This is a genomic window from Mesorhizobium sp. P2_A8 (assembly GCF_056404935.1).
The window spans coordinates 221197-333697 of record NZ_JBFUDB010000006.1; the positions used below are offsets into that span (position 1 = coordinate 221197).

Genomic DNA, 112501 nt, shown 5'->3' on the forward strand with positions numbered 1-112501 from the left:
AATGAGGAAGGCCGGCTGTGCGCTGGCCTTTCTCATATTGTCTGGCACCCTAGGTTGCGCCGGGCTGCGGCACTGTCCCGGCTTGATAGCGGGGGGCGGTGGCACTAAGAAGCAGGCCATGTCGATTTGGGATCGCCTTGGCGAGTTCATCACACGCGTTTCATCCTCAGCCTCGTCGGGTGTCGCCGACGTCGTCGAAGCCGTGCGCACGGTTTTCTCCGGCGACGCCGATCTGCGCCGGCGGGTCGCTTTCTCGGTGGCGATGATCGCGCTGTCGGCCAAGATGGCCAAGGCCGATGGCATCGTGACCCAAGATGAGGTGCGTGCCTTCCAGGAGATCTTCGAGGTACCGCCGAAAGAGACGCGCAATGTGGCGCGGCTGTTCGACCTCGCGCAGCGCGACGTGGCCGGTTTCGAGACCTATGCCGAGCGGATGGCGCAACTGTGCGGCTCGGGGCATTCCAACTGCGTGATGCTGGAAGACATACTCGACGGTCTGTTCCACATCGCCAAGGCCGACGGCCTGGTGCATGAGCACGAAGGCGTCTTCCTGCACCGTATCGCCGAGATTTTCCGCATCGACGAGGCGCATTACGAAAGCATCATGGCGAGGCATGTCAATCTTGGCGCCGGTGACCCCTATGTCGTGCTCGGCATCGAACGCGGCAAGCCGTTCGAAGAGGTCAGAAAGCGCTATCGCAAGCTGGTCTCCGATAATCATCCGGATCGGCTGATCGCGCGCGGCCTGCCGCAGGAATTCATCAAGATCGCAACGACCAGGGTGGCGGCGATCAACGCCGCCTATGAGATGATCGAGCGGGGCCTGCGGCACGCATGAGCGGCTTCCGGCCCGACGAGCCTAGCGCCGAGGTCAGGGTATCGCCGAATTTCGGTCCGCGGCGCGACACGCTCAAACCCGATATGATCGTGCTGCATTACACCGGCATGCCGACCGGCGCCGGCGCCGAGGCATGGCTGTGCGACCCGGCCAGCGAGGTCTCGTCGCACTATCTGGTCCACGAGAATGGCCACGTCGTGCAGATGGTCCGGGAGAGCGACCGCGCCTGGCATGCCGGCAAGAGTTCGTGGTTCGGGCGCGCCGACATCAATTCCTGCTCGATCGGCATCGAGATCGTCAATCCGGGACACTCGCTGGGCTATCCCGGTTTTCCCAGGCGGCAGATCGATGCGGTGATCCGCCTGTGCGCCGGGATTGCTGGTCGGCATTCGATTGCCGCCGAGCGGGTGCTGGCCCATTCCGACGTGGCGCCGGGACGCAAGATCGATCCGGGCGAAAAGTTTCCGTGGCGGACGCTGTTCGAGGCCGGTGTCGGCCATTTCGTGGCGGCTGCACCCGTCAGGCATGGGGCCCTGCTCAAGGCCGGCGACACCGGTTCCGATGTCGAGGCGTTGCAGTCGATGCTGGCACTCTATGGCTACGGCGTCGAGATATCAGGCATTTTCGACCGGCAGACGGAGATCGTCGTCGAGGCGTTTCAGCGGCATTTCCGACCGCGCCTGGTCGATGGGGTGGCCGATGGCTCGACAGTGCGGACGCTGCAAAGGCTGCTTGCTTCCGCAAGGTCTTGACCCTGGGAAGCCTCTCCCAAGTCGTCCTTTCCAATGTTTAAGTTACAAGCTGTCACTTAAAGTGACTTGCCTGGCCTTGTTTGGCACCAATTCGAGCGTCAAACGCCTGACGTGCAAGTTTGTCGGACCCCAAGCCCCCGGATGTTCCGATATTGATTAAGCGTTGCTGCGTGAACATCTTCACGCGGTTCAGACAGAACAGGATCACATGCAGAAATTGACCATTTTAACGGCAGCTCTTGCTGCCGGCGTTATGACTTTTGCCTTCAGTGCCGCAAATGCGGCGCCACTCAGCCCGCGCGCGGATCAAGGGGTCATCACGGTATCCGCCAAAAGCGGCAAGGCAGGCCACGACGCCAAGGCGCCGAAGCGGGCTTCCGCGAAAATGGAAAAGGCAAGTTTGACCAAGGCGAAGAAGTCCACCGCCAAAAGGCAGACGAAGCGCGCCCGCAAGACCGTCGACAAGATGACAACGGCATCGATCGGTCCAAGGGGCGTTGCGCTGCCAGCGGCTGCGGCGGCTGCGGTGGCCGGCGGCAGTCAGTATTCGGCGATCGTCGCGCGCTATGCCGCGAGCTATGGTGTACCGGTTTCGCTCGCTCACGCCGTCATACGGGTCGAGAGCAACTACCGGCCGAACATGATCGGCGGCGCCGGCGAAATCGGCCTGATGCAAATCAAGCCGGCGACGGCGCGGATGATGGGCTACAACGGTTCGGCCAAGGGACTCTTCGATCCCGACACCAACATCAAATACGGCATGAAGTACCTTGCCATGGCGCAGGATCTCGGCGGCGGCACCACCTGCGGCACGATCCTGAAATACAATGCAGGCCACGCCGCAACGCGAATGAACCCGGTGTCGGCCGCCTATTGCAGCAAGGTCAAGGTGCAGATGGCGGCGCTGTAGCCGACTGTCTGTGGAGCCGGCCGGAGCGGCCGGCTTTTTCGTTTGCGTTTTCGAGCGTGAACCCCTTTATACGCCTTGCCAGCTGGCCGGGCGGCCGCACCCGCAACAGCCGAAAGGCCGCGGGTGAGGAAAGTCCGGGCTCCATGGAAACACGGTGCCGGTTAATGGCCGGCGGGGGCGACCCCAGGGAAAGTGCCACAGAAAGCAAACCGCCATGGTCTACCGTGGCAAGGGTGAAAGGGTGGGGTAAGAGCCCACCGCGCGACTGGCAACAGGAGCGGCACGGTAAACCCCACCGGGAGCAAGACCGAATAGGGGCGGTGCGAGGGGAAACCCTCGAGGGCTGTTTCCGGCTCACCGTCCGGGTAGGTTGCGTGAGGCGCATGGCAACATGTGTCCAAGATGAATGGTCGCCACGTTCTCGCACCGCAAGGGGCGGGGGCCATACAAAACCCGGCTTACAGGCCAGCTGGCAATTTTCTCCGCGATATCGAAGAGAAATCTTTTGAGATCAGCAGGTTGCGCTTTCGGGCGCGCCTGTTGGTTCAAGCTTGTTCAGCTATTGCCCTAGAGCGGGAGGCCAGCCGGTTGCTTGTAGCTGGTGCGATTAAGTCGTGCCATGGGCCAGCAGCAGCTGACAACCTATCCGTTCTCAGGCGCCGCGCGACGATATCGAACCGGGCATCCGCCATCTGGTCGTTGGTGACTACCCCACCTTGTACCGGGTCGGTCACGTCGCGATCGAAATCGTCCGCGTGCTGCACGGCAAACGCAACATCGAAGCCGATGACCTGGGTTCGCAGTCGACCGGTCAGCCGCTGATCTTGTCCAGCGACGCCTCGATCGCCTTCCAGAGCTCTTCCACCGGTTCGCAGCCGACCGAGAGACGAACAAAACCGGGAGGTACTGCATCGCCTCGCTTTGTCCGACGTTCGGCGGAGGTGTGAACGCCGCCGAAGGATGTCGCGGCCTGCATCAAGGCACAGTTGTTGATGAATTCCTCGGCCTTGTCTTCCGAGGCGAGTTCGAAAGAGATGAGAAAGCCGAAGCGCTCCATCTGGGCGCGGGCAAGATTGTGTGACGGGTCGCTTTCCAGCCCGGGAAAACGCAGGCCGCTGATTGCCCGGTGGCCTTTCAGCCGCCGTGCGATCACTTCCGCCGAAGAGCACATGCGGTCAAAGCGGACATCCAGCGTTTCCAGACCACGATGCACCAGCCATGCTTCGAACGGCCCGGGAATGCTGCCCGAGATTTCGCGCCAGCCGGTCACGGCGGTGACGATATCGGCATTGCGGCTGGCAACATGGCCGAACAGCACGTCGGAATGGCCATTGGGCGCCTTGGTGTCTGCCGCGACGACGATGTCGGCGCCATGGTCGAGCGGGCGCTGGCCGAAGGGCGTCATCGTCGTGTTGTCGACGACAAGGAGGGCGCCGGCTTTGTGAACAGCGTCTGTGACAGCCGCGATATCGCAGATATCCAGTCCCGGATTGGCGGGGGTTTCGACAAAGGCCAGGCGGTAACCTTCGAAGCCGCCGTCGATAAAGCTCGATGTCGGCCTCACATCATAGGTGACGCCAAACGGCTTCAGGAAACGATCGGCCAGTGCCCTTGTCGTGTGATAGCCGTCCGAAGGCAACAAGATGCGGTCGCCGGTCTTGAGCAGGGCGAAAAACACCGAACTGATTGCAGCCATCCCGGACGGAAAGGCGACGCAGGGTGCTCCTTCCAGATGCGCCAGCATATGCTCGACCGCGTCCCAGGTCGGGTTGCTGAAGCGACCGTACTGATCGAAACCGGTGGCGTCGCCAGGTGTGTGATAGATCGCGGCCATGGTCAAAGGCAGAGGGATCGGGTCGCCCTTTGCGAGCCCGCTGTCGCGCAGGTGGGGAAGTGTCGCAGCGCGTGCGTTCGCTGTTTCAGACATCGATTCTCAGACCCTCTTGGTGACCGACCGGATGCGGCGAGACGCTATGCCGGGCAGTGGCTCGCGGCAAGGCGCGTCCGGTTGTGCCAGCCGGCTCTAAACGCTTCGTTAGGCTTAATGGACCATAAAGACGAGACGTGCCGTCAAGGCTGCTCTCATTGGTCGCGGCGCGCGTGTTTGTGAAGCCATTCCCGTTGACGCCCATAGTGCCCCATGATATCCCATTTCGATACTCAAGCCTTCGTTCCGTGTCAGGGTAAAGCGTACGCCAATCGGGCAGCCGCGGCGGCTGCGCGTTTGCCGGTTATTGCCCGTGTGGACGAGGCTGTTACGGGGCAGGGAACGCGCCGCGGCGCGTGCGACAAGATGAAGAGGGGTGCGGCGGCGCAAGCGGCTGTGACGTTCAATGGACCGGTTTCTGTCAAACACGCTGAGCAGGATCGATGCGAAGGGACGGGTGTCCGTTCCGGCGCATTTTCGTGCTGTCGTGCAGAAGCGCGGCTATTCGGAACTCTATGCGCTGCGTTGCCTCGACCAGCCGGCGATGGATGTCGGCGGTCTCGATCTGCTCGACCGCTACGAGCAGCGCATCGCGCTCGAAGATCCTTTCCTAGAGACGGCGAACGACATGTCGTTCTTCTGCCATGGCGATGGCACCTTCCTGAAGCTCGACCAGGACGGCCGCATCACGATGAGCGATTTCATTCGCGAGCACACCGGCATTGCGGCGGAAGTGGCCTTTGTCGGGCGCGGCAATTTCTTTCAGATCTGGGAGCCGGGACGGCTGGCCGCCTACGGGGCGCAGGCGCGGGCCCGGCTTTTGCAGCTTCGGCAGGGGACGAAGCCTGGGGAGCGACCGGAATGACGGTGGGCCACGGCGATGACCTTCACGCCGTTGGCGGATCGGCCCGCCACATTCCGGTCCTCCTTGGCGAAGTGCTCGAAGCACTGGCGCCAGCGGTAGGTGACATCATCATCGACGGCACGTTCGGCGCCGGCGGCTACACCAAGGCCATTCTGGCGACGGGCGCTTCCGTCGTGGCGATCGACCGCGATCCGGATGCGATCGCGGCCGGGCGCGACCTCGAGGCGCAGTCGGGCGGCAGGTTGAGGCTGGTGCAGGCGCCGTTCTCGACGCTGGACGAGCATGTCGAGAGCGCCGACGGCGTCGTGCTCGACATCGGCGTCTCCTCGATGCAGCTCGACCAGGCCGAGCGCGGGTTCTCGTTCCGCTCCGACGGGCCACTCGACATGCGCATGGCGCAAGCGGGCCTGAGCGCCGCCGACGTGGTCAACAGCTTCAAGCCGGGCGATCTCGCCCGCATCTTCGGCTTTCTCGGGGAGGAGCGTCATGCCGGGCGCATTGCCCGCATGATCGAGGCTCGCCGCGAAAAGCGGCCGTTCGAGCGCACGCTGGAACTGGCCGACGCGATCGAGACGCATGTCGGCCGCGCGCCGAAGGACAAGATCCATCCGGCGACACGCGTCTTCCAGGCGCTGCGCATCTTCGTCAATGACGAGCTTGGCGAATTGGCCAAGGCCTTGCTCGCCGCCGAACGCGTGCTGAAGCCGGGCGGACGGCTCGCCGTGGTGACGTTCCATTCGCTGGAAGACCGCATCGTCAAGCGCTTCATCGCCGATCGCGCCGACGCCGTGACCGGCTCGCGCCATTTGCCCGAGGCACAGGCGCGCACCGCGACCTTCCGCAAGGCCGGTGGCGGCGTGACTGCCGGCGACACCGAGGTCGCGGCCAATCCGCGCGCCCGTTCGGCCCGGCTGCGTGCGGCTGTCCGCACCGAGGCGCCGGCGCGCAACAGCGACTTTTCGATTTTCGGCCTTCCAAAGCTTCCCGGCATCGACCGGCCGGGGGAGAGGTAAGCACGTGTTTCGTACCAGCGACATCGTCCTGATCGCCGTCATGGTTTCGGCGGCGGCCCTTACCTACAAGACCAAGCGCGACGCCGAGGAACAATTGGCGGCAGTGCAGAAGATCCATGCTCAGATCCGCTATGAGGAAGACACGATCGATCTGCTCAAGGCCGACTGGAGCCTGCTCACCCAGCCGTCGCGGCTGCAGAAGCTGGCCGACCTTTACAAGTCGCAGCTTGAACTCCAGCCGGTCAGCGCCCGACAGATCGTCGGTATCGGCGACCTGCCGGCCAAGGCCCTGGACATTGAGGACATCCTGAAAGGACGCCAGGACGGCATGGCCGACAATTCCGACAAGGCGCCCTCGGGCGATAGGGATCCCGTGGTGACCGGAGGCATCGCCCAATGATCGGCAAACTGCTGAAACGCCGCGCCAGGACCGGTGAAGGCGGATCGATCGTGGTCGAGGGCGCCCGCAAGGCGACCGGCGGCAAGGGGCGGACGCGCATCGTGATGACGATGGCAGTGTTCTTCGGCATCTTCGCGACCATTTCCGGCCGGCTGGTCTATCTCGGCTTCCAGACCCCCGACATGTCGGGCGGCCCGCAGAGCCGGGTGACGGCATCGCGGCCCGACATTGTCGACCGCAACGGCGAAGTGCTGGCGACGGACATCAAGACGGCATCGCTGTTCGCCGAACCGCGACGCATCGTGGACGCCGACGAGGCGATCGAGAAGCTGTCGACGGTGCTTCCCGAAATCGACTACGAGCAGACCTATCACAAGCTGAAGAGCGGCGCCGGCTTCGTCTGGCTGCAGCGGCAGCTGACGCCCAAGCAGCAGTCCGACATCATGCAGCTCGGCATTCCCGGCTTCGGCTTCCGCACCGAGAAGCGCCGCTTCTATCCGAGCGGCGAAACCTCATCCTACATTGTCGGGCTCACCAACATCGACAACCAGGGCATCTCCGGCATGGAGAAATATGTCGACGAACAGGGCTTGAGCGACCTGCAGGCATCGGGCCTGGCGGTCGCCAAGGATCTGAAGCCGGTGAAGCTTTCGATCGATCTGCGCGTCCAGCATGTGGTGCGCGATGAGATCGCCGCCGGCCTGGAGCGCTATCGCGCGCTCGGCACTGGCGCTGTTGTGCTCAACGTCAAGACCGGCGAAGTGGTGGCGATGGCCTCGGTGCCGGATTTTGATCCGAACAATCCTTACAATGCACAGGAAAAGGACCGGCTGAACCGGATGTCGGCGGGGCTCTATGAGATGGGCTCGACCTTCAAGAGCTTCACCTCAGCCATGGCGCTCGATTCCGGCAAGGCGACGATGGCGAGCCGCTTCGACGCTTCGCATCCAATCCGGGTCGGCCATCAGGCCATTCACGATTTCCACGGCAAGAACCGTGTGCTGTCGTTGCCGGAGGTGTTCCTCTATTCGTCCAACATCGGGTCGGCCAGGGAGGCGGAGCTGGTCGGCATCGAGGGGCACCGAGAATTCCTGCATCGCCTTGGAATTCTGGACAAGATGCAGACCGAACTGCCGGAAGTCGCCCGTCCGACTGAACCGAAGGTGTGGAAGCAGGTCAATTCGTTCACCATCGCCTTCGGCCATGGCGTGTCGACGACGCCGCTGCAAGCGGCTGTCGGCTGTGCGGCGCTGATGAATGGCGGTTTCCTGATGAACCCTACCTTCCTTGTCCGCACACAGGAAGAAGCGATGGCGGTGGCCAAGAAAGTGGTCGGCGACAAGACGGTCGAGGGCATGCGCTACCTCTATTCGCTCAACGCCGAGAAGGGCTCGGCCAGAAACGCCAGAGTCCCCGGCTACCGCGTTGGCGGCAAGACCGGAACAGCCGAGAAGGTCATCAATGGCCGCTACTCGAAGGAATTGAATTTCAATACCTTCGTCGCCGCCTTCCCGATGGACGATCCGCAATACCTCGTGTTTACGATTGCCGACGCTCCGCACCCGGAAAAGCCTGGCATGACAGACGTCGCGGCCTCGAATGCGGGGGTTATGGCCGGCAATATCATCAGGCGTTCTGCGGCCATGCTTGGCGTGAAGCCAGATTTCAGCCATGAAAATGGTGCAACGCTGGTGTCCTATCAGTGATTCTTGGGGCGCGCCGGCAACTGCGCGCTATTTTGTTGCGGTGAACGGGACTCGATGAAGCTCAAAGATCTAGCCGGTATCCTGCCAGTCGAAGGAACAGCTTCCGCCGATCTGGAGGTTACCGGCATTTCGTCGGATTCCCGCCAGGTAAAACCGGGCGTCGTCTTCTTCGCGCTCGCCGGTACCAAGGCGGACGGCGCGACCTATGCTGCAGACGCGGCCGGCCGAGGTGCCGCTGCGATCGTGGCAGGCAACGCCATTGCCGGTTTGCCGGTCCCGGTGCTGGCGGTCGATGATCCGCGCCTGGCGCTGGCGCTGAGCGCGGCCCGCTATTTCGGCAAGCAACCTGAGACCATGGTCGCGGTGACCGGCACCAGCGGCAAGACGTCGGTCGCCGCCTTCACCCGGCAGATCTGGGAGCAGATCGGCTATGCCGCCGCTTCGATCGGCACCACCGGCGTGGTGGCGCCCGGGCGAAATGACTACGGCTCGCTGACGACGCCCGACCCGGTCGCCTTGCACCAATTGCTCAAGGAATTGGCGGACGCCGGCGTCACCCATGCCTCGATGGAAGCCTCCAGTCATGGGCTCGACCAGCGCCGCCTTGACGGCGTCAAGCTGGCCGCCGGCGGCTTCACCAATCTCGGCCGCGACCATATGGATTATCATCCGACCGTCGAGGATTATCATCGGGCCAAATTGCGCCTGTTCGACGCGCTGCTGCCGAAAGGCGCGCCGGCCGTCATCTTCGCCGACGACCCGTGGTCGGCGCCGACAATCAAAGCGGCGCAGGCCGCCGGGCTCGACGTGCTGACCGTTGGCCGCCATGGCGATTTCCTCAGGCTGAAGCGGGTCGAGCACGAGCGCCATCGTCAGCGCGCCGAGGTCGAGGCCGACGGCGTGCTTTACGAGATCGATCTGCCGCTGGCCGGCGATTTCCAGATATCGAACGCGCTGGTTTCGGCAGGACTTGCCATTTCCACCGGAACACCTGTCGCCAAAGCCTTGATGGCGTTGGAGAAACTGAAGGGCGCGCCGGGCCGTCTCGACCTCGTCGGCACCACTGCTCATGGTGCGCCGGTCTATGTCGACTACGCCCACAAGCCCGACGCGCTGGAAAATGTGCTGGCCTCGGTGCGCCCGTTCACCACTGGCCGCGTCATCGTCGTGTTCGGCTGCGGCGGTGACCGTGACCGTGGCAAACGGCCGATCATGGGCGAGATTGCGACGCGGCTTGCCGATGTCGTCATCGTCACCGACGACAATCCGCGCTCGGAAGTGCCTGAAACGATCCGCGCCGCCATTCTTGCCGCCGCACCCGGCGCCATCGAGATCGGCGACCGGCGCCAGGCGATCCACGACGCGGTCGCCATGCTGCATGCCGGCGACACGCTGATCGTGGCCGGCAAGGGCCACGAGGAAGGCCAGACGATCGGCTCCGAAACCCTGCATTTCTCCGACCACGAGGAAGTCCGCGCAGCACTCGTGGAGTGTGCCGCATGAGTTTGCTGTGGACCTCCGAGGCGCTGGTTGTGGCCATGGACGGGCGGCCGCTGGGGCCGATGCCGGAAGGCATATCGGGTATTTCGATCGACAGCCGCAGCCTCCAGCCGGGCGACGCCTTCTTCGCCATCAAGGGCGAGGCGATGGACGGCCACGACTTCGCCACCGCCGCCATCAAGGCGGGCGCCGGCGTGCTGGTGGTGGCGGAAGGCAAGCTGCCGTCGCTCGGCCGGCTGACGGCGCCGATCATCGTCGTCGAGGATGTCCTGGCCGCGCTTGAAAAGCTTGGTGTCGCGGCGCGCGCCCGCTCCGAGGCCAAGATCATCGCGGTGACCGGTTCGGCCGGCAAGACCACCACCAAGGAAGCGCTGCGCCACGTGCTGTCGGCCGTCGGCAAGGTGCATGCCTCGGCGCAGTCGTTCAACAACCACTGGGGCGTGCCGCTGACGCTGGCACGCATGCCAGTGGATTGCGACTATGCGGTGTTCGAAATCGGCATGAACCATCCCGACGAGATCCGGCCGCTGGTGAAAATGGTGAGGCCGCATGTCGCCATCGTCACCATGATCGCGGCCGCCCACCTCGGCTTCTTCCGCAATCTCGACGAGATTGCCAAGGCCAAGGCCGAGATTTTCGAAGGGCTGGAGCCCGAGGGTGCGGCCATCCTCAACCGCGACGATGCGCGCTGGAAGCTTCTGGACAAGATGGCTCATGCCGCTGGGGTCGAGCACGTGTATGGCTTCGGCGAGAATGCGCGCTCGACCTTCAAGCTGGTCAAGTGCGAACTCCACGCCGACCATTCCGACATCAGCGCCAGGGTCGGCGGCCACGAGGTGACGGCGCGGATCGGTGCGCCCGGCCGCCATATGGTGCAGAATGTGCTGGCGGTGCTGGGTGCGGCGCATCTGGTCGGCGCCGACCTCGACAGGGTGGCGTTGGCGCTGGCCGATCTTTCGGCCGAGCGCGGGCGCGGCAAGCGCCATGTGTTGCGCCACCCCGGCGGGCCGATCACACTGATCGACGAGAGCTATAACGCCAACCCGGCGTCGATGGGTGCCGCGATGGCGCTGCTTAACGCGACGCCGGTGACAGGCGAGGGCCGCCGCATCGCCGTACTCGGCGACATGCTGGAGCTCGGCGACCATTCTGCCAAGATGCATGCCGCCCTTGCCGACCTCATCGTCGGCACCGGGACGCAGACCGTTTTTCTGGGCGGTCCGGAAATGCGGGCACTGGCGCAGACGCTGCCGGCTGAGATCAAGACCGAATACCGCGCCGGCGCCGAGGAGTTGAAGCCGGTGCTGCTTGCCGCGCTCAAGCCGGGCGACGTGGTGATGATCAAATCGTCGAAGGGCATCGGTTTTGCAAAACTGGTCGATGCGCTGCTGGGCAAGTTCCCGGCTGAAACGACATCCAAACAGACCTAGGTCGGGGGACGATAAGCGCATGTTCACACTGCTCGTCGATTTTGCGGACAAGATCTCGGTCTTCAACGTCTTCCGCTACATCACCTTCCGCACCGGCGGGGCGCTGATCACATCGGCGCTGATCGTCTTCATTTTCGGACCGACCATCATCAATTCGTTGCGGCTGCGGCAGGGCAAGGGCCAGCCGATCCGCGCCGACGGGCCGCAGACGCATTTCAAGAAGGCAGGCACGCCGACCATGGGCGGGCTGATGATCCTGTCCGGCATCATCGGCTCGTCGCTGCTGTGGGCGAACCTGTCGAGCATCTATGTCTGGGTGGTGCTGCTGGTGACGCTGGGCTTCGGCTCGATCGGCTTCTACGACGACTATCTGAAGGTGACCAAGCAGTCGCATCTCGGTTTTTCCGGCAAGGCACGGCTGGCGCTCGAATTCGTCATCGCCGGCATCGCCGCCTGGGCGATCATGCATAACGGCCAGGCGCCGTTCTCGTCGTCGCTGACATTCCCCTTCGCCAAGGAATTCATCATCAATCTCGGCTGGTTCTTCATTCCGTTCTCCTGCTTCGTCATCGTCGGCGCCGGCAATGCGGTGAACCTGACCGATGGTCTCGACGGACTGGCGATCGTGCCGATCATGATCGCGGCGGCGTCCTTCGGCGTCATCGCCTATCTTTCCGGCAACGCCGTGTTCGCCGAATATCTTCAGATCCATTTCGTGCCCGGCACCGGCGAACTGGCGGTCGTGCTTGGCGCGGTCATCGGCGCCGGCCTCGGCTTCCTCTGGTTCAACGCGCCGCCGGCGGCGATCTTCATGGGCGACACCGGCTCGCTGGCGATGGGCGGCCTGATCGGCACGGTCGCCGTCGCCACCAAGCACGAGATCGTGCTGGTCATCGTCGGCGGATTGTTTGTCGTGGAAATCCTGTCTGTCATCATCCAGGTCGGCTACTTCAAGATGACCGGCAAGCGGGTGTTCCTGATGGCGCCGATCCACCATCATTTCGAAAAGCTCGGCTGGACCGAAAGCCAGGTGGTGATCCGTTTCTGGATCATCGCCGTCATCCTGGCGCTGGTCGGCCTGTCCACGCTGAAGCTCAGATAGGAGGCCGCTTGATTCCCGCCGCATCCTTCGCAGGCAAGCGCCTTTCGCTCTTCGGGCTCGGTGGCTCGGGGATCGCGACGGCGCGCGCGCTGATCGCCGGCGGGGCAGAGGTGCTGGGGTGGGATGACAATCCCGACAGCGTCGCCAAGGCGGCGGCCAGCGGTATCGCAACCGGAGACCTGCGCGGCGCCGACTGGGCGAAGTTCTCGGCTTTCGTGCTGTCGCCGGGCGTACCGCTGACGCATCCCAAGCCGCATTGGACGGTGGAACTGGCGCGCGGTTCTGGCGTCGAGATCATCGGCGACATCGAGCTTTTCTGCCGCGAGCGAATGCTCGCCGCGCCGTCAGCACCGTTCATCGCCATTACCGGCACCAACGGCAAGTCGACGACGACCGCACTGACCGCGCATATCCTGAAAGCGGCGGCACGGGACACGCAGATGGGCGGCAATATCGGCCGCGCGGTGATGACACTCGATCCGCCTGGGCCCAATCGGCATTATGTGGTCGAATGTTCGTCCTACCAGATCGACCTCGCGCCTTCGATCAACCCGACGGCCGGCATCCTGCTCAATTTGACGCCCGACCATCTCGATCGCCACGGCACCATGCAGCACTACGCCTCGATCAAGGAGCGGCTGGTGGCCGGCAGCGAGACGGCGATCATCGGCATCGACGATTCCTGGTGCGCGCAGATCGCCGAGCGGCTGGAGCGAGCGGGGCGGCATGTCATCCGCATTTCCAAGCGGCTGCCACTCACCGACGGCTATTTCGCCGACGGCGGCAATCTGATGGAAGCAGTGCATGGTCGCTACAGCCGCGTTGCTTTCCTCGAAGGCATCGGCTCGCTGCGCGGCCAGCACAATGCGCAGAACGCGCTGGCGGCGGTCGCCGCTTGCCTCAAGGTCGGGCTGGACCTCGGCGAGATCCAGTCGGGACTGGAAAGCTTTCCCGGCCTCGCGCACCGCATGGAGCAGGTCGGCCGCAAGGACCATGTGCTGTTCGTCAACGATTCCAAGGCGACGAATGCCGATGCGGCGGCACCGGCGCTGTCGAGCTTCCCGCGCATCTACTGGATTGCCGGCGGTCTGCCCAAGGAGGGCGGCATCGAGCCGCTGCGCGGCTTCTTCCCGCGCATCGCCAAGGCCTATCTGATCGGTGAGGCGGCGCCCGCCTTCTCGGCGACCCTGGGCGAGGCTGTGCCGTACGAGATATCCGGCACGCTGGCCGCTGCGGTCGAGCACGCGGCGCATGACGCGGCTCAAGACGATGCCAGCGAGGTGGTTGTGCTTCTGTCGCCGGCCTGCGCCAGTTTCGACCAGTTCAAGAATTTCGAAGTCCGCGGCGAAGCCTTCAGGCAAGCTGCGAATGCTATCGAGGGTGTGAAACCCATCGGAGGGGCACGATAATGCAGAGCCGTCTCGACAAAAGTCCGGTTGCGACGTGGTGGTGGACGATCGATCGCTGGTTCCTGGCGGCGTTTCTGTCGCTGATGGGGCTCGGCATCGTGCTGTCCTTTGCCGCCAGTCCCGCGGTGGCCGAGCGCATCGGCCTCGACAGTTTCCACTTCGCCACCAGGCAGATCATTTTCACCGTGCCGGCGCTCGGCGTCATGCTGGCGGTGTCCTTTCTCGAATCTAGGCAGATCCGGCGCATGGCGCTGATCATGCTGTGCCTGATGCTGGTGCTGATGGTGGCGGTGCTCTACATCGGCGTCGAGGTGAAGGGCGCGCGCCGCTGGGTGTCGCTTGCCGGCCTGTCGATCCAACCGTCGGAATTCCTGAAACCCGCCTTCGTCATTATGTGCGCCTGGCTGTTCGCCGAACACAAGCGCCAGCCCGACATTCCGGGCAATCTGTTCGCCATGCTGCTGCTCGCCCTGGTCGTCTCGCTGCTGGTCGCCCAGCCGGATCTCGGCCAGACCATGCTGGTCACCGGTACGTGGGGTGTGATGTTCTTCATGGCCGGGTTGCCGTGGCTATGGATCATTGCGCTGGGTGCTGCCGGCGTTGGCGGCGTCTTTGCCGCCTATACGGTGTTTCCGCACGTTGCCTTGCGCATCGACAAGTTCCTGACCGGCGAAGGCGACACGTTCCAGGTCGACATGGGCCGCGAGGCGCTGATCAATGGCGGCTGGTTCGGCGTCGGGCCAGGCGAGGGCACCGTCAAGCGGGTTATCCCGGACAGCCATGCCGACTTCGTCTTCTCGGTCGCCGGCGAGGAGTTCGGGCTGATCATGTGCTTCTTCATCATGTCGATCTTCGCCTTCATCGTGCTGCGCGGCCTCAACACGGCGCTGAAGGAGCATGACGACTTCACTCGCTATGCCGTCGGCGGGCTGGTCACCGTGTTCGGCCTGCAGGCCGTCATCAACATGTGTGTCAACCTGCAGCTGGTGCCGGCCAAGGGCATGACGCTGCCTTTCATCTCCTATGGCGGCTCCTCGCAGATCGCCATCGCCATCTCGATGGGCATGGTGCTGGCGCTGACGCGCAAGCGGCCCGAAAAGCGCAAGCAGATGGGCTTTGCCCTGTCGCAGCGCGCCCTGCCGGCGGAGTGATATGGCGAGAGGCGTCATCCTTCTTGCCGCGGGTGGAACCGGGGGGCATCTGTTCCCGGCCGAAGCGCTGGCACATGAGCTGAACGAGCGCGGCTGGACGGTGCATCTGGCCACCGACGACCGTGCCGAGCGCTTCGCCGGCCATTTCCCAGCTACCGCCATCCATCCGATCCAGTCGGCGACGATGGGCTCGAAGAATCCCATCGCCCTGCTTGGCGCCTTCTGGAAAATCTGGCGCGGCGTACGCCAGGCTTCCGCCATTATCGCCAGGATCAAGCCGGATGCCGTCGTCGGCTTCGGCGGCTATCCGACCCTGCCGCCGCTTTACGCAGCGACACGGCGAAAGGTGCCGACGTTGATCCATGAGCAGAACGCGGTGATGGGGCGCGCCAACCGGGCGCTGGCAGGCCGAGTCGACGCGATCGCCGGTGGCTTCCTGCCGCAGGACACCAGTGTGGCCGGCGCCAAGACGGTGACGACAGGCAATCCAGTCCGGCCTCCCGTTCTGGAAGCGGCCAAGACGCCTTACGTGGCGTCGACGGGGGAGGAGCCGTTCCGCCTGCTGGTGTTCGGCGGCAGCCAGGGGGCCCAGTTCTTCTCGGACGCGGTGCCGGCAGCCATCGCCATGCTCTCCGAAACGCAACGCAAGCGGCTGGTGATCACGCAGCAGGCGCGCGCCGATGACGTGGCGCGCGTGAAGGCGGCTTATGCCGCCCTTGGCGTCGCCACCGAAGTCTCGCCCTTCTTCACCGACATGGCGCAGCGCATGGCGGCGGCGCATCTGGTGATCTCGCGCTCCGGCGCCTCGACCGTTTCGGAGATCGCCGTCATCGGCCGGCCGGCGCTGCTGGTGCCCTATCCCTATGCTCTCGACCACGACCAGGCAGCGAACGCAGCGGCCCTAGCCGCCGCCGGTGGTGGCGAAGTGCACCCGCAATCCTCGCTTTCGCCCGAGCGCATCGCGACCCTCCTCGGCGGGCTGATGGACAACCCCGAGCGGCTGGCGGCCATGGCGGCGGGAGCGAAATCGGCTGGCCGTCCCGACGCGGCACGGTTGCTCGCCGATCTCACAGAGGCTATTGCGTCCCAAAAAACCGTTTCAGACTTCAGGAAGGGGACGCACGCATGAAGATGCCGCAGACCATCGGCCTTGTGCATTTCATCGGTATTGGCGGCATCGGCATGAGCGGCATCGCCGAAGTGCTGCACAATCTCGGTTACAAGGTGCAGGGGTCCGACCAGGCCGACAGCGCCAATGTGCAGCGGCTTCGCGACAAGGGCATCGAATGCTTCGTCGGCCACAAGGCTGAAAATCTCGGCGATGCCGAGGTTGTCGTCGTCTCGACGGCGATCAAGAAAACCAACCCCGAACTGAAGGCCGCGCGCGAGAAGCTGCTGCCGATCGTGCGCCGTGCCGAGATGCTGGCCGAGCTGATGCGTTTTCGCCAGGCGGTGGCGATCGGCGGCACGCATGGCAAGACGACGACGACTTCCATGGTTGCAACACTGCTCGAAGCCGGCGGGCTCGATCCGACCGTCATCAATGGCGGTATCATCAATGCCTATGGCACCAATGCGCGCATGGGCGACGGCGAGTGGATGGTGGTCGAGGCCGACGAAAGCGACGGCACCTTCCTCAAACTGCCGGCCGAGATTGCCGTCGTCACCAATATCGATCCCGAGCATCTCGACCACTATGGCAGCTTCGACAAGGTGCGCGAGGCGTTTCGCCAGTTCGTCGAGAACGTGCCGTTCTACGGTTTCGGCGTGATGTGCACCGATCACCCGGAGGTGCAGGCGCTGGTCAGCCGCATCGAGGATCGCCGCGTCATCACCTATGGCGAGAACGCGCAGGCCGACGTGCGCTTCACCAATCACCGCATGGCCGGTGCCATTTCGGAATTCGACGTGGTGATCCGCAACCGCAAGAGCGGCGGCCAGACGACGATCGCCGGCCTGCGCCTGCCGATGCCCGGCCGTCACAACGTCTCCAACGCGACGGCGGCGATCGCGGTGGCGCATGAGCTCGGCCTGTCCGCCGAGGCGATCAAGAAGGGCCTGTCGTCCTTCGCTGGCGTCAAGCGCCGCTTCACCCATACCGGTTCGTGGAACGGCGTCGATGTGTTCGACGATTACGGCCACCACCCGGTCGAAATCTCGGCGGTGCTGAAGGCGGCGCGCAGTGCCACCCAGGGACGCGTCATCGCCATTGCCCAGCCGCATCGCTTCACCCGGCTGCACGACCTGTTCAACGAGTTTTCCACCTGTTTCAACGACGCCGACACGGTGATGGTGGCGCCGGTCTACGCGGCCGGCGAAGAGCCGATCGAAGGCGTGACATCCGATGCGCTGGTGTCGCGAATCCGTGCCGGCGGCCATCGCGACGCGCGCTACATCGAGGGTCCGGCAGCAATCGCGCCAATCATCCGCGATCTGGCCAAGCCCGGCGACTTCGTCGTCTTCCTCGGCGCCGGCAACATTACCCAATGGGCCTATGCGCTGCCCAAGGAGCTTGGCGGGACGGTCTCATGATGCACGGCCAGGACCTGATCGACAGACTTGGCGACCGGCTTGCCGGCCTGCGTGGCCGCCTCACGCCGAATGCCGAGATGGACAAGATCACCTGGTTTCGCGCCGGAGGGCTGGCCGAGGTGCTGTTCCAGCCGGCCGATGAGGAGGACCTTGCCACGTTCCTCAAAGCCGTTCCCGAAGACATACCGCTGACGATCGTCGGCGTCGGCTCGAACCTTCTGGTTCGGGACGGCGGCATTCCGGGCTTTGTTGTCCGGCTTTCGGCGAAAGGCTTTGGCGAGGCCGAGGCCATCGGGCCGACAAGGATCAAGGCCGGCGGCGCCACGCCCGACAAGCGCGTCGCCGCAGTGGCGCTCGAAGCCGGCATTGGCGGCTTTCATTTCTATCACGGCATTCCGGGCGCCATCGGCGGCGCGCTGCGGATGAATGCCGGTGCCAATGGCGTTGAGACGCGCGAGCGCGTCGTCGAGGTGCGCGCGCTCGACCGCAAGGGCAATATCCAGACGCTGAGCAATGCCGATATGGGCTACGCCTATCGCCATTCGGCGGCACCTGCCGGCCTGATCTTCACCTCGGCCGTTTTCGAGGGCTTTGCCGAGGACAAGACAGCGATCAAGGCGGCGATGGATGCGGTGCAGAACCACCGCGAGACCGTGCAGCCGATCCGCGAGAAGACCGGCGGTTCGACCTTCAAGAATCCCGACGGCACGTCGGCCTGGAAGGAGATCGACAAGGCGGGCTGCCGCGGCCTGATGATCGGCGGCGCGCAGATGTCGCCGATGCATTGCAACTTCATGATCAACACCGGAACCGCGACCGGCTACGATCTTGAATATCTCGGTGAGACGGTGCGCACGCGGGTGTTGGAGAATTCGGGCATCCGGCTGCAATGGGAAATCAAGCGCATCGGCAATTTCCGACCAGGGCATGCCGTCCAGGAATTTCTCGGACAACTCCTCTAGGGTGCGTTGAAGTTCACGTGATGCATGAACTTCAACGAGGCCGAAACGGCCCGCGACCGTTGCTGCAAAGACTCAACGGCACACTTTTCTCATCCATTTTCTCAGAAAGTGAATCTCTCGGAATCGTAAGCGCTTGCCAGTGAATCAACTCTCTGATTCTCTGCTCCAAAGCGTTTCCTGATTTGAGTCGTTCGACGCGTTTTCAGCGTTTTCCGTCTGGGGGGGCAACCTGCCGGGAGACTCTGACTCAATGTTGCGGAAATATTGGGTTTGGTCCGCCATGAGAGGGGATGACGGGGAATGAAAAGCAAGCATGTGGCCGTCCTGCTGGGTGGTTTCTCATCCGAGCGGCCCGTGTCTTTGTCCTCGGGAAAGGCCTGTGCCGATGAGCTCGAGAAGGAAGGCTACCAGGTCACGCGCGTCGATGTCGGGCGCGATGTCGGCTCGGTGCTTGCCGAACTCCGGCCCGATGTCGCCTTCAACGCGCTGCACGGCCCGTTTGGCGAGGATGGCACCATCCAGGGCATCCTCGAATATCTCGGCATGCCCTACACCCATTCCGGCGTGCTTGCCTCGGCGCTGGCCATGAACAAGGAGCAGGCCAAGCGGGTTGCCAGGTCGGTCGGCGTCCCTGTCGCCGAATCGAAGGTCGCCAGCCGCTTCGCCATCCAGAGCAAGCACCCGATGAAGCCGCCCTATGTGGTCAAGCCGGTCAATGAGGGCTCGAGCTTCGGCGTCGTCATCGTGCATGAGGGGCAATCGCATCCGCCGCAGATCATCGGCTCGTCGGAGTGGAAATATGGCGATACCGTCATGGTCGAGCGCTACATCCATGGGCGGGAGCTGACCTGCGCGGTGATGGGCGATGTGGCGCTGGGGGTCTGCGAGATCATTCCGACCGGCCATTCCTTCTACGACTATGATTCAAAATATGTCGCCGGGGGATCAAAGCACGAATGCCCCGCAAAAGTTTCACCGAATATTTACCAAAAAATACAAACACTGGCGCTCAAGGCTCACCAAGCGATCGGCTGTCGGGGCGTTTCCCGATCGGACTTCCGTTATGACGATCGGCATTCCGAAAACGGCGAGGTTGTGTGGCTCGAGGTCAACACCCAGCCGGGTATGACGCCGACGTCCTTGGTGCCTGAAATCGCCGCCCAGGCCGGGCACTCGTTTGGCGATTTGTTGAGTTGGATGGTGGAGGACGCTTCGTGTCTGCGTTGAAATGGGGACAAGGCAAGGGGAAGGGCGCGGCCGGGCCGGCGCTGTTCGGCCTGCCGTTGTCGTTCGACCATTTCGTGCTGCCGCGTGTGCTTCGCCGCCCGGTGCGCATTCTGGCGCGCCTGGGCGTAGGTGAATTCCAGGCGCCGCGCTTCTCCGCGGCCATGATGTCGGCCGTGCTGGTTGCCTCGAGCAGTGCGTATGGCGCCTATCTCGGCGGCCATGTCGACGGCATCGTACAGAGCATCACAGCCCGCACCGGCTTTGCCGTCGATCAGGTCAAGGTGGTTGGCAATCGCCAGACCTCCGAGATCGACATCCTCGACCGACTCGAGCTCGACGGCTGGACCTCGCTGATCGGTTTCGACGCCGAGGCGGCGCGCGAACGGATTTCCAGCCTGCCATGGATCGAGGTCGCGGCGGTGCGCAAGGTCTATCCGCACACGTTGGAAGTGCGTGTCGAGGAGCGCGAGGCCTTCGCGCTCTGGCAGCAAGGCGATGAGCTCTCGGTCATCGAGAGGGACGGCGCCGTGATCGCGCCGTTCTCCGGCGGCAAGCAGGTGCTGTTGCCGCTGCTGATCGGCGTCGGCGCGCCGGCCAAGGCGCCGGACTTCCTGGCCAAAGTCGAAGAATACCCCGAGTTCGCGGCCCGGATCAAAGGCTACATCCGCGTCGGCGAGCGGCGCTGGGACCTCAAGCTGGACAACGGCATCACCATCAAGCTTCCCGAGGATGGCGAGGACCAGGCGATCGCCGAACTCGTCAAGATGGACAAGGAAAAGGGGCTGTTGTCGCGCGACATCACCGCCGTCGACATGCGCCTGACCGACAGGCTGGTCGTGCAGTTGACGCCGGAAGCGGCGACGCAGCGCGAGGCAGCCCTCAACGAAAAACCGAAAAGCCTGAAGCGCAAGCCGGAGACGAAGATATGAGCTGGCTTGGCGGTCATGGCGATGCCTCGTCGCGCCGGTCCGGCACCCTGACGGTGCTGGATGTCGGTTCGAGCAAGGTCTGCTGCATGGTGGCCAAGCTGAAGCCGAGCGATGACGGCAAGCTGTTGCGCGGCCGTTCGCATCGGATCCAGGTGATCGGCATCGGCCATCAGAAGTCGCAAGGTGTAAAGTCGGGCGTCGTCGTCGATCTCGACCGTGCAGAGCATGCCATCCGTCTGTCCGTCGACGCCGCCGAGCGCATGGCTGGGCTGACGGTCGACTCGCTCATCGTCAACATGACTGCCGGCCGGCTGAAGAGCGAAGCCTTCTCGGCCACCATCAATCTTGGCGGCCACGAGGCCGACGAAGCCGATATCAAGCGTGTGCTCGGCGCCGGCGCCAAACAGGCACTGAAGGCCGAACGCGAGGTGATCCATTCGCTCCCGGTCGGCTTCTCGCTCGATGCCGAGCGCGGCGTGCGTGATCCGCGCGGCATGGTTGGCGACGCACTCGGCGTCGACATGCATGTCTTGACCGGCGACGCCGCGCCAATGCGCAACCTGGAGCTTTCCATCAACCGCTCGCACCTGTCGGTGGAGCGCATGGTGGCGACGCCCTATGCAAGCGGACTGGCAGCCTTGGTCGACGATGAGCTGGAAATGGGTGCGGCCTGCATCGACATGGGCGGCGGCACGACGACGATCTCGGTGTTTTCGGAAGGCAAGTTCGTTCATGGCGATGCTATCGCCATCGGCGGCAACCACGTCACGCTGGATATGGCCAAGGGCCTGTCTACCTCGCTCGATGCCGCCGAGCGGCTGAAGGTGATGCATGGCTCGGCGCTGCCGGGCAGTGCCGACGATCGCGACCTGGTCTCGATCCAGCCGATCGGCGACGATGGCGACGTGCCGCTGCAGATCCCGCGTTCGGTGATGACGCGCATCGTGCGCGCCCGCATCGACGAGACGCTCGAACTGCTGCGCGACCGGCTGAACAAGTCTGGATACGGCAATGCGGTGGGCAAGCGTGTCGTCTTGACCGGCGGCGCCAGCCAGCTTGCCGGCCTGCCGGAAGCGGCACGCCGCATCCTGGGACGCAATGTACGCATCGGCCGTCCGCTCGGCGTGGCTGGCCTGCCGGAAGCGGCAAAGGGACCGGCCTTCTCGGCCGCGGTAGGGCTTCTGATCTATCCGCAGATGGCGAGCTTCGAGAGCCATCCGGCGAAAGGAATTTCCGGTCTGAGAATGACTGGGACGGGTGGAAAACTGCATCGCATGAGTCAGTGGTTGAGAGACAGTTTCTAATTGACGGGGACAGCCCCATAGGCGGCCGCGGCGGCGAAGCGGCGTGAAAGGCAAAGGACGGAGACAATGACCATCAATCTGCAGAAGCCGGACATCACCGAGCTCAAGCCGCGCATCACCGTGTTCGGTGTCGGCGGCGGCGGCGGCAATGCCGTCAACAACATGATCACCGCAGGTCTGCGCGGTGTCGAGTTCGTGGTGGCCAACACGGACGCGCAGGCGCTGACCATGTCGAAAGCCGATCGGCTGATCCAGCTCGGCGCACATGTCACCGAGGGGCTGGGCGCCGGATCGCAGCCGGAAGTCGGCCGCGCGGCGGCGGAAGAATGCATCGATGAGATCATCGATCATCTGTCCAACACCCATATGTGCTTCGTCACCGCCGGCATGGGCGGCGGCACTGGCACCGGTGCGGCTCCGGTCGTAGCGCGCGCCGCCCGCGAAAAAGGCATCCTCACCGTCGGCGTCGTCACCAAGCCGTTCCATTTTGAAGGCCAGCGCCGCATGAAGACGGCGGATTTCGGTATCGAGGAACTGCAGAAATGCGTCGATACGCTGATCGTCATCCCCAACCAGAACCTGTTCCGGCTGGCCAATGACAAGACCACCTTCGCCGACGCCTTCGCGATGGCCGACCAGGTGCTCTACTCCGGTGTTGCCTGCATCACCGACCTGATGGTCAAGGAAGGCCTGATCAATCTCGACTTCGCTGACGTCCGTTCGGTCATGCGCGAGATGGGCAAGGCGATGATGGGCACCGGCGAGGCTTCCGGCGAGGGCCGCGCGATGGCCGCCGCCGAAGCGGCGATTGCCAACCCGCTCCTCGACGAGACCTCGATGAAGGGTGCCAAAGGCCTGCTGATCTCGATCACCGGCGGCCGCGACCTGACCCTGTTCGAGGTCGACGAAGCTGCGACCCGCATCCGCGAGGAAGTCGACCAGGACGCCAACATCATCCTGGGCGCCACTTTCGACGAGGAACTCGAAGGCGTCATCCGCGTCTCGGTGGTTGCCACCGGCATCGACAAGTCGGCGGCTGAAATCGCCGCCGCGCCGATCTCGATCCGCACGGCGCCACCGAAGCCGGCCAGCCGTCCGGCCGTTGCCGCGGTGGAAAGCCGCCCGGCGCCGGTTCAGCAGACCGCCTATGAGCCGCGCGCCATCGACCCGGTCGCCGAGGCCATCCAGCTGGCCGAAGCAAACGCAGCGGCGATGGCACAGGCTCGCCCGGTTCCGGTCGCCCACGCCGACGATTTCCGCCCGCAGAGCAAGATCTTCCAGGCGCCGCCAGCACAGCCGATGCCGCAGCCAGTCGTCCAGCAGATGCAGCCGGCTCCGCAGCCGCGCGAAATGCTGCAGCGCGAAGCCCCTCAGCCTGCCATGGCGCCGCAGCGGATGCCGCGCGTCGAGGACTTTCCGCCCGTCGTCAAGGCCGAGGTGGATGCCAAGAGCCGCCCGGTCGACCACGAGAACAACAGCGGACCGATGGGCCTGCTGAAGCGCCTGACCAACGGCCTGACCCGTCGCGAGGAAGAGCCTGCACGGCTGCAGCCGGCGCAGCCGCGCGAACCCAAGCTGCGCCAGGCCGCTCCTGACGTGCGCCGTCTTGCCAGCCAGGATGCGCAGCTCTACGCGCCGCGCCGTGGTCAACTTGACGAGCAGGGCCGCCTGACACCGCAGGTAAGGGCGACTCAGGACGACGATCAGCTGGAGATTCCGGCGTTCCTGCGCCGCCAGGCCAACTGATCCGTAAACAGGCTTTAACGATTGTTAACAGGCAGGCAAGGAATTGCTTGCCTGTTAACGTTTTAAACGATGTGATTTCAAGTAGTTACAGAGCCGTAAAGGATCCGTTTCGCAGTTACAAAGAGTAAGAAACCGTGATTTGGAGTCTCCCTCCCGCGACATTATCTTCGCTGCCTACCATAGTCGGTTTGCCGGGATTTCGGGGGAAGTCGCCCCGTCTGCCGATTTCAACAAAGAGCCGCGCCCTCGGGCTGGAGAAGCGGACCTAGGCACTACGGGCTTATGGGGATTGTCTTGCACGACTATCAGACGACAGTGAAGACGCGCGCGTCGCTTACCGGCACCGGCGTCCACAGCGGCAAGGAAGTGTCCATCAGCTTCATGCCGGCGGATGCCGATACCGGCATCGTGTTCCAGCTTTTCAAAGGCGCAGAGCAGGGCCGCGAGTTCCGCGCCCTGGTTTCCGAAGTCGGTGCCACTGATCTTTGCACCATGCTTGGTGATCCCGCTGGCGAGCACATCGCCACGGTCGAGCACATCATGGCAGCGTTGTTCGGGCTCGGTATCGACAATGTCGCCATCGAGATCGACGGTTCCGAGGTTCCCATCTTCGATGGCAGCGCCATGCCATTCGTCGAAGCCATCGACCAGGCGGGCATAGAGACGCTCCCGGTCAAGCGGCGCTATATCAGGGTCATCAAGCCGGTCCGCATCGAGAACGGCGCCTCGTGGGCGGAGTTCAAGCCTTATGACGGCACCCGTTTCGAGATCGAGATCGACTTCGAAAGCCCGGCGATCGGCCGCCAGCTGTTCGCGTCCGACCTCAACGCCGATATTTTCCGCCGCGACATCGCGCGCGCCCGCACCTTCGGTTTCATGAAGGACGTCGAGCGGCTCTGGGCCGCCGGCTACGCGCTCGGATCCTCGCTGGAGAACTCGCTGGTGATCGGTGACGACAACCGCGTCATCAACATGGGCGGCCTGCGCTATCCCAACGAATTCGTGCGCCACAAGACGCTGGATGCCATGGGCGACTTGGCGCTGGCCGGTGCCCGTTTCATCGGCTGCTTCCGCTCCTATCGCGGCGGCCACAGGATGAATGCGGCGGCACTGCGCCGCCTGCTGTCGGATCGCACGGCTTTCGAGATCGTCGAGACGACGCGCCGAGAGCGTGGCCGCTCCGCCGAGATGAACGCCGTCAACGCGCCGCTCTACGCGCCCTGGATGATCTGATTCTCCTGACTTTTCCGAATTCCATGGCAGGCAGCGGGTGTTGCACGAATGCATCACCCGTTGGTGAAATTGCACGGATGTTCAAGCCCTGTCCGACCGCCACAAAAATGTGCGATTGGCCGGCGATAGCGTTGCCGGGCAAGGCGGTTATGGTTTATGGCTGCTGCCGTCGATTAGTGCATGCCGCCTAGAAGTGGGGACCAGTTTTGGGACAACGGCATGCAAACGCGCATTGAAATAACGCCGAAAGGGCGCAATCCAATCATGTTCTTCAAGCGAGTTGGTCAATCGAAAGCGCCGCAGCGGGCTGTTTTCCTGGCGCTTTCGGTGGTTGTTCCATCGCTCTTTCTGTCGGCCTGCATGTCGTCGGAGAAAGATATCGACCTGTCGACCTATGTCGACCAGACCGAGCCGGCCGATGTTCTCTACAATCAGGGCCTTGCCAACCTGAATGCCGGGCGCCTGGAAGAGGCGAGCAAGAAGTTCGATGCGGTCGATCGTCAGCACCCCTATTCGGAGTGGGCCCGCAAATCGATGGTGATGGGCGCTTTCGCCGACTATCGCCAGGGTAATTACGACGAGGCGATTGGCTCGGCCAAGCGCTATCTCACGCTCTATCCGTCGACCGATGACGCTGCCTACGCGCAGTACATCATCGGCTTGAGCTACTACCGCCAGATCAAGGACGTGACGCAGGATCAGAAGGAAGCGCGCCAGACCCTTCAGACGATGCAGGACCTGGTGACGCGCTGGCCGACATCGGAATATGTCGACGACGCCAAGGAAAAGATCCGCTTCGCCAACGATCAGCTGGCCGGCAAGGAAATGCAGATCGGCCGCTACTATCTCGAGCGTCGCGAATACATCGCCGCCGTCAAGCGCTTCCGCACCGTGGTGGAGAACTATTCCAACACGCGCCATGTCGAGGAAGCGCTCGCCCGCCTGACCGAAAGCTATTATGCGATGGGCCTGACCTCGGAGGCGCAGACCGCCGCCGCCGTGCTCGGCACCAACTATCCCGACAGCCCGTGGTACAAGGATTCCTACAAGCTGCTGCAGAGCAATGGGCTTGCGCCGCGCGAGAATGCCGGGTCGTGGATATCCAAGGCCGGGAAGATGATCACCGGCGGCGCCTGACCCCAGAGCATTGGACCGAAGCGTGCAAAACGCTTTTTCGGATTGATCCTACGCTCAAACAAAAAGATAGTGCGGCGCTGCGACTCCAGATGGTCGCGTGCCGCCTTAAGGCGCGTCGCGCCTTAAGTCTTTTGTTTTTGTGCATGCCGCAGTCCCAAAACCGGGTCCACTTTTCGGCGACATGCAATAGGTCCGGGTTCCGATGCTTTCCAGACTGTCGATCCGCGATATCGTCCTGATCGAGAAGCTGGATATCGACTTCCAGCCCGGTCTGTCCGTGCTGACCGGCGAAACCGGTGCCGGCAAATCCATCCTCCTCGATGCGCTGTCGCTGGCACTTGGCGCGCGCGGCGATGCGTCGCTGGTGCGCCATGGCGCGGCGCAGGGCCAGGTGATCGCCGTCTTCGACGTGCCGCGCAACCATCCGGCCCGCGCGCTGCTTGCCGAAAATGCCATCGACGATGACGGCGACATCATCCTGCGCCGCCTGCAGACGGCCGACGGCCGCACGCGCGTCTTCGTCAACGATCAGCCCTCCAGCGTCACGCTGATGCGCGATGTCGGCCGCGCGCTGGTAGAGATCCACGGCCAGCATGACGAACGCGCTCTGGTCGATCCCGGCGCCCATCGCGAGGTGCTCGACGCTTTCGGCGGCCATCTTGGTGCCGTTCGCTCGACCGGCGAGGCATGGCGGCACTGGCGCGCCTGCGAGCAGGAGCTGTCGCGTCACCGCGCCAAGGTGGCGGCGGCCGCGCGCGAGGCCGACTATCTGCGTGCGGCGGTCGCGGAGCTGACGAAGCTCGATCCCCAGCCGGGCGAGGAGACCGATCTAGCTGAGCTGCGCGCGTCGATGATGCGGGCGGAGAAGATCGCTTCCGAAATCCATGACGCTCAGGATGTACTGTCCGGCCCGTCTTCGCCCTTGCCACAACTGGCGAGCCTGCTCAGACGGCTGCAACGCAAGGTGACGGAAGCGCCGGGCCTGCTCGACGACGTGGTCAAATCGCTTGACGAGGCGATGCTGTCGCTCGATGCGGCGCAGTCGGGTGTCGAGGCCGCACTTCGCGCCACCGAATATGATCCGCAGCGGCTGGAGAAGGCGGAGGAACGGCTGTTTTCGCTGCGCGCGGCATCGCGCAAGCACAGCGTCCCTGTCGACGACCTGGCGCAGTTGCGCGACACGATGTCGGCCGATCTCGCCGATCTCGATGCCGGCGAGGAGCGCCTGCACGGGATGGAAAAGCAGGCCGCCGCGGCGCGTGAGACCTATGACATTGCCGCTGCTCAGCTGTCCTCGCTTCGTCATGCGGCGGCGATCGGCCTGACCAAGGCGGTCATGGCCGAATTGCCTGCGCTGAAGCTCGAACGCGCCGCCTTCATCGTCGAGATGAAGAGCGAGGCCGAGAGCCGCATGGAAGAGGGCATCGACCAGATCGAATTCTGGGTGCGCACCAATCCCGGTACGCGGCCCGGGCCGATGATGAAGGTTGCTTCCGGTGGCGAGCTTTCGCGCTTCCTCTTGGCGCTGAAGGTGGCACTGGCCGACCGTGGCTCGGCGCCGACGCTGGTGTTCGATGAAATCGATACCGGTGTGGGCGGCGCCGTGGCGGATGCCATCGGCCAGAGGCTGGCGCGGCTGTCGAAGCGCGTGCAGGTGCTGTCGGTCACGCATGCGCCGCAAGTGGCGGCGCGCGCGGCGACGCATTTCCTGATCTCCAAATCGGGCAGCACCGATCGCGTTGCGACCGGCATTGCCGAAATGGATCGGCCGGCGCGGCAGGAAGAGATCGCGCGCATGCTGGCCGGCGCCACCATCACCGACGAGGCGCGCGCGGCAGCCGAACGGCTATTGCGCGAAAACACTACGGCGGCATAAGAATAACCGGCGTCATGGACCGAGTCAGGATATGGCTCCATCCTGCTGTTCAGGAATGATTTTCCCAAAATCCTGATCTATTGTGACGCGCCACAGTTCAGGGAAGAAAAGCATGGCCGAAAAACCTGTCGATTCGCTCAGCGAAAGCGAGGCCGAAGCCGAGCTGATGCGCCTGGCGGAAGAGATCGCCGAGCACGACCGGCGCTACCATACCGAGGACGCGCCGATAATCACCGACGCGCAATATGATGCGCTGACACGGCGCAACCTTGCCATCGAGCAGCGCTTCCCGGCGCTGGTACGCGAGGATTCGCCGTCGCGCAGGGTTGGTGCTGCGCCGGCGGAAGGCTTCGCCAAGGTGCGTCACGCGGTGCCGATGCTCAGCCTCGCCAAGGCCTACACCGACGAGGATGTCACGGATTTCATCGAACGCGGCCGGCGGTTCTTCGATCGCGACAAGGATCTCGACATCGCCTTTACAGCCGAGCCGAAGATCGACGGTTTGTCGGCTTCGCTGCGTTATGAGGGTGGCGTGTTCGTGCAGGGCGCAACGCGCGGTGATGGCACCGTCGGCGAGGACATCACCGCCAATCTCAGGACAATCGCCGACATCCCCGCGAAGCTGAAAGGCTCGGGCTGGCCTGAGGTCATCGAGATACGCGGCGAGGTCTACATGACCTACGCGGAATTCGAGGCGCTGAAACAACGCTCGGCGGCGGTTGGTGGCCAGGACTACGTCAATCCGCGCAACACGGCGGCTGGTTCCTTGCGCCAGAAGGATGCATCCGTCACCGCCAGCCGCAACCTCAAATTCTTCGCCTATGCCTGGGGCTATACATCGGAGGATCCCGCTCCGACCCAGTATGATGCCGTGCAGAACTTCAAGGATTGGGGTTTTGCGATCAGTCCGCTGATGGTGCGGGCGAAGTCGGCCGAGGACCTGATCGCGCATTATCATCGGATCGAGGAGCAGCGCTCATCGCTGGGCTATGACATTGACGGCGTCGTCTACAAGGTCGACCAACTGGAACTGCAGCGCAGATGGGGTTTCGTCACGGGCGAGCCGCGCTGGGCGGTTGCGCACAAATTCCCCGCCGAACAGGCGATGACGACCGTGCAGAAGATCGACATCCAGGTCGGACGCACCGGCACGCTGGCGCCTGTCGCGCGGCTGGCACCCGTCACGGTTGGCGGCGTCGTGGTCGAAAATGTCACGCTGCACAATGAAGACTACATCAAGGGGCTGGACAGCACAGGCCAGCCGATCCGCGACGGCATCGACGTGCGCATCGGCGATACGGTGGTGATCCAGCGCGCCGGGGACGTCATTCCGCAGATCGTCAGCGTCGTCATCGACAAGCGTCCGCCCGATGCCGTGCCATACGAGTTCCCGCACATTTGTCCGATCTGCGGCTCGCCGGCGACGCGGGAGATCAACGAGAAGACCGGCAAGGAAGATTCCCGCCGCCGCTGCACCGGCGAACTGATCTGCCCCGCGCAGGCGGTGGAAGGATTGCGCCACTTCGTGTCACGCGGTGCCTTGGACATCGAAGGCCTCGGCGCTGAAAACATCGACACTTTCTTCAATGCGGGATTGGTCAAGACAGCCGCCGATATCTTCACGCTCAGGGATCGCCGCCCTGCCGTCACCAGGGCGCTGGCCGAGCGGCGCGAGGAGCAGGCCAGGCAGCGCGAGGCCGCATCGGGCAAGACGCGCAAGAATGTGCGCAGCGTCGAGGATCGGAATTACGAAGGCCTCGACAAGCTGTTTTCTGCCATCGACTCGCGCCGCGAACCGGAACTGGACCGTTTCATCTTCGCGCTGGGCATCCGCCACATCGGCGAGACGACGGCGGCGGTGCTTGCCCGGACCTTCTCGACCATCGAGGAGTTGATCCGCGTCGGCAAGGAAACGGCAGCGGCGGCCGATCCGCACACGGTTTTCCCATCGGTCAACGGCATTGGCGACACGGTGATCGATGCACTTCGCGATTTCTTCGGCAATGAGCGCAATGACGATGTGCTTGACGCGCTTCTCGTGCAGGTCAGGCCGAAGCCGTATGTCGTGACCATCTCGGCCGACAGCGCGGTCGCCGGCAAGACCATCGTGTTCACGGGCACGCTGGAAAAGGTGACGCGCTCGGAAGCCAAGGCGATGGCCGAACGCCTTGGCGCCAAGGTTGCCGGCTCGGTGTCCGCCAAGACCGATCTTGTGGTGGCCGGGCCGGGTGCCGGCTCCAAGCTCAAGGTCGCCAGCGAGCTCGGCATTGAGGTGATCGACGAGGACGCCTGGCTGGCGCGGATTGGCAAGGCGTGATGGAGGGCGCATTCAAGGGGTTCGGGCAGAAGGCCATTCCGTTCCTGAAGGCGCTGGATTTCCATCAGAGCCGGGAGTGGTTCCTGGAAAACCGCGACCTGTTCGAAAAGGAATTGCGCGACCCCTTTGGCGATCTGGTCGAAACGCTTACGCAGCGTTTCGCGGAGGCAGGAATCGGGCTGCGCGGCGACCGCAAGAAATCGCTATTCCGCATCAATCGCGACGTGCGCTTCGCCAAGGACAAACGGCCTTACAACCGGCATTTGTCGGCGATCCTGTCGCCCGACGGCACCAAGATGGAGCAGGGCGTTTTCTACGTGCATATCGGGCTCGAGGGTTGCTTTGCCGGCGTCGCCTGGTGGCAACCCGAGCCGGCTCTGCTGCTGGCGATGCGCCGTGCCATCGAAGTGTGGCCTGACAGATTTCGCGCCATGGTAAAAGCGCTGGTGAAAAACGGCCTCGAACTGGATGCCGAAGGGGGCATGAAGCGGACACCGCGCGGCTTCGAGCATGTCGACGATGCCGATCTCGTCGCGGCCATCCGCAACCGGCATTTCGCCGTCCGGCATGCGATCGATCCGGCTGGGATCCACGGTCCGGCGCTGGTCGACGAACTCGTCGATTTCACTTTGCGCGCCAAGCCGCTGCTCGACTGGGGCAGGGCGATCCAGGGCAAAGTCCTCGCCGGCTAGAGCAATTCCAGGAAAAGTGCAAAACGGTTTTCCGTCCGGAATTGTGTCAAAACAAGGAGATAGAGCGGTTCGCCGTTTCCGTGAAACGGTGAGCCGATCTAGCCTTCGACGAGGCGCCACGACGATCATTTTCGCTGATCGTTTGGCTCAAGCGAATTCGTGTGACAAGACAGGCCACGCCACCTACATCCGCCGTTCCCGAGGAGTGGTCGATGGCGACGGACGCAATTTCCGAAAGCAGCGCGAAAAGCGATTTCTGGCAAGGCGTGCGGCTGTCGATGCCGGTCGTGGTGGCATCGGCGCCGTTTGCGGTGCTGTTTGGCGCGCTCGCCGTCGATAATGGCTTCTCGGTGTTCGAAGCCTTCCTGATGAGCGCGCTGGTGTTCGGCGGCGCCAGCCAGATGGTCGGCATCCAGCTGTTCGGCCAGCATGTGGCGCCGTGGCTGATCGTGCTTTCGATCTTCGCCGTCAACTTCCGTCATGTGCTCTATTCCGCCGGTATCGGCCGGCGTATCGCGCACTGGCCTGTCATCCAGCAGGCGCTTGGCTATTTCATCCTCACCGATCCGCAGTTCGCTGTTGCCGAGGCGAGGGCGCAATCCGGCCAGACGGTCGGCTTCGCCTGGTATCTGGGACTTGGCCTGCCCGTCTACGTCTTCTGGGTGATCGAAAGCGCGCTTGGCGCGGTGTTCGGCAAGCTGATCCCCGACACGCATGCGCTGGGCATCGATTTCCTGCTGCCGATCTATTTCCTCGGCCTTGTCCTGGGCTTTCGCAAGCGGCCCTTGTGGTTGCCGGTGGTCATTGCCAGCACTGCTGCCTCGATCATCGCCTACAAGACGGTCGGCTCGCCCTGGCACGTCTCGATCGGTGCGGTTGCCGGTGTGCTGCTTGCCGTCATCCTGCCGCCTCACCACAGCGGCGTGAAGGCAAGGCCATGAGCACGACATTCTGGATCATCATCGCCGCTGCGATCGCGACCTATCTGACGCGCATCGGCGGGCATCTGGTCATCTCCCGCTTCGACAACATCCATCCGCGCGTCGAGGCCGGCCTCAACGCCGTGCCGGCGGCGGTGCTGACGACGCTGGTGGCGCCGGAGCTGCTGAATGCCGGACCGGCGGAATGGGCAGCACTGGTCGTCACCGCCGTGGTTTCGCTGCGCGGCGGACTGATGGCGATGTTTCTGGCGGGCGCGGCGGTGTTGATCGTCGCTCGGCAGTTCGTCGGGTAGGGCATGTCGAATTTCAGGTGATGACGGCCTGCAAACGGCGGTTTCCTGCGCTTCCGGAGCTCACGTACAAAAAGTACGCTCCGCTCCGGTTCTCGGACCCACCTTGTTTGGTCGCTTCGCGCCCTTCTTCGACTCCGGCTCGTCCTGACCTGAATCTCGACACGCCTTCGGGCGCTTCAGAAAATCAAATCTTCGCATCATGCGGCAGCGGCGCGGTGGCCTTTTCCAGCCAGGCCAGCGTTTCGCCGTCGAGCATCGGCCCGATCTCGGCCAGCACGCGGGCGTGGTACGTGTCGAGCCAGTGAAGCTCGTCGCGCGTCAGGAGATCGGTGCGCACCAGGCGGGTATCGATCGGCGCTAGCGTCAATGTCTCGAAGCCGTGCATGGCGATGTCGCCGCCTTCGACCTGTGTCGCCGGCGTCACCAGGATGAGGTTTTCGATGCGGATGCCGTAAGAACCTTCCTTGTAATAGCCGGGCTCGTTTGACAGCATCATGCCTTCGAGCAGCTTTTCGGTGCCGGTGCGGGCGATGCGCTGGGGGCCTTCATGCACGGCCAGATAGGAGCCGACGCCATGGCCAGTGCCGTGGGCGAAGTCGCAGCCGTGCTTCCACAGCGCCATCCGCGCGACGGCGTCGATTTCCGAGCCGCGCGTGCCGGCGGGGAAACGCAGCGTCGAAATGCCGATCATGCCTTTCAGCACCAGCGTGAAGCGTTCGCGCATTTCCTCGGTCGGCTGGCCGACCGGCACTGTGCGGGTGATGTCGGTGGTGCCGTCCTGATACTGGCCGCCGGAATCGAGCAGGAACAGCTCGCCTGCCTGCAGCTTGCGGCTGGTGGCGCGCGACACCCGGTAGTGCATGATGGCGCCGTTCGGGCCGGCGCCGGAAATGGTGTCGAAGGAGATGTCGCGCAGCGGCATCTGGGTTTCCTCGCCGGTCTGCCGGCGCGTCTCTTCCAGCCTGGTCACCACGGCAATCTCGTCGAGTGAGCCGGGTTTTTGGCGCTCCAGCCAGCACAGCAGCTTGGCCACCGCGGCACCGTCACGGCGATGTGCGGCGCGCGAACCGTTGATCTCGGCCTGGTTCTTGGTGGCGCGCGGGATGCGGGCGGGATCGGGCGCGGCAATCACGGCGCCGCCATTGTCCTCGACCAGCATGCGCAGCCTGTCGGCCGCCAGCACCGGGTCGAGCGCGATTTTCGCACCGCCCTTGGCAAGAGCCACGATCGCCGCCTCGAACTCGCCGGGCTCGTGCGGCTCGGCGAGTTGCGTGAGATAGGCCGCGACCTGTCGTGAGAATTTGCGCCGGTCCATGAACAGCTGGTGCGACCCGTCGGCGGCGAGGATGGCGAAGCCGAGCGCCAGCGGCGTGTGCGGCACGTCGCCGCCACGGATGTTGAGGGTCCAGGCTATGGAGGAGGGATCGGTCAGCACCGCGTGGGTGGCGCCGTCCTTGGCGATCGCGGTTGCCAGCCGCGCCAGCTTGTCCTTGGCGAGCTCACCGGCAAAACCGATCGGGTGAAGCTCGACGGGGGCCACCGGCGCCTCGGGCTGATCCTTCCAGATGATGTCGATCGGGTTCCTGTCGAGCGGCACCAGCACCGCGCCGGTCTTGTCGGCCGAGGCTTGCAGCGCCTTGACCTCGCTGACCGTGTGCAGCCACGGGTCAAAGCCGAGCCGTGCGCCCTTGCCAAGATTGTCTCTCAGCCAGACGGCTGGCGGGTTGTCGACCAGGCTTTCGATCGAAAAGACGTCGAGATCGACCTCGTGGCGCACCTGCAGCGTGTAGCGTCCGTCGACAAAGACGAAGGCGCGGTCGCGCAGCACGATGGCGACACCGGCCGAGCCGCTGAAGCCGGTCAGCCATTTCAGCCGCGCCGAGCGGTCGGCGACATATTCCCCCTGGTGCTCGTCGGCGCGCGGCACGATGAAGCCGTCCAGCCCGTTGGCCGCCAGCCACTGGCGCAGCAGCGCAACGCGCGGCTTGCCGACGGCCGGGTCGCCCGCGGAATCGAAGGTCTGGAACATTATGGGCCTCCCTGAATTCGGTGCGACCGTAGCGCATGACCCCGAAAATCGGAATCGATTTCCGGCTGGAGCAACCTGCTACAGCGCTGCCTGACTGACAACCGGGCGGGCTTGGTCCAAGCTCGTTGGCGGCGTGTCGGCCTCAATGCTTGAGGTGGATCGTCACCCAGCCCTCGCGATGCAAGGTTCGCACGTGGCGGAAGTTCTGGCCGACATAGGCCGAGACGACAGCGTCGCGCTGGCGCTCGAGGATGCCTGACAGCACGATCGAGCCGCCAAGTGCGATGTGATCGGCCATTTGCGGGGCCAGTCGCATCAGCGGCCGCGCCAATATGTTGGCGACGATGAGATCGAAAGGCGCGCGCTTGCCGAAGATCGGGTGGTGAAAGCCTGGCGCGGTCACCGTCTCCACCAGCGCCTTGACGTGGTTGAGCCGCGCATTGGCGGCTGCTACCCTCACCGCCACGGGGTCGATGTCGGTGGCCAGCACGGGAATGTGCGCCAGCTTGGCGACGGCGATGGCCAGCACCGCGCTGCCAGTGCCGAGGTCGAGCGCATTGCGCGGGTGCTCGCGGCGCATGACCTTTTCCAGCATTTCGAGACAGCCGGCGGTGGTGCCGTGGTGGCCGGTGCCGAAGGCGAGGCCCGCCTCGATCTCGATGGCGAGTTCGCCGCTGTGGCGCTTCCTGCGGTCATGCGCGCCGTGGACGAAGAAACGGCCGGCGCGCACCGGCTTCAAGCCTTCCAGCGAGCGCGCCACCCAGTCGATGTCGGGCAGGGATTCGCGCTCGATCGGCTTCGCTATGGAAAGACCAGCGAGGATGTCCTTGGCCCGCGCCTCGACGGCATCGACGTCGCCATCGGCATAGAGCGACACTTCGTAGAGGTCGCGATCCTCGTCGACCTCCAGCACGGCGATCGGCAGGCCTTCATCCTCGAAGGCTGCCTCGAACGCCGCGAAAATGCGGTCAGCGCCGAGCTTTCCGGCAGTGAAATAGAGTCGCGTCTGGGTCATGACCTGCGTCAGCCTGCGGCCAGTCGCTTCAACTTGGCGATTGCCGTGTCGGAGCTTTCGCCATAGGCGATGGTGCCGGCAAAGTCGCCCCTGGCGTTGAGCAGCAGCACCGAGGCGGTATGGTCCATCGTGTAGTCGCCGTCGCCGGTGTCGACCTTCTTCCAGTAGATACCGAACGCCTTGGCCATGGCGTGGACCTTGTCCGGGTCGCCTGTGATGCCGGTGACGCGGTCGGAGAAATTGCTGACATAGGCGTTCATGACATCGGGCGTGTCGCGCTCCGGATCGACCGAGACGAAATAGGCGTGCAGGTTCTTGCCGTCGTTGCCGAGCGTCTTCAGCCAGCCGGCCAGTTCGAACAGCGTGGTCGGGCAAACCTCGGGGCAATGGGTGAAGCCGAAGAACACGACGCTTGGCTGGCCCCTGAAGGCGGCCTCGGTGATCGGCGCGCCTTTCTGGTCGACCAGCGTAAAGGCGGCGCCGAAGGGCTCGCCGCCATAGTGGCCGCGGTACCAGTCGAAGGTCAGCCAGCCAATGCCGGCCGCCATCAGGACGAGAATGCCGACCAGAATAGAACGCATCATCAGTAGGGTCCGTCCACAGGAATCATCAGGGGCGCCGGCCACGTGCCGCGCAGCATCCTAGTCTTAGCGGTTCGACCCCGCCCAGGCAAAGTGCCGCGTTGCCGCAACTGCGGTGGTGTCCATGTATCTGCTTGCAAAGCCGGGCTGCTCGCCCCACCTGTGACCGGCAAGCTCGAACCGCAGGAGGCTATGTTGCAAGGACTGATTGGGCGAAAACTGATCGGCGGCGCGCTGGCCGCGTGCGTTGTCCTTGGTGCTGGCACGGCAATCGCCGATGAAGTCGGCAAGGTCGGTGTCGACTGGCTCGGCAACGACATCATCGTCGAGGCGATCAAGGATCCGAAGGTCGAGGGTGTGACCTGCCACGTCTCCTATTTCGATCGCGGCATCATCGATCGCCTGCACAAGGGCAACTGGTTCGAGGATCCCTCCGATTCCTCGATCTCCTGCCGCCAGACCGGTCCGATCACCATCGGCGACATCGACATGAGCGAGGGCGGCGAGGAAGTGTTCAAGCAGGGCATCAGCCTGATCTGGAAGAAGCAGGTGGTGAACCGCATCTACGACAAGGCCAACGAGACGCTGATCTATCTGTCGCACTCGCGCCAGGTGCAGAACGGCTCGGCCAAGATGTCGGTCACAACCGTGCCGCTCTACGGCCAGAACGTGGTGTGGACCAACGGCAAGCCGAAATAAGGGAAGTCGTTCGCAGACGGACAATTGCTCCCGTCTTGCGGGAGCAATTGCTCGGGGGTAAAGCCCCCGGCATGGACCGTTCCGAAAATCTCGTCCCGAAGGATTCCGAGCCGCGTATCCATCCGACCGCGGAACTGAAGGCGTGCAAGCTCGGCCGTTATGCCTCGATCGGCGAGCGGGTGGTGCTGCGCGAGGTGACGGTCGGCGATTTTTCCTATTTCGAACGCCATTCGGAGGCGATCTACACGACGATCGGCAAATTCTGCTCGATCGCCGCCAACAGCCGCATCAACGCGCTCGAGCATCCCATTGAACGACTGACCCAGCACAAGGTCAGCTACCGGCCGAACGAGTATTTTCGCTGGCTGGGCGTCGACGCCGCCTTCCGCGAGCGGCGGCAGGCGAAAGCCGTGACCATCGGCCATGATGTCTGGGTCGGCCACGGCGCGGTGATCATGCCCGGGCTCACCATCGGCAATGGCGCCGTCATCGGTGCCAATGCGGTGGTGACGCATGACGTACCACCCTACGCCATCGTCGCCGGGGTGCCCGCCGGACCGCTCAGGTCACGCTTCCCGGCTGCTGTCGCGGCACGGATCGAAGCACTCGCCTGGTGGGACTGGCCGGTCGCAAAGCTCGCCAGGGCGGTTCCGGACATGCAGGCAATGCCGATCGAGGCTTTCCTCGACCGCTGGGAAAACGACGCCGTCTGAACTGACATGCGTCGCGAAAGCGGAGCGACCGCCTGTCTGTGTGCCGGTCGGCGCTTTCGGGAAACCATGTTCCGCGCTCTGCGGACTGAAGCCCCTTCCGCCATGCGGGGGTGGCGCGGCGGAAGGGGCCGGAGGTAAACCGCCGTGAAGCGGAAGGAACAGGTTCTCTCGCCTGCATGGTTACAGTGGCATTGAAGCCATAAGGTGTGTTTGCCGCCTTGTTCCCTTCATGCGTGTGTCCAATTGCGCCTGACGTATTTGTTTGCGCCGGGAACCTCAAACGGCTGCCGGTTGTTTCTCATTGCGCCGCAGCCTTGAGGGATTTCGATAGATGGAAAAGCTTTTCACCAAGATCGCCAACTGGGTCGCCCATGTAACGGGCCTGCCGCTGACATTTGCCGCCTGCTGCCTGATCGTCGTCGTCTGGGCGGTGAGTGGGCCGTTCTTCGGCTTCTCGGACACCTGGCAGCTCGTCATCAACACCGGCACGACAATCATCACCTTCCTGATGGTCTTTCTCATCCAGAACACCCAGAATCGCGACGGCGCGGCGATCCAGGCCAAGCTCGACGAACTGATCCGGGTCAGCGAGGGCCACAACACCTTCATCGGCATCGAACATCTGACCGAATCCGAGGTCGAGGAGATTCGCGACAAATGCGAGCGTGCGGCCAGGCGGCATGACGAGAAGATCGCCGCCTTGGCTGCGAAGAAGGCCGTGGCGCAGAAGCGCGGGCCGAAAAAGCACGCGGCCTGAAAGGCTGAAATTCAGGATCAGTCTCCGAGAACGCTCATTGCTTCATGTAGGCCGCGAAAGGCTCCTTGTAGTCCGGGTGCCAGCGCGACAGGGCGGGGCGGTTCTCGATGATGTCGCCGATCGCCCAGGCCATGCGCTTTTCATCCAGCGGCCGCGCCGCTTCATTGTCCGGGCACAGGATGTAGAAATCGCCCCTGGTCAGGGATTCCAGCATGAAATCAACGACCTGTTCGCCGGTCCAGGCGCCGGCCGGTTTTTCCGTCGCACCCTCTGTGAGGCCGGTAAAGGTGAAGCCGGGGATGAGCAGATGGGCAGCGAGATGGGCGCCGGGTTCGTTGCGCAGCGCATGCGCCAGGCCTTCGGTGTAGGTCTTCACCCCGGCCTTCGAGACATTGTAGGCAAGGTTTCCGGGCGGCGTGGTGATGCCTTGCTTGGAGCCGGTGTTGATGATCAGCCCCGGCTTGGCCGAGGCCAGCATGCGCGGCGCGAAGGCTTCGACGCCATGCACGACACCCCAGAAATTGATGTCCAGCAGCCGCTTCCAGGCGTCGCGGTTTTCCCATGGCTTTCCAGGGTTGTTGCCGACGCCGGCATTGTTCATCAGCAGCGACACGTCGCCGAAGGCGCCGAACGCCCTTTCAGCGAGACGGTCCACTTCATCAGCCTTCGAAACGTCGGCCGCAACGGCGAGCACAGCATCCTCGCCGGCAATCGCGGAGACGGCGCGGGAGGCGTCGTCGAGACGCACGCCGCCGATGTCGGCGAGCACGATCTTCATGCCCATCAATGCAAGCCGCTTGGCGGCCGCAAGACCAATACCGCTGGCGGCGCCGGTGATGACGGCGGTGTTGCCCGGGCCAAGCGCGGGCAGGGCGGTCTGGATTTCGGCGTCGGTGATCATGGCGATGGGTTCCTTCTTTCGATGGCGCCGAACTTAGCGCTGGAACGGGCTTGCGCAAGCCTCTCTGCGCCCAAAGCACATCGCGTTCGAAGGGAATCATGCGGCACGCTCAAGGCGTTGTTTTCATGCTTGTCGTCGTCCGAAAATCGCCGCGCACTTTGGGCGACATGCAGTGGCTCGGGTTGACCAGTCCGGTCGAGGCTGCGCATGTTGCCGTGGCAAATGGAGACTTCCTGATTGACGGACTGGGTTGCAATTCTGAAGGAACAGACCGCTACCGGCGACCAGATGGGCCGCGAGGTGCCGCAGATGCTGGCCAATCCCGACATCAGCGAAGTGCAGGTGAAGACGCTCTTTTCCGCCCTGGAGAAACAAGCCGAGTTCGTCGAAAAGCTGCGCATGGCGCTGGAGAAGTTCGGCCATGATTTCTCGATCATCAAGGCGGCCGAACGGCTGGAGGAGCGCTATGCCGACCTTGCTGCTTCGGTGGCGGAAAAACTGAAGGCGATGCGCAAATAGAGCAATTCCAGGAAAAGTGTGTCGCGGTTTTCCCGGGAAAAGCGCGTAGCGCTTTGCCTTGAGAATTGCGTCAAAAAACTAGATGACAGCTACTTTTCGATCACCCGCGCGAAGCGCGTATCCGGCACGAGCCAGATCATCGCGACCAGCACATAAAGTGCGACGCCGATCCACTGATTGACGAAGGTCAGCAGGACGGCTGCAATGTAGAGGGCTAGAGAGATCTTGCCCTTGCGGTCATTGCCCAGTGCCCTGGCAAAGGCGGTGTTGTTGCCATGCAGTCGATGCAGCGCGGCGGCCAGAATAATGTAGGCGATGGCGCATAGCGCGAGATCGGCGCCATAGACAGCGACCGGCACCGGCGCAAAGTGGTTCTCGCCCATGAAGGCCGTCGTCGCCGGTATCAGCGACAGCCAGAACAGCAGATTGAGGTTCGCCCACAGCACGCGGCCGTCAACGCGCTGCACGGTGTGGAACATGTTGTGCAAATTGTTCCAGTAGATGCCGACGTTGATGAAGGACAGGACGTAGCAGAAGAAGATCGGCCACAACGGCAACAGGGCGGAAACATCCTCGCCATGCGGCACTTTCAGCTCGAGCACCATGATGGTGATGATGATGGCCACGACGCCATCGGTGAACGCCTCGACCCTGCCTTTGCCCAATGGAGCCTCCTTGCGGCGCGGTTGCCAGTCTAGATTTGCTGAGCGGTATCGGGAAAGTGGAGGTCTGTTCTCAGCCGTTCGGCGTCTCAGGCGCCATGTTCGCCCGCTGGCGCGGCACGCCGAGCCCGGTGTCCGGCGGCTCGCCGGCGGCTGGCCTGTCCTCGATCATGTGCATGGTGCGCCAGCGGCCGAAGCGATAGTAGGCCGCGGCCAGCACGAGCGACGTGATCGAGCCGGCCGGAAAACTCCACCACAGTGCTTCCTCGCCGATCACGCCGCGCATGAAATAGGCAAAGCCGGTGCGCACGACCAGCACCGAAATCACCAGGATGATCAGCGGCGGCATCACGGCGCCGGTGGCACGCACTGTGGCGAACAGCACGATGGTGATGCCGAACAGGATAAACGACCACGATGCGACACTGTTGATGTGGACGGCGATGTCGATCGCGGCGCTGTCGCTGCTCAGGAACAGGCTCAGCACCGAGCGGTCGAAAACCGACAGCACCGCAACCAGTGCGCCGGTCAGGACCAGGTTGAAGCCGACACCGGAGGCGGCGATGCGGCCGATCCGGTCCCAGCTGCCGGCGCCGACATTCTGCGCCGCCATCGCGGAGACCGCCGCACCGATGGCGAGGGCCGGCATCTGGATGTAGGTCCAGAGCTGCGCGGCGATGCCGTAGGCGGCGGCGACCTGCGAACCGTAGGAGTTGACGATGCCCATCACCGTCAGCGCCGCCGCCGAGACGACGATCATCTGCAGGCCCATCGGCACGCCCTTGAAGACGACGATGCGCAGCAAGGTGGGGTCGGGCCGCAGCAGAGCGAGATTGGCACCGGCCAGCCGCAGCGGGTGCTTGCGCACATAGAGCACGATCAGAATGGCGATCACGCTCACCGTCTGGCCGATCAGCGTCGCGGTCGCCGATCCGGCGATGCCGAGCTCCGGGAACGGCCCGATGCCGCGAATGAGCAGCGGGTTGAGCACGATGTCGAGGACGACGGCAAGCGCCATGAAGAAGAAGGGCGTGCGCGAATCGCCGGCACCGCGCAGCACGGTCATGACGAAGGACAGAAGGTTCATCATCGGCACGGCGACAAAGATGATGCGCAGATAGGAGCGCGCCAGCGGCAAGGCATCAGCCGGGGTGCCGAGCGTGCCCAGGATGGCGTCGACCCAGATCCAGCCGCAGACCGCCAAGGCCACCGAGACGAGGAAGAAGAAGGTGGCACTGGTGCCGACGATGCGTCGCGCTTCGGGGAGATCGCGGGCGCCGACCGACTGGGCCACCAGGATGGTGGCCGCCATGCCGATGCCAAACACCGTGCCGAGGATGAGGAACAGGACGAGGTTGGCGTTGGAGGTGGCTGTCAGCGCGGATTCGCCCAGGAAACGGCCGACCCAGACGGCGTTGATCGACCCGTTGAGCGACTGCAATACGTTGGAGCCGAGCACGGGCAGGGCGAACAGCAGAAGCGTGCGCGGGATCGGGCCGCTGGTCAGGTCGGCGGTACGCCGGCGCGTGGGCAATTTTTCGTCCATGGCTGGCAACTCGGCGACGGGCGTCTGAGTCCGTGCCTTGATCTAATCATGTTCTCAAAGCCTCCGAAATCGGATATTGATCCTGATGCGTGGGGACCGCATTCCTTTAGAACTTATGGATAAGCCGGGGGGTTCATGTCCGATATTCCGCTGTTGTCTGAGCGCCTGAACCGGCGCGCGTTTCTCGGTGCGTCCGCGCTGGGCGCGGCCTCCGTGGCTCTTTCGGCGTGCACCACGACGGAGGTGGTGACGCCGCCAGTGGCAGCGGCGCCAAGCGATCCGGCTTTCGGCGATGTCGAAAGCATGTATGCGGCGCGCGTCGACGAGGGTTATCAACTGCCGGCAATCCCGGTAGCCAAGATCGATCCGAAGTTCGTGCGCCAGGTCGTGTCCGACCCGACGGGGGAAAAACCCGGCACGATCGTCGTCGATGTCTCCGAGCACTTTCTCTATCTGGTGCGCGACGGCGGCAAGGCTATCCGCTATGGCGTCAGCCTCGGCAAGGCCGGCTTCGGATGGACCGGCAGCGCCGTTGTTCAGGCGAGGAAGAAGTGGCCGGTCTGGACGCCGCCGCCGGAAATGATCCAGCGCCGGCCGGAACTGGCGAAATACAAGGACGGCATGCCGCCTGGCCCGCAGAGCCCGCTAGGTGCCCGGGCGCTGTATCTCTTCCGCGACGGCAAGGACACGATGTACCGGCTGCACGGCACGCCGGAGTGGGATTCCATCGGGAAGAACGCTTCATCCGGCTGTGTGCGCTTCATGAACCAGGACATCATCGACCTCTACAGCCGCGTCAACAGCGTCGCGCCGGTCTTCGTTCGCGCGAACCTGTCGGCCGCCGCGAAGATCACTGCCGTGTCGAACAGGACAGCTGAGCCGATCGATGCGGGCGTACCAAGGGACGCGGAGATATTGAAGTAAGTCCCTTCACGATCTGTAGAACGCTCGCAGACCGAATCGAGATGCACCCTTGCGGACGCGGTTGGTGCGTCCGCAAGGGTGTGTGCGATTACTTCCTGGCGAGGCCGGGAAGCGTGACCTGATAGACCAGGAACATGGTGTCGACATCGGCGCCGTCCTCGGCCTTGTAGGGCGCGCCGACCTGGAAGCCGTCCTGGGTGAGGAAGTCGTTGTCGTTGGCAACGAACAGGAAATAGTCGTCGGGCAGCTTCGGATCGAGCACGCTGACCAACGACATCGCCTCCCACTTTTCCGAGAGGTTGTTCTTGTCGTTCGGCGCGCCGTTGTGCAGGCCGAAGCGGCCAAGCTCGCCCTTGTCGTTTAGGTCGATGAACGGCGTCAGTTTGGCCGGCGTAACCGATGGGTCGAGCACGCCCTTGGGCGCCACCGGCTTGTCGGCGGCGTCGAAGGCGCCACCGGCGATGTCGGTCGCGGCGGAGAGATCGACGATGTTGATCTGGCGAAGCAGCGAGGTGTCGCCCTTCAACCCCTGGCCGTTGCCGCTGTCGCGGGTCAGCATCAGGAATGTCAGGTCCGAAAGGGCCACGATCTCGCTTTGCGCCGCCACCTTGGTCTTGCCCTTGGCATCCTTGAACACCGGCAGAGGCACGACATATTCATGCGCCAGCTTGAGATGGGCGAGGTCGGAAGCGTCATAAACCAGCGCGCGTGTGTTCTGGCGCGTCGCGCCGGAATCGCCGCCATCCTGCCGGGGCGCCGACTGCAGCACGGCGATCAGGAACTTGCCGTCCGGCGTCATCGCCATGCCTTCGAGGCCCTGGTTGTTCTGGCGGCCGGTGTCGGGATCCTTCGGATAGGGCTCGGCCGCACCAGGCCCCGGATTGTCGGAGGCGAAGTTCGGCGTGCCGTGCCGCATCGGCACCAGGGCAGCCGGCGGCTGCGTCGCCGACAGCAAATGGCCGTCGGCCGAGAAGCGGTAGATGTTCGGGCCGTATTCGTCGGAGATGAACATCGAGCCGTCGGGCAGCCGCACGATCGCCTCGTTGTCGAGAGCGAGCTTGCCGTTGGCCTCGGGCAGGATCGGCATGTCGCCGCTTGCTGCGCGCACACCGTTGAGCGGGTCGAGGCCGGTGGCGTCGGCGCCCTTGTCGTCGGTCAAGAGCATGGTGTCGGCGAGTGTTGCCTTGACGCCGGACTGCTCCTTGCCGGCAGCGGGTGCCGCGCCTGGCGCGACCGGTGCGAACTCGATGCCGATGGTGTTGAGGCGTGGCCGGTAATCGGTGGTGCCGACGACATTGTAGCCGCGGTCCGGCAGCAGCCAGAGCGAACCCTTGTAGCCGTCGGCGCCATGCGTCCAGCCGGCGGTGTCGATCGCCATGCCGGAGCCGGAGCCAAACGTCTCGCCGAACTTGTCCTTCTGGCTGGCCGGGATGCGGCCGACGCCGACCAGTCCCTTGTTGACGAAGCTGGTGCCGCCGACGGTCGCGGTGCTGTTGGCGAGCGCCGCCGTCAAGGCGGTGAACAATGCCAGCGCGACGCCTAGCGACGCGGTTCGGTACGGGTGTTTCATGGACAATCCTCTTTGTGACAAAGCATGCCGGAGCGGCCGATGGACGAAAGTCTGAAAGAGGTGGGGCATCGATGATGCCGCGCGCGCCTCCCCGAAAAGCGGTCTACGGCGCGAACATGATGCTTGCGTGACAGCGGGCGGTGCCCGCCCGTCGGCTTCTTCGCACGCCGATAAAAACGCGTGGCCGCGCGAAAGAATTGATCGCCCCATCACACATCAGGTCTACGAAGCGCGGTGTGTTCGCAACGCACTAGACACTTATGTCCAGTAGATATAAGGTGCAGCCTTCGGACCAACCGTGGAGGGGAAGCCTTGAAGTCGCACTACCGCGCAGTCGTCATCGGGGGTGGCGTGGTCGGAGCCTCGGTGCTCTATCATCTGACACGGTTCGGCTGGAGCGATGTGGCGCTGATCGAGCGGGCCGAACTGACGGCCGGTTCGACCTGGCACGCGGCGGCCGGGTTCCACGCACTCAATGCCGATCCCAACGTCGCGGCGCTGCAGGACTACACCATCAAGCTCTATCGCGAGATCGAGGCCGAATCCGGCCAGAACGCGGGCCTGCACATGACGGGCGGCGTCAACATGGCCAGCGATCCCCAGCGCTGGGAATGGCTGAAATCGGCCTGGGCCGTGTTCCAGTCGGTCGGCATCGAAACGGCTCGCCTGGTGACGCCGGAAGAGATCAAGGAGATCTGCCCGATCGTCGATGTCAGCGACGTACTCGGCGGCCTCTACGATTCCAACGAAGGCCATCTCGACCCTTATGGAACGACGCATGCCTATGCCGGTGCAGCGAAAAAGCGTGGCGCCGATATCATTTTGCGCAATCGGGTCGTCGAACTGAAGGCGCGTGCCGACGGGCGCTGGGACGTCCTCACCGAGCAAGGCACCATCATCGCGGAACATGTCGTCAACGCTGGCGGGCTGTGGGCAAAGCAGCTCGGCCGAATGGCAGGCGTCGACTTGCCGGTGACGCCGATGGAGCACCATTATTTCATCACCGAGGACATTCCCGAGGTTGCCGCCCTCGACAAGGAACTCGGGCTTGCGGTCGATCTCGACGGCTTTTCCTACCTCAGGCAAGAGCGCAAGGGCGTGCTGCTCGGCGTCTACGAGCAGAACCCGAAGCATTGGAACATGGATGGCGCGCCATGGGATTACGGCATCGAACTGATCCCCGAAGACATCGACCGCATCAGCCCGGAACTGTCCAAGGCCTATGAGCGCTTTCCGTGCCTGAGGACGGCCGGTATCCGCAAATGGGTCAACGGCGCCTTCACCTTTACCCCCGACGGCAATCCGATCGTCGGGCCGGTGCGCGGACTGAAGAACTACTGGGTTGCGTGTGGCGTCATGGCCGGCTTCAGCCAGGGCGGCGGCGTCGGCAAGTCGCTGGCCGAGTGGATGATTTATGGCGAGCCGCAGGCCGACATCTTCGGCATGGACATCGCCCGCTATGGCGCCTTCGCCGCCAACCGCGAATATCTCAGGCAGACGACGCGCCAGTTCTATTCGCGCCGTTTCGTCATGACCTTTCCCAATGAGCGGCTGCCCGCCGGCCGGCCCTTGAAACGCCCCGGCGCCTATGACGGCATGACGGCGGCGGGGTGCGAATGGACGGCGTCCTGGGGGCTGGAAATCCCGGCCTATTTCGCGCCGATGGGATTTCGCGAGAACACCGCGCTGAAACGCTCCAACGCCTTCGATATCGTCGGCGACGAGGCGCTGCAGGTGCGGCGGGCGGCGGGTCTGGTCGATATCTCGGCTTATGCGCGCTACGCGGTCTCGGGGCCCGGCGCTGAAGCATGGCTTGACCGCCTGCTTGCCTGCAGGCTGCCAAAGCCGGGACAAGCGAGGCTGGCGCCGATGCTCGGCTACGATGGACGGCTGAAGGGCGACCTCACCGTCTTCAACTGGGGCGGTGGCGACTATTGGCTGATGGGCTCCTATTATCTCAGAGAATTCCACATGCGCTGGTTCGAGGCCCATGTGGCGGAGGGCGTCACGGTCACAGACCTTTCCGACACGATGAGCGGCTTCCTGCTGACCGGGCCGAACGCGCGCAAAATCCTGGAGCGCACGACTCATCAGGACATATCGGCTGAGGCGCTGCCGTTCATGGGCTGCGGCTCATTCGACATCGGCATGGTGCAGGCGCGGGTTGCCCGCCTCTCGATCGCCGGCGAGCTCGGCTTCGAGATCAGTTGCCCCATGACCACGCATGCCAGCCTGCGCGAAACGCTGCTGGCCGTGGGCGAGGATCTCGGCCTTGCCGAGATTGGCTACTATGCGCTGAACGCGCTGCGGCTGGAAAAGAGTTTTGGCATCTGGTCACGCGAATTCACGCAGGGCTACACAGCTGGTCAGACCGGTCTCGACCGCTTCATCGCTTTCGGCAAGGGCGACTTCACCGGCCGCGAACCGGCATTGAAACAGCGAGAGGTCGGTAGCGGCCAATGCCTGGTGACCCTGGAGGTCGATGCCGTCGACGCCGACGCCAGCGGCTTCGAGCCGGTCTGGCATCACGGCCGGCGCGTCGGCTTCGTCACGTCGGGCGGCTATGGCTATACGGTGGGCAAAAGCCTGGCGCTGGCGCTCGTCGACCGTGATTTCGCAGGGGAGGGCACGGCGCTGTCGGTGCATGTCGTCGGCACGGAACGGCCGGCGCGCGTCATCGCGGCCTCGCCCTACGATCCCCTGGGCAAAGCGATGCGGCAATGAGGAGGATTTCTGATGGTCGATGACGCGGCACGTGACAGCAGGCGCGAGCGCCGGCGTGGACGGACGGGCGAGGCCGGATCGGAAACCAGCCGCCGGCCCGATTACCGTTCGCTGAAGAACCCGTTCCTGCCGCAGCCGATCTTTTCGGATGATCAGGTCGCCGCGATCCACGACACGGCGTTGCGCGTGCTGGAAGAGCTCGGCATCAAGGTGCTGCTGCCGCAGGCGCGTGAGCAGTTCGCCCGTGCCGGCGCGCTGGTCGATCCGGACACCGACATGGTGCGCCTTGGCCGCGACATGGTGACGGCGGCACTCGCCTCGGCGCCGAAGTCGATCCACGTCCATGCCGGTTCTCGTACCCGCGATCTGACTCTCGAGCTCGGCTCGATGACCTTCCTGGCCGGATGCGGGGCGCCGAATGTCACCGATCTCGAGCGCGGCCGGCGGCCGGGCACACTGGCCGATTTCGAGGATTTGATGCGGCTGGTGCAGCATTTCGACGTGCTGCACATGCTCGGACCCTGCATCGAGCCGCAGGATGTCGACAACCGCTTCCGCCACTATGCCGTCAACCGCGCGCAGCTGACGCTGTCCGACAAGCTTCCGTTCGTGTTCGCGCGCGGTACGCCGCAGGTCGAGGACGGCTTCGAGATGCTGCGGCTGGCGCGTGGTCTGTCGGAGGATGAGTTTCTGGCAAATGCGCATTGCTACACCGTCATCAACACCAACTCGCCTCGCCAGCTCGACATCCCGATGGCGCAAGGCATCATCGATTTCGCCAGGGCAGGTCAGGTCTCGGTCATCACGCCCTTCTGCCTGGCGGGCGCGATGGCGCCGATCACGGTCGCCGGCGCGCTGACGCTGCAGCATGCCGAAGCGCTGGCCGGGCTGACGCTGGCGCAGATCGTGCGGCCCGGCGCGCCGGTGGTCTACGGATCCTTCTCCTCCAATGTCGACATGAAGTCAGGAGCGCCCGCCTTCGGCACGCCGGAGCATGTCAAGGCGACGCTGGGCGCCGGACAGTTGGCGCGGTTGACCGGACTGCCGTGGCGGTCCGGCGGCGGCAGCGCGGCCAATATTTCGGACGCGCAGGCGGCGCATGAGACGCAGTTCGCGCTGTGGGGCTCGGTGCTGGCCGGGGCGACCATGTGCATCCATGCCGCCGGCTGGCTGGAAGGCGGCCTGAGCGTTTCCTTCGAGAAGCTGGTCACCGATGTCGAGGCGCTGCAGACGGTCGCGGAACTCTGCGCCGCGACGCCTGGCGACTGCGATTCCATCGGTTTCGAGGCGATCGCCGAGGTACAGCCGGGCGGCCATTTCTTCTCGGCCGGCCACACCATGGCGCGCTACCGGACCGCCTTCTACGAGCCGCTGGTCGCTGACTGGTCGAATTTCGGCAACTGGACGCAAAGCGGCTCGAAGACGGCGAGCGAGCGCGCCACCGGCGTCTGGAGACGGGCGCTTGCCGATTTCGTGCCTCCCGCTTCGGCCGTCGCCACCGCCGGCGTGCTCGACGAGTTCATCGCCCGGCGCACGCAAGAGGGTGGAGCAGCACCGGTGTCGTGAGAGGTCGCGGAGTTGCGCGAGACGCCTGGCGCTGGCCGCAAACTTTCGCATGTCATCGGTGCCAGGGTCATTGGCAATCGGCGCATCCCGTGCAGAAATAGCGGGCATGCAGGAAGTTCTCATCGCGGCCGCGATTTTCCTCTGCCTGACAGTGGCGCCGCTGGTCAGCACGGCGATATGGCCCAGGCTGCCGGCCAGACATCGCGACGACGATACGAACAATGTGGTTCGGCTCGCCGCCAACCTGTTCGGCGTCATGACCTCGCTGGTGCTCGGGCTGATGATCAACTCGGCCAAGAACACCTTCGAATCAATCGACCACAATGTGCACGCCTATGCGACGGAGCTGATCCTGCTCGACAGGATCTTGCGCGAGTATGGGCCTGAAACCGACGCTGTGCGCCAGCCGCTGGTCGTCTATGTGCAGAGGGTGGCGGGCAATGCCTCGCCGACCGGTGAGACGCCGGTGGCCGCCAACCGGCTGTCCGACCATCTGCTGACGGAGATCGGCACCCGGCTGAGCGCGCTGGTGCCGAACGACGCGGCGCATAGCGCTCTGTTGCAGGATGCCAGTCAGCGTCTGCAGAAAGTGGTGGAATTGCGATGGATTCTGATCGAGCAGTCGGAGGGCGCGATCCCCTGGCCGCTGATCGCGATGCTGGTTGCATGGCTGGTGCTCATCTTCGCCAGTTTCGGGTTCAGGGCACCGAAAAATGCCATCACCCTGGCAACCTACGTTGTTTCGGCCGCGCTGATCGCCGGGGCGATCTACCTGATCCTTGACATGGACGTTCCGTTCTCCGGCCCGATCCAGATTTCGCCGGTGCCGCTGGAAAGGGCGTTGGCGGAATTGCAGCGATGATGCGGAACCGGGCGGCATTCCCAGGCATTCATGGGGATGAACCACGGAGGACGACATGGGTTTCGACCAGTATCACGAACCGCCTGAAGAACTGTCGCAGAAGGTGCGGACCTTTGCCCGCATGATCACCTCGCTGATCGAGGAGGCGGAAGCGATCGGCTGGTACGAACAGCGCATGTCGGTGGAGAAGGACCCGCAGGCGCGCGCCATCATGAAGAACGCGCAGGGCGAGGAGTTCAAGCACTTCGGCATGGATCTCGAATTCCTGCTGCGCCAGAAGAAGGACTGGCGGGCGGAACTGAAGGAAATCCTGTTCACCACGGGCGACATCGTGAAGGCCGGCGAGAGAGGCGAGAAGAAGGCGGATTGAGGCGACGAGCTTTTGGCGACCGCCCGCCAGATCAATCGCTGTCGCGCGCGACCAACTCCAGCGGCCAGACCTCGCGGATGATGCGTGGACCTTCCGGGCCGGCGAAGGCCGGGATTGAGGCCAGCAGCATTTCGGCAAGCCGCTGCCCCATCGGCTCCAGCGCCGGGCGGAAGGCGGTCAGCGCCGGCGAGAAATAGCGGCAGAGCGGCGTGTCGACGATGACAGTCACCGCCATGTCCTGACCCGGCTTGATGCCCATCTCGGCCAGCGCTTTGCAGCCGCCAAGCGCCATCGCATCATTGTTGAAGATGATGGCGGTCGGCGGGTTCTTGGAACGCATGACCTGCGGCGTCACCTCGTAGCCGCCGGCCTCGTTGATGAAGCCGGACGCGATCAGTTCGGGGTCGACTTCGATGCCGTGCCGCCGCAACGCCTTGCGATAGCCGTCGAGGAACAGGTAGCCGAAGTTGAGATCGAGCGACGGGCGGATGGCGGCGATACGGCGGTGGCCGCGCGCCACAAGGCGGTCGACCGCCTCAGTGCCGGCCTTTTCGAAATCGAGATCGAGTGAGGGGTAGGACTTGGCCCCGGAGCGGCTGCGACCGAGCGTGGCGAATGGGAAGCCGGCCTGCGTAAGATAATCGATGCGCTCGTCCTCGCGCCGCGTCCAGGCCAGTACCACGGCGTCGGCGCGGCGCGTCTCGACGACACGGCGCAGGCGCTCCTGCTGGTAGTCGCCAGGCGCGCCCATGACGACGATCAGGTCGAGCCCGCTCTCGGCGAGTTTCGCCTGCAGCCCGATCAGGAACGGAATGAAGAACGGCTCGCCATATTGCTGGTCGCCCGGATGCGGCTGCAGCATGAAGGCGATCGAATGGGTGGCGCCTTGCCGCAAGCTGCGGCCGGACTGGTTGGGCGAATAGTTGAGCGTCCTGGCTGCCTCGAGCACGCGCTGGCGCGTGTCGGCATTGACGTCGGCGCGGCCGTTGAGGGCGCGCGACACCGTGCCGATCGAAATGTTCAGGTGACGGGCAAGGTCGTGAATGCTGGACGCCAAGTGACTGTTCTCCCCCTTGCTTGGCTAGCACCGGTAGCCGCTCAGGCCAAGCGACAACGACGATTTTCGCGAGCGGCCAATTGACATTCTACGCCTTCGGGTGTGTTCTCGTAAACGTTTACGGGAAAACGTTTACGGTCATGCCGTGAATTGCCGTGACGATCGGTCTGGAGGGACCGAGCGGAGGAGGAGTGCTGGATGATCAATGCCGTCCTGGTCGGCTGCGGAGCGATGAGCAAGCACTGGCTCGACGCCGTTAGGCAGATCGACGGGCTTGCCATTGTCGGCCTTGTCGACCTCGACGCAGACAGGGCGCGGGCGCGGGCGCGGGAATACGACCTCACCAATGCCGTCATCGGCACCAGCCTCGACGCCGTGCTCGACCAGACCAGGCCTGACGTGGTCTTCGACGTGGTGGTTCCCGCTGCCCGCCGCGAGGTCGCGCTTTCCGCCTTCGCCCATCATTGCCATCTCCTGACGGAAAAGCCGCTCGCCGACAGTCCGGAGAATGCGCGCGCCATTGTCGAGGCCGCCCGCCGGGCCGGGCGCATTCATGCCGTCGTCCAGAACCGCCGCTATGTCGCCAATGTCCGGCGCATCAGGCGCTTTCTCTCTTCCGGCGCCATCGGTGCCGCGACCAGCATCCATGCCGACTTCTTCGTCGCTCCGCACTTCGGCGGCTTTCGCGAGGAGATGGCCCATGTGCTGCTGCTCGACATGGCGATCCACACCTTCGACGCCGCCCGCTACATGGTGAATGGCGAGCCGGCCGGCGTCTATTGCCAGGAATGGGAGCCAGCCAGTTCCTGGTACCGGCAGGGATCGTCGGCCAGCGCGGTCTTCGATCTCGGCGGCGGCAAGGTCTTCACCTATGCCGGCTCGTGGTGCGCCGACGGCTTCCGCACCAGCTGGGAGGGCAGCTGGCGCATCGTTGCCGAGCGCGGCAGCCTGGTCTGGGACGGCAATGACGATCTCAAGGCCGAGGTACTCCTATCCGACCGCGACGGCCTGTTTGGCCGCACCGAGCCGATCGCCGTGCCGTCGCTCGATCCCGCCGACCGTGTCGGCGGCCATCTCGGCATCATCCATGATTTCATGCGTGCCATAGAGACCGGCACCGAGCCGGAGACATGCGGCGCCGACAACATAAAGAGCCTGGCCATGGTCTTCGGCGCCATCGAGAGCGCCGAGACCGGGCGCCGGGTAGCGATCTCCACACAGGATGGACAATAATGCCAAACCCGCTTCTCGACATCAGGATCGGCACCATGGTGAGGGCCAATCTCGATGACCCTGCCGCCTATATCAAGGCGATCCTGCCGCTCGGCTTCGAGAGCATCCAGCCCTTCTTCTGGCAGACGCTGGGCGGCAAGGACCTGCCGCGGCTCGCCGGCCAGATCCACGAGGCGATCGGCGATGCCGACGTCACGGTGTCGTCGATCGGCGTGTTCGGCAATCCGCTGGAGGGTGGCGATGTCGATCGGGGCGTGCTGCAGGCCTGGGAAACGGTGATCGACAACGCGCATCTGTTCGGCACCTCGATGGTCAGCGGATTCACCGGCCGCCTCCGCGGCAAGCCGCTGCCGGAAAGCCTGCCGCGCTTCAAAGAAGTCTGGGGGCCGTTGGCCAGGCGCGCCGCCGACAAGGGCGTGCGCATCGCCTTCGAGAACTGCGCGATGGACGGCAACTGGGCTGGTGGAGACTGGAACATCGCCCACAATCCGGACGCCTGGGAGCTGATGTTCAACGAATTGCCGGACGACAATCTCGGCCTGGAATGGGAGCCCTGCCACCAGCTCGTCTACCTGATCGATCCCCTGCCGCAGATCCGCAAATGGGCGCCGCGCATCTTCCATGTCCACGGCAAGGACGCGACGTTGCGCTGGGACGTGATCCGCGAACACGGCGTGTTTGGCCGGCTGCCGTTCGTGCAGATGCGCACGCCGGGCTTCGGCGACAGCGACTGGACGCGGGTGATCAGCGAATTGCGGCTGGCCGGCTACAAGGGCGCCATCGACATCGAGGGCTGGCACGACCCGGTCTATCGCAACGAGCTGGAGATCACCGGGCAGGTACGCGCGCTCGACTATCTGAAGCAATGCCGGGGAGGTGCCAGCTACCTGCCTAACCCGGTGTGAAAGCGAGCCGGCGGGAGGTGCCGGCTGGCCAAGATTGCGGCGCACTGCCGAAGCGATCGTCGAAAACCCCTCGGCTTGGCCAGGGAAAAAAGGGAGGATAAGTGCATGAGCATGACGATGAGAAGGACACTTCTGCGCTCGACCATCGTGGCCGCCGCCACGACACTCGCCGCTTCGATCTCCACCTTGCCAGCGCAGGCTCTCGACGCCCAATGGTGCAAGGACGTCCACATCCGCTTCTTCGTCGGCGGCGCCGAGGGCGACGCCTTCGGCACCATCGTCTATAATGGCGCCAAGCAGGCGGCGGCCGATCTCGGACCCAAGGTCGACTACATCTTCTCCGGCTGGGACGTCGAAAAGATGGTGCAGCAATTGCGCGAAGCAGTCGCGGTCAAGCCTGGCGGCATCGCCATGATGGGTCATCCGGGCGACGCCGCGATCATGCCGCTGGCCGAACAGGCGCATAAGGACGGCATCAAGATGATGTACCAGAACGTGCCGGTGCCGAAGGTGACGGCGGCGTTCGGTGGCGGCTATGTCGGCGCCCAGCAGGAGCAGCAGGGCCGCGCGCTCGGCGCCGAGGCGTTCAAGCTGGCCAAGCTGAAGGGCGGCGACAAGGCGATCATGATCGGTCCGTTCGATAACGAAAGTCGCGGCGCGCGCGAGCGTGGCACAGTCGCGGCGCTGAAAGAGGCCGGCATCGACGTCATTCAAATCAATTCGGTGCCCGAGTGGGCTGCCGATCCGAATCTCGCGATCCCAGTGATCACCGCCGCGCTGCTCAACAATCCCACCGTCAAGGCGGTCGGTTATCCCGGCGGGCAGATGCTCGGCAATGTGCCGACCTACATGCAGGCCGCAGGGAGGAAGGCCGGCGACATCTTCAACTTCGGTTTCGACACCAGCCCGCAGATCGTCGAGGCCTTCAAGGGCGGCTGGGTGCAGCTGACGGCCGACCAGCAGCCTTTCCTGCAGGGCTATCTGCCGATCCTCAGCCTCTGCCAGCAGGTCGTGCTGGGTCTCGCGCCGATGAATGTCGACACCGGCGCCGGCTTCGTCACGCCTGAGAACTACGAGATCGTCGCCGAACTCGCCAAGCAGGCGCTGCGCTGACCTGTAATCTCGGCATGCCGGTCGGGCTCGATCCCGATCGGCAAAATATCGGCAAACCAAGCGAGGATCGCCATGGCCGAACGCCTCATCGAACTGCGCGACATCAGCAAGTCCTATGGTCAGGTCTATGCGCTGGGGGGAGTCAATCTCAGCGTCGACCGCGGCGAGGTGGTCGGCCTGATCGGTGACAATGGCGCCGGCAAGTCTACGCTGATCAAGATCTTGTCCGGCGTGGTCAAACCGACCAGCGGCGAGATCCTCGTGCGCGGCAAGCCGGTGACCGGCTGGAGTGCCGCGCGTTCGCGCGACGCTGGCATCGAGACGGTGTTCCAGGACCGGGCGCTGGCCGTGCAGCAGACCATCGTGCGCAACATCTTCATGGGCCGCGAGCTCACCGGCTTCCTCGGCTGGCTGAAGGTCAACAAGGAGATCGAGGAGGCAAGCCGGCTGATGCGCGAGATCGGCTTCACCTCGAAAGTGTTCACGCCGCAGTCGATCGTCGGGCAGCTTTCGGGCGGCGAGCGCCAGGGTGTGGCGATCGCTCGCGCCATCTACAAGCAGGCGGAACTGATCATCCTCGATGAGCCGACGACGGCGCTGTCGCTGACCGAAACCGCCAAGGTCTTCCATTTCGTGCGCCAGGTGCGGGCGAGCGGCCGCTCGATCCTGTTCATCGGCCACAACATCCATCATGTCTTCGACATCGCCGATCGCTTCGTGGTGCTCGATCGCGGCAAGGTGGCGCTGACGGCCGACCGCAGCGAGATCAAGTCGGCGGAAGACCTCATCAACTTCATGGAGGATGTCGCCCACCCCGGCGGGTTGGCCGGGTTGCACGACACCGGCGACGCCGAGGGGGCAATGCGATGAGCAAGACTATGGAACCCGATCTGCACGAACCGTCAGCCGCCATTCCTCGCTCGCAGAAAGAATGGAAGCACCCGTCCGATCAATGGTTGCGCGGCTTCATCCTCGACAACCGCGCTTCGCTCGGCACGCTCGGCGTGTTCATCGTCATGATGGCGGTGTTCATGATCGCCAACCCGACTGTCTTCACCACCTGGTATCTCTACAGCTCGGTGCTGACCACCCTGCCGGTGGCGCTGTTCGTGGTGGTGCCGCTGGTCTTCGTCGTCACCTGCGGCGAGATCGACCTGTCGTTTCCGGCGACGATGGGTTTTGCTTCATGGGTCTTCGCGCTGGTCGTGCAGGCCGGCTACGATCCGTTCCTCGGCATTGCCGCGGCACTCGTCACCGGCATGCTGCTCGGCTTCCTGGTCGGCTCGCTGGTGGTCTATGGCGGGCTGTCGTCACTGATCGCCACACTCGGCATGAACTTCCTGCTGCGCGGCCTGATCCAGATCGTCAACGAGGGCAAGTCGATGTCGCTGACCGGCCTCGCCGACAGCTGGGCCTACAAAATCTTCTCCAGCCAGGTTTATGGCATCCCGGTGCAGATCTTCTGGGCCATAGCCTTCGTCGTGCTGTCGGCGATGCTCTACAACCGCCACCGCTTCGGCGCGCAGGTGAGAGTGGTCGGCGACAATCCCGACAGCGCCCAGCAGATGGGCATCGACGTCAAGCGCGTGCGGGTGAAGGTGTTCGTCTTCGTCGGCATTGGTGCGGCGATCGCCGGCACCTTCTCGGTGATGATCAACTTCACCTGGTGGCCGACCGCCGGGGATGGCTATCTCTTGCCGGTGCTGGCATCGGTGTTCGTCGGCGGCACGCCGACCTGGGGCGGCATCGGCACCGTCGTCGGCGGCGCCATCGGCGCCGTCACCGTGTCGTTCATCCAGACCGGCGTCGTGGCGGCTGGCCTCAGCGGCTTCTACGTCCAGTTCTTCAACGGACTGATCATCATCCTGTCGCTGCTCGGCCATAAATGGAACCAGGCGCGGTATCGGTGAAGGGCGGGAGATCTTAGCCGGGCGAGTCGCTTGTAGGACAACCGGGCAGGTGGGTGCTCACACCGCTGCGACGAACCCGTCCAGCACGCGTTTCTGGCCGGCCTTGTCAAAGTCGATGGTCAGCTTGTTGCCTTCGATGGCGGAGATGTTGCCGTTGCCGAATTTCTGGTGGAAGACGCGGTCGCCGACGTTGAAGGCGGACGGCGTGTCGGAGACGGATTTGGCGACCAGTTCGCCGTCGATGGTGCGGCCTTTGACGGAGGTGCGTCCGGCGCCGTAGCCGGAGTCGGTCTCGCCATAGCCGATGCGCTCGACGTGGTGGCCGGAGCGCGAGCCCCAGTTGCGGTCGGTCGCTTCGGTGCGATTGGCTTGCGCGCGCTGCCAGCCAGGCGTCGCGTACGTGTTTGAGAAGGCGCCGGATTTCTCGGTGTCGGCGCCAACATTGTCGAAGCGCGAGGCGCCATACGGATTCTGCCGGCCGCCTCTTCCGGAGGCAAAGGAACCGCCGCCATAGGAATTGCCGTAGCCGCCGTAGGAGTTGCCACTTTCGGCGACCTCGACATGGGCTTCCGGCAGTTCGTCGAGAAAGCGCGACGGGATGGTCGACTGCCACAGGCCGTGGATGCGGCGGTTGGAAACGAACCACAGATGCAGGTTCTTCTTGGCGCGGGTCAGGCCGACATAGGCGAGACGGCGCTCTTCCTCCAGCCCGGAGCGGCCGCCTTCATCGAGCGCACGCTGGTGCGGGAACAGGCCTTCCTCCCAACCGGGCAGGAAGACGGTCTCGAATTCGAGGCCTTTCGCCGAATGGAGTGTCATGATGTTGACGGCGTCGAGTTCGGCATTCTGCTCCGCGTCCATGACCAGGGCGACATGCTCGAGGAAGGAGCGCAGCGACTCGTACTCCTCCATGGAGCGGATCAGTTCTTTCAGGTTTTCCAGCCGGCCGGGCGCCTCGACCGAGCGGTCGTTCTTCCACATGTCGGTGTAGCCGCTCTCTTCCAAGATGGTCTCGGCGAGTTCGGTATGCGGCGTGGTTTCCAGCGCCTTCTGCCAGCGCTCGAAATTGGCGGCGACTTCGCGCAAGGCGGCGCGCGGCTTCGGCTTCAACTCGTCGCTCTCGGCGAGCTTGGCGGCGGCTTCCAGCATCGGCACGCGCAGCGCGCGCGCTGTGTCGTGGATCTGGCGGATGGTGGTTTCGCCCAGGCCGCGCTTGGGCACGTTGACGATGCGTTCGAAGGCGAGGTCGTCGGCGCCTTGCGCGACGACGCGGAAGAAGGCCAGCGCATCACGGATTTCCATGCGCTCGTAGAAGCGCGGACCGCCGATGACGCGGTAGTTGAGGCCGAGCGTGACGAAACGGTCCTCGAACTCGCGCATCTGGAAGGAGGCGCGCACCAGAATGGCCATGTCGTTGAGGTTGTGCTTCTGGCGCTGATAGGCCTCGATTGTCTCGCCGACGGCGCGGGCTTCCTCCTCGGAATCCCAGGCGGCGTGGACATGCACCTTGCCGTCCTCGGGCTCGTCGCGGTCGGTGAACAGCGTCTTGCCGAAGCGGCCCTCATTGTGGGCGATGAGGTGGGAGGCAGCCCCAAGGATATGCGCGGTGGAGCGGTAGTTGCGCTCCAGCCTTACGATGGTGGCGCCGGGAAAATCCTTGTCGAAGCGCAGGATGTTGTCGATCTCGGCGCCGCGCCAGCCATAGATGGATTGATCGTCGTCGCCGACGCAGCAGATGTTGACTTTACTGTCGCTCACGGCCGCACGCGAGCTTCGCTCGCTGGCCTCCGCGGGGGCGGCCTGACCGGCCAACGCCCGGTCGGGCTTGCGGCCCTCGGCCGATCGCAGATCTGTCGATGTTGACGGGCGTCCGGCATCGGGCCGCTGTGCCAAGAGGCGCAGCCACATGTATTGGGCGGTGTTGGTGTCCTGATATTCGTCGACGAGGATGTATTTGAAGCGTTTGTGGTATTCCTTCAGAACATCCGGATTGGCGCGGAAGATGCGGATCGGATGGCACAAAAGGTCGCCGAAGTCGCAGGCGTTCAGCGTCTGCAGCCGCGCCTGATAGGCCTTGTAGAGTTCGCGGCCCTTGCCGTTGGCGAAGGCGCGGGCGTCGCCCTCGGCGATGTCGGCCGGGCCTTGCCCCTTGTTCTTCCAGCCGTCGATCATCTGGGCGAACTGCTTGGCCGGCCAGCGCTTGTCGTCCAGCCCCTCGGCCTGGATCAATTGCTTGATCAGCCGCACGACATCGTCGGTGTCGAGGATGGTGAAGTCGGATCTCAAGCCGGCCAGCTCGGCATGGCGGCGTAAGAGCTTGACGCCGATCGAGTGGAAGGTGCCGAGCCAGGGCATGCCTTCGACATTGCCTTCGCCGATCAGGATGCCAATGCGCTGCTTCATTTCGCGCGCGGCCTTGTTGGTGAAGGTGACGGCGAGGATCTGCGACGGGAAGGCCTTGCCGGTGGCGAGGATGTGGGCGATGCGGGTGGTCAAGACGCGGGTCTTGCCGGTGCCGGCGCCGGCCAGCACCAGAACCGGGCCCTCAGTGGTTTCCACCGCCAGCCGTTGCTCGGGGTTCAGCCCCTTCAGATAATCGGGTGCATTGTTGTGGCCGCTGCGGGCAGCCATGGCGCGCGCGGCAATGCCCGACGGGGCCGTGGGCCTCGCATTGGGTTCGTCGAAAAAGGGCATGTCTTCGGAAAAGCCGGACATCTCCCCCCGAATGTAGTGATTCGGCGGCGAAAGGCCAGAAGTGTCTACGTTTTGTTCCGGTAAAGTGCTTGGTGTTGCGGTTCAGGCCTTGCGATAACCGAGGGCGACGAAAAATCGATGTCCGAACGAGCGCGCCTCGTCCGTCATCACGGCGCCGAGGGCGACCTGCATCTGGTCGTAATAGTGGCGGCCGGCGGGTGACGCGAGGAAAGCCCCGTAAAGTTTGAGATCGTCAAGCGGCAGGTCCCGGTAGATGTAGGCCACCGACACCATGACGTCCGTTTCGATGTTATGACGAAGACCCTCGGACCGCTGACGCAGCAGGGCCATGATCTGATCGTCGGGCAGGGGCTTTCCGGCCGCTCCCAACATCTCGGACAGCATCGCATAGCCCATGTTCAAGGCCACGGCTTCTCCGGTGTCGACAGCGCTGAGATCATCGACGATTTGTCTGTACTGTGCGAGCCGGTCCGGATCCCTGGACGGAAGCTCGCCCAGGATTTTGGGGCCTTCGATGGTCTTGCGTTCCCTTTCTGCTGGAGTGGAGGCCTGAATTTCCAGCGCCGTGACCTGTTTGCCGAGGGGTGACGCATAGAATGAGGCCAGGTCGGACAGGTCCTTGGCGGGCAGTTTGTCCACCATTCGCGCTTCGATGGCTGCTTCCATCTTGTTCGCGTCAAAGGCGCCTTCCATGGCCGCCGCCAGGGCGTCCTGGACTTTCTGCGGCGGCGTTTCCGGCGCCGATTTCACGGCCGCGACGAAACCCGGGCCGATAGCCGTCAGCATCTCGTGGAAGCCGTTCGCCTTGTTGATCTCATGCAGCGTCTGCGCCGGCGCGGCCACGGTGAGGGAGACAAGGCAGCAGAGCGCAAACGCCAGGCGCGTCAGCGGCGGAACGAATGACGTCATTTGCTTGCTCCAGAGTAGAAATGATCCAACAGAGACTGCTGGAAAAGTCGACTGCAGGCAAGCTGGATTGCCACCTTGGCGTGTGGGCCAGCTTGACAGGCGGGGCGGGCAGGAGAAAGTTGTGCCCAGGGCAGGAACGGCGCATCGGGCTGCCTTGGGCGTCGCAAGCGCAACAGTCGAAGGAGTATCATCTTGGCTGTCACCATCACCTCCCTCATCCTTTTCCTGATCGGTCTGGCGCTTGGCGGCGGTGGCATTCGCTTGGCTTCGCTGGGCGGCAGCTGGTACTATGTCATTGCCGGTCTCGCCTTCCTGATCGCCGCCTGGCTGCTCTATCGGCGCCGATCCACCGCGCTGTGGCTCTACGCGGCGATCGTGCTCGCCACGCTGGCCTGGGCTGTCTGGGAAACCGGCTTCGACTGGTGGGAACTCGGGCCGCGCGGCGGCATCATCGTGCTAGTGGCGCTGTGGCTGCTGACGCCGTGGGCAAGGCAGGGTCTTGCCGGCCCCGACGCGCGTGCGCCGCTCATCCTTGCCGTGCTGGCATCGCTTGCCGTCGCCGGATATTCGATGACCGCTGATCCGAAGGACATTGCCGGCGAACTCGGCACAGACAAGGTGGTCGCCAATGCCAACCTCGGCAACGATGTGCCGGCCGGCGAGTGGCACTATTACGGACGCACGCAGTTTGGCCAGCGCTATTCGCCTCTCGACCAGATCACGCCGGACAATGTTGCCAAGCTGCAGCCGGCCTGGACCTACCGCACCGGTGACGTGAAGGGGCCGGACGATATCGGCGAGACCACCTATCAGGTGACGCCGCTGAAGATCGGCGACACGCTCTACATCTGCACGCCGCACAATTTCGCCATCGCGGTCGATGCAGCGACCGGCAAGGAGAAATGGCGCTACGATCCCAAGATCAAGCTCGACAAGGACCGCCAGCACCAGACCTGCCGCGGCGTGTCCTACTATGCCGATGCCGCCATCGCCGCCGGCCAGCCCTGCGCGACCCGCGTCTACCTGCCGACCTCGGACGCGCGGCTGATCGCGCTCGACGCCGCCAATGGGCAGGTCTGCCCGGCCTTCGCGGAGGGCGGCACGCTGAACCTCTTGACCAATATGCCCTATCCGAAGTCGGGCTATTACTACTCGACCTCGGCTCCGCTGATATCAGGCGGCAAGATTATCGTCGGCGGCGCGGTCAACGACAATTATTCGACGCAGGAGCCGTCGGGCGTCATCCGCGCCTATGATGTCAGCACCGGCGCCCTGGTGTGGAACTGGGATTCCGGCAACCCGGACCAGACGACGCCGCTGGCGGCGGGCCAGACCTATACCGCCAACTCGCCCAACATGTGGTCGACGCCAAGCGCCGACGAGAAGCTTGGGCTGCTCTACGTGCCGCTCGGCAACCAGACGCCGGATCAGCTCGGCGCCGGGCGTAGCGACAATGTCGAGAAATTTTCGTCGTCGATCACCGCGCTCGACCTCAACACCGGGCAGTTGCGCTGGGTGCGGCAGACCGTCCACCACGACCTCTGGGATATGGACGTGCCGGCTCAGCCTAGCCTGATCGACATCACCAAGGCCGACGGCACGGTCGTGCCGGCGCTGGTCGGGCCGACCAAACAGGGCGACCTCTATGTGCTTGACAGGCGCACCGGCGAGCCAGTGATTGGGGTCAAGGAAGTGCCGGCGCCCGGCGGTGCCATCGAGGGCGACCACACGTCGCCAACACAGCCAGAATCGGATCTCTCGTTCAATCCGAAGCCGCTTACCGGTGCCGACATGTGGGGCATCACCATGTTCGACCAGCTGGCGTGCCGGATCGAATTCCAGAGCCTGCGCTATGAGGGTCGCTACACGCCGCCGTCCGTACAGGGCTCGCTGATCTATCCCGGGAATTTCGGCACCTTCAACTGGGGCGGCGTCGCGGTCGATCCGGTGCGGCAAGTGATGTTCGGCATGCCGACCTACCTGGCATTCAAGTCGCAGCTCATTCCGCGCGATCAGGTGCCGCCGCCGGACGAAGGGCGCGGCAGCGAGCAAGGGTTGAACCGCAACGAAGGCGCGCCCTATGCGGTGGTGATGGGACCGTTCCTGTCACCGCTCGGCATCCCTTGCCAGGCACCGCCCTGGGGCTATGTCGCGGGCGTGGATCTGCGCACCGGCACCATTGCCTACAAGCATCGCAACGGCACCGTCTACGACATGACGCCCCTGCCGTTGCCGCTGAAGGTCGGCGTGCCGGGCATCGGTGGGCCGATGATCACCGCCGGCGGTGTCGCGTTCCTGGGCGCGGCCGTTGACGATTATCTGCGTGCCTATGACCTGACATCCGGCAAGCAGCTCTGGCAGGCCAGGCTGCCGGCCGGCGGGCAATCCACGCCGATGACCTATACGGTCGCCGACGGGCGCCAGTTCGTGGTCATCGTCGCCGGCGGCCACGGCTCGGTCGGCACCAAGCCGGGGGATTATGTGATGGCCTACGCGCTGCCGAAATAGGGAAGGCTACTTCAGGACCAGTTTGGCTTGATGGGTCGTCGCCTCAGCCAATTCCGAGATGGCTCTTCAGGCCGGGCACCGAGCCGAGCACCTCATTGGTCAGGTCGGGGCCGGCGGCCGCCTCGGCCTGCTGGATCAGCGTCGTGCCGGCCTTCTGGATCTGCGCCATGTCGAGGCCCGATGCCTTCAGCGCGGCGAGGCCGTTGACCAGCGCGCCGGCTTTTTCGCCGAGAACGCCGCCAAGCGCACCCTGCAGCGACGACAGGAAGCCACCGCCGCCAGCGGCCGGGGCGGCGGCCATGACGTCATACTGATGGGCAAGGTCGTCGGCGCCGGGGATCTTGGCGAAAAACGATGACGCGTTCGTGCCTTCCGCCTCGTGTTCGAGCACCGAGAAAATTGTGCCGACGACCTTCTCCGTCGTGGCCTGGTCGAGGCCCGCCTTCTGCGAGACGGTGTTGACGATATCCTGGACGTTCATGGTCAGACCTCAACCTTTGGTTTTCGTGTTAGCCGGATGGCGCTGGCGGCTGCGAACCTTGACCATGGACCTCCGGCTTGCGGCAACGATCGTCGCGCGCAGCGCCAGGATGGCAGCCGCGGCAACCAGGAAAGCGGTCGCCAGGATCGGGGAAGGCATGGTCATCGGCATCGTTCCTTTCAGATCGGGCCTTTCAGATCAGGACCGTCACCGCGCCATGGCGCGGCCGAGGTCCAGCAGTCTCCCCCACTAATGTGGCAACGCCATCAAGATTTGTCGCCGATGACCAAAATGTGATGATCCGCCGCCTTCAGGCCATCGCGATACAGGGCGTCATCGAGCCGTGACTGGACGATGCGAAGCTCGCCCCTATCTTGCGGACGACGAGGACACCGAAGTCGAGATCCGAGATCGAAGGAGCGCCCCATGACCGACGTCAACACCAAGCCTGCCATCACTCAGGCGATGATCGACGCCTATGACGAATACACGCATCTGACGCTCGACCGCCGGCGCTTCATGGAACAGCTGACCAGGCTTGCCGGGTCGGGCGCGGCGGCCGCCGCGATCGCGCCGCTTTTGGCGGCGAATTCGGCGCAAGCGGCAATCGTCGCCGACAACGATCCGCGCGTGAAGGCCGAGGACATCAGCTATCCCGGCGGCGGCGGCGACATGAAGGGCTATCTGGTCAGGCCGGCCGACCAGACTGGCAAGCTCGGCACCGTCATCGTGGTGCACGAGAACAGGGGTCTCAACCCGCATATCCGCGACGTGGCGCGACGCGTGGCGCTGGAAGGGTTCGTGGCACTGGCGCCGGATTTTCTGTCGCCGCTCGGCGGCACGCCTGATGATGAGGACAAGGCGCGGGACATGTTTGGCAAGCTCGATCCGGCGCAGACGGCGGCCAATGGCGTGGCAACGGTCGCTTTCCTCAAGGGCGACAAGGACGGCAATGGCAAGGTCGGTGCCGTCGGCTTCTGCTGGGGCGGCGGCACGGTCAACTCGCTGGCCGTCAACGCACCCGATCTCAGCGCCGGCGTCGCCTATTACGGCATGCAGCCGAAGGCCGCCGATGTGTCGAAGATCAAGGCGGCATTGCTGCTGCACTATGCCGGGCTGGACGAGCGCACCAATGCCGGCATCGACGCCTTCAAGAAGGAGCTCGATGCGGCGCATGTCGAATACACGGTCTTTGTCTATGAAGGCGCCAACCACGCCTTCAACAATGACACCTCGGCGGCTCGCTACGACAAGAAAGCGGCCGACCTCGCCTGGGGCCGCACGATCGCTTTCCTGAAGGAGAAGCTGGCGTAGTTGTTTCAGCGCGCCCGCTTGTGGAAGGCAACGCCGGCGACCACCAGCGCAATGCCGAGGCAATCTCTGAGGCTTGGAATCTGGCACAGCACGATAACGCCGATCAGCGTCGCTGTGACCGGCAGCAGCGACAGCATCAGTGCAAAGCTGGCCCGCGGCAAACGCGACATGGCGAGTTGGTCGCAGATGTAAGGAATGACCGACGAGCAGATGCCGACGCCGATGGCGGCGAGAAGCAGCAACGGTGAGAAAAAGGCCGGCAGCGCATCGGTGAAGCCGATCGGCAGCACGACAACAAAGGCGATCGCCATGGCCGCGCTGAGGCTGGCGATGCCGTCGCCTGCGCCTGCGCGGGCGACGCGGTGGCCGAGCACGATGTAGCAGACGAACAGCGCGCCGTTGAGGAAGGCCCAGAACAGCCCGACCGGATCGCTCGACCACTTTATGTCGATGAGCAGCAAAGTGCCGGTGACGGCAACGGCAAGGGCGGCAAGATTGCGCGGGCTCCTGAGGCCGATGAATGCAATGCCGATGGTGCCGACAAATTCGATCGCCGCCACCAGCGAGATCGGCAAGCGGTCGAGCGCCAGATAGAAAGAACAGTTCATCACCGCCAGGCAGGCACCGAAGGCCAGCAGCAGCAGCCGCGTCGGGCGATCGGCGCGGGCGAAGGTTCGCCATGGACGGGTCAACGGCGCGAAGATCAGCGCGGCCGTGGCGATGCGCAGCCATGCCATGCCAAGCACGCCGACATGCGGGAACAGCAGCACGGCGAAGGCCGGCCCGAGATAGTGGAAGACGGCGCTGACACCGAACCAGACATGCGGCGGCAGCCTTGCCTCCAGCCCGCCAAGCACATGGCCAGCAGGGGAAAGGCTTGCCTCAAGAGCTTGCGTTTGGTTGTCCATCGGATCAGTATCGCAGGCAGATTTGCTGATTTACATGGATGATGGTTGGCTCTTCTGGCTATCTTTCGCCCGGAATCAAGGGATTTTCCATGAAACGCCTTCGAACTGAAAGTGTCGACCTCGATGCGGCGGATATGAAGATCCTGCGTCTGCTGGAAAAGGACGCACGCATCAGCACGGCCGAACTTGCACGCTCGGTCGGCCTGTCGGCGCCGAGTGTCGCCGAGCGAATCAAACGGCTGCAGGAGAGCGGCGTGATCGAGGCCTATTCGGTCAGGATCAACCCTGCCGCACTTGGCCTGCCGCTGTCGGCATGGCTGCGCATCCGTCCGGTGCCGGGGCAACTGGCTGTCGTGGCCGAGATCATCCGCGAGCTGCCGGAGATCGCGCAATGCGACCGGGTGACCGGCGAGGACTGTTTCATCGCGCTCGCGCATGTCGGCTCGGTGGCCGAGCTCGAACGGGTGATCGACCGCATCATCCCCTATGCGATGACGAATACGGCCATCATCCAATCGTCACCGGTGGTGGCGCGCTCGCCGCTGGCGGCGGTGAAGCGGTCGCCTTGAAGGCAGGATTGTCGGTTCGAAGATTTTAGGCGTGGCCGCGCTTCATGCGCGCCTGTTTCAGGATGGCGCGCCAGCGGATCATGTCGAACGGGATCGGCTCGTTGTTGTTGGCGATGTGGAAGATCTCGTTGTTGACGTTCTTGAGAGAGCGCCAGAAATCATAGTCGGTGATGCGCGGATCGGCGACAAGCCTGTCCACCTCGACCTTGATGTCGGTTTTCATGCACGTCCCTCGAACCGGCTTCGCCGCGCCGCCCGTATCGCAACCCATGAGGATCGTTTTCGACCGCTCTGCTGAGTCGTTCAATGGCCCAATTGGCTTCTTCCCGTTAAAACCTCGGTAAGGTTAACGTGGGCCTCGAGTCGCTTCAAGCGGTCTTGCGACGAATCCCGATCGAACGGCCGGCGCGCTCCGGCATCGGCAATGCGGAATGGGCGGCGCGCATGGCTTCGACCTTGGACAACACATCGGCGGGGAACGGCGCCACCTTCGGCCCGGACATGTCGACATGCAGCGAAAGCGATTCGGAGGTGGCGGCGAGCCAACCGTCGACGTGGCGGATTTCCTGGTAGACACGCAGCCGCTTGTCGTCATGGTCGATCAACTGGAAGGTAACCGTGACCTTGTGCTCCAGATGCAGCTCCTGCACGTAGCAGACATGGACTTCCGCCGTGTAGATGGTGAGGCGGCGGTCCCTGGCGTAGTTCGGCCCCATGCCCATCGCCTCGAAGGCATCGTCCGAACAGCGGTCGAACAGCACGTTGTAATAAGCCATGTTGAGATGGCCGTTGTAATCGATCCAGTCCTTCTCGATGTCCATGGGTTGGGAGACGAAGGGGGCGGGGATGGACATCGAAACTTCCTTGTTCTGGTGCGGGGACAGCGGGCTGGTCTGGACAGAGCGTGGCCGGTGAGACTACGCATCCATAAATGCATAACAAGGGTGGACGCTGGTCCATTCGCGGAGGAATTCATGGCTCTGAGCGACCTCAATCCGGTCGAGCGCAACGAGGAAGGCATCGCCGCGGTGCTCGGCATCCTCAAGCAAAGGCTCGGCGAGCGCTTCCAGACCGGCCAGGCGACCCGCGAGCAGCACGCCCACACCACCACCTATATCCCGACGCAGGCGCCGGACGGAGTCGCTTTTCCGGAGACGGCGGCCGAGGTGCAGGAGATCGTGCGCGCTTGCGCCGCGCATCGGGTGCCGGTGATCGCCTTCGGCGTCGGCTCATCGCTGGAAGGCCACACCAACGCACCGGGCGGCGGCATCTCGGTCGATACGTCGGGGATGAACCGCATCCTGGCGGTCAATCCACAGGATCTCGACTGCACGGTCGAACCCGGCGTCACGCGCGAGGATCTGAACCGGCATCTGCGCGACACCGGCCTGTTCTTTCCGATCGATCCGGGCGCCAATGCCTCGCTCGGCGGCATGGCGGCGACACGGGCGTCCGGCACCAATGCGGTGCGCTACGGCACGATGCGCGAGAACGTGCTGTCGCTGACAGCCGTCATGGCCGACGGCGAGACGGTGACGACCGGCAAGCGCGCGAAAAAGAGTTCGGCCGGCTACGATTTGACACGGCTGTTGATCGGCTCGGAAGGCACGCTCGGCATCATCACCTCGCTGACGCTGAAGCTGCAAGGCATCCCGCAGGCGATCTCCGGCGGCGTCTGCCCGTTTCCGAGCGTCGAGGCGGCCTGCAACGCCGTCATCGCAACCATCCAGATGGGCATTCCGGTGGCGCGCATCGAACTGGTCAACGCGCTGCAGATGCGGGCGATGAAGATCTATTCGAAGCTCGACTATCCCGAGAGCCCGTGCCTGTTCGTCGAATTCCACGGCAGCGATGCCGGCGTTGCCGAGCAGGCAGAGACCTTCGGCATGATCGCCGAGGAGAATGGCGGCGGCCCATTCCTGTGGACCAGCGTCGCCGAGGAACGGACGAAGCTGTGGAAGGCGAGGCACGACGCGTACTGGTCGTCGCTGACGCTGCGGCCGGGCGCCAAGGGGCTGTCGACCGACGTCTGCGTGCCGATCTCGCGCTTTGCCGAATGCGTCACCGAGACCGAAGCCGATATCGCAGAAATGGGATTGATCGCGCCGATCGTCGGCCATGCCGGCGACGGCAATTTTCACGTGCTGGTGCTGATGGACGTCGACGACCCCAAGGAGATCGCGCTGTCCGAAAAGTTCGTCGCGCGGCTCAACATGCGGGCGATCGCCATGGACGGCACCTGCACCGGCGAGCACGGGATCGGCCAGGGCAAGGTTGGCTTCCTGCGCCATGAACTCGGTCATGGCGTCGACATCATGCGCACGATCAAGCAGGCGCTCGATCCGCTTGATATCATGAACCCCGGCAAGATCCTGCCGGGCGTCGGCAGATAGATGTCGGCGGCCGAGACGCTTCTGCCGATCGAGGTGCCGCAATCGTCTGCTGGCGCTCCACTGCCCCACGTCTTCGCGGATGAACGCAGACTGCTCGTTGCCTATATCGTCAACATTCCAGATCCGTCATTCGATGGCACGAATCCGCGCTCGGTTTCGCCTGTAACGGGCAACCAGTCCGTCGCGATCCTGACGGCAGACCCTTATCTGGCATTTCAATTCGGCCCGCCGAACGACGAAGCCATCAGCGGCCACCGTCTTTACGCGCTGGGCTTGCGGTCCTACGGGTCATTCGAAGTTCTCAACTCCTCGTGGATCGCTTCCCTGGAGCGGGCAAATCGAGTTCATTCGTCCCACAAACCTGAAATGTTTTCAGACTACCGGCATTTTATCCTGACGTTCCACGATTCGACGCTGGAATTCATTGCCGAGAGTTTTTCGGCCAGCCTGCATGAGGGGGCGGTCTTGAGCGTTTTGATGGAAGCCGCCGGACATCAGGCGCCCATGCGCCAGGTCAAACCGGTTCGCTTACTCGACAGGCTGCTACGGCGCAGGTGATGGTGACTGCTCCAGCGTGCCCTGAACAAGTGTCTGCAGCATGGGGCGGGTTGGTGCGAAGAACGTTGTGCCGGTGTGCGGCGTGGAGAAATCGAGCAGCCGGTCGTAGGCGCCTGGCGGGTCACCGACATACATTCGCTGCAGCATCTTCTCGATCACCCAGAGATACCTGCTATAGCCGATAAAATAGGTTCCGAACTCCTGCCGCCCCGGCTGGCCGAAGGGCATGTTGTCACGCAGGATTTCGTGTTCATTGCCATCGGCATCCTCGATGGTGGCCAGCGACTTGTGCGACTTGCGCGGCGCGTCGTCATCATCGATTTCGATGTTGTCGATCTTGGTACGGCCGATGATCTCTTCCTGAACGGGCGTTGGCGTTCGCGCCCACGCATTGAGATCGTGCAGATATTTCTGGACGACGACATAGCTGCCGCCGGCGAAATCGGCATCCTCGTCGCCGACGAGCGCCGCGGCGGGCAGATCGAGGCCGGTCGGGTTGGCCGTGCCATCGACAAAGCCGAGCAGGTCACGCGCATCGAAATAGCGAAAGCCCGACACCTCGTCGACGACAGTCACCGTGGCACCAAGACTGTCGAGCAAAATGCGCTCGAACTCGAAGCACATGTCTGGGCGCTCGGACCGGATATGGAAGAGGAGGTCGCCCGCTGTCGACGGCGCCGAATGAACCGCTCCCTTGATCGGCGCAAACGGTTTCAGTTCGAGCGGCCTTCGGTCTGGACTGAGACGATCCCAGAGATCGCGGCCGATGCCGGCGATGCAGGACAGGCGGCCGGAAAGGTCGCGAAAGCCGACAGTCTTGACGAGATCGTCCAGTCCGCCGAGCACCGAGCCGACCTTGGCGAGCGCGCTCTGCTCGCTGGCGACGGTGACAACAAGAAAGGCCGCCGACAACGACAGTGGAGCGTCGACGCTCTGTGCGTCGATCGGCACGCGGTCCCAGTTCTTGCCCGACATCCGAAAACACTCCGCTTTTCCCGGATTTGTTTCAGATCATCCGACATCGCGCAACACTGGATGAATTGCCTCTTTATCGACACGCGGATGCGGGTAGAGTGCGGCAGAATTTCAATCAACTCGTTCGGAGCTGATGCTCGCACGCCTGTTCGTAATCTTTGGTGGCCTGTTTGTGCTGGTGCTGTGTGCGGCGCTGGTGGTGCCGTATTTTGTCGACTGGACCGGCTACCGCGCCGAGTTCGAGCGCGAGTCCAGCGCCATTCTCGGCCGCAAGGTGACCGTGCAGGGCGACGCCACGGCGCGGCTGTTGCCGTTCCCCTCGGTGACCTTCTCCGATGTCGCCGTCGCCGGTGGCCCGAATGGCCAGCCGGCGATGACCGTCGAGACGTTTTCGATGGATGCCGAGCTGGCGCCCTTCCTGCGCGGCGAAGTGCTGATCTTCGACATGCGGCTGGTGCGGCCGAAGGCGACCATCGATATTGCCAACAACGGCACGGTCGACTGGGCGATGCGGCCGTCCTCGCCCTTCGACCTCAACCAGATCTCGATCGAAAAGCTGACGGTGACGGAAGGGCAGATCGAACTGCGCCATGCCGCCGGTGGGCGCAGCCATCTCATCTCCGAGATCAACTCGACCATCTCGGCCAAGTCGCTGGCAGGTCCGTGGCGCATGGACGGCACGCTGCGGCTGGACGGCCTTCGCACCACGGTCGATGCCTCCACCGGCAAGGCCGAAGGCAATGGGCAGATGCGGCTTCGGCTGAAGGCCGATCCCGACGCCTATCCGCTGGTCATCGAGACCGACGGTAATGCCGGCATCGTCAACGGTGCGGCCGTCTATTCCGGCCAGTTCAAGATTTCCGGTGCCGACAAGAACAGCGGGGCGCTGCGCGGCACCGATGGCGAGACGGTGAAGGTCAGCGCCGGCAAGCCCGATCCGGGCTTTCGGCTGAACGGCAAGTTTTCGCTCGACCACCAGAGGCTCGGCGTCGACGAGTTCCGCTTCGAGACCGGACCGCTCGACAATCCCTACACGGCCGATGGCAAGGCCTCGGTCGATCTCGGGCTGAAGCCGAGCTTCGCCATCGAGGCGAGTGGCGCACAGGTGCAGTTCGACGCGGCGGTGGGCGCCGAGGCCGCCGCCGGGGCGACACTGGACCAGCGCATCGCAGCGCTCGAGCAAGCTTTGCACGAGCTGCCGAAGCCGACCATACCCGGAACCGTCGAGGTCAAGCTCCCGGCAGTGGTCGCCGGCGACACCACGGTGCGCGACGTTCACCTTTCCGCCGAGCCGACGGATGGCGGCTGGTTGGTGAAATCGCTCGCCGCGACACTGCCCGGCCGTACCACGCTGGAAGCCAACGGCATGCTCAGCGTCGAGGATCATTTCGGCTTCACCGGCTCGCTGCTGCTGGCGGTGGCGCAACCTTCCGGCTTTGCCGCCTGGCTGTCGAAGGATGTCGACGAGGCGATCCGCCGTCTGCCCGCCGCGGGCTTCAAGGCCAAGGTCGATCTCTCGGAAAAGCGCCAGGCCTTCAGCGATCTCGAACTGATCCTGGGCAAGGCGAAGTTTTCCGGCCGCATCGATTCCAGCCAGCCCGACGACGCCAAGCCATCGGTGCTGATGCGGCTCGAAGGCGGCGATCTCGATGTAGACGGGCTGGCGGCCTTCGCCTCGATCTTCGTCAGCGACAAGGGCGCCAACCGCTTTGCCGACCGCGACCTCGATTTCCAGATCAAGGCGGGGCCTGTCAGCGCCGGCGGCCTGACCGCCGACACGGTCGACACGGCGCTCAGGCTGCGCGACGGGCTGCTTGAAATCGACCGGTTGTCGGTCGGCGGGCTTGCCGGTGCCTCGATCAGCGCCACCGGCCGGATCAAGGATTTTCCAGCGAGTCCGACGGGTAAGCTCGATGCTTCGGTGGTCGCCGTCGATCTCAAGCCGCTGATCGACGTCGCGGCCCAGCATTATCGCGACAATGCGGTGCTGAACGGGCTGGCAAGCCGCGCCGCGGCCTATCCCGAGCTGTTCCAGGATGCGCGCGTCGACCTTGTGGCAAGTGCTGCCGACAATGGCGATGGCACGACCGGGCTGGCGGTGAGCGGACAAGGCAAGGCCGGCGGCTCTGCCTTTTCGGCGTCACTGTCGGGGAAGGGGGCTGCGGACAAGCTTCTCGAAGCGCCGGTGACGCTGACCTTCAACGCCAAGAACCCCGACGCCACCGCGCTGCTGGCGCTCTACGGCCTGCCGGCGCTGCCGCTCGGAATGCTGGGCGAGGCAAGCACGGACATCCAGGCCAAGGGGACGCTTGGCGGCGGCCTGGCGACAAGTTTCAGCCTTGCCGGCGACGACTTCAAGGCCGGTTTCGAGGGGACGCTCGCCGATACGTCGCAAGGCTTCGCCGCCAAGGGCAAGCTCAGCCTCGATGCCTCCGACATCGAGCCGTGGCTGATGACGACCGGCATCGGTCTGCCCGGCATGGGCGCCGGCATGTCGGCGTCGCTTTCGGCGCAGGGCGACTATGGCAACGGCCTGCTGGTGCTGGGCGATCTCAATGGCGCCCTCAACGAGGCGGCGGTGTCGGGTGATGTCAATGTCGACGTCAAGGACGGCGTGCCGCATCTGGCCGGCGCGCTGGCGCTCGACGAACTCGACCTCGATCCGATGGCGGTGGCGCTGTTCGGCGATTCCGCGTTCCTGAGGGACAAGATTGGCGGGTGGCCGGCTGCTCCGTTCAGTCAGAAATCCAGCCTGCCGTTCACCGCCGATCTCGACCTGACGACGGCCGCACTTGCCGCCGGTCCGTTCGCCACCGCCTATGACGCCAGCTTTTCGCTGAAGCTCGACCAGGAAGGCATCCGGGTTTCGGATCTCAAGGCGAAATTCCTTAATGGTGCGCTGACGGGCCTGTTCGAACTGAAGAACAATGACGGCACCGGGCTTTTCAGCGGCCAGATGAAACTGGCCGGCGCCGATCTGGCGAGCGTGCTGCCGGATGCCGGCATCAGCGGCAATGGCGATTTCTCGACGGCACTGTCGACCAGCGGCAAATCGGTCGACGGGATGGTGGCCGCCTTGTCCGGCTCCGGCACGGCGACGCTGAAGAGCTTGCAGGTCGCCGGCGTCAATCCCGATGCGTTCAGCGCGTTCCTCGCCAAGGCGGATGCGATCGGGCGCGACATCGATGCGGCCAAGACCGCCGGCTTCGCGCCGCAGATCGCCGCCGATGGCAGTTTTGCCGCCAAGGATAGCGACATCGCCTTCACGGTTGCCGGCGGCACGCTCAGGGCACCGCCGATCAGCTTGGAGAATCCGGCGGCGACCTTGTCCGCCGACATCACGGCCGACCTCAACGCAGCCATGGTTTCCGCCAAGGGCGCGATCACCTATCGGCCCGGCGACGAGGCGCTGGTCGGCTCCGAGCCGGTCGTGAATTTCACTGCCGAGGGGCCGTTCGGCGCCGTAAAGCGGCAGTTCGACAGCGAGCCGCTGGCGCAGTTCCTGACCCAGCGCGCGCTGGAGAGGGAACAACAGCGCGTCGAGGCAATGCAGGCGGCGCTGCTCGAAAAGCAGCGGCTGCGGCGCGAGGTGCGCTACTACGCGGCGCTGCAGGATGCGCGTGACAAAGCCGCCGAGGAACTTCGCCAACGGGAGGAAGCGGCGCGGCTAAAAGCCGAGGCCGACGCCAAGGCAAAGGCCGAAGCGGATGCGCAGGCCCAGGCTGAAGCCGACGCAAAGGCGAAAGCCGATGCCGAAGCAAAAGCTCAGGCCGACGCGGACGCGAAGGCCAAGGCCGATGCCGACGCCAAAGCAAAGGCGGATGCCGACGCCAAGGCTGCGGCCGAGCAGCAGGCCGCCGACGAGGCAGCCAAGGCGCAAGCCGACGAGGCAGCCAAGGCGCAAGCCGACGAGCAGGAGCGGCAGAAGGCGGAAGAGGCGATGCGCATCGCTTCGCAGGAAAAGGCCAGGCTCGAGGCCGAACGCAAGGCCGCGCAACAGGCTCCAAAGGGTGCGCCGTTGCCGGGGGTCAACTACAATCTGCCGCCGGCCAAGCCGAAGTCCAACCCGTTCACCATCGACAATCTGTTGAAGTCGTTGCAGTAGGCAGTAGCGCAGACCCTTCCCGTCGTTCAATCCGACGGGGCAATTGTTCAAAGAGGGGACATCTCGGCGCTGTCCGCGACGTAGCGGGCGTGACGAAAATCGCGAATGGCGGCAAGCCTGCCCTCCTGCCATCCCAGCAGCACAAAGTAGGACGGCCGCGCCGTAGGGTCGCCGGGATCGCAGACGAGGACTGCCGCCCGACCTTCGACGAAACCGGGCACGAAACGCCAATCCTCGACCCGCGAATAATTGTGGAAGTAGGTGCCCACTTGCTTGCGACCATACAGCCGCGTCCTGGCCACCAGCTCCAGCCGCACTTCGTCCGCCAGCATGTCGCGCACCGCGTCGAAATCGCGGGCGTTGAAGCGATCGATGTAGGCGTCGAGGAGCAGGCGTTCGGACGCACTCAGTCTGGGGGAAGGGCGATCCTCGGGTTCATCGGCGAGCTGGCGCAGGCGGCCGCGCCCACGGTGCAGCGCCGCCTTGATGGCGGGGATGCTGGTGTCGAGCATGGCGCCGATCTCCTGCAGCGAATAGCCCAGAACGTCCATCATGATGACGCTGCTTCGTTGTGCGACGGGCAGACGCATGAAGGTATGCAGGCCGGCGGCCGCGGCCTGACGGTCGACGGTGGGGTTGTCCGGGTCGACGATCATGTCCGGATCCTCATCGGAAAAGGCCTTTTCGCGGGCTCGCCGGCGCAGAAAGTCGAGCGCCGCATTGTGGGCGATGCGGAACAGCCAACCCTGCGGATTTGCGATCGGGCCGGCGTTGGGCAGGGCTTCGAACGCCTTGGTCAGGGCTTCCTGCAGCACGTCCTCACCGTCGATGACCGAGCCCGTCATGCGGGCGCAATAGCGGTGCAGCTTCGGGCGCAGTTCGCCGAACAGGCGATCGAAGGGCTCGCGGGTGCCGCCGGGAATGGGAATGTTCATGTGCGTTCCCGTGATGTCGTCGGCTCCTACCGGTCCAACATCCGATAGCTGCCCACCAAGGTCATTTCCTCGCGTTGTGGGCGTTCGATGCAACGATCCCTGAACCCATTCTGAAAGGCCTCGAATGCCGCCAGCCCGGTGATGAGGTCCGCATGGGCATCTGTTTCCGTTTCGACCAGATGGACAAAGGTTCCGTCGCCGGCCCGCAATGTCATGTAGCGAACGCCGTCCGGAGCTTTGTCGCCCAGCTCCTGGAAAACAGCCTTGACCAGCCGCTCGTTCTCGTCGGCCCGCTCCGGCTTTATCTTGTAGCGTATCAGATGGCGTTTCATCTTGGTTGTTCCTGTGATCCTATTTCGTCTTGCAGGCGCGCTCTTGTCCGAGACGTTCCCATGAAGCCAAAGGATTCGGGGTGCCGGGAAATAATTCGGCACCGCTGAGACGCGGGAGTGTTCACTCGCGGACGAGCAGGCGTTTCAGCATGGGTTCGATGCGTGACAGCTCGTCGAGATGCGCGGCCGACAGTTCGGCCAGGCAATCGTCGGCGCGCTCGGTCAGCCGCAGCAGCACGCGGCGATGGTCATCCTTATCCTGATCCCTTGCGACCAGTCCCGCCTCGCAAAGCCGGTTGACCAGCTCGACGGCGCTGTGATGGCGGATGCGCAGGCGCTCCGCCAGATCGCCAACCGTCACCGGTGCGCCGCCCGGGAATCCCTTGATTGCCAGCAGCGCCTGGTGCTGGCGCGGGGTCAGGCCGGCGTCTTCTGCCTGGATCTGGCTGAATTCGAGGAAGCAGCGGATCAGGTAGCGAAACTCGGACAGCCGCTGGTAGTCGGCGCGGCTGATGGCAGGGCGTGGTTTCTGTGGCTGCGTCATACCGGACATTTGTTCGTTTTCGGCAAAAGCTCAAACGGATTTCGAACAAAACCGGCTTGAATATTTATATCGTGTTACGATACATATTCAGCCGACAAAGCCGGCTGGACGCTTCGACCGTGCCGCATATCCGAGATCCAACTGCCGCCAGAAAGCAAAATCAGCCATGAAGTCCCATCACTCCAATCCCGGCCATCTCAGGGATTTCACGACCGACGCCAGGGTGCTGCTCGTCGCCGCCATCGCCGTGGTGGTGGCGACGGCAGGGCTGTTTGCCGGCATCGCGCTTTTGAAATTGATCCGGCTCGCCACCAACATTGCCTATTTTGGCCAGTTCACGCTTGCAGATATGAAACTGCAGGACACGCCGCTGGGCTATGCCTCTGTCGTCGTCCCGGTGATCGGGGCGCTGCTCATCGGCCTGATGGCGCGCTTCGGCAGTGAGAAGATTCGCGGCCACGGCATTCCCGAGGCCATCGAGGCGATCCTGCTTGGGCGTTCGAGGCTCGACGCCAAGGTTGCGATACTGAAGCCGCTGTCGTCGGCAATCTCGATCGGTTCCGGCGGACCATTCGGTGCCGAAGGTCCGATCATCATGACGGGCGGCGCGATCGGCTCGCTGATCGCGCAGATGCTGCCGGTCAGCGACAATGAACGCAAGACGTTGCTGGTGGCGGGTGCGGCAGCGGGCATGACCACGGTCTTCGGAACACCGATCGCCGCCATCATGCTGGCGGTCGAATTGCTGCTTTTCGAATGGACCCCGCGCAGCTTCATTCCCGTGGCGGTCGCGGCAATCATTGCCGAGGTCGAGCGGACGGTGCTGCATATGCCCGGGCCGATCTTTCCGTTTCAGGGCGGCATGCAAGTGTCCTTTGTCGGCCTTGCCGGCTGGGTCTCGATCGGTGTTGCGGCCGGCCTGCTGTCGGGGCTGCTGACGCAGATGGTCTATGCCTGCGAGGACGGCTTCCAGAAGCTGCCCATTCACTGGATGTGGTGGCCGATGCTTGGCGGCCTGGTGGTCGGCATAGGCGGGCTGATCGAACCACGGGCGCTCGGCGTCGGCTATGACAACATCGCCGACATGCTGGATGGTCGCACATTCGCCACGGCGGCACTGACCCTGTTGGTGGTGAAGGCCATCATCTGGTCGGCTGCACTGGGTTCGGGGACGTCCGGAGGCGTGCTGGCACCGCTGCTGATCATGGGCGGCGCAATGGGAGCAGTGCTTGCCGGCGTTCTGCCTGCCGCGGATCCGGGCTTCTGGGCGCTGCTGGCGATGGCCGCCACCATGGGCGGCACGATGCGCGCGCCGCTGACCGCGACCTTCTTTGCGGTCGAGCTGACCGGCAACACACATATGCTGGTGCCACTGATCGCGGCCTGCGCGGCGGCGCACGCCGTCACTGTGCTCCTGATGAAGCGGTCGATCCTGACCGAGAAGATCGCCAGAAGGGGACACCATCTGGTTCGCGAATATCGTGTCGATCCCTTCGCCTTGACCAGGGTGCGCGAGGTGATGACCTCAAAGGTCGAGAGCGTGCCGGCGAACATGACCCTGCATGGCGCGGCGGCATTCCTGACCGCGCCTGAAACGCGGCATCCGAGTTTTCCCGTAGTCGACGAGAACGGGCATGTGCTCGGCCTCATCGACCCGCCGGCGATCCTGCGCTGGAGACGCGTCGGCAGGCACCGCACCACGACGCTTGGCGAACTGCTGGCCGGCAGCAAGGTGACGCTGGCCTATCCGGATGAATACCTGGAAGGTCTCTCCGACAAGCTTCTGATGGCCAATGTGTCCCATCTGCCCGTCGTCACCCGGGACGACTTGCAACTGGTCGGCTATGTCGGCTGGAAGGATCTGATGCGTGTGCGGTCGAGAAAACAGGCCGAGGATCGCGATCGCTCGACCTTGCTTGGCTTCGGCACCAGACGCCGGAAAAAGGCAGACGCTCTCGAGGGGCTCTAGGCGCCGCGCTTTGCCCACTCCAGGACGAAGAGCCGGAGAGCCGAGGACAGGTTGGTATCGCGCGGGCGCGTCTCGTCGACTTCGGCGACAAGAGCGGCGAGCGTCAGCTTTCTGGCCGCCGCGATCGTGACGAGATCGTCGTAGAAGGGCTTTTCCAAGGAGTAGCTGGTGCGGTGACCGCGAATGGTCACCGAGCGCTTTTCGACCGCGCTCACCGCAGAACGCTCATTTTGCTCTAAGCATCGGATTCATCCGAAAAGCGCTGTGCACTTTTCGGTCCGACGCTCTGGCTGTCTTTGTCGCCAAAGGGTTCGCGTCGGTGGCCGGCGACGAATTTGTCGCTCTTGTCGGCGGTCATGCGGTCACGTTCCTTTTCGGCCTTGGAACGGCCGTGCAGGGCCCGGTTCTGCCCGGCGACGCGCACCTTCTCGTCCCGCGCCTTCTGCTTGCGGGCCTGGCGGAGATTGACGATATCGGCCATTGCGCGAAACGTGGATTATTTCTTGCGGAAGGCGTCGAGCGAGACCACTTCGGCGCCCTTGGTGGCGGCGGCGTCGGCAGCAGCGGGCTTCTTCTCCGACTCGGCGGCGGCCTTCTTCTCGGCCTTCGGCTTTTTCTCGGAGACGACGGTCAGCGGCTCCGGCGAGGCCTGGGCGACTGGTTCCTCGGCTGCCCCGTCCGTCTTAACGTCGAATTCGAGCTCGAAATTGACCGAGGGATCATAGAAGCCGCGCACGGCCGAGAACGGAATTTCGAGTTTCTCCGGCACGTCGGAGAAGGACAGACCAACCTCGAAGCCGGTGTCGGTCACCTTCAGGTCCCAATACTGGAACTGGATGACGATGGTCATCTGCTCGGGATAGCGCTCGCGCAGCCGCGACGACACGCGCACGCCCGGCGCGCCGGTCAGGAATGTGATGAAGAAATGGTGGTTGCCGGGGAGGCCGGTGCGCGCGACTTCGGCCAGCACCTTGCGCATGACGCCGCGCAAGGCCTCCTGGGCCAGAATGTCGTAGCGGATGTGGTCGTCGGCCATGTGGCGGTCGGGTTCCGTTGAATCGTCCGCATACCTGTAATCAAGCTTGAGGGCGGCGTAAACCGCATATAGATCACCGCCGCACCGAGGCGAGCACTATTGCCAACGATTTGATCGTTCAGGCGCTGGCCAGTGCGGTTTGCTTTTCCACCGAGGCAACAGACCGCCGCTTGCCGAAGGCACGCAGGAAGGTGCGCACGCCATTTGTCGCTGATTGCAGCACTTCGTCCTCGCGCGGCGTGCCGCCGAGCATGAAGGTCGTCTGCAGTTCGGCATTGACGAGGCCGAGGAACTGGCGTGCCGCGACGTCGGGATCCTCGATCGCGAGATAACCGCCATAGGCCAGCCGTGCGAAGCGCGCGGCGATTGCCGGCAATGTCCGGCCCGGGCCCTGCTCGAGCCACTCGGCAAACAATTCGGGATAGCGCTCGCCTTCGGTCTGGATCAGCTTGCGCAGGAATTTTCCATCGCGGTTGCAGATGCAGTTCTGGTTCAGGCGCACAGCAAAGCCGATCAGATCGACTTCGAGGTCCTTGGGCTGATCGGGGAAGGTGGCAATGGTGGCGAAGATACCGGCATTGCAGCGTTCGGTCAGGTCACGAACCACGGCGATGAACAATTTCTCCTTGTCGCCATGATGGTTGTAGACGGTCTGGCGCGAGACGCCGGCCTCGGCCGCGATCAGATCGATGTTGGCGCCGGCGAAACCTTCGCGGCAAAACACGGCAGCTGCCGAGTCGACGATCGATATGCGCTTGGCCTCATGGCCGCGTGGCGGGAAAGTGTCAGGAGAAACGGGCAGCTTCATGGAAATCTATATAGAGGTGATTGACGAATTAGACAAGAGTGTCTAAATTTGTGGACATAGCTTGAAGAGATTTCGCTCCGGGAAGACGAAGAGAATTCGCTCTCGGAAGTCGGAATTTCAGGGGATGGAACGTCCTTGGGTTACCCGTCGACTGCGGCGGCAACCAGATTCGAAAGAAGCCTTGATCATGAGTCCCAAATTCCTCCGCATCGCGGTCGTGCTCGGCCTGTTGTCCGCCATCGGCCCGTTCGCCATCGACATGTATCTGCCCGCGCTGCCGTCGATCGGCGCGGATCTGCACGCTGGCACCGCTGCCGTGCAGATGAGCCTGTTGATCTTTTTCCTGTCGATGGGCTTTGGCCAGATCGTCGTCGGGCCGATCTCCGACATGGTCGGCCGCAAGCTGCCGCTCTATGGCGGTCTTGCGCTGTTCATGGTTGGCGGCATCGGTTCGGCAATGGCGCCGACCATTGAATGGCTGATCGCCTTCCGCTTCCTGCAGGGCCTTGGCGCCAGCGCCGGCATGGCGGTGCCACGCGCCATCGTGCGTGACCTGCACACCGGCACTGAAGCCGCCAAGCTGATGTCCTTGCTGATGCTGGTGTTTTCGGTGTCGCCGATCCTGGCGCCGCTGACCGGCAGCGTGATCATCGAGAGTTTCGGCTGGCGCGCCGTGTTCTGGACGGTGACCGGAGCTGCACTGCTGGCGACCATCCTTCTGGCGACCTCGCTCAAGGAGACGCGGCCGGTGGAAGAACGCGCCGGTTCCTCCTTCGGCACGGCGTTGTCCGCCTACCGCTTGCTGATGGGCGACCGCAACTTCCTCGGGCTGACGGCGATCGCCGGCTTCGGCATTGCCAGCTTCTTCGTCTACCTGTCGAGTTCGTCGTTCATCCTGATCGACCATTACCGTCTGTCGCCGTCGGTCTACAGTGTGTTCTTCTCGATCAACGCGGTAGCCTTCATCGGCATGTCGCAGCTGACGGGACTGCTGTCCGAGCGCTTCGGGCTGCGACGCGTGGTTCGTGTCGCGGTGACCGGCTATGCGACGACCATGGTGGTGCTGTTTGCGGTGATGGCGACCGGCGTCGACCGGCTCGACGTGATGGCGGCTTTGCTGTTCGTCGGCTACGGCTTCCTCGGCCTGGTCATTCCGACCACCTCGGTGCTGGCCATGGAAGAGCATGGCGAGATCGCCGGCACCGCTTCGGCGCTGATGGGTACTCTGCACTTCGGTATCGGCGCGCTCGCCATGGGCGTCGCCGGCGTGTTCTTCGACGGGACGCCGCTGCCGATGGTCGCCGGCATCACGCTTTGCGCAGTGATTTCCTTCACGCTGGCCAAGTTCACGCTCGGCCGTGCGCGCGAAGCCGTCGAGGCACCGGCGGAATAAGCAATCGAAATCAAGGAGAACACCGGGCTTGCCCGGCCTTTTTCATATTAATCCTGCCTCGGTCAGCACAAAGCGCAGCCGCGTCTCGACCGGCGCCAAGGGCAGCGGGGCCAGCTCATAGCCCAGTTCGGTGTAGGTCTTGACCAGCGCATGGTAGGTGCGCTCGGCCTCGTCGAGCGTCTGCTTTCTTTCGGCATCCTGCGTAAAGATGTCAGGCCAGGGTGGGGCTATGAAGACGCGTCTGGCATAGCGGAAGCGTTCGGCGGCATGCATGACGTGCTCGGAAACCGGCAGGTCGGTCAGGCGCAAATAACCAAGCGTGTCCGGCACGCCGCGATCGAAGAAGACCGGGCCTGTCTGCTCGCGCGCGGCCTGATAGGAGCGCATCTCCCACGACAGCATCAACTCGGCAAACAGCGCGCGATCGCGCCAGGGCAGGGCAGTCCCACCTATGGCGGACTGGTCGCGGATGATGCCGCGGCCGGCTTCGAGCGAGGTGGCAAAGCCTGACTGGCACAGGGCCTCAATCAAGGTGGTCTTGCCGGAACCCGGACCGCCGGTCAGCACGAAGAATCGATCGGAATCGTTTTGCATCTTTGTCCAGGGAGGGAGGGGTGCACGCGCGCGGGATCTTCGTGGTCTTCGCGGCCCGAAAGACGCGCAAAGGCTGGCCAGCGGGAACTGCCATTGCGCGTGACACATAGTGAAGGAGGAGAAGTGGAGGTTTCTGTTGCCAGGTACCTCCGAACCCCGCCTAGAAGTGCGAACCCCTAGGGCTTGAATTGAAGCTATCGCACCGCTTACGCGGCGAGACGTGCTTCCGCATAGTTGTCATTTGCAACTACAGGTTTAGCCCGATGACGGTGGTACCATGCCGGGCAAAAGTACGATCTTTACACCTTCGTCGATCCTATTTCGCCCCCAGCAAGAACCGCCCTGTCGTCAGCAGCGGCTTTTGGTGGAGGCGCCGGGTACCGCCCCCGGGTCCGAACGGCTTATTTCATCGCCCATTTATCGCCATAGTCGGTCAAGCCGACAAAACGAATATAGGGGGACATCGCACGAAATGAAAGGCCGCATTGGCACTTTGTCCGTCGCCAAAACCGCGTCGCCAAGGGTTGACTTGGGGGCGGTCTCAACCGAAGCTTTGCAACGGTGAGGAGTTACCGACCTAGCGCAGGGTTGCAGCAGCGCGCCACAGTCCTCATCGATCGGATCCGTGGCGCCGACGAGGGGAATTGTGATGGCCGACTATCTTGCAGACGTGAAGAAGTACGACGCCGCGGCAAGCGCCGACGTGGTCGACAAGATCGTGAAGCACCTGGGCATTGCGCTCAGGAACCGCGATTCCTCGCTGGTGTCCTGCACCGATCCGAAGGAACTCGACCGCGTCAAGGCGGGTTGGGTTTCGAAGAAGCTCGGCGTCACTGACGACAAGAAGGCCGACGCGTCGATTGAGAAGGCCTGCAAGGCGATGGCCGCCGACAACACCAAGAACCGGGTGACTTTCTATTATCTGGTTGCGAAGGATCTGGGCAAGCTCGGCTCCCTCTGAGACCTCTGATAACTCACGTCTGGCGGACGACCGGCGCGGTTTTCTGTGCTTCCGGTGCTAACGTGCTTCAAAGTACGTCCAGCTTCGGTTCTAGAAAACCACACATTCGGCTCGCCAGGGCGAATTCTGCAAAGTCTCCACTGCCAGGATGGGGAAGACTTCAGACAAGCGTGGCGACAGCCCAGACATGCGCTATGATTGGTGAAATATCGAATCGAGCCGGAACCGATGCGCCAATATCTCGACCTCTTGCAGCATGTGCTGGACAATGGTGCCGATCGCGGCGACCGCACCGGCACCGGCACACGCTCCGTGTTCGGCTATCAGATGCGCTTCGACCTGGCGCGCGGCTTCCCGGTCACCACCACAAAGAAGCTGCACCTGAAGTCGATCATCCATGAACTGCTGTGGTTCCTGGCCGGTGACACCAACATCAAGTACCTCACCGACCATGGCGTTTCGATCTGGGACGAATGGGCCGACGAGAATGGCGACCTCGGCCCGGTCTACGGCAAGCAGTGGCGCTCCTGGCCGGATGGCCATGGCGGTTCCATCGACCAGATAACGAATCTTCTGAAGGAGATACGCCGGAATCCTCAATCGCGGCGGCTGATCGTTTCAGCATGGAATCCGGCCGAAGTGGAAGCCATGGCGTTGCCGCCGTGCCACTGCCTGTTCCAGTTCTACGTTTCGGAAGGGCGGCTTTCCTGCCAGCTCTACCAGCGCTCAGCCGATATCTTCCTCGGCGTGCCGTTCAACATCGCTTCTTATGCGCTGCTGACGCTGATGGTGGCGCAAGTGACCGGGCTGAAGCCGGGCGATTTCGTCCACACGCTTGGTGATGCCCACCTCTACTCGAACCATTTCGAACAGGCACGCGAGCAGCTGCGGCGCACGCCGAGGGTGCTGCCGACGATGTGGATCAACCCCGAGGTGAAGGACCTGTTCGCCTTCCGCTTCGAGGATTTTCGGCTGGAAAACTACGTCGCTGATGCGTCGATCAAGGCGCCTATCGCCGTCTAGAGCCCGCCGATTAGCGCGCCCTTCGAAAACCAGGCACCGATCAGTCGATGCCGACCATCACGTCCGAAGCCTTGACCACGGCATAGGCCTGCTTGCCCTTTTCGAGCTTGAGGTCAGCGACCGCCTCATTGGTGATCGAGGCGGTGACGATGGCGCCTCCACCAATGTCGATCCTGACATGCGAGGTGGTGGCTCCCTTGACGATCTCGGTGATCGTTCCCTTGAGGATGTTGCGGGCACTGATCTTCATCGGAGTTCCTTTTTCAAGGTTTCTTTGCCCGTCTTACCAGAACAATCGACGTCGAACAGACGTTTTCGCGGGGCACCGGGTCTTCCCTTGTTATATTCATGCGGATATATCGGTCGACAGGCTTCGAGCCGACCGGATTTCAAACCCAGGGAGAGTTTTCCATGACGCGCAAAGGTTTCGGATTGAGAGCGATCGCCCTTGGCGGTTTGACGGCGACGCTGATGGTGGCAGTGCCGGCCGCGCATGCGCAAGACAAGGTGGTCGTGTTTGCCGCGGCCAGCCTCAAGGACGCGCTCGATGCGGTGAACAAGGCCTGCGAGGCCGATGTCGGCGAAGCCGCGACCGTCTCCTACGCCGCAAGTTCGGCACTGGCCAAGCAGATCGAAGGCGGGGCGCCGGCGGATGTCTTCATTTCTGCCGACCTCGACTGGATGAAATATCTGTCCGACAAGAAGCTGACCATGCCGGATACCGAAGTGAAGCTGCTCGGCAACGAGATCGTGCTGGTGGCGCCGAAGGACTCGACGGTTGAAACCAGGATCGAGAAAGGCTTCGACCTGGCCAAGCTGATCGGCGACGGCAAGCTGGCCATGGGTGATGTCAAGGCGGTGCCGGCCGGCAAATACGGCAAGGCGGCGCTTGAATCGCTCGGTGTCTGGTCGTCGGTCGAGGGCAAGGTGGCACAGGCCGAGAATGTGCGCGCGGCGCTGAAGCTGGTTTCGACCGGCGAAGCGGCCCTCGGCATTGTCTACGCCACCGACGCGCATGCCGAAAAGGGCGTCAAGGTGGTCGGCACCTTCCCGGAGGATTCGCATCCGCCGATCATCTACCCGGTTGCCCAGACCGCCGATTCGAAGGACAAGGATACGCCGGCTTTCCTGAAATGCCTGCAGTCGGCCAAGGCTGGCGCGCTGTTCAAGGATCAGGGTTTTACTGTCCTGACGCCGAGCAACTGAGTTCGAAAGGGCCTGATATCGCAATATGAACTGGCTGCTGGACCTCACTCCCGATGAATGGAATGCGGTCCGGCTGTCGATCAAGGTGGCGACGGTGGCGATGGTCGCCAGCCTGCCGCCCGGCATATTGATTGCACTGGTGCTTGCCCGAGGACAATTCTGGGGCAAGACGCTGCTCAACGGCCTGGTGCATCTGCCGCTGATCCTGCCGCCAGTGGTGACGGGCTATCTGTTGCTGCTCACCTTCGGCAAGCGCGGCCCGGCCGGCGCCTTCCTGGCGGAGCATTTCGGCATCGTCTTCTCGTTTCGCTGGACAGGCGCCGCATTGGCTTGCGGCATCATGGGTTTTCCCCTGATGGTGCGGGCGATCCGGCTGTCGATTGAGGCGGTCGACCGCAAGATGGAGGCGGCGGCGGGAACGCTCGGCGCCAACCCTCTGTGGGTGTTCGCCACGATCACGCTGCCGCTGATCCTGCCCGGGCTGATTGCCGGTGCGATCCTGTCCTTCGCCAAGGCGATGGGCGAGTTCGGGGCGACCATCACCTTCGTCTCCAACATCCCCAACGAGACGCAGACGCTGCCGTCGGCGATCTATACCTTCACGCAAGTGCCAGGCGGTGATGAGGGCGCGCTCCGGCTGACGCTGATCTCTATCGTCATCTCGATGGCCGCACTGGTCGCGTCGGAAGTGCTGGCGCGGCGTGTCGGCAGGCGGATGGACATCGAATGACGGTTCTCGTCGACATCAGCCATCGCCTCGGCGACTTCAGCCTCGACGTCCGCTTCGAGAGCGCCGGGCGGCTGACGGCGCTGTTCGGACCCTCGGGTTCCGGCAAGACGACGGTGATCAACATGATCGCCGGGCTGATCCGACCCGACAAAGGGCGCATCGAGGTCGATGGCCGCGTGCTGGTCGACACCAATACCGGCATATTCGTGCCGAAACACAAGCGCCGCATCGGCATGGTGTTCCAGGATGCGCGCTTGTTTCCGCATATGAGCGTGGCCGGCAATCTGCGCTATGGCCGCTGGTTCACGCCGCCAGCGCAGCGCTACGCGGATATGGATGCCGTCGTCGAACTGCTCGGCATCGGCCCGCTGCTGGACAGGCGGCCGGCAAAGCTCTCGGGCGGCGAGAAGCAGCGTGTGGCGATCGGCAGGGCGTTGCTGACCAGCCCCGGATTGCTGCTGATGGACGAACCGCTGGCCTCGCTCGACGAGGCGCGCAAGGCCGAGATCCTGCCCTATATCGAACGCCTGCGCGACGAGACGAAGACCCCGATCGTCTATGTCAGCCATTCCGTAGCAGAGGTGGCGCGGTTGGCCACCGACGTGGTGACGCTGGCGCAAGGTCATGTCATCGCCAGCGGCCCGACCGATGCGGTGATGCAGAGGCTCGACCTGCTGCCGGTGGAGGAGCGCGGCGAGGGTGGCGCCGTGCTGGACACCAGGGTGCTGCGTCATGACGAGACTTTTGGCATGACCGTGCTCGGCTCGGCCGCCGGCGAGATCCGGGTGCCGCGGCTGGTGGCGAAGACAGGCGCGCCGGTGCGCATCCGTATACGCGCCCGCGATGTGATGATCGCCACCGAAGAGCCGACCGGCCTCAGCGCACTCAACATCCTGCCGGGCACCATTACTGCGATAAGCCCCGGTGAGGGCCCCACGGTCGAGGTCGGCATCGACTGCAACGGCGTAGTCGTGCTTGCCCGCATCACCGAGCAGTCGCGGCACACGCTGAAGCTTCAACTCGGCGGCAAGATTTTCGCTGTGGTCAAGACGGTGAGCTTCGACCGGGCCAACACTGGCGCCGGCCTGCCCCTCGAAGCGCACGGATGATCATCGCTATGTTTTTTTGGAATAGCGGTATCGCTGGAGAGCTTCTAAGATGGGATCGGGCGTGACCGCGGAGGACAAAAAATGCCGTCGCTGAGCTTGCGGATAAATCTCGATCCCGACGGGCGCATCGGCCCGGGCAAGATCGAGCTGCTGGAACAGATCGCCGCCTTCGGCTCCATCTCGGCCGCCGCGCGCGGCATGGAAATGTCCTACAAGCACGCCTGGGACCTGGTCGAGGACATGAACCGGGTGTTCGGCAAACCGCTGGTCGCGGCGCAGACGGGTGGCCGCAAGGGCGGGGGTGCGCACCTGACGGCGGTGGGTCTTGCGGTGGTCAGCCGCTTCCGCGCCATCGAGCGCGCGGCGGCCGCGGCGGCTGCAACGCATATGGAGGCGTTGCAGTCTGAAATCGACGGCGGGTGAGAGAGCGGGTGCTCTATTCCTCCGGCTCGCCAGGCTTGCGCAGCATATAGGTGTCCATGATCCAGCCCTTTTGCCGGCGGGCTTCTTCGCGGACCTTTTCGATCTCCGCGCCGACATCACCGATCCGGCCGGAGAGAAGGATCTCGTCCGGCGTGCCGAGATAGGCACCCCAATGGATGACGACATCCTTGTCGGTCAGCACGTTGAAGGCGCATTTGCCGTCGAGCATGACGACGGTGCTGCCGGCATTGTCGGCCAAGCCTTCCTGGGTGAGACGGCGCCCCGTGGTGATCAGGATGGAATCGCCAATGCGGTTCAGCGCCATTTTGTGGCTGGCGGCAAGCGCCTGGACAGCGGTGATGCCGGGTATCACCTCCAGCTCGAACGCGACATTGCCTCTCAGGCGCACGCGCTCGAGGATGCGCAATGCGCTGTCGTAGAGCGAAGGATCGCCCCAGATCAGGAAGGCACCGCAGCCGTTCTGCGCAATCTCGTCGCGGATAAGGTCTTCGTAGATCGTGGCGATGGCCTCGTGCCAATCGTCCACGGTCGAGCGGTAGGAGGGCGCCGGCTCGGCACGCACCGGCACGTCGAATTCGACGCGGCGTGATTTCGGGTTGCTAACGAAGCGGTCGCAGATCTGGCGACGCAGGTCGGCAAGGTCGTTCTTTTTCTCCCCCTTGTCGGGAATGAACAGCACGTCGGCCTGGTTCAGGCCGTTTATGGCCTGAACGGTCATATGGTCGGGATTGCCGGCGCCGATGCCGATGACGAGAAGCTTGCGCATGGAGCGAACTCCTGCCCGATCGGAACCTGTTAGTCCAGACCGCTTGGTCCAGACCCCCTTTGGCGCGCCCGCGGATGCGGAAGGGCTTTGAAACGCCACGTTGAACCGGCTAGGGTCATGTGGGCATTCTGGCCGAGGGGGCTTCCATGTTGCGATATGTTCTGACTGCAGCGCTGGCCCTTTCAGCCGTGCCTGCTTTCGCCAATGATTCGGTTGCCGAGCTTGGCACTGGCGGCCTGATCCTGTCGCGCAGCGATGCCGTGTCGATGCAAAGCGAGGACCTCTTCATCTCGCCGGAAAAGGTGACGGTCGACTACGTCTTCCACAACAACACCGACAAGGATGTCGATGCGATCGTCGCCTTCCCGATGCCGGATATTTCGGGCGATCCCGAGGAGATGCCGGCGATTCCGGAAAATCAGAGCGATAATTTTCTCGGCTTCGAGGTGACGATCGACGGCATCGCGGCCAAGCCGCGGCTCGAGCAGAAGGTGTTCGCGCTCGGCATCGATATCGGTGCCGACCTGAAAGCGCAGAATGTGCCGTTCAACCCGTTTGGCGACGCGGCAAAGGCCGCATTGGCAAAGCTGCCGCAAGCGGTGGCCGACGATTGGGTCAACCGCGGCATCATCATCGACGACAGCGGCGGCTCGAAACCCAACTATGCGCCATTCTGGCAATTGCGTTCGACCTATTGGTGGCGCTCGACCTTTCCGGCTAACAAGGACGTTCATGTCTCGCACCGCTACAAGCCGAGCGTCGGCGGCACGTCTTCGGTCAGCTTTTTCTTCGACGGCCAGTTCCAGGGCCAGTACGCCACCTACAAGACCCGCTACTGCATGGACGATACTTTCGAGAACGCGGTGCGCAAGGCGGCGAAGGATGATCCCGAGGGCTATCCCAGTTACAACGAAAGCCGCATCGCCTATATCCTGACCACCGGCGGCAACTGGGCGGCGGGTACCATCGGCAAGTTCAAGCTGACGGTCGACAAGGGCAAGCCGAAAGCCCTGGTCTCGTTCTGCGGCGACAATGTCAAAAAGGTCGGGCCAACCACCTTCGAGATGACGGCGGACGATTTCTATCCCGAGCACGACATCGACATCCTGCTGCTCGATCCAACGGACAGCGATAACGGGGATGGCAACTGATGTACGTCGCAATCTATGTCGCCATCGCCGAAAACGGCGTGATCGGGCGGGACGGCGGGCTGCCGTGGCGGCTGTCCACTGATCTCAAGCGCTTCAAGGCGGACACGATGGGCAAGCCCATCATCATGGGCCGCAAGACCTATGAAGGCATCGGCCGGCCGCTGCCGGGCAGGTTGAACATCGTGGTGACCCGCGACAAGGCCTGGCGCGCCGAAGGCGTCGAGGTCGTGCATTCGCTCGAAGCCGCGATCCAGCTGGCTACGGTGCGCGGGCGCTGCATGGTCGGTGTGGACGAGGTCTGCGTCATCGGCGGCGGCGAAATCTACGCCCAGGCGCTGCCGCTCGCCGACCGGCTGCATGTCACCCATGTGCTGGAAACGGTCGATGGCGATGCGCATTTTCCGCCGATCGACGCGAATTCCTGGCGCGTTGTCAGCTCGCAGGAGGTGCCGGCCGGGGAAAAGGACAGCCACGCAACGCGCTATTCGGTTTACGAGCGACGCCGCGACGTGCATTGAAAGAACGACAAAGGGTCGCGACCGGACCAAATCGAACGAAGTCGGCAACGCATCGCGTTGAAAGCGCCTCGTGGCGTCCCTATAGAAGTATCACACTGGATTTCGCGCCGTAGCATCGGCGCTTGAGGGAATTCCAAGCGAAAGGACATTCATGCCCTGGAACGACAAAAGCGGCGGTGGCGGCGGCCCATGGGGCGGCGGCGGCAACAATCAGGGACCCTGGGGGCAGGGACCAAAGGGACCGAGCGGCCCGCAGGGCTCGCCTCCCGATCTCGAAGACATCATCCGCCGCGGCCAGGACAGGTTGCGGCGCGCCCTGCCGGGTGGCGGTGGCGCAAGCCCGGCCATTTTCGGGCTGATCGCGGCAGCACTTGTGGTGCTGTGGGCGTTCCAGGCGGTTTACACCGTGCAGCCCGACGAGGTCGCGGTTGAACTGCGCTTCGGCAAGCCGAAGGCCGAACTGTCGCAGCCCGGCCTGCATTTCCATTGGTGGCCGCTCGAAACCGTCGAAACGGCCAAGATTTCCGAACAGCTCGTCGACATTGGCGGCGGCAACACCAGCGGCAATGGCTTGATGCTTTCGGGCGACCAGAACATCGTCAACGTCCAGTTCTCGGTGGCCTATCAGGTCTCCGACCCCCGGGCCTATCTGTTCGACGTCTCAGATCCCGACGGCATGCTGCGGCAGGTTGCCGAAAGCGCGATGCGCGAAGCCGTCGGCCGCCGGCCGGCACAGGACATCTTCCGCGATGACCGCCAGGGCATCGCAGCTTCCGTGCGTGAGATCATCCAGACGACGCTGGACGGCTACAAGGCCGGCCTCAACATAAACGCCGTCTCGATCGAGGATGCAGCACCGCCACGCGAGGTGGCCGATGCGTTCGACGAGGTGCAGCGCGCCGAGCAGGACGAGGACAAGTTCGTCGAGCAGGCCAACCAGTATTCCAACCAAAAGCTCGGCCAGGCACGCGGCGAGGCCGCACAGGTTCGCGAAGACGCGGCCGCCTACAAGAACCGGGTCGTGCAGGAAGCCGAAGGCGAGGCGCAGCGCTTCATCTCGGTCTATGACGAATATGCCAAGGCGCCGGATGTGACACGCAAGCGCCTCTATCTGGAAACCATGGAGAGGGTTCTGAAGGATTCGAACAAGGTGATCGTCGAGCAGGGCAACGGGCAAGGGGTCGTCCCCTATCTGCCGCTGCCGGCATTGCAGCCGAAAGCGCCGGTACCGGCCGCGCCTGTTGGCACTACGGGAGGTAACCAGTGATGGCCAATCGTCTCCCCATCATCGCCGTCGCCGCGGCCGTCATCCTGTTCCTGCTCTATTCGTCGGTGTTCGTGGTCAATGCGCGCCAGCAGGCGCTGGTGCTCAGGTTCGGCGAGATCGTCGACGTCAAGAGCGAGCCCGGCATCTACTTCAAGGCGCCGTTCTCGTTCTTCGACGCCGATACGGTGCAGTTGATCGAGAACCGGGTGCTGCGCTTCGACCTCGACAACATCCGCGTCCAGGTGTCGGGCGGCAAGTTTTATGAGGTCGATGCCTTCATCGCCTATCGCATCTCGGATCCGCGCGTCTTCCGTGCCGCCGTGTCCGGCCAGATCGAACTGGCCGAAGCCCGGCTCAGGACGCGTCTCGACGCTGCCTTGCGCCGCGTCTACGGTCTGCGCGATTTCGAGGCCGCACTCTCCGAACAGCGTGCCGTGATGATGCGTGAAGTCCGCGATCAGCTCCGGCCCGACGCCACGTCGCTCGGCCTGCAGATCGAGGATGTCCGTATCCGCCGTACGGATCTCACGGCCGAAGTCTCACAGCAGACCTTCGACCGCATGAAGGCGGAACGCCTGGCAGAGGCTGCGCGGCTGAGGGCACGCGGCAACGAAGCGGCACAGCGCATCACGGCCCGTGCCGATCGCGAAGTGGTCGAGATCGTCGCCGAAGCGCAGAAAGAGTCGGAAATCCTGCGCGGCGAGGGCGAAGCCCAGCGCAGTGCCACCTTCGCGGAAGCCTATCAGCGCGATCCGGCCTTCTTCGATTTTTACCGGTCGATGAACGCCTATGGCACGGCGCTGGACAACACCGGCACGACGATGTTGCTGTCGCCGAACTCGGAGTTCTTCCGCTTCTTCCGCGATCCCGACGGCAAGGAGGGACCGGCGAAGCCGGTTTCGCCCGCGCCAGCCGCTCCGGCGACGGCACCCGCCGCGCCGGCGGCACAGCCCAGCACCGGCCAATAGCGGTCGGTGCGGGATTTTCTCGCCGCCATGGGCCTCGTCCTTGTGATAGAAGGTCTGGTCTATGGCGGTTTTCCCGGCCTTGCCAGGAAGCTTGCCACCGAAGTTCTGTCGTTGCCCGAGAACGCGTTGCGGATCGCAGGGCTGGCGGCAATTGCCATCGGCGTCGGCATCGTCTGGCTGGTGCGAAGCTGGTGAGGGCGGCGCGCTTCGGTTTTCGGGATGCGAGCTTCGATCCCGGGATACGAGCTTCGATCTATGGGATACGAGCTTCGATCCAAGGCATACGAACTTCGATCCAAGGGATAACGGATGATTTATCCTCTGCCGTTAGTCATAGCCGCAAACGTGCCGTATTTTTTGCCAACATGGCGCGACGCGGCGTTTTCGTCGAAGCGCTTTTCTTTTCAAGAATACCGGGAGGCTTCTCGATGACATCCAACACCCTTTTGCGCGCGGCACGGCGGACGTTCATCGCCGGCGCGGCAGCACTTCTTGTCAGCGCCGCCGCTGTCCCATCCTTCGTGACGCCGACATTTGCCGCCGACGGACCCGCTTCGGTCGCCGATCTGGCGCAAGGCCTGCTTGGCGCGGTGGTCAATATCTCGACCTCGCAGACGGTGAAGGGTACCGAAGGTCCGGGCGCGGTGCCGATGCCGCAGTTGCCGGAGGGCTCGCCCTTCCAGGATTTCTTCGACGATTTCTTCAAGAACCGTGGTGGCGACAAGGACAATGGCGGGCAGAAGGTGCAGTCGCTGGGCTCCGGCTTCGTCATCGACGCGGAGCAAGGCATCGTCGTCACCAACAACCACGTCATCGCCGACGCTGACGACATCGAGGTCAATTTCTCGGATGGCATCACGCTGAAGGCGACGCTGGTCGGCACCGACACCAAGACCGATGTCGCGGTGCTCAAGGTCGACCCGAAAGGCCACAAGCTGACGGCGGTGAAGTTCGGCGATTCCACCAAGATGCGCGTCGGTGACTGGGTCATGGCGATCGGCAATCCGTTCGGCCTCGGCGGCACGGTGACGGTCGGTATCGTCTCGGCCCGCAACCGCGACATCAATTCCGGTCCCTATGACGACTTCATTCAGACCGATGCCGCGATCAACCGCGGCAATTCCGGCGGGCCGCTGTTCAACAGCGCGGGTGAAGTCATAGGCATCAACACCGCGATCATTTCGCCGTCCGGCGGTTCGATCGGTATCGGCTTCTCCATCCCCTCGCAGCTCGCCTCCGGCGTCGTCGACCAGTTGCGCCAGTTCGGCGAGACGCGGCGCGGCTGGCTCGGCGTGCGCATCCAACCGGTGACCGACGATATCGCCGAGAGCCTCGGCATGGCGACCGCCAAGGGCGCGCTGGTTGCCGGCGTCATCAAGGGCGGCCCCGTCGACAACGGCACCATCCAGGCCGGTGACGTCATCATCAAGTTCGACGGCAAGGACATCCATGAAATGCGCGACCTGCCGCGCGTGGTCGCCGAAAGTCCGGTCGGCAAGGCCGTCGACGTGCTGATCGTGCGCAAGGGCGTCGAGCAGACCGTGAAGGTGACGCTCGGCCGGCTCGAGGATGGCGAAAAGCTCGCCAGCGGCGAGGACGGCAGCAACACCGACCAGGACAAGGGCGACAAGGCTCCTGCGGTTTCGACGGCCTCGGTGCTTGGCATGACCGTCGGCGAACTGAACGACGAGACGCGCAAGAAGTTCAGCATCGCGGCCGATGTTTCGGGTGTCGTCATCACCGACGTCACCAAGGATTCGGCCGCCGCCGAGCGCGGCATCCAACCGGGCGAGGTGATCACCGAGATTGCGCAGGAATCGGTCGCAACGCCCAAGGACGTCATGGACCGGATCGGTGCTCTGAAGGAACAGGGGCGCAAGAACGCGCTCTTGATGCTGGCGTCGAAGACCGGTGAACTGCGGTTTGTGACGATCCGGATGGACTGAAGTCCAGAACAGCTTGTAGTCCCTGAATTTGGCAAGAAGAAAGGCGGCTATCGAGCCGCCTTTTTTCTTGCCTGCCAGTCCTGGCGCGACAGTTTGTAGAGGACATGCCGCTTGAGATGGGGGTGGCTGTCCGGGACGTCGGGATGGTCGAAATCGCCGGCCGGGTCCGCGCTCATGCCGAGGCGTTTCATGACGGCGGTAGAGCGATGGTTGTCGTAGACCGCGAAAGACACGATTTCGTCCAGGCCAAGCGTTTCGAAACCGTAGGCCAGCCAGGCCTCGGCCGCCTCGGTGACGTAGCCCTTGCCCCAGAATTCCGGGGCAAGACGCCAGCCGATCTCGATCGTGCCGGCAGATAGGACGTCAATATCTTCTGTTCCGGTTATCCCGACAAAGCCGATGCACTCTCCCGTGGCCGCGATTTCGGCTGCGGCGAAGCCATAGCCGTCCTCCTCGAGCCATGCGCGGACCTCTTCCATCCTGGCATCCGCGGCGGCACGGTCGCGGCGGAACGGAAAGAACTCCATCACCTGTTCGTCGGAGTTGATCCTGTGGAACAGTTCGCGGTCGCGATCCTCCCAGTTGCGCAGGATCAGGCGCTCGGTACGCATTGGTTTCATTGCACAAACTCTTCCTGGCTGTAGCCCTGCACATAGAGCAATGCGGTCAGGTCGCCATGGTCGATGCGAACCTTTGCCTGTGCCGCCACCGTCGGCTTGGCATGGAGGGCGACACCGGTGCCGGCCAGCCGGATCATGTCGAGATCATTGGCGCCATCGCCGACCGCAATGGCGTCGGCGGGCGTCAGGCCGAGCCGCGAGGAAATCTCGAGCAGCGCATCGGCCTTGGCGGCGCGGCCGAGGATCGGCTCGCCGACCAGCCCGGTGAAGCGGCCGTCCTGTTCAAGCAGGCGATTGGCGCGGTTCTCCTGGAAGCCAAGCATGGCCGCGATGCGCGTCGTGAACACTTCGAAGCCGCCGGACACGAGTGCTGTCCAGGCGCCATTGGCGCGCATGGTCCGCACCAGCGCGCGGCCACCCGAGGCCAGCGTCAGGCGATTGGCGACGATGCGGTCGACCACCGCGGCGTCGAGGCCCTTCAGCAACGCCACCCGCTCGCGCAAGGCTGGTTCGAAAGCGATCTCGCCATTCATAGATCGCGCGGTGATGGCGGCAACCCGATCCTTGACTCCGATCTCGTCGGCCAGTTCGTCGATGCATTCCTGGTCGATCATGGTCGAATCCATGTCGGCGATGAGGATCTTCTTGCGCCTGGTTTCCGCCTGCTGGACGATCACGTCGACCGCCTCGGTGGCGAGTGCTGCGCGCAAGGCGGCACTCGTATCGGCGGCGTTGGCCTCCCGGGGCAAGGCAAGATCGCAGGCAATCCCGTCGGCAAGCCAGACAACAGCGCTTGCGCCGACCAACCGTGACGCCATATTCGCAAGCGACAGCGACAAAGCGCGGTCGGCGGGACGGGAAACAAGCGTGGCGATGAGCGGCATCGAAGATTCCGGCGGACGGGCGGGCGAGGGCCGCGTGAAGAACGCGATCCTGATAGCCGGACCGACCGCCAGCGGCAAGTCGGCGTTGGCGCTCGATCTGGCCGAGCGCAGGGGTGGCGTCATCGTCAACACCGATTCCATGCAGGGCTATTCCGTGCTCGACGTGCTGACCGCCCGGCCGGGAGCGGCCGACCTCGCCCGCGCGCCGCATTTTCTCTATGGCCATGTCCACCCGGCCACAGCCTATTCCACCGGCGCCTGGCTACGCGACGTGATGAAGCTGATCGACGACGGGACGCTCCGCGGGCGACCTGACAGCACGTTCTTCGAACGGCCTGTAATTTTTGTCGGTGGCACCGGGCTTTATTTCCGTGCGCTTGCTGAGGGTATTTCGGAAATGCCCGACATTCCGCAGCGAATCCGTGACCGCTGGCGCTATGAGTTGAAGGAGCAGGGCGCCGTCAAGCTGCACGGCCTGCTGCTGCGCGAGGATTCCGCGTCAGCCATGATGCTCAAGCCGACCGACAGCCAGCGCATCGTGCGGGCACTGGAAGTGCTCGACGCGTCGGGCCGTTCGATCCGGGACTGGCAGGCGGAGCGCGGCCAGCCGCTCGTCGACAGGCAGAGCGCGCATTTCTTCGTGATCGAGCCGGACCGGGCGGCGCTGGTCGACCGCATCGAAAAACGCTTCGACCAAATGCTGGACAAGGGGGCGCTGGACGAGGTCAGGCGGCTATCGGCGCTTGGCCTCGATCCCGACCTGCCTGCGATGAAAGCGATCGGCGTTCGCGAACTGAAGGCGGCGATGGCAGGCGAGATTGGCTTTCCCGAGGCGATCGAGCGCGCCAAGATCGCAACCAGACAATATGCCAAGCGGCAGTCGACCTGGTTCAGGCATCAATTGGGGCCGGAATGGCTCAGATTGCGCCCCGGTGATGATCTGGAAACCACGATCTGATCGCTTGTTTCCGCTGCAACCTGAAAAGTTGACTTGCAAGGAAAGGTTCGCGTTGCGGTTGTCCGGATTAACCCTCCGTAAGCCCGCCCGTGCCATAAGGTCAGTGGGCACTTTTCCAACGGGGAGCAGATGCGTTTCCACAAGGCGGAATCAGCATTTTTCGTCTTTATCTTCGTGATCCTGGCCGCCGGCCTGGTGACGCTGCATGCGTACGGGCTTCTGCAATCCTTCGCCACCGAGCTGCATACGGCTTCGGGCATGGACAAGGTCATCTATCTCAACAAGCTGCTGTTCGCGACCGGCGTGCTTTTGGCCACGGCGCTGTTCTTCGGCATCTTCTTCATCTATCCGTTGATCCGCAAACAGGCGACGGAGGAAGGCAAGCTGCGCGCCATGACGGTTTCGCTCAGCGCCCGCTCGGAGACACTCGAGCATGCGGCCCTGACCGACGGCCTGACCGGCATGCAGAACCGGCGCTATTTCGACGATGCGCTGAAGGAGTATCTCGAGGAGTTCCGGCGCATCGAAAAGCCCGTCGGGCTGATGATCCTCGATCTCGACCATTTCAAGCAGGTCAATGACACCCATGGCCATGATGTCGGCGACGAGGTGCTCAAGGCCGTCGCGAATTGCCTCAAGGACATGACACGCTATCACGACGTGGTGGCGCGATTGGGCGGCGAGGAGTTCGCCGTGGTCACGCCCAACATGGACGCCGAACTGCTGGGCAAGTTCGCCGAGCGCATCCGCAAGGCGATTGCCAACATGTCGGTGCTATCAGGCAATGTCCGCCTCAAGATCACCACCAGCGTCGGTTTGGCGGTCTGGGACCGAAAGGAAACCGCGGAGGAGTTCTATCGCCGGGCCGACCGCCAGCTCTATGAGGCGAAGAGGCAAGGCCGCAACCGCGTCTGCGCCTGAAATCCCGACGAAGAATTCATGAGGCAGGCCGCTTGACGCGGCTTTCTCGACTTCCGGTGCTTCTCGAAAGCCACGTCATTCAGCTCGGCCTGATGAATTCCCTTTCGGGATTTACCCAGCGCGCGAACGAGCAGACGCCTTGGACGCTTGACGCGGCTTCCCAATCTGTCGGCAGAAGGACGTAACGCTGCAGGTTTAGTCGTTTTGCGGGCGCAGGCCGAAGGTCGCGGGCTTGAGGCCGTAGCGCATGTCGAAATCGTCATCCGATTGCACGCGGGTGGCGGCCGGCGGCTTGCGGTAGTCGGGATCGCCGGCCTGGCGGCCGGAATCGACGACTTCGGCGAAGGCCATCGCCTGCGGTGTCGGCTTCGGCACGTTGCGCAGCCGCTCGACGATCGCCACCAGATCGATATCGTCGCCTGACTTCGATGATGCGGCCTCTTCGCGCTTGGCCGTGCCGGGGAGCAATTCCGAGGACAGTTTTTCGAACTTCAGCCGCATGGTCGTCGCCACGCCTTCGCCAAAGGCAATGGCTTCGCGCTGGCCCATGGACGACAGGAAGGCCAGCGTCGAGGCAGAGGAGTCGGCAATCGCCGAGCGGATGATCGCCTGGTCCTGCTCATTGGCAAGCCGCATGGCGAAGAAGGTCGAGCATTGCGACAGGATGGTTGGGTCGAGCTCACCCGGGCGCTGGGTGACGACGCCGAGATAGCAGCCATATTTGCGGCCTTCCTTGGCGATGCGCGACAGCGCGTGCCTGGTCGGCGCGAAGCCGAGACGCGGATCGGCCGGCATATAGCGGTGCGCTTCTTCGCACAAAAACAGAAGCTGCAGCTTGCCCTCGCTCCACAAAGCAAGGTCGAAGGCCAGGCGCGCCAGCACCGAACAGACGGAATTGACTACTTCGGACGGCATGCCGGCCATCTCGAAGCAGGTCACCGGGCGGCCATGATGCGGCACGCGGAAGAGGTTGCCGATCGTCTCGTGGATGGTGTCCTCGATCAGGCGCGAGTTGAACATGAAGCGGTAGCGCGGATCGGCAGCGGCCGATTCAACGCGCGTCTTCAGGGATTTCAGCGTCGGGCGATCGGTCTTGCTTTCGAGCATGCCCATACGCTCGTCGATCTGCTTGATAAGGTCGGCAATGCGGTAAGGCACAGGCGTATCGGCGGTCAGCGCGTCGCTGCCGCGCCTGATGTAGCTGCCCGAATTCGGATTGCGGTAAAGGTTCTTGGCTGCGGGGATGAGGTCGCGCAAGGCGTCGATCTCTTCCGGCACGGTCTCGCGGCCGCGGAATAGCACCTCGGCGAATTCCTCCAGCCTGAACATCCAGAACGGAAGGTCGAGCGTCTTGGAATCGACCCTGACGCAATATTCGGGCAGCGACGCGGCGAACTCGTTGTGCGGATCGAGGATCAGGATGCGCAGGTCGGGCCGCGCCGCGATCGACTTGCGCAGCAGCAGCGAGACGGCGGTGGATTTGCCGACGCCGGTGGTACCGACAATGGCGAAGTGACGCGCCAGCGTGTCGTCGATGGCGATGTTGGCGGCGATCGTCTCATCCTGCGAGAGTGTGCCGATGGTGATCGAATGACGCCCGGCAAGATCATAGACCGCCTGCAGGTCACGGGTGCGGATGCGATGGGCGATGGCGCCGATATGCGGATAGGTGGTGATGCCGCGATCGAAGATCGGCTTGGCGCCCGGCTCTGCTCCGTCGCGGACTTCGCCGATCAGCTCGATGCTGACCTCGATCGGGTTCTGGCCTTCATTGCTCCAGGCGCGGTCCGACTTGCCGATCCCATAGACCAGGCCGACGGTTCGCGTGGATCCGAGATTGATGGAAATCATCTTGCCGACCGTCCACAGGCCGGTCACCGCGCCGTCAACATCGTCCGCATAGGCGCTGATGGTGGCGCGCGCGCCATCGCATTGCACGACATTGCCCAGAATGCGCCTGTCGTTCTGCTCTGCGGTGCGACGCTCCTGCGATGTTGGTTCTCCAACGGAGGCTTCGCGTTCGACATACATGGACAGGCCAATCCCCATTTCCCCTGGAGCATCGATCCTACAGGAATGGGGTTAAGGCGGGGTGAGGTCGGATGGTGTAGAGACGATTAAGGTGCTCGTGAAAATTGTCGCGAGACGGCTCTTCTCCCACGCCGATATTTCGCTATACTGGACGTATGGATGATATAGCGAACGATATTTCCTCGACCATCGGCAGAAGAATCCATGCCGAGAGGATCATGCGGGACTGGTCGCTGGCCGAGCTTGCGGAGCGGTCGGCTGTGTCGAAGGCGATGCTCAGCACGATCGAACGCGGCAAGACCAGCCCGACGGCGGCGCTTCTGGTGCGCATCGCCGCGGCCTTCGGCCTGACGCTGTCGACGCTCATCGCGCGCGCCGAATTGCAAGGCGGCGGGCTGCTGCGCCAAGCCGATCAACCGGTGTGGCGCGATCCCGATACCGGCTATGTCAGGCGGCATCTGTCGCCCGCCTCGGACATGCCGCTGGAACTGATCAGGGTCCAGTTGCCGGCGGGCGCCAGGGTCAGTTTTCCCGCCGCTTCCTACGCTTTCATCAAGCAGCAGATATGGCTGATTTCGGGGCGGCTGGACTTCAGGGAGGGCGACGTGGTGCACAGGCTCGAGCCGGGCGACTGCCTGGCGCTCGGCGCACCATCGGACTGCACCTTTCACGCCCCGGAAGCGGGCGCCGACTATCTCGTCGCGCTGGTCAGGGGTTGAACTGATGGCCAGACGACCAAAGCGCTCCCACAATGGGGGGCCGCCTCTCGATGAGTACAAGGGGCCGCCATGGGGCAAGGGCGATCCCTACATCTTCCTTGCCTGGCAGGCCGCTCATGCCAAGGCGTGGGAGGCGCCAAGCCGCGAGGTCATGCTGCTGCGCATGGACAAGGCCGAAAGGCTGGGCCTGACCTATGAGGAGTATACGCTCGAGATTCTGGAGCGCGGGCGGCATCTCAGGGAAGAGGACACCGAACGCATCGGCGCCATCAAGGCGGCACGAAAGCGTCGCCGCGTGCGCCATCTGGACTGACGGCAGCGCCGTGCTATCGCAATCACAGGACATCGTGCACATGAACTCGATCGAGATCGGATCCCTGAGCCCGGCAGCTGAGACGCCGGACATGCTGGCCGAACTCCTGGTCGCAACGGTAGCGGCCGGAGGATCGGTCAGCTTCATGCATCCGCTAGCACCGGAAGCAGCCAGGGCGTTCTGGGAGAAATCGCTGGCTGCGGCGGCAAGAGGGGAAAGGGCGGTGCTTGGTGCCTGGGACGGCAAGGTTCTGATCGGCACCGTGAGCTTGCTGCTCGACTGCCCGCCCAACCAGCCGCACCGGGCCGAGATCGCCAAGCTGATGACACGCGTCGATTATCGGGGCAGGGGCGTGGGAACGCGCCTGATGCGGGCGGCCGAGAACCTCGCCGTGCAGCAGGGTCGCACGCTTCTGGTTCTGGATACCGCCACCGAAGAGGGCGCTTCCGGCCTCTACGAGAAGCTTGGTTTCACGCTGGCGGGCGAGATACCGGACTATGCCTTGAAACCGCATGGCGGGCTGACCGGCACGCTCATCTACTGGAAGCGTATCGGGTCAATCCTGTAACCAGTCACGCCGGCGCGGAACCGGAGAGACGCGACAGCAGCCACTGGCGGAAATCCTGCTCGGCGCTGGTCAGCCGCGCGGTCGAGGCCCTCGTCAGAAAATGGCCCGAACTGCTGGAAAGTTCGAAGTCGGAAAGCTTGACCAGCGTGCTGGCGTCGAGCGCCGCATCGACCAAAGGCCGTGAGCCCAGCAGCACGCCGGCGCCGGCGCTCGCCGCTTCCATCGCGGCGACGAAACTGTCGAAGCGATGCGATCGCCTGGGGTGGCCAGCCAAGCCTGAGGCGGCGAACCATTCCGCCCACATCTCGCGCGCGCCGGCGACCAGAAGCAGCGGCAGGGAGGTCCAGTCGGCGCCGCTCGCCAGGCCGGGGGCCGCCACAGGAACGAGCCGCTCGGTGGTCAGCCTGTCGGCTTCGCGGCCGGGAAAGGATCCGTTGCCGAAGCGGATGTCGAGCACCGAGCCCGGCAGGTCGTAGTCGGTTGGGCGATGGATCGTCACCAAATCGAGCTGGATGCGTGGCAGCGCCTTGGCCAGATCGGGCAGAGCCGGGACCAGCATCAGCAGAGCAAAGGAGATCGGCGCTCGAACGGTCACGGTCTGGACGGCGCGCGGCTCGAACAGTTCCGCGGTGCTGTTGCCGATGGTGGCAAAGGCCGACTGGATGTGAGGCAGGTAGGCAGCACCTTCCGGCGCCAGCGCGACACCGCGCGCCAGCCTGGAGAACAGGCGCGTCTTCAGCCGTTCCTCAAGTAACCGGATGTGCTGGCTGACGGCCGCCTGGGTCAGGCCGAGTTCAGCCGCTGCGGCGGTGAAATTCGATAGCCGCGCCGCGGCCTCGAAGCTGCGCAGCCAGTCAAGCGGCGGCAAGGGTGGGGGGATCGTTCGAGGCATCAGAAATTTATGGTCATTGGCCAAAAAATGATAATTGGAATTATGCCTTTCGAGCGGTCAACATGCAATCGACACCTGCGGATCGGACCGCAGGCGCAGCGGACAGGAACGGATATCCATGCTCACCCACGCGCTGATCGGCGACGAAGGCAGAACAATCGAACTTGGGTGGAAGGACGGGACGCGCACCCGCTTTCACGCCATGTGGCTGCGCGACAACGCGCTGGACGACAAGACGCGCAGCGCCGGCAACGGCCAGCGGCTGATCACCATCCTCGACATTCCCGTCGAGACGAAGATTGGTGCGGCGTCGATCAAGGGCGATGCCCTTGAGGTCAGCTTCGTGCCGGAAGGAAAGACGGTGAGCTTTCCCTCGATATGGCTGAGCGCCAATGCCTATGATCGCAATGCGCCGCGCCAAGCAGGATGGACAGGCGAGGACACCGTGCGATGGACAAAGGCCACGATGCAGAATTCGGTACCGCGCGCCGGGTACTCAGCAGCCAGCCGCGACCGCGCTGTGTTGCGGCAATGGCTGTCGGCGGTGAAAGCCTATGGCTTCGCAGTGATGGACGATCTGCCGGCCGAATCCGGGGCGCTCTGCAAAGTGTCCGATCTGTTCGGCTACATCAGGGAAACCAACTACGGACGCTGGTTCGAAGTGCGCGCCGAGGTCAATCCCAGCAATCTCGCCTACACCAATCTCGGCCTCCAGGCGCACACCGACAATCCGTATCGCGATCCGGTGCCGACGCTGCAGATCCTGTCCTGTATCGAAAATACGGTGGAGGGTGGCGAGTCCAGTGTCGTCGACGGGTTTGCCGTCGCGGCGGCGCTGCAGGCCGAGAACGCCGAAGGCTTCCGGCTGTTGAGCTCATGCCCGGCTCGTTTCGAATATGCCGGTTCGTCGGGCGTGCGGCTGCAGGCGAAGCGGCCGATGATCGAGCTCGGGCCCGATGGCGAGCTGATCTGCATCCGCTTCAACAACCGCTCGCTGGCGCCGACTGTCGATGTGCCGTTCGCCGACATGGAGGCGTACTACGCCGCCTATCGCCGGTTTGCCGAACTGATCGAGGATCCATCCTTCGAAGTGACCTTCAAGCTCGAAGCGGGGCAAGCGTTCATCGTCGACAACACGCGGGTCATGCATGCGCGCAAGGCGTTTTCCGGCACCGGCAAGCGCTGGCTGCAGGGCTGCTACGCCGACAAGGACGGTCTGTTGTCGACGCTCGCCGCGATCGAACACGGCTTCAAGGAGGCTGCGGAATGAGCGGCCAGGATTTGAGCGCGGACACCATCGTCGAGTTCATCGCCGACATTTTCGAGCGCCGGGGGGCGGAATCCTATCTCGGCGAACCCGTCACCATGTCGGAGCACATGCTGCAGGGCGCGTGGTTCGCGGAGCAGGACGGCGCGCCGGACGAGCTGGTGGCGGCGGCCCTGCTGCACGACATCGGCCATTACACCAGCGAGTTCGGTACCTATTCGCCCGAGGATGTCGAGGACAAGCATCATGACGAAGCCGGCGGCGAGGTGCTGGCACCGTTCTTTCCGCCTGTCATCGTCGAATGCGTCAGGCTGCATGTCTCGGCCAAGCGCTATCTCTGCGCCACCGACCCAACCTATTTCGGCAAGCTTTCGCAGGCTTCGGTGCATACGCTGTCGCTGCAAGGCGGGCCGATGAGCGCCGATGAGGTAGCCGAGTTTCGCAAGAATCCCTTCCATGAAGAAGCGGTCCGGGTCCGCATCTGGGATGAGAGCGGCAAGATTGCCAACATGAAGACGCGGACGTTTCGCGAGTATGTGCCGCTGCTGCAGCGGGTCGTTCGCGACTTTCGCGATCGCGCCTGACCGCAACTCACCGGGGACCTGACAGCCATGTGTTTCCGCTTCGACGGCGAGAGTGCGGTGGTCGCACACCGGCCGGATGACTGCCGCGAGCGCCTGCCTGCCGCCAGCGCTCGCGCCTCGTCACCGATCGCTTCCGGCGGCGAGCCCGGCCAGCTCTCCGCTTCCCGTTCGTTCGAACCCGCCGATGCCGAGCACGCTCTGTGTCTTGCTGCTACCTGGGTGTTGCGGCGCAAGGCGCTCGGCAAGATCGAACGTTTGCTGACGATTGAACTCGATCCGCAAAACCGCGCGGTGCAGGTGCGCGGCTTCGGCAACCGTCTCGACTCGTTGGAAGAGCGCAAGATCATCGAGCGTTGGGCCAAGGCGAGGGGCGTGCGGCTCATGGCCTGAGACGGAAGACCCCGCGCGGCGGAAACGCCGCGCGGGGTGCACAAGGGCCGCGGACTATGCCTTGTGATGGACCTGCTGCAGCCCATAGACCGGCGTCGGCAGGCCCGCCTGTCTGGCCTTCAGTTGCAGCGACAGGAACTGCGAATAGTGGCGCGACTGGTGCAGATTGCCGCCATGGAACCACAACGCTTCCTGCTGCGTCGGCTTCCACATGTTGCGCAATTCACCCTCCCATGGACCAGGATCCTTGGTGGTGTTCGATCCGAGGCCCCAGCATTTTCCAACCTTGTCGGCGACATCCCTGGAGATCAGGTCTGCCGCCCAGCCATTCATCGAGCCGTAGCCGGTAGCATAGACGATGACGTCGGCGGGCAGCTCGGTGCCGTCGCTGAGCAGCACCGAATGCTCCTTGATCTCGGCCACGTCGACACCGCTTTTCAGCTTGATCGAACCATCAATGATCAGGTCGGAAGCGCCGACGTCGATGTAGTAGCCCGAACCGCGCCGCAGATACTTCATGAACAGGCCGGAATCGTCATCGCCCCAGTCGAGCATGAAGCCGGCCTTCTCGAGACCCGTGTAGAATTTTGCATCGCGCTTCTTCATCTCTGCGTAAGCAGGGATCTGGAATTCGTGCAGAATCTTGTAGGGCAGGGAGGCAAAGACGAGATCGGCCTTGGCCGTGGTCATGCCGTTCTGCACCGCCTGCTCCGAATAGAGCGCGCCAAGGCCGATTTCCATCAACGTGTCGGACTTGACGATATGCGTGGTCGAGCGTTGCACCATGGTGACATCGGCGCCTGCTTCCCAAAGTGCCGCGGCTATGTCGTGGGCGGAATTGTTTGAGCCCACGACAACGGCTTTCTTGCCGGCATAGGCATCGGGACCGGGATGCTTCGAGGAGTGATGCTGATCGCCCTTGAAGTTTTCCATGCCTTTGAATTTCGGCATATTGGCCTTGCCGGATTGTCCCGTGGCCAGCACCAGTTGCTTCGGCTTCAGCGTGATGTCCTTGCCGTCGCGGTGGACGATGACGGTCCATTCCTTCGTCTTGTCGTCATAGGAAGCGCTCTTGGCCTCTGTCGAGGACCAGTAATTCAGCTCCATCACCTTGGTGTACATTTCCAGCCAGTCGCCGATCTTGTCCTTGGGCGAGAAGACCGGCCAGTTCTTCGGGAAATCGATATAGGGAAGATGGTCGTACCAGACCGGGTCGTGCAGGCAGAGCGACTTGTAGCGCTTGCGCCAGCTGTCGCCGGCCCGCTCGTTCTTCTCGATGATGATCGTGGGCACGCCGAGCTGCCGCAGCCGCGCGCCGAGCGCGATGCCGCCCTGACCGCCTCCGATGATGACCGTATAGGGTTGCGTCTTGAAACCAAGTTCGGCGGCTTCCCTCTCGCGCTCCTCCTTCCATGTCGGGCGGTTCTTGCCCGAGCCATGCTTGGCACCCATCGGCCGCGCGAAGCCCGCCGGCTCCTCGTGGCCCTTCAGCTCGGCCATGGTGGTCAGCAGCGTCCAGATCTTGCCGTCCTTCAACCTGACATGGCCGAAGCCGCGAGCCACCTCGGTCTCGAAGCTGATCCACCCGTCGATCAGCCCACCGCTCTCGGTCGCATCCTCACCCTTGGCGATGGCAAAATGGGATGGCCTGGTCTTCGACAACTGGCTTTTCAGCATGTCGCGGACCTGGTCGCGACCTTCCATGGTCTTGATGTTCCAGGTGAAGGTGACGAGGTCGCGCCAGTAGCAATCCTCCTGAAAGCAATCGACCGCTTTCTCGATGTCATGGGCGGCCAGGGCGGCGCCGAATTGGTCGAGCAGGTCGGACAGTTTCTTGTTTGGGGCCTTGTCGAGCATCAGCTTTCCTCCCGTGAAATCCAGATCGTCATTGTGGCTCCGCCCGACGCGCCGGCCGGACGATGAAGTATCGACAGAGATGACAGACTTCGTCACGCCCCACCATAGTTTCCAGTGGTTTCAATGGTTTGTCTGGAATTAAGGTCATCAGGCCGGGGCAATGCCGCGCCGGTCGCGCAAACGTGATGGTCATATGCCGCAATGCGGTCACCGCGGCTGAGGACAACCGATCGGAGAAGCCGGAAGCGAAAGCGGGCAACAGGGCGGTTCCCGGGATTTTCTGGATGCGGAACTGTGGAGCCCGTTATGCAAGCGTCTTCATTCCTCTCTATCGGCCGGCGCTCACGTGTCGCCGCAATGGCTCTGGTCATGGCCTTAAGCGCGGTCTTGACTAGCCCGCTGGTGTTGCCGGGAATCCAGTCCGCGCGTGCGGCGGAGATTTCCGTAACCATCCGCGAAAGGCTTTCAAGCTATGGCGGATGGCGCACCTCAAGCCGCTTCGGCGAGGTCTGGGTTCCGATGGTCCGTGCCGAGTGGCGGCCCTACACCGACGGCCGATGGGTCTGGACCGACGACGGCTGGTACTGGGAATCCGCCGAACCGTTCGGCGATGTCGTCTACCACTACGGTCGCTGGGCCTATGATCCCGATTTCGGCTGGGTGTGGATCGCCGGCGACCAATGGGCGCCGGCCTGGGTGGTCTGGCGCCAGGGTGGCGACGATGTCGGCTGGGCCCCGGCGCCGCCCGATGTCGACGTGGCCTTCGACGACGCATGGTGGTGTTTCGTGCCGGTGGCGGCGATCGGTGCGGTCGATCTGGTCAGAGTGGTGCGGCCTGCCACTGAGAATGTCGTGATCGTGCGCAACACGACGATCATCAACCAGACCGTCGTGGTCAACAACGCGCCACATGTGCGGCTCGGCAACCAGGTCGTCGCGATCAATGCCGGACCCAGGCTGCAACAATTCCCGAAGCCCGTCATAGCCTCGATCAAGGCGGCAAAATTGGCTCCGCCCCGCAAAGGGGTGATCGCAAGTGCGCGGCTCGATACGTCGAGAGGCGCGGAGATCAAGAAGCTGGCGGGCAATGGAGCGCCTGCCGCGACGGCCGCCAACGCGAGCGGGCCGACCGTCTCGGGTCATGGGCCGAAGACAATGACCGGCAACAAGGCGATTTCCCAGGGTGCTGCGACAGCGGGCAATCCCGCCGTCGCGACGCCGGGCGTCCGCAAGCGGATGGTCGCCAGCAATGGCTCGAAAGTCGATGTGCTCAAGGCCCATGCCAACAAGACAGCAGGCAATGGGCGGCGTGTCGTGGTGAAGTCGTCGCCCAACTCGGCTCCACTCAAGGCGGTTTCTGGCCAGCGTCTCGCACGCGGGGCGGGGCCGCAAAAGCCGCACCAGCAGGCGCTGGCAATGCGCATGTCCCAGCACCATGGTCCGGCGAAAGTGTCACCTCACCACCCGCCGGCAACGATGCAGGCCAAGAAGGCGGCGAAATGCGATCCGCGCGTTTCCCGCTGCAAGGCGCCGGGCTGACCACCACATGCGCCGGCACGCTCCGCGTGCCGGCGCGATTTTTCCCGTTGACAGGCTGCCTTTCCCGCCCTTAGTGTCCGCCACCATGAAAACGGCACTCATTCTCGTAGGAAAGCGCGTGGGCAAGGCGGTGTAACCGCCGGGCGAAAACCCCCCATGCGCACACACAGGCTCCCTCGGGGGCCTTTTTTATTGCCTGAAACACGACTAAACGACCAGCAATCGCCAGATGGCGGACAGTACGGGACCAGACCGATGAGCAACGGACAAAGTGAACGGCGCGAAATGACGGGCGCCGAAATGGTGGTGCAGGCGCTGAAGGACAATGGCGTCAAGCATGTCTTCGGCTATCCGGGCGGCGCGGTTCTCCCAATCTACGATGAGATTTTCCAGCAGGATGAGGTCGAGCACATTCTGGTGCGCCACGAGCAGGGCGCCGGCCATGCGGCGGAAGGCTATGCGCGCTCGACCGGCAAGGCCGGTGTCATGCTGGTGACCTCCGGTCCCGGCGCCACCAACGCGGTGACGCCGCTGCAGGACGCGCTGATGGATTCGATCCCGCTGGTCTGCCTGACCGGACAGGTGCCGACCTCGCTGATCGGTTCCGACGCTTTTCAGGAGTGCGACACGGTCGGCATCACGCGCCCCTGCACCAAGCACAACTGGCTGGTGAAGGACGTCAACGAGCTCGCAGCGACCATCCACGAGGCCTTTCATGTCGCCACCACGGGCCGCCCCGGTCCGGTCGTGGTCGACATTCCGAAGGACGTGCAGTTCGCCAGGGGTTTTTACGTGTCGCCGCAGATCGCGCCGCGCACCAGCTATCAGCCCAAGGTCCAGGGCGACCTGGAGAAGATCAAGGCGGCGGTCGAACTGATGGCTGGCGCCAAGAAGCCGATCATCTATTCGGGCGGTGGCGTCATCAATTCCGGCTCGGAAGCGAGCCATCTGCTGCGCGAACTGGTCGATCTCACCGGCTTCCCGATCACCTCGACGCTGATGGGGCTCGGCGCCTATCCGGCATCGGGCAAGAACTGGATGGGCATGCTGGGCATGCACGGCACCTACGAAGCCAATATGGCGATGCATGATTGCGACGTCATGATCTGCATCGGCGCCCGTTTCGACGACCGCATCACCGGGCGGCTGACCGCGTTTTCGCCGAATTCGAAGAAGATCCACATCGACATCGATCCGTCGTCGATCAACAAGAACGTTCACACCGAGGTGCCGATCATTGGCGATGTCGGCCGGGTGCTGGAGGATATGGTGCGGCTGTGGCGGGCGACCGCCAAGACCGACAAGAAGGCGCTCTATCCATGGTGGGAGCAGATCGCCAAATGGCGTGCGCGCGACTCGCTCGCCTACAAGATGAACAACGACGTGATCATGCCGCAATACGCCATCCAGCGGCTCTACGAACTGACCAAGAACATGGACACCTACATCACCACCGAGGTCGGCCAGCACCAGATGTGGGCGGCCCAGCACTATCATTTCGAAAAGCCGAACCGCTGGATGACGTCTGGCGGGCTGGGCACGATGGGCTACGGCCTGCCGGCGGCACTCGGCGTCCAGATCGCGCATCCCGACGCGCTGGTCATCGACATCGCCGGCGACGCCTCGGTGCAGATGACGATGCAGGAGATGAGCGCTGCCGTGCAGCACGACGCGCCGATCAAGATATTCATCCTCAACAACCAGTATATGGGCATGGTGCGCCAGTGGCAGCAGCTGCTGCATGGCAACCGGCTGTCGCATTCCTACACCGAGGCTATGCCGGACTTCGTCAAGCTGGCCGATGCCTATGGCGGCCACGGCATACGCTGCGAGAAGCCGCACGAGCTGGACGACGCGATCAAGGAGATGATCGCGGTCAAGAAGCCGGTGCTGTTCGATTGCCGCGTGGCGACGCTGGCAAACTGCTTCCCGATGATCCCGTCGGGCAAGGCGCATAACGAGATGCTGCTGCCCGACGAGGCGACTGACGAGGCGGTGGCGAACGCCATCGACGCCAAGGGCAGGGAACTGGTGTAGTCAGCCTAGCCAAGGCAGGGCTGTCGCAAGAAGCCGTGCGTATACAGAGAGTTAGATCAAGAGTTTGAAATCGAGATTCATGTCATGAACGCACAGCTACAACCGACCGGCTCCGCCTACTTCATCGCCAAGGAAACGGAAAAGCCCGAGAACCACACGCTTTCCGTGCTGGTCGACAACGAGCCGGGCGTGCTTGCCCGGGTCATCGGGCTGTTCTCCGGGCGCGGCTACAACATCGAGAGCCTGACCGTCTCCGAGACCGAGCACGAGAAGCATTTGTCGCGCATCACCATCGTGACGCGCGGCACGCCGCATGTGCTGGAGCAGATCAAGCATCAGCTCGAGCGTATCGTGCCGGTTCACCGCGTGGTCGACCTGACCGTGCGCTCGCATGAGTTCGGCCAGGAGCGGCCGCTGGAGCGGGAACTGGCGCTGGTCAAGGTTGCCGGCACCGGCGAGGCCCGCGTCGAGGCGCTGCGGCTGGCGGACGCTTTCCGCGCCAGCGTCATCGACGCCAACACCGAGCATTTCATCTTCGAGATCACCGGCAAGGGCACCAAGATAGACCAGTTCATCGCCATCATGAAGCCGCTCGGCCTGGTCGAAATCTGCCGCACCGGTGTGGCGGCACTGAACCGCGGCCCGCAGGGGATGTAGGGCTGCTTTAGTCGTCAGATTTTGTCGGCTGGACCTCGCCGCCTGCGCGGCCAGCGGGAGACCATGCTTGTCGCGAACAACCGGTTGTCGGTGCAGTCCCACGGCAGATGATCGCGTCTCAGCTTCCGGCGGGTTGAAGTCATGATCAAGGTGCGGCCGGCGCCGCTGGGTGGACCAACGGATCGTTGTTGCGCCAGATGCTTTGGTTATCTAAGGCAGTATTGCTGACTTTGTGGTCCCGATGTCCCTTGACGCGTTCCTTGCCCTGCTCGTCTACGCCCTCGTGACGTCGATCACGCCCGGGCCGAACAATCTCATGCTTCTGGCATCGGGGGTGAATTTCGGCATCGTCAGGACGGTCCCGCACATGCTGGGCATCAGCATTGGGTTCCTGGTGCTGCTGGTCGCGGTGGGCCTTGGCCTTGGCGCCGTGCTGACGGCGTTTCCGATGCTGCATACCGCGCTCAAGGTCGCCGGCGGCGCCTATCTGCTCTATCTCGCCTGGAAGATCGCCATGTCGCGCACCCTGACCGGCAAGGGCGAGACGAAAGCGCGGCCAATGCGCTTCATCGATGCGGCGGCGTTCCAATGGGTCAACCCCAAGGCATGGGTGATGGCGATCACCGCCATGGCCGTCTACACCAATCCGGAGCGTCCGTTCCTGTCGGTGGTGTTGATCTCGATAGCCTTCACCGTCGTCAATTTGCCGAGCGTCTCGGTGTGGGCGGGTTTCGGCACCGCGCTGCGCGGTTTTCTGTCGGACCCGGTGCGGTTGAAATGGTTCAACATCGCCATGGGCGTGCTGCTGGCGGCGACGCTTTGGCCGATGCTGCGTTAGGCCACTCGCCGTCCGGTTCGGAGTGACGGCCGTGTTGCACAGCCATTGTGCAGTGCACATTAAATCTTCGTAATGCCGTGTTTTGGCCCTTTTCCGACAAAGGCGTGTCCTATCTATTCGGCGAAACCACGGCAATGGGCCGTGATTTGCGCTTGAATATGACCATCGGACCACGGCGTGTCGGATGGAGAGGGCCTTTTGACAATGCGTGGAAAAGTCGTTCTTTCGTTGCTTGCCGTCGCCTGCCTCGGCGGGGCGGCCTGGCTCTATCTTTCGCCAGACGCGTTGGGCAAGGTTCAGCAGCTCATCAGCCAAAAGCAGGCTGCCGCGGCAGACCAACCGGCCTCGGCTTCCGACAAAAAGGGCGCCAATGCGGCGCGCTCGGCATCCATCCTCTCGGCCGTCGCTTCGACGGCAGATTTTCCGATCCGGCGCTATGCGATCGGTTTCGTCTCCTCGCCGGCCGTCGTCAGCATCAATGCGCGGGTATCCAGTCAGATCGTATCGATCGACGTCAAGGACGGGCAGATGGTGAAGACCGGCGACGTTCTGTTTTCGCTGGACGACCGCGCGTTGAAGGCGCAACTGGCCAAGGATCAGGCGACGCTGGCCAAGGACCAGGCGATGCTCGCCAGTTCGGCGGCAGATCTTGCTCGCGCCAAGGATCTTGTCGCCAAGCAGGCCGGCACGCAGCAAACCTATGACCAGGCAGTGGCCGCGCAGAAGGCCGCGGCGGCGACCGTCGATGCAGACAAGGCGACGATCGACGCAGACAATGTCCAGCTCGGCTTTGCCACGATCACGGCGCCGATTTCCGGCAGGCTGGGCGCCGTCAGCGTCGCCGTTGGTGATCTCGTCACCGTCAGCAATGGCAACAGCAGCACCGCGACGCCACTTGTCACCATCACCCAGATGGACCCGCTGCAGGTGAACTTCAATCTGCCGGAAAGCAATCTGGCGCTGTTGCACAAGGCGCTTGTCAATCCGCAGCAAGGGGCGGTCACGCTGACCAAGGACGGCGACCCGACGCCGATCGGCAAGGGTACGCTCGATTTCGTCGATTCCAGTGTCGATACCGCATCAGGCACGATCGCCACGCGGGCAAGCATTCCGAATGCCGATCTTTCGCTTTGGCCGGGCCAGTATGTGAACGTCATCCTGGACGCCGGCATCATGCCGCAGATGACCTCCGTTCCCACCGTCGCGGTCCAGCCGAGCCAGAAGGGCCCGTTCGTCTACGTGGTCAAGCCGGACAATACCGTCGAGATGCGGCCGGTGGAGGTGGCGCTGACCGAAGGTGAGAGCAGCGCCATCAGCCAAGGGCTGAAAAGCGGTGAGAAGGTCGTCACCGAAGGTCAGACGCGGCTGAAGAACGGTGCTGCCGTGCATGAGGGCAAGGCCACGGCGAGTGCTGCCGCGCCCAAGGTCGCCGAGGCGACCAACGCCGGCGAGGCGGCCCAATGATCTCCGAATTCTGCATCCGCAGGCCCGTCGCCACCCTTCTTATGTCGTTCGCCCTCGTGCTGGGCGGACTGTTCGCCTACAAGTTCCTGCCGGTGGCAGCACTGCCGAGCGCCGAATTTCCGGTGGTCAACGTGTCGGCGCAGCTCGCCGGCGCCTCGCCGGAAACGATGGCGACCTCTGTGGCGACGCCGCTGATCAAGCAGTTCGCCACCATCGCCGGCATCGATTCGATCTCGACCACCAACTCGCTCGGCCAGACCTCGATCGCCATCCAGTTCGTGCTCAACCGCGACATCGACGCCGCGGCCGCGGACGTGCAGGCCGCGATTGCGCGCACCCAGAAATCGCTGCCGCCGCAGATGACGGCGCCGCCGAGCTATCGCAAGGTCAACCCGGCCGATGCGCCGATCCTTTTGATGTCGCTGGTCAGCGACACGGTTCCGCTGACCGATCTCGACGCCTTCGCCGAGAACGTGATCTCGCCATCGCTGTCGACGATCGACGGCGTCGCGCAGGTTTCAATCTACGGCCAACAGAAATACGCCGTACGCATCCAGATCGATCCGACCGCGCTTGCCGCGCGCGGCATCTCGATCGATCAGCTGCAGACGGCAGTTGCCTCGGCCAATAGCAACACGCCGCTCGGCGTGCTCCAGAACAACAAGCAGCAGCTCACCATCACCGCCAACACGCAGCTGATGAACGCCGCCGACTTCTCCAACATCATCATCGCCACCAAAGACGGTCACCCGGTACGGCTGGGCGAGGTGACCCGCGTCGTCGATTCGGTCGAAACGACGACGACGGCGAGTTGGTATGACGGCACCCGCGCCATCATCATGGCGGTGCAGCGCCAGCCCGACGCCAACACGGTCGACGTCGTCGACAAGGTCAAGGCGATGCTACCGTCCTTCCAGGACCAGATGCCGGCGGCCGCCTCGATCAAGCTGCTCAACGACCGTTCGAGCTCGATCCGGCA

General features: G+C 63.7%; 106 protein-coding genes and 2 other RNA genes (1 of these 108 cut by a window edge). 75 read left to right on the plus strand and 33 right to left on the minus strand.

Going from position 1 to position 112501, the window contains the following annotated elements:
• Positions 1-118: 118 nt before the first annotated feature.
• The 4 genes from AC1D10_RS19180 (at position 119) to rnpB (ending at position 2977) form a co-directional block, all read left to right on the plus strand.
• Positions 119-838, plus strand: coding sequence for a TerB family tellurite resistance protein (locus tag AC1D10_RS19180; protein ID WP_477274552.1), 720 nt, complete (start codon positions 119-121; stop codon positions 836-838).
• Positions 835-1590: an N-acetylmuramoyl-L-alanine amidase gene (locus AC1D10_RS19185; RefSeq protein WP_477274554.1), complete on the plus strand. Its 756-nt coding sequence runs from the start codon at positions 835-837 to the stop codon at positions 1588-1590. The genes AC1D10_RS19180 and AC1D10_RS19185 overlap by 4 nt, the downstream gene beginning before the upstream one ends.
• 208 nt (positions 1591-1798) lie before the next feature.
• Complete coding sequence (locus AC1D10_RS19190; RefSeq protein WP_477274556.1) at positions 1799-2500, plus strand: lytic transglycosylase domain-containing protein; 702 nt, start codon at positions 1799-1801, stop codon at positions 2498-2500.
• A 78-nt stretch (positions 2501-2578) separates the two neighbouring features.
• Positions 2579-2977: RNase P RNA component class A (gene rnpB, locus AC1D10_RS19195), an RNA gene on the plus strand.
• A 334-nt stretch (positions 2978-3311) separates the two neighbouring features.
• On the opposite strand, the gene AC1D10_RS19200 is transcribed toward rnpB, so the two are convergent.
• Positions 3312-4427: a cystathionine gamma-lyase gene (locus tag AC1D10_RS19200; protein WP_477274558.1), complete on the minus strand. Its 1116-nt coding sequence runs from the start codon at positions 4425-4427 to the stop codon at positions 3312-3314.
• 406 nt (positions 4428-4833) lie between these two features.
• On the opposite strand from AC1D10_RS19200, the gene mraZ reads away from it, so the two are divergent.
• From mraZ to AC1D10_RS19315, 23 genes are all read left to right on the plus strand, one after another.
• Entirely contained in the window at positions 4834-5292 is a 459-nt protein-coding gene (gene mraZ, locus AC1D10_RS19205) for a division/cell wall cluster transcriptional repressor MraZ (protein ID WP_477274560.1), read from the plus strand.
• A complete protein-coding gene (rsmH, locus tag AC1D10_RS19210) occupies positions 5289-6305 on the plus strand; it encodes a 16S rRNA (cytosine(1402)-N(4))-methyltransferase RsmH (protein ID WP_477274562.1) in 1017 nt (338 codons plus the stop codon). Before mraZ ends, rsmH begins: the two co-directional genes overlap by 4 nt.
• A gap of 4 nt (positions 6306-6309) precedes the next feature.
• Positions 6310-6705, plus strand: coding sequence for a cell division protein FtsL (gene ftsL, locus AC1D10_RS19215; protein ID WP_477274564.1), 396 nt, complete (start codon positions 6310-6312; stop codon positions 6703-6705).
• On the plus strand, positions 6702-8411 hold the full coding sequence (locus AC1D10_RS19220) for a peptidoglycan D,D-transpeptidase FtsI family protein (RefSeq protein WP_477274566.1): 1710 nt from the start codon (positions 6702-6704) through the stop codon (positions 8409-8411). The genes ftsL and AC1D10_RS19220 overlap by 4 nt, the downstream gene beginning before the upstream one ends.
• A 54-nt stretch (positions 8412-8465) precedes the next feature.
• Positions 8466-9914 (plus strand): UDP-N-acetylmuramoyl-L-alanyl-D-glutamate--2,6-diaminopimelate ligase, encoded by a 1449-nt coding sequence (locus tag AC1D10_RS19225; protein ID WP_477274568.1) that lies wholly within the window; start codon positions 8466-8468, stop codon positions 9912-9914.
• Complete coding sequence (locus tag AC1D10_RS19230; protein ID WP_477274570.1) at positions 9911-11341, plus strand: UDP-N-acetylmuramoylalanyl-D-glutamyl-2,6-diaminopimelate--D-alanyl-D-alanine ligase; 1431 nt, start codon at positions 9911-9913, stop codon at positions 11339-11341. Before AC1D10_RS19225 ends, AC1D10_RS19230 begins: the two co-directional genes overlap by 4 nt.
• A gap of 19 nt (positions 11342-11360) precedes the next feature.
• Positions 11361-12443, plus strand: a complete 1083-nt coding sequence (gene mraY / locus AC1D10_RS19235) for a phospho-N-acetylmuramoyl-pentapeptide-transferase (RefSeq protein ID WP_013894667.1) — start codon at positions 11361-11363, stop codon at positions 12441-12443.
• A gap of 8 nt (positions 12444-12451) precedes the next feature.
• Entirely contained in the window at positions 12452-13852 is a 1401-nt protein-coding gene (gene murD / locus AC1D10_RS19240) for a UDP-N-acetylmuramoyl-L-alanine--D-glutamate ligase (RefSeq protein WP_477274572.1), read from the plus strand.
• Positions 13852-15003 carry a putative lipid II flippase FtsW gene (gene ftsW, locus AC1D10_RS19245; RefSeq protein ID WP_379106723.1) on the plus strand — a complete coding sequence of 384 codons (1152 nt, stop codon included), beginning with the start codon at positions 13852-13854 and terminating at the stop codon, positions 15001-15003. Before murD ends, ftsW begins: the two co-directional genes overlap by 1 nt.
• A gap of 1 nt (position 15004) precedes the next feature.
• Positions 15005-16132 (plus strand): undecaprenyldiphospho-muramoylpentapeptide beta-N-acetylglucosaminyltransferase, encoded by a 1128-nt coding sequence (gene murG, locus AC1D10_RS19250; protein WP_477274575.1) that lies wholly within the window; start codon positions 15005-15007, stop codon positions 16130-16132.
• The gene (gene murC / locus AC1D10_RS19255; RefSeq protein ID WP_477274577.1) at positions 16129-17535 is read left to right on the plus strand and encodes a UDP-N-acetylmuramate--L-alanine ligase; all 1407 of its coding nucleotides are present in this window, start codon (positions 16129-16131) and stop codon (positions 17533-17535) included. The genes murG and murC overlap by 4 nt, the downstream gene beginning before the upstream one ends.
• On the plus strand, positions 17532-18497 hold the full coding sequence (gene murB, locus AC1D10_RS19260; RefSeq protein WP_477274579.1) for a UDP-N-acetylmuramate dehydrogenase: 966 nt from the start codon (positions 17532-17534) through the stop codon (positions 18495-18497). The genes murC and murB overlap by 4 nt, the downstream gene beginning before the upstream one ends.
• 300 nt (positions 18498-18797) lie before the next feature.
• A complete protein-coding gene (locus AC1D10_RS19265; protein WP_379106731.1) occupies positions 18798-19724 on the plus strand; it encodes a D-alanine--D-alanine ligase in 927 nt (308 codons plus the stop codon).
• Entirely contained in the window at positions 19712-20653 is a 942-nt protein-coding gene (locus AC1D10_RS19270; protein WP_477274581.1) for a cell division protein FtsQ/DivIB, read from the plus strand. Before AC1D10_RS19265 ends, AC1D10_RS19270 begins: the two co-directional genes overlap by 13 nt.
• On the plus strand, positions 20650-21957 hold the full coding sequence (ftsA, locus tag AC1D10_RS19275) for a cell division protein FtsA (protein ID WP_023757015.1): 1308 nt from the start codon (positions 20650-20652) through the stop codon (positions 21955-21957). The genes AC1D10_RS19270 and ftsA overlap by 4 nt, the downstream gene beginning before the upstream one ends.
• Positions 21958-22023: 66 nt before the next feature.
• Positions 22024-23703, plus strand: a complete 1680-nt coding sequence (gene ftsZ, locus AC1D10_RS19280) for a cell division protein FtsZ (RefSeq protein ID WP_477274583.1) — start codon at positions 22024-22026, stop codon at positions 23701-23703.
• 282 nt (positions 23704-23985) lie between these two features.
• Positions 23986-24936 (plus strand): UDP-3-O-acyl-N-acetylglucosamine deacetylase, encoded by a 951-nt coding sequence (lpxC, locus tag AC1D10_RS19285; RefSeq protein ID WP_477274585.1) that lies wholly within the window; start codon positions 23986-23988, stop codon positions 24934-24936.
• A 264-nt stretch (positions 24937-25200) separates the two neighbouring features.
• The gene (locus tag AC1D10_RS19290; protein WP_477275007.1) at positions 25201-26073 is read left to right on the plus strand and encodes an outer membrane protein assembly factor BamD; all 873 of its coding nucleotides are present in this window, start codon (positions 25201-25203) and stop codon (positions 26071-26073) included.
• 202 nt (positions 26074-26275) lie between these two features.
• Positions 26276-27949 carry a DNA repair protein RecN gene (gene recN, locus AC1D10_RS19295; protein WP_477274587.1) on the plus strand — a complete coding sequence of 558 codons (1674 nt, stop codon included), beginning with the start codon at positions 26276-26278 and terminating at the stop codon, positions 27947-27949.
• A 112-nt stretch (positions 27950-28061) separates the two neighbouring features.
• Positions 28062-30266 (plus strand): NAD-dependent DNA ligase LigA, encoded by a 2205-nt coding sequence (gene ligA, locus AC1D10_RS19300; protein WP_477274589.1) that lies wholly within the window; start codon positions 28062-28064, stop codon positions 30264-30266.
• Positions 30266-30958, plus strand: a complete 693-nt coding sequence (locus AC1D10_RS19305) for a DUF2461 domain-containing protein (RefSeq protein ID WP_477275009.1) — start codon at positions 30266-30268, stop codon at positions 30956-30958. The genes ligA and AC1D10_RS19305 overlap by 1 nt, the downstream gene beginning before the upstream one ends.
• Positions 30959-31170: 212 nt before the next feature.
• Positions 31171-31899, plus strand: a complete 729-nt coding sequence (locus AC1D10_RS19310) for an AzlC family ABC transporter permease (RefSeq protein ID WP_477274591.1) — start codon at positions 31171-31173, stop codon at positions 31897-31899.
• Positions 31896-32192 carry an AzlD family protein gene (locus tag AC1D10_RS19315; RefSeq protein ID WP_477274593.1) on the plus strand — a complete coding sequence of 99 codons (297 nt, stop codon included), beginning with the start codon at positions 31896-31898 and terminating at the stop codon, positions 32190-32192. Before AC1D10_RS19310 ends, AC1D10_RS19315 begins: the two co-directional genes overlap by 4 nt.
• Positions 32193-32376: 184 nt before the next feature.
• On the opposite strand, the gene AC1D10_RS19320 is transcribed toward AC1D10_RS19315, so the two are convergent.
• The 3 genes from AC1D10_RS19320 to AC1D10_RS19330 form a co-directional block, all read right to left on the minus strand.
• A complete protein-coding gene (locus tag AC1D10_RS19320) occupies positions 32377-34221 on the minus strand; it encodes an aminopeptidase P family protein (RefSeq protein WP_477274595.1) in 1845 nt (614 codons plus the stop codon).
• A 142-nt stretch (positions 34222-34363) separates the two neighbouring features.
• Positions 34364-35236 (minus strand): 50S ribosomal protein L11 methyltransferase, encoded by an 873-nt coding sequence (locus AC1D10_RS19325; RefSeq protein WP_477274597.1) that lies wholly within the window; start codon positions 35234-35236, stop codon positions 34364-34366.
• An 8-nt stretch (positions 35237-35244) separates the two neighbouring features.
• Positions 35245-35820 carry an SCO family protein gene (locus AC1D10_RS19330; protein ID WP_477274599.1) on the minus strand — a complete coding sequence of 192 codons (576 nt, stop codon included), beginning with the start codon at positions 35818-35820 and terminating at the stop codon, positions 35245-35247.
• Positions 35821-36009: 189 nt separating this feature from the next.
• Between AC1D10_RS19330 and AC1D10_RS19335 the strand changes: the two genes are divergently transcribed.
• The 3 genes from AC1D10_RS19335 to AC1D10_RS19345 all read left to right on the plus strand — a co-directional run bounded on the left by AC1D10_RS19335 (position 36010) and on the right by AC1D10_RS19345 (position 37986).
• The gene (locus AC1D10_RS19335) at positions 36010-36516 is read left to right on the plus strand and encodes a CreA family protein (RefSeq protein WP_477274601.1); all 507 of its coding nucleotides are present in this window, start codon (positions 36010-36012) and stop codon (positions 36514-36516) included.
• 71 nt (positions 36517-36587) lie between these two features.
• Positions 36588-37229 (plus strand): DapH/DapD/GlmU-related protein, encoded by a 642-nt coding sequence (locus AC1D10_RS19340; RefSeq protein ID WP_477274603.1) that lies wholly within the window; start codon positions 36588-36590, stop codon positions 37227-37229.
• A 331-nt stretch (positions 37230-37560) separates the two neighbouring features.
• A complete protein-coding gene (locus AC1D10_RS19345) occupies positions 37561-37986 on the plus strand; it encodes a low affinity iron permease family protein (protein WP_477274605.1) in 426 nt (141 codons plus the stop codon).
• 34 nt (positions 37987-38020) lie between these two features.
• Here the strand turns inward: AC1D10_RS19345 and AC1D10_RS19350 are convergent, their stop codons facing one another.
• The gene (locus tag AC1D10_RS19350; protein WP_477274607.1) at positions 38021-38887 is read right to left on the minus strand and encodes an SDR family NAD(P)-dependent oxidoreductase; all 867 of its coding nucleotides are present in this window, start codon (positions 38885-38887) and stop codon (positions 38021-38023) included.
• Positions 38888-39124: 237 nt separating this feature from the next.
• Here AC1D10_RS19350 and AC1D10_RS19355 point away from each other — a divergent pair, with 237 nt between their 5' ends.
• The gene (locus AC1D10_RS19355) at positions 39125-39406 is read left to right on the plus strand and encodes a hypothetical protein (RefSeq protein ID WP_109668212.1); all 282 of its coding nucleotides are present in this window, start codon (positions 39125-39127) and stop codon (positions 39404-39406) included.
• An 89-nt stretch (positions 39407-39495) separates the two neighbouring features.
• On the opposite strand, the gene AC1D10_RS19360 is transcribed toward AC1D10_RS19355, so the two are convergent.
• Together AC1D10_RS19360 and AC1D10_RS19365 are read right to left on the minus strand one after the other, a co-directional pair.
• The gene (locus AC1D10_RS19360) at positions 39496-40071 is read right to left on the minus strand and encodes a TMEM175 family protein (protein WP_477274609.1); all 576 of its coding nucleotides are present in this window, start codon (positions 40069-40071) and stop codon (positions 39496-39498) included.
• 70 nt (positions 40072-40141) lie between these two features.
• Positions 40142-41614, minus strand: a complete 1473-nt coding sequence (locus AC1D10_RS19365; RefSeq protein ID WP_477274611.1) for an MATE family efflux transporter — start codon at positions 41612-41614, stop codon at positions 40142-40144.
• Positions 41615-41749: 135 nt separating this feature from the next.
• On the opposite strand from AC1D10_RS19365, the gene AC1D10_RS19370 reads away from it, so the two are divergent.
• On the plus strand, positions 41750-42538 hold the full coding sequence (locus AC1D10_RS19370) for a L,D-transpeptidase (RefSeq protein WP_477274613.1): 789 nt from the start codon (positions 41750-41752) through the stop codon (positions 42536-42538).
• 88 nt (positions 42539-42626) lie between these two features.
• On the opposite strand, the gene AC1D10_RS19375 is transcribed toward AC1D10_RS19370, so the two are convergent.
• On the minus strand, positions 42627-44108 hold the full coding sequence (locus AC1D10_RS19375) for an esterase-like activity of phytase family protein (protein WP_477274615.1): 1482 nt from the start codon (positions 44106-44108) through the stop codon (positions 42627-42629).
• Positions 44109-44420: 312 nt separating this feature from the next.
• On the opposite strand from AC1D10_RS19375, the gene AC1D10_RS19380 reads away from it, so the two are divergent.
• The 4 genes from AC1D10_RS19380 to AC1D10_RS19395 all read left to right on the plus strand — a co-directional run bounded on the left by AC1D10_RS19380 (position 44421) and on the right by AC1D10_RS19395 (position 49630).
• On the plus strand, positions 44421-46832 hold the full coding sequence (locus tag AC1D10_RS19380) for a GcvT family protein (protein WP_477274617.1): 2412 nt from the start codon (positions 44421-44423) through the stop codon (positions 46830-46832).
• A gap of 12 nt (positions 46833-46844) precedes the next feature.
• On the plus strand, positions 46845-48398 hold the full coding sequence (locus AC1D10_RS19385; RefSeq protein ID WP_477274619.1) for a trimethylamine methyltransferase family protein: 1554 nt from the start codon (positions 46845-46847) through the stop codon (positions 48396-48398).
• 106 nt (positions 48399-48504) lie between these two features.
• The gene (locus tag AC1D10_RS19390; RefSeq protein WP_477274621.1) at positions 48505-49260 is read left to right on the plus strand and encodes a bestrophin-like domain; all 756 of its coding nucleotides are present in this window, start codon (positions 48505-48507) and stop codon (positions 49258-49260) included.
• Positions 49261-49315: 55 nt separating this feature from the next.
• On the plus strand, positions 49316-49630 hold the full coding sequence (locus tag AC1D10_RS19395; protein ID WP_477274623.1) for a ferritin family protein: 315 nt from the start codon (positions 49316-49318) through the stop codon (positions 49628-49630).
• Positions 49631-49661: 31 nt separating this feature from the next.
• Here AC1D10_RS19395 and AC1D10_RS19400 read toward each other — a convergent pair whose 3' ends face one another.
• Positions 49662-50687 (minus strand): LacI family DNA-binding transcriptional regulator, encoded by a 1026-nt coding sequence (locus AC1D10_RS19400; protein ID WP_477274625.1) that lies wholly within the window; start codon positions 50685-50687, stop codon positions 49662-49664.
• Positions 50688-50885: 198 nt separating this feature from the next.
• On the opposite strand from AC1D10_RS19400, the gene AC1D10_RS19405 reads away from it, so the two are divergent.
• The 5 genes from AC1D10_RS19405 to AC1D10_RS19425 all read left to right on the plus strand — a co-directional run bounded on the left by AC1D10_RS19405 (position 50886) and on the right by AC1D10_RS19425 (position 55848).
• A complete protein-coding gene (locus AC1D10_RS19405; RefSeq protein WP_477274627.1) occupies positions 50886-51920 on the plus strand; it encodes a Gfo/Idh/MocA family protein in 1035 nt (344 codons plus the stop codon).
• Positions 51920-52825, plus strand: coding sequence for a sugar phosphate isomerase/epimerase family protein (locus AC1D10_RS19410; RefSeq protein WP_477274629.1), 906 nt, complete (start codon positions 51920-51922; stop codon positions 52823-52825). Before AC1D10_RS19405 ends, AC1D10_RS19410 begins: the two co-directional genes overlap by 1 nt.
• Positions 52826-52930: 105 nt before the next feature.
• Entirely contained in the window at positions 52931-53938 is a 1008-nt protein-coding gene (locus AC1D10_RS19415; RefSeq protein WP_477274631.1) for a substrate-binding domain-containing protein, read from the plus strand.
• A 72-nt stretch (positions 53939-54010) separates the two neighbouring features.
• The gene (locus AC1D10_RS19420) at positions 54011-54808 is read left to right on the plus strand and encodes an ATP-binding cassette domain-containing protein (protein WP_477274633.1); all 798 of its coding nucleotides are present in this window, start codon (positions 54011-54013) and stop codon (positions 54806-54808) included.
• Positions 54805-55848 carry an ABC transporter permease gene (locus AC1D10_RS19425; RefSeq protein WP_477274635.1) on the plus strand — a complete coding sequence of 348 codons (1044 nt, stop codon included), beginning with the start codon at positions 54805-54807 and terminating at the stop codon, positions 55846-55848. Before AC1D10_RS19420 ends, AC1D10_RS19425 begins: the two co-directional genes overlap by 4 nt.
• A gap of 57 nt (positions 55849-55905) precedes the next feature.
• Here the strand turns inward: AC1D10_RS19425 and AC1D10_RS19430 are convergent, their stop codons facing one another.
• Entirely contained in the window at positions 55906-58563 is a 2658-nt protein-coding gene (locus tag AC1D10_RS19430; RefSeq protein WP_477274637.1) for an ATP-dependent helicase, read from the minus strand.
• Between the two features lie 81 nt (positions 58564-58644).
• Positions 58645-59472 (minus strand): DUF2059 domain-containing protein, encoded by an 828-nt coding sequence (locus AC1D10_RS19435; protein ID WP_477274639.1) that lies wholly within the window; start codon positions 59470-59472, stop codon positions 58645-58647.
• A 192-nt stretch (positions 59473-59664) separates the two neighbouring features.
• Between AC1D10_RS19435 and AC1D10_RS19440 the strand changes: the two genes are divergently transcribed.
• A complete protein-coding gene (locus tag AC1D10_RS19440; RefSeq protein ID WP_477274641.1) occupies positions 59665-61980 on the plus strand; it encodes a glucose/quinate/shikimate family membrane-bound PQQ-dependent dehydrogenase in 2316 nt (771 codons plus the stop codon).
• A gap of 43 nt (positions 61981-62023) precedes the next feature.
• On the opposite strand, the gene AC1D10_RS19445 is transcribed toward AC1D10_RS19440, so the two are convergent.
• Together AC1D10_RS19445 and AC1D10_RS19450 are read right to left on the minus strand one after the other, a co-directional pair.
• Positions 62024-62461 (minus strand): hypothetical protein, encoded by a 438-nt coding sequence (locus AC1D10_RS19445; RefSeq protein WP_477274643.1) that lies wholly within the window; start codon positions 62459-62461, stop codon positions 62024-62026.
• Between the two features lie 9 nt (positions 62462-62470).
• Positions 62471-62626 (minus strand): hypothetical protein, encoded by a 156-nt coding sequence (locus AC1D10_RS19450; RefSeq protein ID WP_477274645.1) that lies wholly within the window; start codon positions 62624-62626, stop codon positions 62471-62473.
• Positions 62627-62887: 261 nt separating this feature from the next.
• Here AC1D10_RS19450 and AC1D10_RS19455 point away from each other — a divergent pair, with 261 nt between their 5' ends.
• Positions 62888-63775, plus strand: coding sequence for a dienelactone hydrolase family protein (locus AC1D10_RS19455; RefSeq protein ID WP_477274647.1), 888 nt, complete (start codon positions 62888-62890; stop codon positions 63773-63775).
• A gap of 5 nt (positions 63776-63780) precedes the next feature.
• Here AC1D10_RS19455 and AC1D10_RS19460 read toward each other — a convergent pair whose 3' ends face one another.
• Positions 63781-64683 carry an EamA family transporter gene (locus AC1D10_RS19460; protein WP_477274649.1) on the minus strand — a complete coding sequence of 301 codons (903 nt, stop codon included), beginning with the start codon at positions 64681-64683 and terminating at the stop codon, positions 63781-63783.
• An 89-nt stretch (positions 64684-64772) separates the two neighbouring features.
• Here AC1D10_RS19460 and AC1D10_RS19465 point away from each other — a divergent pair, with 89 nt between their 5' ends.
• Positions 64773-65252 carry an Lrp/AsnC family transcriptional regulator gene (locus AC1D10_RS19465; protein ID WP_477274651.1) on the plus strand — a complete coding sequence of 160 codons (480 nt, stop codon included), beginning with the start codon at positions 64773-64775 and terminating at the stop codon, positions 65250-65252.
• A gap of 25 nt (positions 65253-65277) precedes the next feature.
• On the opposite strand, the gene AC1D10_RS19470 is transcribed toward AC1D10_RS19465, so the two are convergent.
• The gene (locus tag AC1D10_RS19470; RefSeq protein WP_095087062.1) at positions 65278-65475 is read right to left on the minus strand and encodes a hypothetical protein; all 198 of its coding nucleotides are present in this window, start codon (positions 65473-65475) and stop codon (positions 65278-65280) included.
• Between the two features lie 145 nt (positions 65476-65620).
• Positions 65621-66106, minus strand: a complete 486-nt coding sequence (locus AC1D10_RS19475; protein ID WP_477274653.1) for a thioesterase family protein — start codon at positions 66104-66106, stop codon at positions 65621-65623.
• 120 nt (positions 66107-66226) lie between these two features.
• On the opposite strand from AC1D10_RS19475, the gene AC1D10_RS19480 reads away from it, so the two are divergent.
• Entirely contained in the window at positions 66227-67645 is a 1419-nt protein-coding gene (locus AC1D10_RS19480; protein WP_477274655.1) for an FAD-binding oxidoreductase, read from the plus strand.
• Complete coding sequence (locus tag AC1D10_RS19485) at positions 67646-68203, plus strand: hypothetical protein (RefSeq protein ID WP_477274657.1); 558 nt, start codon at positions 67646-67648, stop codon at positions 68201-68203.
• Here the strand turns inward: AC1D10_RS19485 and AC1D10_RS19490 are convergent.
• Positions 68189-69178 carry a Dyp-type peroxidase gene (locus tag AC1D10_RS19490; protein ID WP_477274659.1) on the minus strand — a complete coding sequence of 330 codons (990 nt, stop codon included), beginning with the start codon at positions 69176-69178 and terminating at the stop codon, positions 68189-68191. The genes AC1D10_RS19485 and AC1D10_RS19490 overlap by 15 nt on opposite strands.
• Before the next feature lie 133 nt (positions 69179-69311).
• Here AC1D10_RS19490 and AC1D10_RS19495 point away from each other — a divergent pair, with 133 nt between their 5' ends.
• The gene (locus tag AC1D10_RS19495) at positions 69312-73283 is read left to right on the plus strand and encodes an AsmA family protein (protein ID WP_477274661.1); all 3972 of its coding nucleotides are present in this window, start codon (positions 69312-69314) and stop codon (positions 73281-73283) included.
• A 47-nt stretch (positions 73284-73330) separates the two neighbouring features.
• Here AC1D10_RS19495 and AC1D10_RS19500 read toward each other — a convergent pair whose 3' ends face one another.
• The 3 genes from AC1D10_RS19500 to AC1D10_RS19510 form a co-directional block, all read right to left on the minus strand.
• Entirely contained in the window at positions 73331-74218 is an 888-nt protein-coding gene (locus tag AC1D10_RS19500) for a sigma-70 family RNA polymerase sigma factor (RefSeq protein WP_477274663.1), read from the minus strand.
• 26 nt (positions 74219-74244) lie between these two features.
• On the minus strand, positions 74245-74550 hold the full coding sequence (locus tag AC1D10_RS19505; protein ID WP_477274665.1) for a hypothetical protein: 306 nt from the start codon (positions 74548-74550) through the stop codon (positions 74245-74247).
• A gap of 121 nt (positions 74551-74671) precedes the next feature.
• Complete coding sequence (locus AC1D10_RS19510; RefSeq protein WP_477274667.1) at positions 74672-75103, minus strand: MarR family winged helix-turn-helix transcriptional regulator; 432 nt, start codon at positions 75101-75103, stop codon at positions 74672-74674.
• A 157-nt stretch (positions 75104-75260) separates the two neighbouring features.
• Between AC1D10_RS19510 and AC1D10_RS19515 the strand changes: the two genes are divergently transcribed.
• Positions 75261-77063 (plus strand): chloride channel protein, encoded by a 1803-nt coding sequence (locus tag AC1D10_RS19515; RefSeq protein ID WP_477274669.1) that lies wholly within the window; start codon positions 75261-75263, stop codon positions 77061-77063.
• On the opposite strand, the gene AC1D10_RS19520 is transcribed toward AC1D10_RS19515, so the two are convergent.
• From AC1D10_RS19520 to AC1D10_RS19535, 4 genes are all read right to left on the minus strand, one after another.
• Positions 77060-77278, minus strand: a complete 219-nt coding sequence (locus AC1D10_RS19520; RefSeq protein ID WP_477274671.1) for a ribbon-helix-helix domain-containing protein — start codon at positions 77276-77278, stop codon at positions 77060-77062. The genes AC1D10_RS19515 and AC1D10_RS19520 overlap by 4 nt on opposite strands.
• A 20-nt stretch (positions 77279-77298) precedes the next feature.
• Positions 77299-77544, minus strand: coding sequence for a DUF4169 family protein (locus tag AC1D10_RS19525; protein WP_477274673.1), 246 nt, complete (start codon positions 77542-77544; stop codon positions 77299-77301).
• 15 nt (positions 77545-77559) lie between these two features.
• Entirely contained in the window at positions 77560-78099 is a 540-nt protein-coding gene (locus AC1D10_RS19530; RefSeq protein ID WP_477274675.1) for an SspB family protein, read from the minus strand.
• Positions 78100-78217: 118 nt separating this feature from the next.
• Positions 78218-78907: a TetR/AcrR family transcriptional regulator gene (locus tag AC1D10_RS19535; protein WP_477274677.1), complete on the minus strand. Its 690-nt coding sequence runs from the start codon at positions 78905-78907 to the stop codon at positions 78218-78220.
• 187 nt (positions 78908-79094) lie between these two features.
• Here AC1D10_RS19535 and AC1D10_RS19540 point away from each other — a divergent pair, with 187 nt between their 5' ends.
• Positions 79095-80300, plus strand: a complete 1206-nt coding sequence (locus AC1D10_RS19540; protein WP_477274679.1) for a multidrug effflux MFS transporter — start codon at positions 79095-79097, stop codon at positions 80298-80300.
• A 42-nt stretch (positions 80301-80342) separates the two neighbouring features.
• Here the strand turns inward: AC1D10_RS19540 and AC1D10_RS19545 are convergent, their stop codons facing one another.
• Both AC1D10_RS19545 and ssrA read right to left on the minus strand, forming a co-directional pair.
• Positions 80343-80894, minus strand: a complete 552-nt coding sequence (locus tag AC1D10_RS19545) for an AAA family ATPase (protein ID WP_477274681.1) — start codon at positions 80892-80894, stop codon at positions 80343-80345.
• Positions 80895-81016: 122 nt separating this feature from the next.
• Positions 81017-81376: a transfer-messenger RNA gene (gene ssrA / locus AC1D10_RS19550) on the minus strand.
• A 167-nt stretch (positions 81377-81543) separates the two neighbouring features.
• Here ssrA and AC1D10_RS19555 point away from each other — a divergent pair.
• Complete coding sequence (locus AC1D10_RS19555) at positions 81544-81855, plus strand: DUF2853 family protein (protein WP_477274683.1); 312 nt, start codon at positions 81544-81546, stop codon at positions 81853-81855.
• A gap of 228 nt (positions 81856-82083) precedes the next feature.
• Positions 82084-82878, plus strand: coding sequence for a thymidylate synthase (locus tag AC1D10_RS19560; protein WP_477275011.1), 795 nt, complete (start codon positions 82084-82086; stop codon positions 82876-82878).
• 40 nt (positions 82879-82918) lie between these two features.
• On the opposite strand, the gene AC1D10_RS19565 is transcribed toward AC1D10_RS19560, so the two are convergent.
• Positions 82919-83128 (minus strand): TOBE domain-containing protein, encoded by a 210-nt coding sequence (locus AC1D10_RS19565; protein ID WP_095202217.1) that lies wholly within the window; start codon positions 83126-83128, stop codon positions 82919-82921.
• A 161-nt stretch (positions 83129-83289) separates the two neighbouring features.
• Between AC1D10_RS19565 and modA the strand changes: the two genes are divergently transcribed.
• From modA to AC1D10_RS19585, 4 genes are all read left to right on the plus strand, one after another.
• Complete coding sequence (modA, locus tag AC1D10_RS19570) at positions 83290-84084, plus strand: molybdate ABC transporter substrate-binding protein (protein WP_477274685.1); 795 nt, start codon at positions 83290-83292, stop codon at positions 84082-84084.
• A 25-nt stretch (positions 84085-84109) separates the two neighbouring features.
• Positions 84110-84814, plus strand: a complete 705-nt coding sequence (gene modB, locus AC1D10_RS19575; protein WP_379106844.1) for a molybdate ABC transporter permease subunit — start codon at positions 84110-84112, stop codon at positions 84812-84814.
• A complete protein-coding gene (modC, locus tag AC1D10_RS19580) occupies positions 84811-85923 on the plus strand; it encodes a molybdenum ABC transporter ATP-binding protein (protein WP_477274688.1) in 1113 nt (370 codons plus the stop codon). Before modB ends, modC begins: the two co-directional genes overlap by 4 nt.
• A gap of 81 nt (positions 85924-86004) precedes the next feature.
• Positions 86005-86346, plus strand: coding sequence for a winged helix-turn-helix domain-containing protein (locus AC1D10_RS19585; RefSeq protein ID WP_477274690.1), 342 nt, complete (start codon positions 86005-86007; stop codon positions 86344-86346).
• Between the two features lie 13 nt (positions 86347-86359).
• Here the strand turns inward: AC1D10_RS19585 and cobF are convergent, their stop codons facing one another.
• A complete protein-coding gene (gene cobF, locus AC1D10_RS19590; RefSeq protein WP_477274692.1) occupies positions 86360-87133 on the minus strand; it encodes a precorrin-6A synthase (deacetylating) in 774 nt (257 codons plus the stop codon).
• 146 nt (positions 87134-87279) lie between these two features.
• On the opposite strand from cobF, the gene AC1D10_RS19595 reads away from it, so the two are divergent.
• The 6 genes from AC1D10_RS19595 to AC1D10_RS19620 all read left to right on the plus strand — a co-directional run bounded on the left by AC1D10_RS19595 (position 87280) and on the right by AC1D10_RS19620 (position 92983).
• The gene (locus AC1D10_RS19595) at positions 87280-88284 is read left to right on the plus strand and encodes a DUF4424 domain-containing protein (protein ID WP_477274694.1); all 1005 of its coding nucleotides are present in this window, start codon (positions 87280-87282) and stop codon (positions 88282-88284) included.
• A complete protein-coding gene (locus AC1D10_RS19600; RefSeq protein ID WP_477274696.1) occupies positions 88284-88802 on the plus strand; it encodes a dihydrofolate reductase in 519 nt (172 codons plus the stop codon). Before AC1D10_RS19595 ends, AC1D10_RS19600 begins: the two co-directional genes overlap by 1 nt.
• Positions 88803-88953: 151 nt before the next feature.
• Positions 88954-90069, plus strand: a complete 1116-nt coding sequence (hflK, locus tag AC1D10_RS19605; protein ID WP_477274698.1) for an FtsH protease activity modulator HflK — start codon at positions 88954-88956, stop codon at positions 90067-90069.
• Positions 90069-91037 (plus strand): protease modulator HflC, encoded by a 969-nt coding sequence (hflC, locus tag AC1D10_RS19610; RefSeq protein ID WP_477274700.1) that lies wholly within the window; start codon positions 90069-90071, stop codon positions 91035-91037. Before hflK ends, hflC begins: the two co-directional genes overlap by 1 nt.
• 6 nt (positions 91038-91043) lie before the next feature.
• Complete coding sequence (locus AC1D10_RS19615) at positions 91044-91232, plus strand: DUF2065 domain-containing protein (protein WP_477274702.1); 189 nt, start codon at positions 91044-91046, stop codon at positions 91230-91232.
• Between the two features lie 233 nt (positions 91233-91465).
• Complete coding sequence (locus AC1D10_RS19620) at positions 91466-92983, plus strand: DegQ family serine endoprotease (RefSeq protein WP_477274704.1); 1518 nt, start codon at positions 91466-91468, stop codon at positions 92981-92983.
• A gap of 47 nt (positions 92984-93030) precedes the next feature.
• Here AC1D10_RS19620 and AC1D10_RS19625 read toward each other — a convergent pair whose 3' ends face one another.
• The gene (locus AC1D10_RS19625; RefSeq protein ID WP_477274706.1) at positions 93031-93603 is read right to left on the minus strand and encodes a GNAT family N-acetyltransferase; all 573 of its coding nucleotides are present in this window, start codon (positions 93601-93603) and stop codon (positions 93031-93033) included.
• Entirely contained in the window at positions 93600-94487 is an 888-nt protein-coding gene (gene serB / locus AC1D10_RS19630) for a phosphoserine phosphatase SerB (protein WP_477274708.1), read from the minus strand. Before serB ends, AC1D10_RS19625 begins: the two co-directional genes overlap by 4 nt.
• Here serB and miaA point away from each other — a divergent pair.
• Both miaA and AC1D10_RS19640 read left to right on the plus strand, forming a co-directional pair.
• Complete coding sequence (miaA, locus tag AC1D10_RS19635) at positions 94477-95445, plus strand: tRNA (adenosine(37)-N6)-dimethylallyltransferase MiaA (RefSeq protein WP_477274710.1); 969 nt, start codon at positions 94477-94479, stop codon at positions 95443-95445. The two genes, serB and miaA, sit on opposite strands and share 11 nt — an antisense overlap.
• A gap of 129 nt (positions 95446-95574) precedes the next feature.
• Entirely contained in the window at positions 95575-96366 is a 792-nt protein-coding gene (locus tag AC1D10_RS19640; protein ID WP_379021989.1) for a GGDEF domain-containing protein, read from the plus strand.
• A gap of 195 nt (positions 96367-96561) precedes the next feature.
• On the opposite strand, the gene AC1D10_RS19645 is transcribed toward AC1D10_RS19640, so the two are convergent.
• Positions 96562-98397 carry an ATP-binding protein gene (locus tag AC1D10_RS19645; protein WP_477274713.1) on the minus strand — a complete coding sequence of 612 codons (1836 nt, stop codon included), beginning with the start codon at positions 98395-98397 and terminating at the stop codon, positions 96562-96564.
• A 155-nt stretch (positions 98398-98552) separates the two neighbouring features.
• Between AC1D10_RS19645 and AC1D10_RS19650 the strand changes: the two genes are divergently transcribed.
• The 3 genes from AC1D10_RS19650 to AC1D10_RS19660 are packed head-to-tail and all read left to right on the plus strand — an operon-like array spanning position 98553 to position 99997.
• The gene (locus tag AC1D10_RS19650; RefSeq protein ID WP_477274715.1) at positions 98553-99116 is read left to right on the plus strand and encodes a helix-turn-helix domain-containing protein; all 564 of its coding nucleotides are present in this window, start codon (positions 98553-98555) and stop codon (positions 99114-99116) included.
• A gap of 4 nt (positions 99117-99120) precedes the next feature.
• Positions 99121-99429 carry a hypothetical protein gene (locus AC1D10_RS19655; RefSeq protein WP_477274717.1) on the plus strand — a complete coding sequence of 103 codons (309 nt, stop codon included), beginning with the start codon at positions 99121-99123 and terminating at the stop codon, positions 99427-99429.
• A 40-nt stretch (positions 99430-99469) separates the two neighbouring features.
• Positions 99470-99997, plus strand: coding sequence for a GNAT family N-acetyltransferase (locus tag AC1D10_RS19660; RefSeq protein WP_477274719.1), 528 nt, complete (start codon positions 99470-99472; stop codon positions 99995-99997).
• Positions 99998-100001: 4 nt separating this feature from the next.
• On the opposite strand, the gene AC1D10_RS19665 is transcribed toward AC1D10_RS19660, so the two are convergent.
• The gene (locus tag AC1D10_RS19665) at positions 100002-100889 is read right to left on the minus strand and encodes a LysR family transcriptional regulator (RefSeq protein ID WP_477274721.1); all 888 of its coding nucleotides are present in this window, start codon (positions 100887-100889) and stop codon (positions 100002-100004) included.
• Between the two features lie 118 nt (positions 100890-101007).
• On the opposite strand from AC1D10_RS19665, the gene tmpA reads away from it, so the two are divergent.
• The 3 genes from tmpA to AC1D10_RS19680 are packed head-to-tail and all read left to right on the plus strand — an operon-like array spanning position 101008 to position 103130.
• Positions 101008-102159: a 2-trimethylaminoethylphosphonate dioxygenase gene (tmpA, locus tag AC1D10_RS19670; RefSeq protein WP_477274723.1), complete on the plus strand. Its 1152-nt coding sequence runs from the start codon at positions 101008-101010 to the stop codon at positions 102157-102159.
• Positions 102156-102740: a (R)-1-hydroxy-2-trimethylaminoethylphosphonate oxygenase gene (gene tmpB, locus AC1D10_RS19675; protein WP_477274725.1), complete on the plus strand. Its 585-nt coding sequence runs from the start codon at positions 102156-102158 to the stop codon at positions 102738-102740. Before tmpA ends, tmpB begins: the two co-directional genes overlap by 4 nt.
• A 27-nt stretch (positions 102741-102767) precedes the next feature.
• Complete coding sequence (locus AC1D10_RS19680) at positions 102768-103130, plus strand: hypothetical protein (RefSeq protein WP_477274727.1); 363 nt, start codon at positions 102768-102770, stop codon at positions 103128-103130.
• Positions 103131-103184: 54 nt separating this feature from the next.
• Here the strand turns inward: AC1D10_RS19680 and AC1D10_RS19685 are convergent, their stop codons facing one another.
• Positions 103185-104987 (minus strand): NAD(P)/FAD-dependent oxidoreductase, encoded by a 1803-nt coding sequence (locus AC1D10_RS19685; RefSeq protein ID WP_477274729.1) that lies wholly within the window; start codon positions 104985-104987, stop codon positions 103185-103187.
• 387 nt (positions 104988-105374) lie between these two features.
• Here AC1D10_RS19685 and AC1D10_RS19690 point away from each other — a divergent pair, with 387 nt between their 5' ends.
• The 6 genes from AC1D10_RS19690 to AC1D10_RS19715 form a co-directional block, all read left to right on the plus strand.
• Positions 105375-106526: a DUF6600 domain-containing protein gene (locus tag AC1D10_RS19690; protein WP_477274731.1), complete on the plus strand. Its 1152-nt coding sequence runs from the start codon at positions 105375-105377 to the stop codon at positions 106524-106526.
• Between the two features lie 255 nt (positions 106527-106781).
• Positions 106782-108563 carry an acetolactate synthase 3 large subunit gene (locus AC1D10_RS19695; protein ID WP_477274733.1) on the plus strand — a complete coding sequence of 594 codons (1782 nt, stop codon included), beginning with the start codon at positions 106782-106784 and terminating at the stop codon, positions 108561-108563.
• Between the two features lie 84 nt (positions 108564-108647).
• Positions 108648-109220, plus strand: coding sequence for an acetolactate synthase small subunit (gene ilvN / locus AC1D10_RS19700; protein WP_379096145.1), 573 nt, complete (start codon positions 108648-108650; stop codon positions 109218-109220).
• Positions 109221-109461: 241 nt separating this feature from the next.
• Complete coding sequence (locus tag AC1D10_RS19705; RefSeq protein ID WP_477274735.1) at positions 109462-110058, plus strand: LysE family translocator; 597 nt, start codon at positions 109462-109464, stop codon at positions 110056-110058.
• A 204-nt stretch (positions 110059-110262) separates the two neighbouring features.
• Positions 110263-111522: an efflux RND transporter periplasmic adaptor subunit gene (locus tag AC1D10_RS19710; RefSeq protein WP_477274737.1), complete on the plus strand. Its 1260-nt coding sequence runs from the start codon at positions 110263-110265 to the stop codon at positions 111520-111522.
• Positions 111519-112501, plus strand: the 5' end (the start) of a protein-coding gene (locus AC1D10_RS19715; protein WP_477274739.1) for an efflux RND transporter permease subunit. The gene runs 2179 nt beyond the window's last position; 983 of the gene's 3162 nt are visible here — the first part of the coding sequence; the start codon lies at positions 111519-111521; the stop codon falls past the right edge of the window. Before AC1D10_RS19710 ends, AC1D10_RS19715 begins: the two co-directional genes overlap by 4 nt.

What these genes read in the sequence shown, in the direction of transcription:
- AC1D10_RS19225 (WP_477274568.1), top strand. Translation starts at nt 8,466, where the DNA reads ATGAAGCTCAAAGATCTAGCCGGTATCCTGCCAGTCGAAGGAACAGCT.
- AC1D10_RS19325 (WP_477274597.1), bottom strand. Translation starts at nt 35,236, where the DNA reads ATGACCCAGACGCGACTCTATTTCACTGCCGGAAAGCTCGGCGCTGAC.
- AC1D10_RS19220 (WP_477274566.1), top strand. Translation starts at nt 6,702, where the DNA reads ATGATCGGCAAACTGCTGAAACGCCGCGCCAGGACCGGTGAAGGCGGA.
- AC1D10_RS19305 (WP_477275009.1), top strand. Translation starts at nt 30,266, where the DNA reads ATGGAGGGCGCATTCAAGGGGTTCGGGCAGAAGGCCATTCCGTTCCTG.
- AC1D10_RS19485 (WP_477274657.1), top strand. Translation starts at nt 67,646, where the DNA reads ATGTCGGCGGCCGAGACGCTTCTGCCGATCGAGGTGCCGCAATCGTCT.
- AC1D10_RS19350 (WP_477274607.1), bottom strand. Translation starts at nt 38,887, where the DNA reads ATGATCACCGACGCCGAAATCCAGACCGCCCTGCCCGCGCTTGGCCCG.
- AC1D10_RS19660 (WP_477274719.1), top strand. Translation starts at nt 99,470, where the DNA reads ATGAACTCGATCGAGATCGGATCCCTGAGCCCGGCAGCTGAGACGCCG.
- AC1D10_RS19595 (WP_477274694.1), top strand. Translation starts at nt 87,280, where the DNA reads ATGTTGCGATATGTTCTGACTGCAGCGCTGGCCCTTTCAGCCGTGCCT.
- AC1D10_RS19320 (WP_477274595.1), bottom strand. Translation starts at nt 34,221, where the DNA reads ATGTTCCAGACCTTCGATTCCGCGGGCGACCCGGCCGTCGGCAAGCCG.
- ilvN (WP_379096145.1), top strand. Translation starts at nt 108,648, where the DNA reads ATGAACGCACAGCTACAACCGACCGGCTCCGCCTACTTCATCGCCAAG.
- AC1D10_RS19655 (WP_477274717.1), top strand. Translation starts at nt 99,121, where the DNA reads ATGGCCAGACGACCAAAGCGCTCCCACAATGGGGGGCCGCCTCTCGAT.
- AC1D10_RS19685 (WP_477274729.1), bottom strand. Translation starts at nt 104,987, where the DNA reads ATGCTCGACAAGGCCCCAAACAAGAAACTGTCCGACCTGCTCGACCAA.
- AC1D10_RS19705 (WP_477274735.1), top strand. Translation starts at nt 109,462, where the DNA reads ATGTCCCTTGACGCGTTCCTTGCCCTGCTCGTCTACGCCCTCGTGACG.
- AC1D10_RS19695 (WP_477274733.1), top strand. Translation starts at nt 106,782, where the DNA reads ATGAGCAACGGACAAAGTGAACGGCGCGAAATGACGGGCGCCGAAATG.
- AC1D10_RS19435 (WP_477274639.1), bottom strand. Translation starts at nt 59,472, where the DNA reads ATGACGTCATTCGTTCCGCCGCTGACGCGCCTGGCGTTTGCGCTCTGC.
- modB (WP_379106844.1), top strand. Translation starts at nt 84,110, where the DNA reads ATGAACTGGCTGCTGGACCTCACTCCCGATGAATGGAATGCGGTCCGG.
- AC1D10_RS19200 (WP_477274558.1), bottom strand. Translation starts at nt 4,427, where the DNA reads ATGTCTGAAACAGCGAACGCACGCGCTGCGACACTTCCCCACCTGCGC.
- AC1D10_RS19470 (WP_095087062.1), bottom strand. Translation starts at nt 65,475, where the DNA reads ATGAAAACCGACATCAAGGTCGAGGTGGACAGGCTTGTCGCCGATCCG.
- AC1D10_RS19530 (WP_477274675.1), bottom strand. Translation starts at nt 78,099, where the DNA reads ATGGCCGACGACCACATCCGCTACGACATTCTGGCCCAGGAGGCCTTG.
- AC1D10_RS19515 (WP_477274669.1), top strand. Translation starts at nt 75,261, where the DNA reads ATGAAGTCCCATCACTCCAATCCCGGCCATCTCAGGGATTTCACGACC.
- AC1D10_RS19490 (WP_477274659.1), bottom strand. Translation starts at nt 69,178, where the DNA reads ATGTCGGGCAAGAACTGGGACCGCGTGCCGATCGACGCACAGAGCGTC.
- AC1D10_RS19290 (WP_477275007.1), top strand. Translation starts at nt 25,201, where the DNA reads ATGTTCTTCAAGCGAGTTGGTCAATCGAAAGCGCCGCAGCGGGCTGTT.
- AC1D10_RS19430 (WP_477274637.1), bottom strand. Translation starts at nt 58,563, where the DNA reads ATGTCCGGCTTTTCCGAAGACATGCCCTTTTTCGACGAACCCAATGCG.
- AC1D10_RS19650 (WP_477274715.1), top strand. Translation starts at nt 98,553, where the DNA reads ATGGATGATATAGCGAACGATATTTCCTCGACCATCGGCAGAAGAATC.
- AC1D10_RS19230 (WP_477274570.1), top strand. Translation starts at nt 9,911, where the DNA reads ATGAGTTTGCTGTGGACCTCCGAGGCGCTGGTTGTGGCCATGGACGGG.
- AC1D10_RS19505 (WP_477274665.1), bottom strand. Translation starts at nt 74,550, where the DNA reads ATGAAACGCCATCTGATACGCTACAAGATAAAGCCGGAGCGGGCCGAC.
- recN (WP_477274587.1), top strand. Translation starts at nt 26,276, where the DNA reads ATGCTTTCCAGACTGTCGATCCGCGATATCGTCCTGATCGAGAAGCTG.
- AC1D10_RS19710 (WP_477274737.1), top strand. Translation starts at nt 110,263, where the DNA reads ATGCGTGGAAAAGTCGTTCTTTCGTTGCTTGCCGTCGCCTGCCTCGGC.
- AC1D10_RS19445 (WP_477274643.1), bottom strand. Translation starts at nt 62,461, where the DNA reads ATGAACGTCCAGGATATCGTCAACACCGTCTCGCAGAAGGCGGGCCTC.
- tmpA (WP_477274723.1), top strand. Translation starts at nt 101,008, where the DNA reads ATGCTCACCCACGCGCTGATCGGCGACGAAGGCAGAACAATCGAACTT.
- AC1D10_RS19375 (WP_477274615.1), bottom strand. Translation starts at nt 44,108, where the DNA reads ATGAAACACCCGTACCGAACCGCGTCGCTAGGCGTCGCGCTGGCATTG.
- AC1D10_RS19385 (WP_477274619.1), top strand. Translation starts at nt 46,845, where the DNA reads ATGGTCGATGACGCGGCACGTGACAGCAGGCGCGAGCGCCGGCGTGGA.
- AC1D10_RS19415 (WP_477274631.1), top strand. Translation starts at nt 52,931, where the DNA reads ATGAGCATGACGATGAGAAGGACACTTCTGCGCTCGACCATCGTGGCC.
- AC1D10_RS19455 (WP_477274647.1), top strand. Translation starts at nt 62,888, where the DNA reads ATGACCGACGTCAACACCAAGCCTGCCATCACTCAGGCGATGATCGAC.
- AC1D10_RS19620 (WP_477274704.1), top strand. Translation starts at nt 91,466, where the DNA reads ATGACATCCAACACCCTTTTGCGCGCGGCACGGCGGACGTTCATCGCC.
- hflC (WP_477274700.1), top strand. Translation starts at nt 90,069, where the DNA reads ATGGCCAATCGTCTCCCCATCATCGCCGTCGCCGCGGCCGTCATCCTG.
- AC1D10_RS19310 (WP_477274591.1), top strand. Translation starts at nt 31,171, where the DNA reads ATGGCGACGGACGCAATTTCCGAAAGCAGCGCGAAAAGCGATTTCTGG.
- AC1D10_RS19600 (WP_477274696.1), top strand. Translation starts at nt 88,284, where the DNA reads ATGTACGTCGCAATCTATGTCGCCATCGCCGAAAACGGCGTGATCGGG.
- AC1D10_RS19535 (WP_477274677.1), bottom strand. Translation starts at nt 78,907, where the DNA reads ATGAAGCTGCCCGTTTCTCCTGACACTTTCCCGCCACGCGGCCATGAG.
- AC1D10_RS19665 (WP_477274721.1), bottom strand. Translation starts at nt 100,889, where the DNA reads ATGCCTCGAACGATCCCCCCACCCTTGCCGCCGCTTGACTGGCTGCGC.
- AC1D10_RS19480 (WP_477274655.1), top strand. Translation starts at nt 66,227, where the DNA reads ATGGCTCTGAGCGACCTCAATCCGGTCGAGCGCAACGAGGAAGGCATC.
- AC1D10_RS19410 (WP_477274629.1), top strand. Translation starts at nt 51,920, where the DNA reads ATGCCAAACCCGCTTCTCGACATCAGGATCGGCACCATGGTGAGGGCC.
- ligA (WP_477274589.1), top strand. Translation starts at nt 28,062, where the DNA reads ATGGCCGAAAAACCTGTCGATTCGCTCAGCGAAAGCGAGGCCGAAGCC.
- AC1D10_RS19640 (WP_379021989.1), top strand. Translation starts at nt 95,575, where the DNA reads ATGCGTTTCCACAAGGCGGAATCAGCATTTTTCGTCTTTATCTTCGTG.
- serB (WP_477274708.1), bottom strand. Translation starts at nt 94,487, where the DNA reads ATGCCGCTCATCGCCACGCTTGTTTCCCGTCCCGCCGACCGCGCTTTG.
- ftsW (WP_379106723.1), top strand. Translation starts at nt 13,852, where the DNA reads ATGCAGAGCCGTCTCGACAAAAGTCCGGTTGCGACGTGGTGGTGGACG.
- AC1D10_RS19405 (WP_477274627.1), top strand. Translation starts at nt 50,886, where the DNA reads ATGATCAATGCCGTCCTGGTCGGCTGCGGAGCGATGAGCAAGCACTGG.
- murG (WP_477274575.1), top strand. Translation starts at nt 15,005, where the DNA reads ATGGCGAGAGGCGTCATCCTTCTTGCCGCGGGTGGAACCGGGGGGCAT.
- AC1D10_RS19185 (WP_477274554.1), top strand. Translation starts at nt 835, where the DNA reads ATGAGCGGCTTCCGGCCCGACGAGCCTAGCGCCGAGGTCAGGGTATCG.
- miaA (WP_477274710.1), top strand. Translation starts at nt 94,477, where the DNA reads ATGAGCGGCATCGAAGATTCCGGCGGACGGGCGGGCGAGGGCCGCGTG.
- rsmH (WP_477274562.1), top strand. Translation starts at nt 5,289, where the DNA reads ATGACGGTGGGCCACGGCGATGACCTTCACGCCGTTGGCGGATCGGCC.
- AC1D10_RS19495 (WP_477274661.1), top strand. Translation starts at nt 69,312, where the DNA reads ATGCTCGCACGCCTGTTCGTAATCTTTGGTGGCCTGTTTGTGCTGGTG.
- AC1D10_RS19315 (WP_477274593.1), top strand. Translation starts at nt 31,896, where the DNA reads ATGAGCACGACATTCTGGATCATCATCGCCGCTGCGATCGCGACCTAT.
- cobF (WP_477274692.1), bottom strand. Translation starts at nt 87,133, where the DNA reads ATGCGCAAGCTTCTCGTCATCGGCATCGGCGCCGGCAATCCCGACCAT.
- AC1D10_RS19265 (WP_379106731.1), top strand. Translation starts at nt 18,798, where the DNA reads ATGAAAAGCAAGCATGTGGCCGTCCTGCTGGGTGGTTTCTCATCCGAG.
- murC (WP_477274577.1), top strand. Translation starts at nt 16,129, where the DNA reads ATGAAGATGCCGCAGACCATCGGCCTTGTGCATTTCATCGGTATTGGC.
- AC1D10_RS19425 (WP_477274635.1), top strand. Translation starts at nt 54,805, where the DNA reads ATGAGCAAGACTATGGAACCCGATCTGCACGAACCGTCAGCCGCCATT.
- AC1D10_RS19465 (WP_477274651.1), top strand. Translation starts at nt 64,773, where the DNA reads ATGAAACGCCTTCGAACTGAAAGTGTCGACCTCGATGCGGCGGATATG.
- AC1D10_RS19450 (WP_477274645.1), bottom strand. Translation starts at nt 62,626, where the DNA reads ATGACCATGCCTTCCCCGATCCTGGCGACCGCTTTCCTGGTTGCCGCG.
- AC1D10_RS19330 (WP_477274599.1), bottom strand. Translation starts at nt 35,820, where the DNA reads ATGATGCGTTCTATTCTGGTCGGCATTCTCGTCCTGATGGCGGCCGGC.
- AC1D10_RS19365 (WP_477274611.1), bottom strand. Translation starts at nt 41,614, where the DNA reads ATGGACGAAAAATTGCCCACGCGCCGGCGTACCGCCGACCTGACCAGC.
- tmpB (WP_477274725.1), top strand. Translation starts at nt 102,156, where the DNA reads ATGAGCGGCCAGGATTTGAGCGCGGACACCATCGTCGAGTTCATCGCC.
- AC1D10_RS19545 (WP_477274681.1), bottom strand. Translation starts at nt 80,894, where the DNA reads ATGCAAAACGATTCCGATCGATTCTTCGTGCTGACCGGCGGTCCGGGT.
- ftsA (WP_023757015.1), top strand. Translation starts at nt 20,650, where the DNA reads ATGAGCTGGCTTGGCGGTCATGGCGATGCCTCGTCGCGCCGGTCCGGC.
- AC1D10_RS19500 (WP_477274663.1), bottom strand. Translation starts at nt 74,218, where the DNA reads ATGAACATTCCCATTCCCGGCGGCACCCGCGAGCCCTTCGATCGCCTG.
- AC1D10_RS19680 (WP_477274727.1), top strand. Translation starts at nt 102,768, where the DNA reads ATGTGTTTCCGCTTCGACGGCGAGAGTGCGGTGGTCGCACACCGGCCG.
- AC1D10_RS19625 (WP_477274706.1), bottom strand. Translation starts at nt 93,603, where the DNA reads ATGAAACCAATGCGTACCGAGCGCCTGATCCTGCGCAACTGGGAGGAT.
- AC1D10_RS19345 (WP_477274605.1), top strand. Translation starts at nt 37,561, where the DNA reads ATGGAAAAGCTTTTCACCAAGATCGCCAACTGGGTCGCCCATGTAACG.
- lpxC (WP_477274585.1), top strand. Translation starts at nt 23,986, where the DNA reads ATGGGGATTGTCTTGCACGACTATCAGACGACAGTGAAGACGCGCGCG.
- modA (WP_477274685.1), top strand. Translation starts at nt 83,290, where the DNA reads ATGACGCGCAAAGGTTTCGGATTGAGAGCGATCGCCCTTGGCGGTTTG.
- AC1D10_RS19395 (WP_477274623.1), top strand. Translation starts at nt 49,316, where the DNA reads ATGGGTTTCGACCAGTATCACGAACCGCCTGAAGAACTGTCGCAGAAG.
- AC1D10_RS19565 (WP_095202217.1), bottom strand. Translation starts at nt 83,128, where the DNA reads ATGAAGATCAGTGCCCGCAACATCCTCAAGGGAACGATCACCGAGATC.
- AC1D10_RS19525 (WP_477274673.1), bottom strand. Translation starts at nt 77,544, where the DNA reads ATGGCCGATATCGTCAATCTCCGCCAGGCCCGCAAGCAGAAGGCGCGG.
- AC1D10_RS19560 (WP_477275011.1), top strand. Translation starts at nt 82,084, where the DNA reads ATGCGCCAATATCTCGACCTCTTGCAGCATGTGCTGGACAATGGTGCC.
- AC1D10_RS19390 (WP_477274621.1), top strand. Translation starts at nt 48,505, where the DNA reads ATGCAGGAAGTTCTCATCGCGGCCGCGATTTTCCTCTGCCTGACAGTG.
- AC1D10_RS19475 (WP_477274653.1), bottom strand. Translation starts at nt 66,106, where the DNA reads ATGTCCATCCCCGCCCCCTTCGTCTCCCAACCCATGGACATCGAGAAG.
- hflK (WP_477274698.1), top strand. Translation starts at nt 88,954, where the DNA reads ATGCCCTGGAACGACAAAAGCGGCGGTGGCGGCGGCCCATGGGGCGGC.
- AC1D10_RS19540 (WP_477274679.1), top strand. Translation starts at nt 79,095, where the DNA reads ATGAGTCCCAAATTCCTCCGCATCGCGGTCGTGCTCGGCCTGTTGTCC.
- AC1D10_RS19370 (WP_477274613.1), top strand. Translation starts at nt 41,750, where the DNA reads ATGTCCGATATTCCGCTGTTGTCTGAGCGCCTGAACCGGCGCGCGTTT.
- AC1D10_RS19340 (WP_477274603.1), top strand. Translation starts at nt 36,588, where the DNA reads ATGGACCGTTCCGAAAATCTCGTCCCGAAGGATTCCGAGCCGCGTATC.
- mraZ (WP_477274560.1), top strand. Translation starts at nt 4,834, where the DNA reads ATGGACCGGTTTCTGTCAAACACGCTGAGCAGGATCGATGCGAAGGGA.
- AC1D10_RS19420 (WP_477274633.1), top strand. Translation starts at nt 54,011, where the DNA reads ATGGCCGAACGCCTCATCGAACTGCGCGACATCAGCAAGTCCTATGGT.
- AC1D10_RS19190 (WP_477274556.1), top strand. Translation starts at nt 1,799, where the DNA reads ATGCAGAAATTGACCATTTTAACGGCAGCTCTTGCTGCCGGCGTTATG.
- ftsZ (WP_477274583.1), top strand. Translation starts at nt 22,024, where the DNA reads ATGACCATCAATCTGCAGAAGCCGGACATCACCGAGCTCAAGCCGCGC.
- murB (WP_477274579.1), top strand. Translation starts at nt 17,532, where the DNA reads ATGATGCACGGCCAGGACCTGATCGACAGACTTGGCGACCGGCTTGCC.
- AC1D10_RS19180 (WP_477274552.1), top strand. Translation starts at nt 119, where the DNA reads ATGTCGATTTGGGATCGCCTTGGCGAGTTCATCACACGCGTTTCATCC.
- AC1D10_RS19510 (WP_477274667.1), bottom strand. Translation starts at nt 75,103, where the DNA reads ATGTCCGGTATGACGCAGCCACAGAAACCACGCCCTGCCATCAGCCGC.
- AC1D10_RS19645 (WP_477274713.1), bottom strand. Translation starts at nt 98,397, where the DNA reads ATGTATGTCGAACGCGAAGCCTCCGTTGGAGAACCAACATCGCAGGAG.
- AC1D10_RS19555 (WP_477274683.1), top strand. Translation starts at nt 81,544, where the DNA reads ATGGCCGACTATCTTGCAGACGTGAAGAAGTACGACGCCGCGGCAAGC.
- AC1D10_RS19585 (WP_477274690.1), top strand. Translation starts at nt 86,005, where the DNA reads ATGCCGTCGCTGAGCTTGCGGATAAATCTCGATCCCGACGGGCGCATC.
- AC1D10_RS19460 (WP_477274649.1), bottom strand. Translation starts at nt 64,683, where the DNA reads ATGGACAACCAAACGCAAGCTCTTGAGGCAAGCCTTTCCCCTGCTGGC.
- modC (WP_477274688.1), top strand. Translation starts at nt 84,811, where the DNA reads ATGACGGTTCTCGTCGACATCAGCCATCGCCTCGGCGACTTCAGCCTC.
- AC1D10_RS19335 (WP_477274601.1), top strand. Translation starts at nt 36,010, where the DNA reads ATGTTGCAAGGACTGATTGGGCGAAAACTGATCGGCGGCGCGCTGGCC.
- mraY (WP_013894667.1), top strand. Translation starts at nt 11,361, where the DNA reads ATGTTCACACTGCTCGTCGATTTTGCGGACAAGATCTCGGTCTTCAAC.